The organism is Sphingomonas aracearum (assembly GCF_003345355.1).
Lineage (GTDB): Bacteria > Pseudomonadota > Alphaproteobacteria > Sphingomonadales > Sphingomonadaceae > Sphingomonas > Sphingomonas aracearum.
This window is the reverse complement of record NZ_QQNB01000002.1, coordinates 109194-219239: the sequence shown is the minus strand read 5'-3', so window position 1 is coordinate 219239 and position 110046 is coordinate 109194. Positions and strand designations below refer to the sequence as shown.

At 68.8% G+C, this 110046-nt stretch carries 112 protein-coding genes, 3 tRNA genes and 1 other RNA gene (2 of these 116 running past the window's edge); 62 read left to right on the top strand and 54 right to left on the bottom strand.

The annotated features are described in order from the left end of the window. From DVW87_RS08280 to DVW87_RS08255, 6 genes are all read left to right on the top strand, one after another. Positions 1–510, top strand: partial view of a ribonuclease R family protein gene (locus DVW87_RS08280; protein ID WP_114687333.1) — the final stretch only. Its footprint begins 1773 nt before the window's first position; only the last 510 of its 2283 coding nucleotides appear in the window; the start codon falls outside the window, past its left edge; its stop codon occupies positions 508–510. After that, positions 507–806 carry a hypothetical protein gene (locus DVW87_RS08275; protein WP_114687332.1) on the top strand — a complete coding sequence of 100 codons (300 nt, stop codon included), beginning with the start codon at positions 507–509 and terminating at the stop codon, positions 804–806. The genes DVW87_RS08280 and DVW87_RS08275 overlap by 4 nt, the downstream gene beginning before the upstream one ends. A 39-nt stretch (positions 807–845) precedes the next feature. After that, entirely contained in the window at positions 846–1160 is a 315-nt protein-coding gene (locus tag DVW87_RS08270) for a hypothetical protein (RefSeq protein WP_147276237.1), read from the top strand. After that, positions 1160–1720, top strand: a complete 561-nt coding sequence (locus DVW87_RS18065; protein ID WP_181814773.1) for a hypothetical protein — start codon at positions 1160–1162, stop codon at positions 1718–1720. The genes DVW87_RS08270 and DVW87_RS18065 overlap by 1 nt, the downstream gene beginning before the upstream one ends. Then, on the top strand, positions 1671–2432 hold the full coding sequence (locus DVW87_RS08260) for a serine hydrolase (protein WP_181814772.1): 762 nt from the start codon (positions 1671–1673) through the stop codon (positions 2430–2432). The genes DVW87_RS18065 and DVW87_RS08260 overlap by 50 nt, the downstream gene beginning before the upstream one ends. 77 nt (positions 2433–2509) lie before the next feature. Then, on the top strand, positions 2510–2773 hold the full coding sequence (locus tag DVW87_RS08255) for a hypothetical protein (RefSeq protein ID WP_147276235.1): 264 nt from the start codon (positions 2510–2512) through the stop codon (positions 2771–2773). A gap of 167 nt (positions 2774–2940) precedes the next feature. Here the strand turns inward: DVW87_RS08255 and DVW87_RS08250 are convergent, their stop codons facing one another. The 3 genes from DVW87_RS08250 to DVW87_RS08240 are packed head-to-tail and all read right to left on the bottom strand — an operon-like array spanning position 2941 to position 6175. Then, entirely contained in the window at positions 2941–4101 is a 1161-nt protein-coding gene (locus DVW87_RS08250) for a saccharopine dehydrogenase family protein (RefSeq protein ID WP_114687327.1), read from the bottom strand. Positions 4102–4150: 49 nt separating this feature from the next. Further along, positions 4151–5935, bottom strand: coding sequence for an ABC transporter transmembrane domain-containing protein (locus DVW87_RS08245; protein ID WP_114687326.1), 1785 nt, complete (start codon positions 5933–5935; stop codon positions 4151–4153). Between the two features lie 51 nt (positions 5936–5986). After that, positions 5987–6175, bottom strand: coding sequence for a hypothetical protein (locus DVW87_RS08240; protein ID WP_114687325.1), 189 nt, complete (start codon positions 6173–6175; stop codon positions 5987–5989). Positions 6176–6353: 178 nt separating this feature from the next. Here DVW87_RS08240 and DVW87_RS08235 point away from each other — a divergent pair, with 178 nt between their 5' ends. From DVW87_RS08235 to DVW87_RS08225, 3 genes are all read left to right on the top strand, one after another. Continuing rightward, positions 6354–6563, top strand: coding sequence for a hypothetical protein (locus tag DVW87_RS08235; protein ID WP_114687324.1), 210 nt, complete (start codon positions 6354–6356; stop codon positions 6561–6563). Between the two features lie 92 nt (positions 6564–6655). Beyond that, entirely contained in the window at positions 6656–8614 is a 1959-nt protein-coding gene (locus DVW87_RS08230) for an autotransporter assembly complex protein TamA (protein WP_114687323.1), read from the top strand. 53 nt (positions 8615–8667) lie between these two features. After that, positions 8668–12759, top strand: coding sequence for a translocation/assembly module TamB domain-containing protein (locus tag DVW87_RS08225; RefSeq protein WP_114687322.1), 4092 nt, complete (start codon positions 8668–8670; stop codon positions 12757–12759). A 42-nt stretch (positions 12760–12801) separates the two neighbouring features. Here the strand turns inward: DVW87_RS08225 and DVW87_RS08220 are convergent, their stop codons facing one another. The 5 genes from DVW87_RS08220 to DVW87_RS08200 all read right to left on the bottom strand — a co-directional run bounded on the left by DVW87_RS08220 (position 12802) and on the right by DVW87_RS08200 (position 17471). Continuing rightward, complete coding sequence (locus tag DVW87_RS08220) at positions 12802–14223, bottom strand: aldehyde dehydrogenase family protein (protein WP_114687321.1); 1422 nt, start codon at positions 14221–14223, stop codon at positions 12802–12804. A 169-nt stretch (positions 14224–14392) separates the two neighbouring features. Next, positions 14393–14809 carry a cupin domain-containing protein gene (locus DVW87_RS08215; RefSeq protein WP_114687320.1) on the bottom strand — a complete coding sequence of 139 codons (417 nt, stop codon included), beginning with the start codon at positions 14807–14809 and terminating at the stop codon, positions 14393–14395. A gap of 13 nt (positions 14810–14822) precedes the next feature. Continuing rightward, the gene (locus tag DVW87_RS08210) at positions 14823–15593 is read right to left on the bottom strand and encodes an SDR family NAD(P)-dependent oxidoreductase (RefSeq protein WP_114687319.1); all 771 of its coding nucleotides are present in this window, start codon (positions 15591–15593) and stop codon (positions 14823–14825) included. A 116-nt stretch (positions 15594–15709) separates the two neighbouring features. After that, the gene (locus tag DVW87_RS08205; protein ID WP_114687318.1) at positions 15710–16888 is read right to left on the bottom strand and encodes a zinc-dependent alcohol dehydrogenase; all 1179 of its coding nucleotides are present in this window, start codon (positions 16886–16888) and stop codon (positions 15710–15712) included. Position 16889: 1 nt separating this feature from the next. Next, positions 16890–17471 (bottom strand): SRPBCC family protein, encoded by a 582-nt coding sequence (locus DVW87_RS08200; RefSeq protein ID WP_114687317.1) that lies wholly within the window; start codon positions 17469–17471, stop codon positions 16890–16892. A 268-nt stretch (positions 17472–17739) separates the two neighbouring features. On the opposite strand from DVW87_RS08200, the gene DVW87_RS08195 reads away from it, so the two are divergent. The 8 genes from DVW87_RS08195 (at position 17740) to DVW87_RS08160 (ending at position 26890) form a co-directional block, all read left to right on the top strand. Then, complete coding sequence (locus DVW87_RS08195) at positions 17740–20019, top strand: TonB-dependent receptor (RefSeq protein WP_239017887.1); 2280 nt, start codon at positions 17740–17742, stop codon at positions 20017–20019. Between the two features lie 98 nt (positions 20020–20117). Next, positions 20118–21122, top strand: a complete 1005-nt coding sequence (cobS, locus tag DVW87_RS08190) for a cobaltochelatase subunit CobS (RefSeq protein WP_114687315.1) — start codon at positions 20118–20120, stop codon at positions 21120–21122. Between the two features lie 62 nt (positions 21123–21184). Next, positions 21185–21712 carry a hypothetical protein gene (locus DVW87_RS08185; RefSeq protein WP_114687314.1) on the top strand — a complete coding sequence of 176 codons (528 nt, stop codon included), beginning with the start codon at positions 21185–21187 and terminating at the stop codon, positions 21710–21712. After that, positions 21709–22548, top strand: coding sequence for a hypothetical protein (locus tag DVW87_RS08180; protein ID WP_114687313.1), 840 nt, complete (start codon positions 21709–21711; stop codon positions 22546–22548). The genes DVW87_RS08185 and DVW87_RS08180 overlap by 4 nt, the downstream gene beginning before the upstream one ends. A 38-nt stretch (positions 22549–22586) precedes the next feature. Continuing rightward, positions 22587–24416: a cobaltochelatase subunit CobT gene (gene cobT, locus DVW87_RS08175; protein ID WP_114687312.1), complete on the top strand. Its 1830-nt coding sequence runs from the start codon at positions 22587–22589 to the stop codon at positions 24414–24416. A 164-nt stretch (positions 24417–24580) separates the two neighbouring features. Then, entirely contained in the window at positions 24581–26248 is a 1668-nt protein-coding gene (locus DVW87_RS08170; protein ID WP_114687311.1) for a DNA polymerase III subunit gamma/tau, read from the top strand. Then, positions 26245–26568, top strand: a complete 324-nt coding sequence (locus DVW87_RS08165) for a YbaB/EbfC family nucleoid-associated protein (protein WP_114687310.1) — start codon at positions 26245–26247, stop codon at positions 26566–26568. The genes DVW87_RS08170 and DVW87_RS08165 overlap by 4 nt, the downstream gene beginning before the upstream one ends. A gap of 64 nt (positions 26569–26632) precedes the next feature. Next, a complete protein-coding gene (locus DVW87_RS08160; RefSeq protein WP_114687309.1) occupies positions 26633–26890 on the top strand; it encodes a hypothetical protein in 258 nt (85 codons plus the stop codon). A 91-nt stretch (positions 26891–26981) separates the two neighbouring features. On the opposite strand, the gene mtgA is transcribed toward DVW87_RS08160, so the two are convergent. Then, positions 26982–27662: a monofunctional biosynthetic peptidoglycan transglycosylase gene (gene mtgA / locus DVW87_RS08155; protein ID WP_114687308.1), complete on the bottom strand. Its 681-nt coding sequence runs from the start codon at positions 27660–27662 to the stop codon at positions 26982–26984. A 99-nt stretch (positions 27663–27761) separates the two neighbouring features. On the opposite strand from mtgA, the gene DVW87_RS08150 reads away from it, so the two are divergent. Beyond that, positions 27762–28151: a four-helix bundle copper-binding protein gene (locus tag DVW87_RS08150; protein WP_114687307.1), complete on the top strand. Its 390-nt coding sequence runs from the start codon at positions 27762–27764 to the stop codon at positions 28149–28151. A gap of 432 nt (positions 28152–28583) precedes the next feature. Here DVW87_RS08150 and DVW87_RS08145 read toward each other — a convergent pair whose 3' ends face one another. The 3 genes from DVW87_RS08145 to DVW87_RS08135 all read right to left on the bottom strand — a co-directional run bounded on the left by DVW87_RS08145 (position 28584) and on the right by DVW87_RS08135 (position 31720). Further along, entirely contained in the window at positions 28584–29804 is a 1221-nt protein-coding gene (locus DVW87_RS08145) for a flavin monoamine oxidase family protein (protein WP_114687306.1), read from the bottom strand. Position 29805: 1 nt separating this feature from the next. Then, positions 29806–30708 (bottom strand): RNA polymerase sigma factor RpoH, encoded by a 903-nt coding sequence (gene rpoH, locus DVW87_RS08140; RefSeq protein WP_181814771.1) that lies wholly within the window; start codon positions 30706–30708, stop codon positions 29806–29808. A gap of 61 nt (positions 30709–30769) precedes the next feature. Continuing rightward, positions 30770–31720 carry an RluA family pseudouridine synthase gene (locus DVW87_RS08135; RefSeq protein WP_114687304.1) on the bottom strand — a complete coding sequence of 317 codons (951 nt, stop codon included), beginning with the start codon at positions 31718–31720 and terminating at the stop codon, positions 30770–30772. Between the two features lie 18 nt (positions 31721–31738). Here DVW87_RS08135 and DVW87_RS08130 point away from each other — a divergent pair, with 18 nt between their 5' ends. The 13 genes from DVW87_RS08130 (at position 31739) to DVW87_RS08070 (ending at position 41372) form a co-directional block, all read left to right on the top strand. Beyond that, positions 31739–32131, top strand: a complete 393-nt coding sequence (locus tag DVW87_RS08130) for a M67 family metallopeptidase (protein ID WP_114687303.1) — start codon at positions 31739–31741, stop codon at positions 32129–32131. Positions 32132–32239: 108 nt separating this feature from the next. Beyond that, positions 32240–32686 (top strand): hypothetical protein, encoded by a 447-nt coding sequence (locus DVW87_RS08125; RefSeq protein WP_114687302.1) that lies wholly within the window; start codon positions 32240–32242, stop codon positions 32684–32686. Beyond that, on the top strand, positions 32683–33408 hold the full coding sequence (locus tag DVW87_RS08120) for a TorF family putative porin (protein ID WP_114687301.1): 726 nt from the start codon (positions 32683–32685) through the stop codon (positions 33406–33408). The genes DVW87_RS08125 and DVW87_RS08120 overlap by 4 nt, the downstream gene beginning before the upstream one ends. A gap of 75 nt (positions 33409–33483) precedes the next feature. After that, positions 33484–34125 carry a histidine phosphotransferase family protein gene (locus DVW87_RS08115; protein WP_114687300.1) on the top strand — a complete coding sequence of 214 codons (642 nt, stop codon included), beginning with the start codon at positions 33484–33486 and terminating at the stop codon, positions 34123–34125. A 56-nt stretch (positions 34126–34181) separates the two neighbouring features. Continuing rightward, positions 34182–36488, top strand: a complete 2307-nt coding sequence (locus DVW87_RS08110) for a chemotaxis protein CheA (RefSeq protein WP_114687299.1) — start codon at positions 34182–34184, stop codon at positions 36486–36488. After that, positions 36485–36913, top strand: a complete 429-nt coding sequence (locus DVW87_RS08105; RefSeq protein ID WP_114687298.1) for a chemotaxis protein CheW — start codon at positions 36485–36487, stop codon at positions 36911–36913. Before DVW87_RS08110 ends, DVW87_RS08105 begins: the two co-directional genes overlap by 4 nt. Positions 36914–36996: 83 nt before the next feature. Continuing rightward, the gene (locus DVW87_RS08100; RefSeq protein ID WP_114687297.1) at positions 36997–37362 is read left to right on the top strand and encodes a response regulator; all 366 of its coding nucleotides are present in this window, start codon (positions 36997–36999) and stop codon (positions 37360–37362) included. A 16-nt stretch (positions 37363–37378) separates the two neighbouring features. Next, the gene (locus DVW87_RS08095) at positions 37379–38449 is read left to right on the top strand and encodes a chemotaxis protein CheB (RefSeq protein ID WP_239017886.1); all 1071 of its coding nucleotides are present in this window, start codon (positions 37379–37381) and stop codon (positions 38447–38449) included. Further along, positions 38443–39288 (top strand): CheR family methyltransferase, encoded by an 846-nt coding sequence (locus DVW87_RS08090; RefSeq protein ID WP_114687296.1) that lies wholly within the window; start codon positions 38443–38445, stop codon positions 39286–39288. Before DVW87_RS08095 ends, DVW87_RS08090 begins: the two co-directional genes overlap by 7 nt. A 46-nt stretch (positions 39289–39334) precedes the next feature. Then, the gene (locus tag DVW87_RS08085) at positions 39335–40024 is read left to right on the top strand and encodes an N-acetylmuramoyl-L-alanine amidase (protein ID WP_114687295.1); all 690 of its coding nucleotides are present in this window, start codon (positions 39335–39337) and stop codon (positions 40022–40024) included. A gap of 11 nt (positions 40025–40035) precedes the next feature. Next, positions 40036–40403, top strand: an RNA gene (gene rnpB, locus DVW87_RS08080) — RNase P RNA component class A. A gap of 110 nt (positions 40404–40513) precedes the next feature. Beyond that, entirely contained in the window at positions 40514–41053 is a 540-nt protein-coding gene (locus tag DVW87_RS08075; RefSeq protein ID WP_114687294.1) for a J domain-containing protein, read from the top strand. A 13-nt stretch (positions 41054–41066) separates the two neighbouring features. Beyond that, a complete protein-coding gene (locus tag DVW87_RS08070; RefSeq protein ID WP_114687293.1) occupies positions 41067–41372 on the top strand; it encodes a (2Fe-2S) ferredoxin domain-containing protein in 306 nt (101 codons plus the stop codon). Here the strand turns inward: DVW87_RS08070 and DVW87_RS08065 are convergent. The 11 genes from DVW87_RS08065 to DVW87_RS18060 form a co-directional block, all read right to left on the bottom strand. Beyond that, positions 41336–41521, bottom strand: a complete 186-nt coding sequence (locus tag DVW87_RS08065) for a hypothetical protein (RefSeq protein WP_114687292.1) — start codon at positions 41519–41521, stop codon at positions 41336–41338. The genes DVW87_RS08070 and DVW87_RS08065 overlap by 37 nt on opposite strands. Before the next feature lie 88 nt (positions 41522–41609). After that, positions 41610–42017, bottom strand: coding sequence for a SufE family protein (locus DVW87_RS08060; protein ID WP_114687291.1), 408 nt, complete (start codon positions 42015–42017; stop codon positions 41610–41612). A gap of 24 nt (positions 42018–42041) precedes the next feature. Then, complete coding sequence (locus DVW87_RS08055; RefSeq protein ID WP_114687290.1) at positions 42042–42284, bottom strand: hypothetical protein; 243 nt, start codon at positions 42282–42284, stop codon at positions 42042–42044. Between the two features lie 13 nt (positions 42285–42297). Continuing rightward, entirely contained in the window at positions 42298–42555 is a 258-nt protein-coding gene (locus DVW87_RS08050) for a hypothetical protein (RefSeq protein WP_114687289.1), read from the bottom strand. A gap of 12 nt (positions 42556–42567) precedes the next feature. After that, positions 42568–42849, bottom strand: a complete 282-nt coding sequence (locus tag DVW87_RS08045; protein WP_114687288.1) for a hypothetical protein — start codon at positions 42847–42849, stop codon at positions 42568–42570. An 11-nt stretch (positions 42850–42860) separates the two neighbouring features. Continuing rightward, a complete protein-coding gene (locus DVW87_RS18485) occupies positions 42861–42983 on the bottom strand; it encodes a hypothetical protein (protein ID WP_275402078.1) in 123 nt (40 codons plus the stop codon). 52 nt (positions 42984–43035) lie between these two features. After that, a complete protein-coding gene (locus tag DVW87_RS08040; RefSeq protein WP_114687287.1) occupies positions 43036–43389 on the bottom strand; it encodes a hypothetical protein in 354 nt (117 codons plus the stop codon). 32 nt (positions 43390–43421) lie between these two features. Further along, entirely contained in the window at positions 43422–43799 is a 378-nt protein-coding gene (gene pspC, locus DVW87_RS08035) for an envelope stress response membrane protein PspC (RefSeq protein WP_114687286.1), read from the bottom strand. Position 43800: 1 nt separating this feature from the next. Next, entirely contained in the window at positions 43801–44085 is a 285-nt protein-coding gene (gene pspB / locus DVW87_RS08030; RefSeq protein WP_114687285.1) for an envelope stress response membrane protein PspB, read from the bottom strand. Position 44086: 1 nt separating this feature from the next. After that, positions 44087–44755 carry a phage shock protein PspA gene (pspA, locus tag DVW87_RS08025; protein WP_114687284.1) on the bottom strand — a complete coding sequence of 223 codons (669 nt, stop codon included), beginning with the start codon at positions 44753–44755 and terminating at the stop codon, positions 44087–44089. A gap of 77 nt (positions 44756–44832) precedes the next feature. Further along, positions 44833–44970: a hypothetical protein gene (locus tag DVW87_RS18060; protein ID WP_181814770.1), complete on the bottom strand. Its 138-nt coding sequence runs from the start codon at positions 44968–44970 to the stop codon at positions 44833–44835. Positions 44971–45141: 171 nt separating this feature from the next. Between DVW87_RS18060 and pspF the strand changes: the two genes are divergently transcribed. The 4 genes from pspF to DVW87_RS08005 all read left to right on the top strand — a co-directional run bounded on the left by pspF (position 45142) and on the right by DVW87_RS08005 (position 49964). Continuing rightward, positions 45142–46173, top strand: coding sequence for a phage shock protein operon transcriptional activator (gene pspF / locus DVW87_RS08020; protein ID WP_114687283.1), 1032 nt, complete (start codon positions 45142–45144; stop codon positions 46171–46173). A 102-nt stretch (positions 46174–46275) separates the two neighbouring features. Then, on the top strand, positions 46276–46887 hold the full coding sequence (locus tag DVW87_RS08015) for a superoxide dismutase (RefSeq protein ID WP_114687282.1): 612 nt from the start codon (positions 46276–46278) through the stop codon (positions 46885–46887). A gap of 171 nt (positions 46888–47058) precedes the next feature. After that, positions 47059–48486 carry an MATE family efflux transporter gene (locus DVW87_RS08010; RefSeq protein ID WP_114687281.1) on the top strand — a complete coding sequence of 476 codons (1428 nt, stop codon included), beginning with the start codon at positions 47059–47061 and terminating at the stop codon, positions 48484–48486. Between the two features lie 1163 nt (positions 48487–49649). Next, positions 49650–49964: a hypothetical protein gene (locus tag DVW87_RS08005; protein ID WP_147276233.1), complete on the top strand. Its 315-nt coding sequence runs from the start codon at positions 49650–49652 to the stop codon at positions 49962–49964. A gap of 32 nt (positions 49965–49996) precedes the next feature. Here DVW87_RS08005 and DVW87_RS08000 read toward each other — a convergent pair whose 3' ends face one another. After that, a complete protein-coding gene (locus tag DVW87_RS08000; RefSeq protein WP_239017822.1) occupies positions 49997–50884 on the bottom strand; it encodes a diacylglycerol/lipid kinase family protein in 888 nt (295 codons plus the stop codon). 73 nt (positions 50885–50957) lie between these two features. Between DVW87_RS08000 and hemB the strand changes: the two genes are divergently transcribed. From hemB to DVW87_RS07985, 3 genes are read left to right on the top strand one after another with little or no spacing between them, the layout of a single operon-like run. After that, positions 50958–51947, top strand: coding sequence for a porphobilinogen synthase (gene hemB, locus DVW87_RS07995; RefSeq protein ID WP_114687278.1), 990 nt, complete (start codon positions 50958–50960; stop codon positions 51945–51947). Next, complete coding sequence (locus DVW87_RS07990; RefSeq protein ID WP_114687277.1) at positions 51944–52495, top strand: GNAT family N-acetyltransferase; 552 nt, start codon at positions 51944–51946, stop codon at positions 52493–52495. The genes hemB and DVW87_RS07990 overlap by 4 nt, the downstream gene beginning before the upstream one ends. Then, positions 52492–54693: a fused MFS/spermidine synthase gene (locus tag DVW87_RS07985; RefSeq protein WP_114687276.1), complete on the top strand. Its 2202-nt coding sequence runs from the start codon at positions 52492–52494 to the stop codon at positions 54691–54693. Before DVW87_RS07990 ends, DVW87_RS07985 begins: the two co-directional genes overlap by 4 nt. Before the next feature lie 16 nt (positions 54694–54709). Here the strand turns inward: DVW87_RS07985 and DVW87_RS07980 are convergent, their stop codons facing one another. Beyond that, the gene (locus DVW87_RS07980; protein WP_114687275.1) at positions 54710–55231 is read right to left on the bottom strand and encodes a hypothetical protein; all 522 of its coding nucleotides are present in this window, start codon (positions 55229–55231) and stop codon (positions 54710–54712) included. Between the two features lie 85 nt (positions 55232–55316). Between DVW87_RS07980 and DVW87_RS07975 the strand changes: the two genes are divergently transcribed. Then, positions 55317–55393: transfer RNA gene (locus DVW87_RS07975), tRNA-Arg, on the top strand. A gap of 122 nt (positions 55394–55515) precedes the next feature. After that, on the top strand, positions 55516–56388 hold the full coding sequence (locus DVW87_RS07970; RefSeq protein WP_239017821.1) for a type 1 glutamine amidotransferase: 873 nt from the start codon (positions 55516–55518) through the stop codon (positions 56386–56388). Here the strand turns inward: DVW87_RS07970 and DVW87_RS07965 are convergent. From DVW87_RS07965 to DVW87_RS07915, 11 genes are all read right to left on the bottom strand, one after another. Further along, entirely contained in the window at positions 56385–57350 is a 966-nt protein-coding gene (locus DVW87_RS07965; protein ID WP_114687274.1) for a magnesium and cobalt transport protein CorA, read from the bottom strand. The genes DVW87_RS07970 and DVW87_RS07965 overlap by 4 nt on opposite strands. Before the next feature lie 27 nt (positions 57351–57377). After that, complete coding sequence (locus DVW87_RS07960; protein ID WP_114687273.1) at positions 57378–58139, bottom strand: 3'(2'),5'-bisphosphate nucleotidase CysQ; 762 nt, start codon at positions 58137–58139, stop codon at positions 57378–57380. Further along, a complete protein-coding gene (cysN, locus tag DVW87_RS07955; RefSeq protein WP_114687272.1) occupies positions 58136–60070 on the bottom strand; it encodes a sulfate adenylyltransferase subunit CysN in 1935 nt (644 codons plus the stop codon). Before cysN ends, DVW87_RS07960 begins: the two co-directional genes overlap by 4 nt. Further along, positions 60070–60966 carry a sulfate adenylyltransferase subunit CysD gene (gene cysD / locus DVW87_RS07950; RefSeq protein ID WP_114687271.1) on the bottom strand — a complete coding sequence of 299 codons (897 nt, stop codon included), beginning with the start codon at positions 60964–60966 and terminating at the stop codon, positions 60070–60072. Before cysD ends, cysN begins: the two co-directional genes overlap by 1 nt. Before the next feature lie 61 nt (positions 60967–61027). Beyond that, on the bottom strand, positions 61028–61246 hold the full coding sequence (locus DVW87_RS07945) for a hypothetical protein (protein WP_114687270.1): 219 nt from the start codon (positions 61244–61246) through the stop codon (positions 61028–61030). A gap of 66 nt (positions 61247–61312) precedes the next feature. Continuing rightward, positions 61313–62566 carry an N-succinylarginine dihydrolase gene (locus tag DVW87_RS07940; RefSeq protein ID WP_114687269.1) on the bottom strand — a complete coding sequence of 418 codons (1254 nt, stop codon included), beginning with the start codon at positions 62564–62566 and terminating at the stop codon, positions 61313–61315. Continuing rightward, positions 62566–63579, bottom strand: a complete 1014-nt coding sequence (locus DVW87_RS07935; protein WP_114687268.1) for an arginine N-succinyltransferase — start codon at positions 63577–63579, stop codon at positions 62566–62568. The genes DVW87_RS07940 and DVW87_RS07935 overlap by 1 nt, the downstream gene beginning before the upstream one ends. Further along, on the bottom strand, positions 63576–64781 hold the full coding sequence (locus DVW87_RS07930) for a hydrolase (protein WP_114687267.1): 1206 nt from the start codon (positions 64779–64781) through the stop codon (positions 63576–63578). The genes DVW87_RS07935 and DVW87_RS07930 overlap by 4 nt, the downstream gene beginning before the upstream one ends. Positions 64782–64843: 62 nt before the next feature. Then, positions 64844–65779 (bottom strand): DUF481 domain-containing protein, encoded by a 936-nt coding sequence (locus DVW87_RS07925; RefSeq protein WP_114688140.1) that lies wholly within the window; start codon positions 65777–65779, stop codon positions 64844–64846. 73 nt (positions 65780–65852) lie between these two features. Further along, positions 65853–66335 carry an RNA pyrophosphohydrolase gene (locus DVW87_RS07920; RefSeq protein WP_114687266.1) on the bottom strand — a complete coding sequence of 161 codons (483 nt, stop codon included), beginning with the start codon at positions 66333–66335 and terminating at the stop codon, positions 65853–65855. Further along, positions 66332–67303, bottom strand: coding sequence for an alpha/beta hydrolase (locus DVW87_RS07915; protein WP_114687265.1), 972 nt, complete (start codon positions 67301–67303; stop codon positions 66332–66334). The genes DVW87_RS07920 and DVW87_RS07915 overlap by 4 nt, the downstream gene beginning before the upstream one ends. Positions 67304–67351: 48 nt before the next feature. Here DVW87_RS07915 and DVW87_RS07910 point away from each other — a divergent pair, with 48 nt between their 5' ends. The 3 genes from DVW87_RS07910 to DVW87_RS07900 all read left to right on the top strand — a co-directional run bounded on the left by DVW87_RS07910 (position 67352) and on the right by DVW87_RS07900 (position 71018). Then, positions 67352–68284 carry a histone deacetylase family protein gene (locus DVW87_RS07910; RefSeq protein ID WP_114687264.1) on the top strand — a complete coding sequence of 311 codons (933 nt, stop codon included), beginning with the start codon at positions 67352–67354 and terminating at the stop codon, positions 68282–68284. A gap of 116 nt (positions 68285–68400) precedes the next feature. Further along, positions 68401–69759, top strand: coding sequence for a cryptochrome/photolyase family protein (locus tag DVW87_RS07905; protein WP_114687263.1), 1359 nt, complete (start codon positions 68401–68403; stop codon positions 69757–69759). Positions 69760–69791: 32 nt separating this feature from the next. Further along, a complete protein-coding gene (locus DVW87_RS07900; RefSeq protein ID WP_114687262.1) occupies positions 69792–71018 on the top strand; it encodes an SAM-dependent methyltransferase in 1227 nt (408 codons plus the stop codon). Between the two features lie 24 nt (positions 71019–71042). On the opposite strand, the gene DVW87_RS07895 is transcribed toward DVW87_RS07900, so the two are convergent. Both DVW87_RS07895 and purF read right to left on the bottom strand, forming a co-directional pair. After that, on the bottom strand, positions 71043–71753 hold the full coding sequence (locus DVW87_RS07895) for an SDR family NAD(P)-dependent oxidoreductase (protein ID WP_114687261.1): 711 nt from the start codon (positions 71751–71753) through the stop codon (positions 71043–71045). Between the two features lie 124 nt (positions 71754–71877). After that, entirely contained in the window at positions 71878–73338 is a 1461-nt protein-coding gene (gene purF / locus DVW87_RS07890; protein WP_114687260.1) for an amidophosphoribosyltransferase, read from the bottom strand. A gap of 125 nt (positions 73339–73463) precedes the next feature. Here purF and DVW87_RS07885 point away from each other — a divergent pair, with 125 nt between their 5' ends. The 5 genes from DVW87_RS07885 to DVW87_RS07865 are packed head-to-tail and all read left to right on the top strand — an operon-like array spanning position 73464 to position 76861. Next, the gene (locus DVW87_RS07885) at positions 73464–73715 is read left to right on the top strand and encodes a DUF7218 family protein (RefSeq protein WP_114687259.1); all 252 of its coding nucleotides are present in this window, start codon (positions 73464–73466) and stop codon (positions 73713–73715) included. 32 nt (positions 73716–73747) lie between these two features. Then, positions 73748–74110, top strand: coding sequence for a phosphoribosyl-AMP cyclohydrolase (gene hisI / locus DVW87_RS07880; protein ID WP_114687258.1), 363 nt, complete (start codon positions 73748–73750; stop codon positions 74108–74110). Continuing rightward, positions 74107–74592 (top strand): hypothetical protein, encoded by a 486-nt coding sequence (locus tag DVW87_RS07875; RefSeq protein ID WP_114687257.1) that lies wholly within the window; start codon positions 74107–74109, stop codon positions 74590–74592. The genes hisI and DVW87_RS07875 overlap by 4 nt, the downstream gene beginning before the upstream one ends. A gap of 32 nt (positions 74593–74624) precedes the next feature. Next, positions 74625–75050, top strand: a complete 426-nt coding sequence (locus tag DVW87_RS07870) for a MerR family transcriptional regulator (protein WP_114687256.1) — start codon at positions 74625–74627, stop codon at positions 75048–75050. An 8-nt stretch (positions 75051–75058) separates the two neighbouring features. After that, positions 75059–76861 (top strand): acyl-CoA dehydrogenase C-terminal domain-containing protein, encoded by a 1803-nt coding sequence (locus tag DVW87_RS07865; RefSeq protein ID WP_114687255.1) that lies wholly within the window; start codon positions 75059–75061, stop codon positions 76859–76861. A 135-nt stretch (positions 76862–76996) separates the two neighbouring features. Here DVW87_RS07865 and DVW87_RS07860 read toward each other — a convergent pair whose 3' ends face one another. The 3 genes from DVW87_RS07860 to DVW87_RS07850 all read right to left on the bottom strand — a co-directional run bounded on the left by DVW87_RS07860 (position 76997) and on the right by DVW87_RS07850 (position 80501). After that, positions 76997–78142, bottom strand: coding sequence for a cell wall hydrolase (locus DVW87_RS07860; RefSeq protein ID WP_239017820.1), 1146 nt, complete (start codon positions 78140–78142; stop codon positions 76997–76999). Positions 78143–78288: 146 nt separating this feature from the next. Further along, positions 78289–79209, bottom strand: a complete 921-nt coding sequence (gene cysK, locus DVW87_RS07855) for a cysteine synthase A (RefSeq protein WP_114687254.1) — start codon at positions 79207–79209, stop codon at positions 78289–78291. After that, a complete protein-coding gene (locus DVW87_RS07850) occupies positions 79206–80501 on the bottom strand; it encodes an MFS transporter (protein WP_114687253.1) in 1296 nt (431 codons plus the stop codon). Before DVW87_RS07850 ends, cysK begins: the two co-directional genes overlap by 4 nt. Before the next feature lie 144 nt (positions 80502–80645). Here DVW87_RS07850 and pdhA point away from each other — a divergent pair, with 144 nt between their 5' ends. Together pdhA and DVW87_RS07840 are read left to right on the top strand one after the other, a co-directional pair. Beyond that, positions 80646–81689 carry a pyruvate dehydrogenase (acetyl-transferring) E1 component subunit alpha gene (gene pdhA / locus DVW87_RS07845; RefSeq protein ID WP_114687252.1) on the top strand — a complete coding sequence of 348 codons (1044 nt, stop codon included), beginning with the start codon at positions 80646–80648 and terminating at the stop codon, positions 81687–81689. A gap of 1 nt (position 81690) precedes the next feature. Further along, the gene (locus DVW87_RS07840; RefSeq protein WP_114687251.1) at positions 81691–83109 is read left to right on the top strand and encodes a pyruvate dehydrogenase complex E1 component subunit beta; all 1419 of its coding nucleotides are present in this window, start codon (positions 81691–81693) and stop codon (positions 83107–83109) included. A 49-nt stretch (positions 83110–83158) separates the two neighbouring features. On the opposite strand, the gene DVW87_RS07835 is transcribed toward DVW87_RS07840, so the two are convergent. From DVW87_RS07835 to DVW87_RS07825, 3 genes are read right to left on the bottom strand one after another with little or no spacing between them, the layout of a single operon-like run. After that, the gene (locus tag DVW87_RS07835) at positions 83159–83836 is read right to left on the bottom strand and encodes a TadE/TadG family type IV pilus assembly protein (protein ID WP_239017819.1); all 678 of its coding nucleotides are present in this window, start codon (positions 83834–83836) and stop codon (positions 83159–83161) included. Further along, a complete protein-coding gene (locus tag DVW87_RS07830; protein ID WP_114687250.1) occupies positions 83821–84432 on the bottom strand; it encodes a TadE family protein in 612 nt (203 codons plus the stop codon). The genes DVW87_RS07835 and DVW87_RS07830 overlap by 16 nt, the downstream gene beginning before the upstream one ends. Further along, positions 84429–86411, bottom strand: a complete 1983-nt coding sequence (locus DVW87_RS07825; RefSeq protein WP_239017818.1) for a pilus assembly protein — start codon at positions 86409–86411, stop codon at positions 84429–84431. Before DVW87_RS07825 ends, DVW87_RS07830 begins: the two co-directional genes overlap by 4 nt. A gap of 138 nt (positions 86412–86549) precedes the next feature. Between DVW87_RS07825 and DVW87_RS07820 the strand changes: the two genes are divergently transcribed. Both DVW87_RS07820 and DVW87_RS07815 read left to right on the top strand, forming a co-directional pair. Beyond that, positions 86550–87206, top strand: coding sequence for a squalene/phytoene synthase family protein (locus tag DVW87_RS07820; RefSeq protein ID WP_114687249.1), 657 nt, complete (start codon positions 86550–86552; stop codon positions 87204–87206). Positions 87207–87265: 59 nt separating this feature from the next. Beyond that, a complete protein-coding gene (locus DVW87_RS07815; protein WP_114687248.1) occupies positions 87266–87742 on the top strand; it encodes an EF-hand domain-containing protein in 477 nt (158 codons plus the stop codon). A gap of 22 nt (positions 87743–87764) precedes the next feature. Here the strand turns inward: DVW87_RS07815 and trmFO are convergent, their stop codons facing one another. The 5 genes from trmFO to DVW87_RS07790 form a co-directional block, all read right to left on the bottom strand. Beyond that, positions 87765–89081, bottom strand: a complete 1317-nt coding sequence (gene trmFO, locus DVW87_RS07810; RefSeq protein ID WP_114687247.1) for a methylenetetrahydrofolate--tRNA-(uracil(54)-C(5))-methyltransferase (FADH(2)-oxidizing) TrmFO — start codon at positions 89079–89081, stop codon at positions 87765–87767. Positions 89082–89096: 15 nt separating this feature from the next. After that, complete coding sequence (locus DVW87_RS07805) at positions 89097–89684, bottom strand: hypothetical protein (protein WP_114687246.1); 588 nt, start codon at positions 89682–89684, stop codon at positions 89097–89099. Further along, on the bottom strand, positions 89681–90697 hold the full coding sequence (locus DVW87_RS07800) for an SRPBCC family protein (protein ID WP_114687245.1): 1017 nt from the start codon (positions 90695–90697) through the stop codon (positions 89681–89683). Before DVW87_RS07800 ends, DVW87_RS07805 begins: the two co-directional genes overlap by 4 nt. Before the next feature lie 54 nt (positions 90698–90751). Next, positions 90752–91291, bottom strand: a complete 540-nt coding sequence (locus tag DVW87_RS07795; protein WP_114687244.1) for a GbsR/MarR family transcriptional regulator — start codon at positions 91289–91291, stop codon at positions 90752–90754. Positions 91292–91375: 84 nt separating this feature from the next. Next, positions 91376–91882: a MarR family winged helix-turn-helix transcriptional regulator gene (locus tag DVW87_RS07790; protein WP_114687243.1), complete on the bottom strand. Its 507-nt coding sequence runs from the start codon at positions 91880–91882 to the stop codon at positions 91376–91378. A 62-nt stretch (positions 91883–91944) separates the two neighbouring features. Between DVW87_RS07790 and DVW87_RS07785 the strand changes: the two genes are divergently transcribed. Together DVW87_RS07785 and DVW87_RS07780 are read left to right on the top strand one after the other, a co-directional pair. Then, on the top strand, positions 91945–93039 hold the full coding sequence (locus tag DVW87_RS07785; protein WP_114687242.1) for a branched-chain amino acid aminotransferase: 1095 nt from the start codon (positions 91945–91947) through the stop codon (positions 93037–93039). Positions 93040–93086: 47 nt separating this feature from the next. After that, positions 93087–93161: transfer RNA gene (locus DVW87_RS07780), tRNA-Gln, on the top strand. A 10-nt stretch (positions 93162–93171) separates the two neighbouring features. Here the strand turns inward: DVW87_RS07780 and DVW87_RS07775 are convergent. Beyond that, the gene (locus DVW87_RS07775; protein WP_114687241.1) at positions 93172–94713 is read right to left on the bottom strand and encodes a cation:proton antiporter; all 1542 of its coding nucleotides are present in this window, start codon (positions 94711–94713) and stop codon (positions 93172–93174) included. Between the two features lie 64 nt (positions 94714–94777). On the opposite strand from DVW87_RS07775, the gene treF reads away from it, so the two are divergent. From treF to DVW87_RS07760, 3 genes are read left to right on the top strand one after another with little or no spacing between them, the layout of a single operon-like run. Continuing rightward, a complete protein-coding gene (gene treF, locus DVW87_RS07770) occupies positions 94778–96406 on the top strand; it encodes an alpha,alpha-trehalase TreF (RefSeq protein ID WP_114687240.1) in 1629 nt (542 codons plus the stop codon). A gap of 28 nt (positions 96407–96434) precedes the next feature. After that, positions 96435–97883: an amino acid permease gene (locus tag DVW87_RS07765; protein WP_181814842.1), complete on the top strand. Its 1449-nt coding sequence runs from the start codon at positions 96435–96437 to the stop codon at positions 97881–97883. A gap of 27 nt (positions 97884–97910) precedes the next feature. Continuing rightward, complete coding sequence (locus DVW87_RS07760; RefSeq protein ID WP_147276232.1) at positions 97911–98738, top strand: hypothetical protein; 828 nt, start codon at positions 97911–97913, stop codon at positions 98736–98738. A gap of 108 nt (positions 98739–98846) precedes the next feature. Here DVW87_RS07760 and acnA read toward each other — a convergent pair whose 3' ends face one another. Further along, the gene (gene acnA / locus DVW87_RS07755; protein WP_114687237.1) at positions 98847–101519 is read right to left on the bottom strand and encodes an aconitate hydratase AcnA; all 2673 of its coding nucleotides are present in this window, start codon (positions 101517–101519) and stop codon (positions 98847–98849) included. 307 nt (positions 101520–101826) lie between these two features. Between acnA and DVW87_RS07750 the strand changes: the two genes are divergently transcribed. After that, positions 101827–102495 carry a response regulator transcription factor gene (locus DVW87_RS07750; RefSeq protein WP_114687236.1) on the top strand — a complete coding sequence of 223 codons (669 nt, stop codon included), beginning with the start codon at positions 101827–101829 and terminating at the stop codon, positions 102493–102495. A gap of 15 nt (positions 102496–102510) precedes the next feature. Here the strand turns inward: DVW87_RS07750 and DVW87_RS07745 are convergent, their stop codons facing one another. From DVW87_RS07745 to DVW87_RS07735, 3 genes are read right to left on the bottom strand one after another with little or no spacing between them, the layout of a single operon-like run. Then, a complete protein-coding gene (locus tag DVW87_RS07745) occupies positions 102511–103107 on the bottom strand; it encodes a methyltransferase family protein (protein WP_181814769.1) in 597 nt (198 codons plus the stop codon). Between the two features lie 8 nt (positions 103108–103115). After that, positions 103116–104846 carry a M1 family metallopeptidase gene (locus DVW87_RS07740; protein ID WP_239017885.1) on the bottom strand — a complete coding sequence of 577 codons (1731 nt, stop codon included), beginning with the start codon at positions 104844–104846 and terminating at the stop codon, positions 103116–103118. Then, the gene (locus DVW87_RS07735) at positions 104846–106561 is read right to left on the bottom strand and encodes a M1 family metallopeptidase (protein WP_114687234.1); all 1716 of its coding nucleotides are present in this window, start codon (positions 106559–106561) and stop codon (positions 104846–104848) included. Before DVW87_RS07735 ends, DVW87_RS07740 begins: the two co-directional genes overlap by 1 nt. A gap of 167 nt (positions 106562–106728) precedes the next feature. Here DVW87_RS07735 and lon point away from each other — a divergent pair, with 167 nt between their 5' ends. From lon to DVW87_RS07715, 4 genes are all read left to right on the top strand, one after another. After that, complete coding sequence (lon, locus tag DVW87_RS07730) at positions 106729–109128, top strand: endopeptidase La (RefSeq protein WP_114687233.1); 2400 nt, start codon at positions 106729–106731, stop codon at positions 109126–109128. A gap of 158 nt (positions 109129–109286) precedes the next feature. Beyond that, positions 109287–109559, top strand: a complete 273-nt coding sequence (locus DVW87_RS07725) for an HU family DNA-binding protein (RefSeq protein ID WP_114687232.1) — start codon at positions 109287–109289, stop codon at positions 109557–109559. Between the two features lie 84 nt (positions 109560–109643). After that, positions 109644–109718 (top strand) — tRNA-Val (locus DVW87_RS07720). A gap of 109 nt (positions 109719–109827) precedes the next feature. Continuing rightward, on the top strand, positions 109828–110046 hold the start of the coding sequence (locus tag DVW87_RS07715; RefSeq protein ID WP_114687231.1) for an NADP-dependent oxidoreductase. Its footprint extends 768 nt past the window's final position; 219 of the gene's 987 nt are visible here — the first part of the coding sequence; it begins with the start codon at positions 109828–109830; its stop codon lies off the right edge, out of view.

The window sequence follows — 110046 nt, the reverse complement described above, 5'->3', positions numbered from 1 at the left end:
GTCGCCGCCTATCATCTCGGACCGGGCGGGCTGACCGAAGGCGAGGCGGAGGGAATGACCCGCATCGGCGAGTCCATCTCCATGCTGGAGCGCCGGGCGATGGAGGCCGAGCGCGACACGATCGACCGCTATGTCGCCGCCTACCTTTCCGAGAAGGTCGGCGAGATGGTGGAGGTGCGCATCACCGGCGTGCAGAATTTCGGCTTCTTCGCCACGGTGGAGGGGATCGGCGGCGATGGCCTGATGCCGGTGCGCGACATCGGGGGCGAATATTTCCGCTACGACGAGGCCGCGCAGAAGCTGGTCGGCGAGGACACCGGCGCCGAATACGCCTCGGGCCAGCGCCTGCAATTGCGGCTCGCCGAAGCCAACCCCGTTTCCGGCGCGCTGCGCTTCGAAATGCCGGAAGGGCGCAATGCGCCTCCCCCGCGCACGCACAAGGGAAAGCCGGTGCGCGTGCTCAAGCGCCGCGGCCGGCCCGGCAACATCCGGCATCAGGGGAGGAAGTGAACGCGCCGGTCAACCTGCTGCGCGTGCATGGCGCCACCCCCGCCTGGTTTGCCGAGCGCCATGCGCTGGCGCCCGGCGACGCGGTCGCGTTTTCGCCAGCTGGCGCGCTTGCCCGTCGCCGTTTCGAGCAGTTGCTGGGCGCGGGCGTCCTGCGGCCGGCGGGGGAAGGGCGCTACTGGATGGATCTGGCCGCCTGGCATCGCTGGTCGGAGCGACGGCGCCGGCTCCACGCCGCTGTCGCGGTGGCGATCTGCCTTGCCGCTGCGGCGGTGCTGATGCTCTTCTATCGCGGCTGAGGCCGTGGCATGCTTCGCCCCGCAACAGGAGGCGGAACCATGGGTGGAGCAGCAAACGCGGTGGCCATCGCGAAGGCGCGAGCGAGGCACAGGGTGATTGCGCACTTCGTCTCGGCCGAGGCGACCAGCCCGGCCAAGGCGGTGACGTTCGATCCGCAGCGCCGCTTCGAGCGCAAACTGGTGGACGAGTTCAAGGACAAGGGCATCCTGCGCCCGGCCAGCAACGGCGGCCATTACATCGTCCCCGACAAGCTGGAGGCATGGCAGCGGGAACGCCGCAAGCGGACGGGCCTGATCTTCGCCGGAGCCATGGCCATCGCCGCCGCAGCGATCGGGATCGCGGTGGCGAGCTGATGCGCGCGCTCCTCTGCCTCGTCGCCGCGACTGCCGGGGCGGCGCCCGCGCCCGCGCAACAGCAGGCCGCGGCTGCTGCCAGCCCCGCTGTGGCCCAGCGGATCGCAGGGTTGCTCGCGACCCTGCGAGGGGAGGGCGACTATGCCGCCTATTTCTCCGCCGCCTTTCGGCAGGCGGTGCCCCGGCCGCAGTTCGCGGCAGTGACGGCGCAATTGGGCGCGACACTCGGGCAGCCGCTGGCGATCGCATCGGTGCAGCCGGTCGGCGCGTGGTCGGCCACCGTGGTGGTGCGGTACGAGCGCGGCACCGCGACGATCGCGCTGACGGTGGATGCCGCGCCTCCGCATGTCGTCACCGGGCTGCGCATCACCGGCACGCAGCTCGCCGGCGACGATTGGCGGAAGCTCTCGGCGGATCTCGCCGCGCTGCCCGGCCGCACGGCGTTGGGCGTCTATCGGCTGGGCGACGGCGCCCCCAACGCCGGTCGCGGAGCTGCATGGCGGCCAAGCAATGCCGCTGGGCTCCGGCTTCAAGCTCTGGGTGCTTGGCGCGCTGGCTGAGCAGATCGCCGCCGGGCGGCACAAGTGGAGCGACGTGGTTCCGCTCGGCACCCCCTCGCTGCCGAGCGGCATGCTCCAGAACTGGCCGAAAGGCGCACCCGTCACCGTGCAGACGCTGGCGACGCTGATGATCTCGATCAGCGACAACACGGCGACCGACACGCTGATAGGCCTTGTCGGCCGCGACGCCATCGATGCCCATGCGCGCGCCGGCGGCCTTTCGGTGCCCGTGCTGACCACGCGGGAGGCGTTCGCGATCAAGGCCGAGGCCGGCCTGACCGCCGCATGGAAGGCCGCCGATCCGGCCCGGCGCACCACGTTGCTGCGCCGGAACGCCGCACGGTTTGCCGCCGCCACGCTGGATGTCGCCGCCATGACGGGCAGCCCGGTGGCGAATGGCGAGGTGGAATGGTTTGCCAGTCCTCAGGCGGTGGCGCGGCAGCTCGATCGGCTGCGGCGCCTGCCGGACCCGGTCGTGCTCCAGATCCTGTCGGTCAGCGCTGGCGCCGCGCCGGCGGTCGCCGTCCGCTTCGCCTATCTCGGCTACAAGGGGGGTTCGGAACCCGGCGTGATCGCGCTCAACTATCTGGCGCGGGACAGGAACGGTGGATGGTGGGTCATCTCCACCGCCTGGACCAGACCGGACGCGGCGATCGACGGGGCGGCATTCGCCGCGCTTGCCGGTCGCGCGCTGTTGCTGGTCCAGCCCTGAGCGCGCGAGAAAGGGCGGAGCCTTGCGGCCCCGCCCCGGGAAGGAAGCACTGGAAAGGGGATCAGCGCTTCTTCTTCTTGCCCGTATTCGCCGTCTGGTCGGTGGAGCTGTCGCCAGTCGTGGCAGTCGTGTCGCCCGACGTCGTGGCAGTCCCGGCCGTGGTGTCGGTCGGCGCGGTGCCAGTTGTCGTGGTGGTGGACGAGTCCACCGGCGGCGTGGTCGAAGTTGTCGGCGATGCCGTCGAAGTATCGGTCGGCGGCGTCGTCTGCGTCGGCGTGGTCTGCGCCAGTGCGGAAGTGCTGCCAATCAAGGCGATTGCTGCGATAGCACTTGCGGTGTGAACGATCTTCATCGGGAAGCTCTCCTTTGTCCCGGTGGCCGTGCACACCAATTGGGAAAGGAAGGTCGCCCCGTCATCCCCTTCTGCGATGGCATGAGCCTGAACGGGGACGGACAGAACGACAACGCAACGATCGAACACTTGGGCGTTCGATTGCTGCGCGTGACATCACCCGCAGCGGAAACTCAGCCCTGCCTGCCCCTCCAGACGTGTCCGCAGGGGCTTGGCCATCAGCGCGCCGGGCGTCCAGATGCCGCCCTTGCCCTCCGAGGGGACATCCTGCGCCAGACACAAGGCGGCCTGTGCGATCATCTTGCTGGTGGAGCCATAACCGGGATCGCGGTCCCCGGTGACGACGCATTCCACGCGCCCGCCATCGGGCATCAGGCCCAGGAACAGGATGTCGTAATGGCCGCTCTCGCGTTCCTCCCTCGTCGGGCCCTCGCCCGGCTTGGGGCCGCTGTCGCCCGAAAAGGGATTGAACTTGGCGAGCATCTCGGCCGCCGCCTTGCCCATGTCGCCCAGGCCGGTGACCTGCATCTCGTCATAGACGAAGTCCGGCCCGTAGGGCTGGCCGGCGAGGAAGTTGGTGCGGTGGACGTTCTTGGTGTTGATGGTCGCCATCACGAACGGCGCCACCCAGGCGCCGATGTCCGGATCATATTCCGGCACCATGCCCGTGGGCTGGTGCGGTCCGGCAAAGCCGGGCGTCAGGCCGAAGGGCGAGGCCAGCACCGGCACCAGCGCCGGCTGGCGCGCGGCCGCGGCCAGGGTTGCCTTGAGGCTGGCCGCGGTGCCCCCGGAGAAGGTGCCTTTCATCCGCCGCACGCGCCCCTTCACCCGCGGCGCCGGACGCCCGAACCTCGCACGCGCCGCCTCCTGCAACGTCCAGACGCCCAGATCGAACGGAATGGAGTCGAAGCCGCACGAGAAGACGATGCGCGCGCCGGTCTCCCTGGCGCGCGCCTCGTGCGCGTCGATCATCTGCCGCATCCAGCCCGGCTCGCCGCACAGGTCGACATAGCCGGTGCCCGTCTCGGCGCAGGCGGCGATCAGCTCGGTTCCATATAGCTGGTAGGGGCCAACCGTGCTCAGCACCACTTCGGTCCGCCCGCACAGGGTGCGCAGGTCGGACGGGCTTTGCGAGTCGGCAACGATCAACGGCGTGTCGGCCGGTGCGCCGATCTCCGCGCGGACCTGTTCCAGCTTGGCCGCGGAGCGCCCCGCCATGGCCCAGCGCGGCGCGCCGATCTGCGCCAGATATTCCGCCACCAGGCGCCCGGTATAGCCGGTCGCGCCGAACACGATCACGTCGAACTCGCGCCCCATGTCTCTCTCCCTCGTTTCGCCCCGGATGTGTGCCGGGGCGCGGGGAGGGTCAAGCCATCTCGCTGAACTGCAGGCTGGCGAGCCGCGCGTAGAGGCCGTTCTGCGCGATCAGGTCGGCATGGCTGCCGGTTTCGACGATGCGCCCCTCGCGCATGACCACGATCCGCCTGGCCGCGCGCACCGTTGCCAGCCGGTGCGCGATCACCAGGGTGGTGCGATCAGCCATCAGCCGTTCCAGCGCATCCTGCACCAGCCGCTCGCTTTCGGCGTCGAGTGCGCTGGTCGCCTCGTCCAGCAGCAGCACGGGCGCATCGCGCAGCAGGGCGCGGGCAATGGCGATCCGCTGGCGCTGCCCGCCCGACAGCCGCGCGCCGCCTTCGCCCAGGTGCGTGTCGAGGCCCTCGGGCAGGCGGCGGAGGAACTCGGCGGCATTGGCCGCCTCCGCCGCGGCCCACAGCTCGTCGTCGCCGGCCTCCCAGCGGCCATAGCGCAGATTGTCCCGTGCCGACGCGCCGAAGATCACCGTTTCCTGCGGCACCATCGCCACGCGCGCGCGGATGGCGGCCGGATCGGCGTCGCGCAGGTCCACGCCGTCCAGCAGCACGCGCCCGGCCACCGGGTCGTAGAAGCGCTGGAGGAGCTGGAACAAGGTGGTCTTGCCCGCTCCGGACGGCCCCACCACCGCCACCGTCTCGCCCGGGGCGATTTCCAGCGAGAAATCGTGCAGCGCCGGCATGTCCTGCCGCGTGGGATAGCGGAACTCGACCCGGTCGAACGCGATCCTGCCCTGCGCCGGCTCGGGAAGAGCCACGGGCTGTGCCGGCGCGCGGATCTCCGGTTCCTGCGCCAGCAGTTCGGACAGTCGCCCGGCCGCCCCCGCCCCCCGGAGCAGGTCGCCGTAAACTTCGGTCAGCGCGCCGAACGCGCCCGCGACGATGCCGCCGGTCAGCACGAAGGCGGCGATGGCGCCGCCGCTGATCCGCCCTGCCGCGACATCCTCCGCGCCCTCCCACAGCACCAGGGTAATCGAGCCGAACACCAGGAAGATGACGATCGCCGTCATCACCGCGCGCAGGGCGATGCGCCGGCGCGCCGCGGCGAAGGTCGCGTCCACCGCGCCGCGGAAACGGCTCGCCTCGCGCGCTTCCTGCCCGAACGCCTGCACGATCTTCATCGCGCCCAGCGTCTCCGTGGCAAGCGAGCCCACATCCGCCACCCGGTCCTGAGAGGCGCGGGAATAGCTGCGCACCCGCCGGCCCAGCAGCACCATGGGCAGGATGATCGCCGGGATGCCCAGCAGCAGCATGCCCGCCAGCTTTGGCGAGATGGCGAACAGGTAGACGAGCCCGCCCACGCCGGTGAAGGCGTTGCGCAGGGCAATGGAGACGGTGTTGCCGACCACCTGCTCGATCAGCGCGGTGTCCGATGTCAGCCGTGAGGCGATCTCGGACGGCCGGTTCTCCTCGAAGAAGCGCGGGCTGAGCCGGAGCAGGTGCGTGTGCACGCGCGTGCGGATATCCGCCACCACCCGCTCGCCCAGCCACGACACGTAGAAGAACCGCACCGCGGTCGCCAGCGCGAGCACGGCGACGATCATCAGCAGATAGTGGAAGCTGGACGCGACCGACCCGCTCGCACCGGGGCCGAAGCCGCGGTCGATCACCCGCTTGAAGCCGTAGGGAATGGCGATGGTCGCCGCCGAGGTGACCACCAGGGCAAAGCCGGCAAAGGCGATCTGCCGGGGATAGTGCGCCGCCGTGGACCAGACCATGCCGAGGCTGTCGAGCTTGCGGGGGCGCGGTGCGCGCGGAGGGGAAGGGGCGGGGTCGGCCATGGTGCGGCGCGTTAGCACCGCGGCGGCGTTTTTCGCAAACGCCGCCCGGCGTCAGCCGCGGGAGCGATCGCCCTTGCTGCCCTGCCACCAGATGGCGATCGCGGCCGCCGTTCCGATGCTCAGGCCGGCGAGGAAGCCGATCGTCGGCTGGCCCAGGAACAGGCCCACCACCGGGCCGACCAGCGCGCCGACCGCGATCAGGAAGCCGCCGGCGGCGGGGGAGCGGGAAGGAGGTTGCATGGCGATGCCCTGCCACGTCCCGTGCCGGGACGCCAGTGTCCCGCCGCGACACGGCCGGCACAGCGCGCGGGCGAGCGCGGGGAGGCGGTTAACCAGTAAAAACGGCCGTTGCCGAGAAAACTTTAGAGCTGGCACGTGGCTTGAACCCTGCGGCGCGAACAAGATCGGAAAAAACGCCATGTCGCAGCTTTTCGTCGCCAGCCGTGCCGCGCTGGACGATGCCTCCACCCTTATCGCGCAGTTCGGGGAGGATGCCGGGTTCGAGGCGGCGGCGCGCGCGGATCGCAGCCGCGATCTCGGCAACGCCATCCGCTTTTGCCACTGGCGGCAGATCGAGCGGCTGATCGTGCTGCTCGAAACCGATGCAGCGGTGGGCACGGTCCACTGAGGGCCAGGCGGAGCGCCGCAAGCGCCGAAATCGGCTGAAAATCGCGCGCGCCGGCCTGTTCGTTCGCGGAACGGTCGGCTACAGCCTTGGCCATGTCGGTTCCGGTCGGGCGGCGTGGTGCAATGGTGGGCGCCGCCGCGGGTCTCTTCTTTGCGGCCGGTGCCGCCCAGGCGCAGGTGGCCGTGCCTGCGTCGTCGCCGGCGCAGGATGCCGCGCTCGATCCGAACTCCCCGCTTGCGCCGCTGCCCGATCTCGGCGTGGACTGGCCCGATCTCGACAAGGCGCCCGCCGAGCCGGCGCCTGCGGCAACGGCCGAGCTGGTCGGGGAGGCGCGCTACGGCTGGGCGCTGGAGGGCATGGACGGGGTCGGCTCGGCCCTGCTGCGTCAACGCTTCGCGCAATTGTCCTCGCTCGATACCCATGATGGCCAGCCCTCCAACGCCGCGCAGCTCGACCGCCGCGCGCGGGAGGATGCCGAGCTGCTCACCGGCCTGTTGCGGGCGGAGGGGTATTACGACGCGCGGGTCGGCTCGCGCGTGGAACTGCGCGGCGGCCGGCCGTTCGTCACCCTGACGGCAGAGGCGGGGCAGCTCTACCGCTTCGGCGCCGTGACGGTGAACGGCCTTGCCGCCGCCGGGGACAAGGCGGAGACGCTCGCCCGCGCGTTCGGCGTGAAAGCGAACGATCCCGTCAACTCCGATGCGGTGGCCGCGGGCGAGGCGAACCTCGACACCGCGATCGGTCGCGAAGGCTTTCCCTTTGCCCGGGTGGGCAACCCCGAGATCGTGGTCGATCGCGCCGCGCGCACCGCGACGCTCGCGCTCAACGTGCAGCCGAACGGCGCGCGGCGGTTCGGCCGGATCGTCACCGCGCCCGGCAACCGGGTGTTCGATGCCGATCACGTCCAGGATATCGCCCGCTTCCGCCCCGGTCAGTCGTTCGACGAGGCGGGCCTGGTCGATCTGCGCCGCACGCTGATCCAGACGGGTCTCGTCTCCACCGCGGACGTGAAGCCGGTGGAGGGCTCCGCGCCCGGCACGGTGGACATCGCCGTGGCGCTCACGCCCGCGCCCCCGCGCACGGTTGCCGGCGAACTCGGCTACGGCACGGGCGAGGGCGCGCGCGCGGAACTCAGCTGGACGCACCGCAACCTGTTCCCACCCGAAGGCGCGTTCACCGTGCGCACCGTTGTGGGCACGCGCGAGCAGCTCGGCGCGCTGACGCTCCGTCGCAACAATTTCCACGCCCGGGACCGGGTGCTGACCGTGCAGGCCTCGGCGGCGCATACCGACCGCGACGCCTATGACGCGCGCACGCTGTCGCTGTCCGGGACGCTTGAGCGGCAGACGAACATCTTCTTCCAGAAAACCTGGACCTGGTCCGTCGGCGCGGAGCTTGCCGCTTCCGACGAGCAGGACGTGATCGTCGCGACCGGCGAGCCGCGCCGGCGCACCTATTTCATCGCCGCCGCGCCGACGAGCCTCGCCTATGACGGTTCCGACGACCTGCTCAATCCGTCGACGGGCTTTCGCCTGTCGGGGCGGCTTTCGCCCGAACTGTCGCTGGTGGGCCGGGCGTTCGGCTATACCCGCACGCAGATCGACGGATCGGCCTATCATCAGGTGCGCGACGGCGTGGTGCTGGCCGGGCGGCTCAGGCTCGGCACGATCTTCGGCGCACCGCGCGACGCGGTGGCCCCGTCGCGGCGCTTCTATGCCGGGGGCGGCGCCTCGGTTCGCGGCTATGGCTATCAGGATATCGGTCCGCGCGATCCCAACAACGATCCGATCGGCGGCCGATCGCTGACCGAGTTCAGCCTGGAAGCCCGTGTGCATGCGTTCGGCAATTTCGGCGTGGTGCCGTTCTTCGACGGCGGCAACATCTACACATCGCCGCTGCCCAGGTTCAGCGGCTTCCGGTACGGCGCCGGGCTTGGCGTGCGATATTATTCGAACTTCGGGCCGATCCGCATTGATGTCGGCACGCCGCTGAACGCGCAACCCGGCGACCCGCCGGTCGCCGTCTATGTCTCGCTGGGGCAGGCGTTTTGACGGAGGAAGCCATCGTTGCGCCTGCGCCACGGCGCTGGCCGCGTCGGCTGGCAATGGCGCTTCTCGCGCTCCTGCTCGCGCTGGGAGGGGCCGCCTGGCTGCTCGACACCGGGATCGGCCACCGCTTTCTCGCGAACCGGATCGCCGGACTGCGACCCGCCAACGGCCTGCGCTACTCCGTCGCGCGGATCGATGGCTCGATCTACTCGGACGCGACGCTGGTCGGCGTGCGGATCGCCGATCCGGCGGGCGCGTTCTTCGCCGCGCCGCGCGCCCATCTCGTCTGGTCGCCGCTGCGCTGGTTCCACCATCGGCTGGACATCACCGAGCTGACGATCCCGCGCGCCACCCTTGCCCGCCTGCCGCGTACGCGACCGACCGGCCGGCATGGCCCCATCCTGCCGGGCTTCGACATCCGCATCGGTCGCCTCGCGGCGGACCGCCTGACGCTCGGCCCGGCGCTTGCCGGAACGACGCGGGTCGCCCGGTTGCTGGGTCGCGCCGATGTTCGCTCCGGCCGCGCGCTGGTCGACCTCGCGGCGGAGGTCGCCGGTACCGACACCGTGCGGGTGAAGCTGGACGCCGAACCCGATCGCAACCGCTTCGATCTCGCCGCCCATGTGCGCGGTGGCCCGTCCGGGGTGCTGGCGCATCTCGCCGGCATCGCCCGGCCGCTCGCGGTGGACGTGGACGGCCGCGGCAGCTGGCGCGCCTGGTCCGGCACGGCGGTGGCCAGTGCCGGAAACCTGCGGATCGCCGATCTCCGTCTCGGCAATCGGGCCGGCGCGTACACGCTGAACGGAACCCTCGCGCCGTCGAGCCTGCTGCGCGGCAAGCTCCAGCGGCTCACGGCGGGGCGCATCCTCGTCAATGGCGGCGCGACGCTGGCCGACCGGCAGCTGGCCGGCACGCTGTCGCTGCGCGCGCCGGCGCTGGCCGTGGAGGGGACCGGCGCGCTCGATCTCGCCGCCAGCGCCTATCGCCGCCTGCGCGTGTCCGCGCGCCTGCTGCGCCCCTCCGCGCTGTTCCCCAACATGAGCGGCAATGCGATCGGGCTGCGCCTGATCCTCGACGGCGCCTTTTCCACCGCCCGGTTCGACTATCGCCTGACCGCCGACCGCTTCGCCTTCGATCGCACCGGTTTCGAGCAGGCCCGCGCGGCAGGGTCGGGCCGGCTCGGGCGCGCGCCGGTGGCCGTGCCCGTGCGCTTCACCGCGGCGCGGGTGACCGGGGTGGGCGACGTGGCGGGCGGCATCCTGCGCAACCTTTCCGTCGCCGGCACGCTGGACGTCACGGCGCGCGAGATTGCGGCCACGAACCTCCTGCTGCGCTCCGACAAGCTTTCCGGCCGGATCAACCTGCTGCTCGACCTGCGCACCGGACGCTACGAGGTCGGTCTGAACGGCGCGCTGGGGCGGTACCTGATCCCGGGGCTTGGCGTGGTGGACGTCACGTCCCGCCTGCGCGTGGTGCCGGGGGCGAACGGCCATGGCACGCGGATCGTCGGCACCGGCGAGGCGCGCGTCCTGCGCCTCGACAATGCGTTCTTCCGATCGCTGGCCGGCGGCCTGCCGCGCATCGTCACCGCGCTGGAACGGACACCGGATGGCGTGCTGCATTTCAGCAACCTGCGGCTTTCCGCGCCCAGCCTCGCGCTTGCCGGCAACGGCTTCCGCCGGCGGGACGGTTCCTTTCATTTCGAGGGCGCCGGCCGGCAGGCGAACTATGGTCCGCTGACGCTCAAGCTGGACGGCCGGATCGAGCGGCCGACGCTCGATCTCGTCTTTGCGCGACCGAATGCCGCGCTGGGGCTGCGCAACGTGGTGGCGCACCTCGATCCCAGCGCCTCGGGCTTCACCTTCGCGGCGCGCGGGGACTCGCGTTTGGGGCCGTTCGCCGGCGAGGGGGCGATCCTGCTGCCCAAGGGAGGCACCGCCCGGATCCAGGTGGCCCGGCTCGACGTCACCGGCACGCGGGCAGCGGGTGCGCTGGACATCGTTCCCGGCGGCTTTCAGGGCCGTCTGGCGGTTGCCGGCGGCGGCATCTCGGGCGAACTGCTGCTGCGCCCCGCCGATGCCGTCCAGCGGATCGAGGCGCATCTCGATCTCGCCGGCGCCCGGCTCGCCGATCTCGGCACGCTGCGTCGCGGGCGCATCGATCTCGTGAGCCTGCTCGATCCGTCGGGCACGTCGGTGGAGGCCACCTTGCGCGGTGCGGGGCTGCGTCGCGGCGCGCTTGCCATCGGACGCTTTGCCGCGAACGTTTCGCTGCGCGGCGGGACCGGCACCGTGCGCGCCTCCATTGCCGGCACCCGCGGCCGCGCTTTGGACATCCAGACCGTGACGGAGGTCACGCCCGATCGCTTTTCCATGCTCGCGCAGGGCACGCTGGACCGGCGGCCGTTGCGTTTCCTGTCGCCCGCCGTGCTCAGCCGCGAAGGCGACGGCTGGCGGCTCGCGGCCACCCGGCTGAGCTTCGCCGGCGGCGAGGCGACAGTGTCGGGGCATCTGTCGGAGGCCGGCATCGCCGTGGACGCGAGCCTGGCGCGCATGCCGCTTTCCATCCTCGACATCGGCTATCCCGGTCTCGGCTTGGGCGGCAACGCGTCGGGCACCATCGCGTTCGCCAATGCGGGGGGCGCGCCGACCGGCCGCATCGACATGACCGTGCGCGGCCTCACGCGCTCCGGTCTGGTCCTTTCCTCGCGGCCGATCGACCTGGGCGTTTCTGCCACGCTGCAACCGGGCAAGGTCGCCGCGCGCGCGGTCGTGGCGACGGGCGGCCAGACGGTGGGACGCGCGCAGATGCTGCTGTCGCCGCTGCCCGGCGGCGATCTTGCCGCGGCCATCGCGCAGGCGCCGCTGTTCGCGCAGCTGCGCTACAGCGGGCCGGCCGACACGCTGTGGCGACTGACCGGCATCGAGCTGTTCGACCTGTCCGGCCCCGTGGCGATCGGCGCGGACGTGCGCGGCCGGCTGGCGCGACCGGAAATCCGCGGCGTGGTGCAGGCGCGCGGCGCCACCATCGAAAGCGCGACCACCGGCACCGTCCTCACCAACATCCAGGCGAACGGCCGCTTCAACGGCTCGCGCCTCGTTCTCGACCGTTTCGACGCCGCTGCGGGCAAGGGAGGCAGGGTGACCGGCACCGGCGCCTTCGATCTTGCCGCCGCAAACGGGTTCGGCATCGACGTGAACGTGCAGGCGAACGATGCGCTGCTCATCAACCGCGACGACATCGCCGCCGCCGTCACCGGCCCGCTGTCCTTCAAGTCCGACGGCTCGGGCGGCCTCATCTCGGGCGACGTGCGGCTGGTGCGCAGCCGCTACCGCCTCGGCCAGGCGACCGCTGCCGGCGCCGTGCCGCAGCTCAACATCCGCGAGATCAACGTGCCCGGCGGCGACGATGACGACGAGCCGGCGGTGCGCCGCCCGTGGAAGCTGGACGTCCGCGCCCGCGCTCCCGGCGCTCTCTCCGTCTCCGGTCTGGGCCTGACCAGCGAATGGTCGGCGGACCTGAAGATCGGCGGAGTGCCCTCCAACCCGGCGATCACCGGCCGTGCCGACCTGATCCGCGGTGATTATGAGTTCGCCGGCCGCGAGTTCGAGATCGATCGCGGGCTGATCCGCTTCGGCGGCGAGGTGCCGGCCAATCCGTCGCTCGACATCACCGCCAACGCGGACTCCACCGGCCTCAACGCCACGATCCGCGTGACCGGCCAGGCGCAGAGGCCGGAAATCGCCTTCACCAGCGTGCCCGCGCTGCCCCAGGACGAGCTGCTCTCCCGGCTGCTGTTCGGCACCTCCATCACCAACCTGTCCGCGCCGGAGGCCTTGCAGCTGGCGGCGGCTGTCGCCGCGCTCCAGGATGGCGGCAACGGGATCAACCCGATCAACGCGGTGCGCCGCGCCGCCGGGCTCGACCGGCTGCGCATCCTGCCCGCCGATCCGCAGACCGGGCAGCAGACCTCGGTGGCGGCCGGCAAGTATATCACGCGCCGGCTGTTCGCCGAGATCATCACCGACGGGCAGGGCTATTCGGCGACCCAGCTCGAGTTCCAGGTGACGCGCTGGCTGTCGGTCCTGTCCAGCATTTCCACGCTGGGCCGGCAGAGCGCCAACGTGCGCGTGTCCAAGGATTATTGATCGGGCGAGCGGGCGAAGCGCCGCGCCCGGCCCAGGAGCGGCTCAGGCGGGACCGCCGATGATCGCCTTCACTTCCATGAAGTCGGCAAGGCCGTATTTGCCGCCTTCGCGCCCGTTGCCGGACTGCTTGTAGCCGCCGAACGGGGTGCCGTTCCCGCCGGACCAGCCGTTGATCGTGACCATGCCTGCGCGCAGTTCCGGCGCGATCTCGGCGGCGGCGGCCGGATCGCCGGAGACGGTGGCGGACAGACCGTACTCGGTGTCGTTGGCCAGCTCGATCGCGTGGTCGCGGTCGCGATAGGTGGTCACCGTCGCCACCGGACCGAACGTCTCCTCTCGCCAGATGCGCATGTCCGGCGTCACGTCCGCGAACAGCGTCGGCTTCACGTAGAAGCCGGCATTGCGCCCGTCCGGACGGCCGACGCCGCCGGTGACCAGGGTCGCGCCCTCGTCGATCGCCGACTGGATCAGCCCCTGGATCTTGTCGAACTGCGCCTTGTTGACGACCGGGCCGATATGCGCGCCCTGTTCGGCCGGATCGCCGACCCGGGTCGCCTCCATGATCCCCCGCGCCGCTGCGACAGCCTCTGCGATCTGTCCTTCGTGCACGAGCAGGCGCGTGGGCGCGATGCAGCTCTGCCCCGAATTGGCGAGCACGCCGTGCAGCGTCGGCGGCAGCACCGCCGCGAGGTCCGCGCCCTCCAGCACCAGGTTCGGCGCCTTGCCGCCGAGTTCCTGGTGCACGCGCTTCACCGTCGCCGCCGCGGCCTGCGCCACGGCCACGCCGGCGCGGGTCGATCCGGTGAAGCTCACCATGTCCACGTCCGGGTGCGAGGCGAGGGCGGCGCCCACCGTTGGCCCGTCGCCGTTGACGAGGTTGAACACGCCGGCCGGCACGCCCGCATCGTGGAGGATCTCCGCCAGGATCATCGCGCAGCTCGGCGCTTCCTCGCTCGGCTTCAGCACCATGGTGTCGCCGGCGGCCAGGGCGGGGGCGACTTTTGCGCAGATCTGGTTGAGCGGCCAGTTCCACGGCGTGATCATCGCCACCACGCCGATCGGCTCGTGCACCACGCGCGCCTTGCCGACCCGCTCCTCGAACGCGAACTCGCCCAGCGCCTTCAGCGTGCCCAGGAAATAGCCCAGCCCCGCCGGCGCCTGCGCGGCGTTGGCGAAGCCGATCGGCGCGCCCATTTCGCGGCTGGTCGCGGCGGCGAGATCGGGCATGCGCGCCTTGTAGCCCTCGATCACCCGGCCGAGCAGCGCGGCACGCTCCTCCACGCTGGTCCTGCCAAAGGTACGGAACGCGCGACGCGCCGCCGCGACCGCCTTGTCCACGTCCGCACGGGTGCCCAGCGTGATCGTGGTCACCGGCTGTTCCGTGGAAGGATCGATCACCTGATAGGGTGTGCCGCCCTCGCTGTCGCACCACGCGCCGTCGATGAAGAACTGCCGGCTGTCCATGCCTCGCCTCGCTTTTCGTGTTTCCGGTATGCCGGGCGGAGTCATGCGCGAGGTGCGCCCGCGTTGCAAGCAGCGCCGCCGCGCGGGCGCGTCCTGGACAAGGGAGAGGCCCGGCCGCTGATGGCGACCGGGCCTCCCGAAAGTCCCGCAATGGCTCGCCGCGGGCGCGTCAGTGCGCGACCGCGCCCTTCACCTTTTCGGCCACCTTCTCGAGCAGGCCCTTCTCGGCCTCCTCCGCTTCCGCCTTCGTCTTGAACGCGGCGCCTTCCGGCTCGGCCGGGGGGGCGTAGACGGAAAACAGCTTCAGCTCGCCCGAGCCCTTGTTGGTGATATTGTGCTGCGCGCCCTTGGGCACCACGATCATGTGGTTCGCCCCCGCCCTGGTGTTCTCGCCGTCGATCACCACCTGCGCCTCACCCGAGACGATAAAGGTCGTCTGGTCGGCCGGGTGCGTTTCCATGCCGATCTCTTCGCCGGCAGGAATGCTCATCAGCACGATCTGCACCTTGTTGTCGCGATACACCTCCTTCTGCCAGAAGGTGTTCTTGGTCGCGAGATCGACCATGTCCTTGTTGAAGATCGCCATGTTCGGTCGCTCCTTACTTGTTCTTCTCGGCCGTGCCCGGCTCGGCCATGCCGCGATGCATTTCGGCCAGCGCCGCTTCCGGCGTGACATTGGCGATGGTGCCCTGCAGCTTCGTCTTCCAGCCGGAAAAAATCGAGCTCTTGCCGCTCATCACCGCGTCCCAGCCGTCCTTGGCCACATCCTTCGGATCGCTCTTGTTCGGATCGGTGCCGACCTGCGTGTCCATCATGTCGCCGCGCTCGAAGAACTCGGTATCCACCGGCCCCGGCATCAGTGTGGTGACGGTGACGTTCGTGTCCTTCAGCTCGTTGCGCAGCGCCGCGGTGAAATTGTCCACAAAGGCCTTGGTGGCATTGTACACGGCTTGGAACGAGCCGGGCATGTACCCCGCGACCGAGCCCGTCACCAGCACGCGCCCTTCGTTGCGCGCCACCATCTTCGCCAGCACCTGCTGGAGGAGGTAGGTGGTGCCCACCACGTTGGTGTCGATCACGTGGCGCCATTCCTTCGGGTCCTGGTCGAGAAAGGCGCGGCCAAGGCCGTGGCCGGCATTCGCGCAGAGCAGGTCCACCTGCCGGCCGCCGGCCGCCGCCATCAGCTTGTCCACGCCCTCGAAGGTCGACAGATCGATCTCCAGCGTCTGGGCGTTCGGGAAATTGGCTGCCTCGCCCGTGAACGGGGTGTCGGCGGCGAGGAGCAGTTCATAGCCGTCCGCTGCGGCCAGCTTCGCCAGCTCCAGGCCAATGCCGGCGGAGGCGCCGGTGATGATCGCAAACTTCGCCATTGTGTCTCTCCTTATCCATGGAACGCCGCGGCGAAGCCGCGTCGTCGATCCTCCGGCGTTGCCGAGGTCGGCCGGCATTCGCGGTCTCGGCGGCAGCTACGCTGTCGCCGTGCCGCTCATGCCATGCCCGGCTTCAGCACAATCTTGGTGGTCTCGTTCTGCTGGTCGTGGAACATCTTGTAGCCCTTGGCCGCGTCCTCCAGCGGCATGCGGTGCGAGATGAGGAACTCGGTGTCGATCTTGTCCTCGAGGATCGCGTTGAGCAGCCCGGGCAGGTAATGCTGGACATGGGTCTGGCCGGTCTTGAGCGTCAGGCCCTTTTCCATGAACGCGCCCAGCGGGAACTTGTCCACGAACCCGCCATAGACCGCCGGCATGGAGACGCGGCCGCCCTTGCGGCAGGCGATGATCGCCTGGCGGATCGAGTGCGGACGATCGGTGCCGAGGAAGGTGGACGCCTTGATCTGGTCGATCACGTTGTCGACGAACAGGCCGTGCGCTTCCAGGCCGACCGCGTCGATCACCGCATCCGGGCCGATCCCGCCGGTCATCTCCATCAGCGCCTCGTAGGTCGCCGATTCCTCGAAGTTGATCGTCTCCGCGCCGAACCGCTTGGCGAGCTCCAGCCGGTGCGGGAAGTGATCGATCGCGATCACGCGCTCGGCACCCATCAGGAACGCCGACTGCACGGCGAACAGGCCGACCGGGCCACAGCCCCAGACCGCCACCGTGTCGCCCGGCTCGATCTGCGCGTATTCCGCCGCCTGCCAGCCGGTGGGCAGGATGTCCGACAGGAACAGGACCTTGTCGTCCGGCACGCCGTCCGGGATCACGATGGGGCCGACATCGCTGAACGGCACGCGAACATATTCCGCCTGGCCGCCGGCATAGCCGCCGGTCATGTGGGAATAGCCGAACAGCCCCGACATCTCGGTGCCGTACAGCTCCATGGCAATGTCCTGGTTGTCCGCCGGCAGGCCGTTCGGACAGGCCGAATATTGGTGCTTGCCGCAATGGTAGCAGCTGCCGCACGAGATGGTGAACGGCACCACCACGCGCTGGCCCTTCTTCAGCGTGGAGTTCGCGCCGACCTCCACCACTTCGCCCATGAACTCGTGGCCCAGGATGTCCCCCGCCTTCAGCGTCGGGATATACGCGTCGTACAGGTGAAGGTCGGAGCCGCAGATCGCGGTGGACGTGATCTTGATGATCGCGTCGCGGGAGTTGATGATCTCCGGATCGTCCACCGTTTCCACGCGGACGTCGTGCTTGCCGTGCCAGGTGAGTGCGCGCATCTCATTCGCCCTTTCGGTATTCGAGGTCGGCCTGCGTCCGCGCGCCGGTGGCGATCTCGCCGGTTTCCATCAGTTGCTTGAACCGGCGCAGGTCGCGGCGCGCCTGCACCTTGGGCTCGCGCTGGAACATTTTGGCGACCACCTTGCCGATCGCGCCGCCGGGCGGATCGTACAGGATATGCGCCGTCACCACCGTGCCGCGGGCGCCGGCATCGCGGAATTCGATCTTGCCGGAGTTCGGCACGTCGGCGCCTTCCTCGGAGGTCCAGGCGATCATCTCGCCTTCGCGCTCTTCCGTGACGCGCGCGTCCCATTCCACCGTGCGCCCGCCCGGCGCCTTGACCACCCAATGCGAGCGGGTCGCGTCGCTGGGCGTGATGCTCACCACATTGTCCAGCACCTGCGGGAGGTTGGAGAAGTCCCGCCAGAAGGCGTAGAGCTCGGCGGCGGGGCGGTTGATCGTCACGGCATTGCCGATCAGCGACGAGCCCTGCGCCTCGGGAATGGCGCTCGTGGCTTCCTCCGCCGCGTCGCTCCTTTTGGAAGCGGTCAGCGGCGCATCGTCGCGCGTCGTGTCTGTCATGCTGGTGGCTCCGTGGCTTCTCGGAATGCCCACAAACCGCATGGTGAACACGAAAGTTCCGGCCCGTTCCGGGGCCTGACATCGATCAAGGCGGCTTTGCGGCAGGCGGAGCCGCGCTCGTCACAGAGCGGTCACGATCCGGCGGTAGCGGCGCTCGCGGGGGGCGGCAGCGGCCAGCATAGGCGCGCCGCCGGTCGGAGTATTTGGGGGAATATCGTTGACGACGAAGATGCTGAAGCGCGCCCTGCTGGGCGGCGTTGTTATCGCCATGGGCTGGTCCGTGAGCGCCGCTGCACAGGAAGTGTCGCCGGCCGCCGCGACCGCGCAGGACGAGGTTTCCGGCGTCGGTGACATCACCGTCACCGCCGAACGCCGCGAGGAGAACCTGCAGCGCGTGCCGGTCTCCGTTGGCGTGCTCGCCGGCGAGGACCTGCGCACCATCACCGCCGGCGGCGACGACACCTTGCTGTCGCTGGCCGGGCGCGTGCCGAGCCTCTATGTCGAGACGACCACCGGCCGCATCTTTCCGCGCTTCTACATCCGCGGCCTCGGCAACATCGATTTCTACCTCGGGGCGTCGCAGCCCGTGTCGATCATCCAGGACGACGTGGTGCTCGAGCATGTCGTGCTGAAGTCCAACCCGGTGTACGACGTGCGCCAGGTGGAGGTGCTGCGCGGGCCGCAGGGCTCGCTGTTTGGCCGCAACACGACCGCCGGCATCATCAAGTTCGACAGCATCGCGCCTTCCGAAACGTGGCAGGGCCGCGCCGACACCAATTATGGCGAGTATAACAGCGTGTCGGTGGATGCCGGCATCGGCGGCCCGATCGCCAACGGCCTGTCCTTCCGCGCCTCCGCGCTCGTCCAGCACCGCGACGACTGGGTCGACAACACCTTCGCCGGCGCCACTCCGGACGGCACGCGCACCCCGCGCAAGGACGCGATGGGCGGCTTTGACGATCGCAACGTCCGCCTGCAGCTGCGCGTCGCGCCGGAAGGCAATTTCTCCATGGATTTCCTGGCGCATGCCCGCTGGTACGAGGGCACGTCCACGCTGTTCCATCGCGGCGCGCTGAAGCGCGGCTCGCGCGACGTCAGCGCCGAACCGCGCAACCGCGTCGCCTATGACGAGGCGCAGGACAACCCGCAGAAATACGACACCTATGGCGGCTCGGTCCGCTCGGCGCTGGACCTCGGCGGCGTGACGCTGTCGGCGATCACCGGCTACGAGACCACCGCAGGCTTCAGCCGCGGTGACACCGACGGCGGCGCGGGCGCGCTCTACCCGTTCAACGGGGTGGCCAACGGCTTCGGCCAGTCGCAGGGCAATATCCGCGACCTCGACCAGATCTCGCAGGAGCTGCGTCTGGCCAGCAACGGCGAACGCCGCTTCAGCTGGCAGCTCGGCGCCTATTATTTCGACAGCCGCGACATCACCGAATTCTACCAGCGCGGCTTCTTCCTGAACCCGGGTGTCGCGGGCGCCAACCCGAACAACTATGTCCGCCTGCGTGACGTGAACACCTCCTGGGCGTTCTTCGGCCAGGCCAGTTTCAAGATCACGCCGGAGCTGACGCTCACCGCCGGCGGTCGCGAAACCAACGACACCAAGAAGACGACGCTGCTCCAGGCCTCGCGCACCGCGGCCGGCGCTGATCAGTTCCCCGCCACCGCCGCACGCCGCATCCGCCTGTCGGACACGACGCCGAGCTGGGACGTGAGCCTGGGCTATCAGGCGAACCGTGACGTGTACCTGTACGCCCGCGCCGCCCGCGGCTTCCGCGGCCCGACCATCCAGGGCCGCTCGGCGGTGTTCAACTCGGCCTTCACCACCGCGGACTCGGAAACGATCACCTCGGGCGAGGTCGGCTTCAAGAGCCAGCTGTTCAACGACACGCTGCGCTTCAACGCCACCGCCTTTGCCTATCGGGTGAAGGACATCCAGCTGAACGGCAACGACGCCAACGGCAACGGCGTGCTTTTCAACGCCGACAAGGCGGATGCCTATGGCGCCGAGTTCGAGGCGGAGCTGCGCCCGGTGCGCAACTTCACGCTGTCGGCCGGCGTGTCGCTGCTCCATTCGGAGATCAAGGACGACCGCGTCTACGCTCAGGTCTGTGCGCTCAACGGCCAGGTGGTCTGCACGGTCGAGAACCCGACGATCACTCGCCCGCTGTTCGGCGCGCCCACGGTGTTCGCACAGATCGACGGCGAACCGCTGCCGAACGCGCCGGAATATAACGTCAACCTCGCCGCCCGGTACGACCTGCCGCTCGGCAATGGCGGGAAGGCGTTCCTCTCCACCGACTGGACGCTGCAGGGCTACACCCAGTTCACACTCTACCGCGCCAAGGAGTTCGCCGCGAACGGCAATTTCGAGGGCGGCCTGCGCGTCGGCTATGCCTCGCCGGATGGCTGGGAGATCGCCGCCTTTGCCCGCAACATCACCAACGAGAAGAACCTGAAGGGCGTGATCGAGAACTACATGGCGGCGGTGTTCAACGAGCCGCGGATCATCGGCATCTCGCTTTCCGGTCGCTTCAACTGATCGGGGCAGGGCAGGGGCGCTTTCCGCTCCTGCCCGCCCCACAAACCACGGCGAAACCGTCTCGACTTCCCGGCGGCCGCGGCGCTAGGGAAGTCGGCATGACCGACATTCCGAACATCCAGCCCGACAGCCGCGAGACCACCCTGCTGGAATCGCCCGACAAGATGGTCGACGTGCGGCAGATGTTCGGCATCGACATCGATTGGCAAGTGCCCGCCTTCTCCCAGGCGGACGAGCGTGTGCCCGACCTCGATCCGGCCTATGTGTTCGATCCCGACACCACGCTGGCGATCCTGGCCGGCTTTGCGCACAACCGCCGCGTGATGGTGCAAGGCTATCACGGCACCGGCAAGTCCAGCCATATCGAACAGGTCGCCGCGCGCCTCAACTGGCCGTGCATCCGCATCAACCTGGACGCGCATATCAGCCGCATCGACCTGATCGGCCGCGACGCCATCGTGCTGCGCGACGGCCAGCAGGTCACCGAATTCCGCGAAGGCCTGCTGCCCTGGGCGCTCCAGACGCCCACCGCGCTCGTCTTCGACGAATATGACGCGGGCCGTCCGGACGTGATGTTCGTGATCCAGCGCGTGCTGGAAACGGAGGGCAAGCTCACCCTGCTCGACCAGAACCGCGTGATCCGCCCCAGCCCGTGGTTCCGCCTGTTCGCCACCGCCAACACGGTGGGCCTGGGCGACACGTCCGGGCTCTACCATGGCACGCAGCAGATCAACCAGGGCCAGATGGACCGCTGGAACATCGTGGTCACGCTGAACTACCTGCCCGCCGCTACCGAGGCGAACATCGTGCTCGCCAAGTCCGGCGAATATGACAAGCCCGAGGGCAAGCAGCTGGTCGAGAACATGGTCCGCGTGGCGGACATGACCCGCCGCGGCTTCATCAACGGCGACATCTCCACCGTGATGAGCCCGCGCACCGTCATCACCTGGGCGCAGAACACGCTGATCTTCAACGACGTGGGCTTTGCCTTCCGCTTGTCGTTCCTCAACAAGTGCGACGAGGCGGAACGCGCGCTGGTGGCCGAATATTACCAGCGCGTGTTCGGCAAGGACCTGCCGGAGAGCGTCGCCGCCAAGGCGTGACGCCGCGCCTGTCAACCCGGCCTTAACCGCGGGCCGGGCACGCCTCCGTGCAAGGGGGCCGAATGCAGCTGATTCGCGGATGCCTGATGATGCTTGGGCTGGTGGCGCTGCTGTTCGTCACCTCCTGCGTGGTCGGCGTGTCCGGCTGCAACCGGATGGTGAACCCGCGCGAATTCGGACAGACCGTTCGGGAAGACCCGGACAAGACCCGGCGCATGGTCAGCGACTTCCTCGAATCCGCCACGTATGAGGACACCGACGTGGCCGGGCGCACGCTCGCCGCCAAGGTCCAGGACTATACGGACGGCTCCGTCCACCTGACCGGCGATGCAAACGGCGAGCGCCTGATCGAGATCACCGTCACCTTCCAGCCGGCAAGGGACGGCAAGGCAACGCGGGTCGACGTGGTCAGCGACGCCGGGCCGCTCGCCGCGGCCCTCGATGATGGCAGCACCGCGCCGGAGCTGCACCGCGCCATCCGTTACCAGCTCGACGGCGCGCTTGCCGCGATCGACGAGCATCGCGTGCTGCCGCGTGGCATGACGATCCGCCGGCTGATCGCCGAGGCGAAGGGGAGCAAGCGCCGGTGAAGCGGGCGGAGCTGAAGAACGCGGCCACGATCCGCAGCTATCTCGACCAGTTCGAGCGCCGCTTCGTCCAGACCGACGAGGGCGTGGTCTATCTGCCCGGCGAGACCGGCCATGGCGTGCGCCTGCCCTCGGGCGAGGCCGCCGCGATCATCGCCGGCATGCGCGCCACCATGGCCGAGGCCGATGCGCGCCAGCTGCTCTGGGGGCAGGACGCCTTCTTCGCCGCCGGCTTCGCGCTGTGCGTCACGATCATGCTGGGCGCGGTGACGGGCTATCAGCGGATCGCCACCGCTGCGCTGATGCCGATCGGGCTGGGCATCATCGTGCTGGGTCCGCTGCTGGGATCGCTGCGCGTCAATCTCGCCTGGCGTCGCGCCCTGAAGGAAACCGCGCGCCGGATGGAGCGGTTCGAACGGCTCGACCTGTCCGCCACCCGCAGGATGGTCCGCCCGAATGCCGTCAAACCCGTCTTTGTGGTCGCCGCCACCCTTGCCGTGGCGGTGATCGCCGGGCTGATGTTCGCCGCGGCCACCGCGCCCAGCTACGGCGCGGCCGCGATTGACCGCTTTGCCGCCGGCATCGTCTGGCCCGCCGCCATGGTGCTGATCGTGCTCGCCTTCGTCTACAAGGCGGTGGACGCCCATGTCCGCCCGCGCGTGTCCGAGGCGGAGGTGCGCATCGCCGCGCGCCGGCAAGAGCATCGCCCGCTTTCTCCCACCGACGCGGCCTGGCACGAGGCGGCGCTCGCCGACAGCCGCGCGCCCGAACCGGAACCCGCCCGCACCGGCTTCGGCCGCCGCACGCCGTCGCCCTACGGCCGCCGAACGCCCCGCTAGCGCTTGCGCACCGGCGCCCCTCCGGTTCATGGAAGGGCATGGCACAGGAAACTCCCCTCGATCAGTTCAAGGCCGTGCTGGGCGGCACCGCACGCGCGCTGGCCAACGAGCCGGAGATCGAGCTGGCCTATACCGCGGACGCACCGGCGCAGTCCGGCAAGCACCTCAAGGTGCCGATGCCGGCGCGCACCCTGCCACCCGAGCAGGTCGCCGAGGCGCGCGGTTTCGCCGACAGCTTCGCCCTGCGCCTGCGCCTGCACGACGCCAGGCTCCACCTGAAGGGCGCTCCTGCCGAGGCGGTGGCGCGTTCCGTCTTCGATGCCGCCGAAACCGCGCGGGTGGAGGCGCTGGGCGGGCGCGGCTATGCCGGCATCACCGCCAATCTCGGCCAGGCGCTGGAAATGCGCCTGCGCAGCGACCCGATCACCCGCGCGCGCTCCCGCGACGAGGTGCCGCTCTCCACTGCCGTGTCGTTGCTCGTCCGGGAGCGGCTGACCGGGCAGGGAGCGCCTGCGGTGGCGCAGCCCGGCCTCGCGCTTGTCCGCGAGTGGATCGAGGACAAGGCCGGCGCGGAACTCGATGGCCTGGCGCTGGCGATCGACGACCAGCGCGCCTTCGCCAGTCTCGCCACCCGCCTGCTCGAAGACCTCGAGCTCATCGAGGGCGAGCAGGTGCCCGAGGAAAGCGACGAAGGCGGCTCCGACGACGAGGGCGAGGACCAGCAGCAGGGCGACGAGCCGGACGAAGGCGACGCGGAGGGCGATCAGGACCAGGGCGAGACCGAAGCCCGCGGCGAGGATCGCCAGAGCGAGGGCGAGCAGGGCGACGAAACCGAACAGGGGGACGATCCCGCCGAGGATGCCGAGGGCGAGCCCGGCGACGAGGGGGAGGACGGCATGCTGCCGGTGCGGCCCAATCGCCCGTTCTCCGACATGCCGCCGCAGTTCGAGTACAAGGCCTGGACCCAGCGGTTCGACGAGGTGGTCGCCGCCACCGAGCTGTGCGACACGGACGAGCTCGCCCGGCTCCGCGCCTATCTCGACCAGCAGCTCGTCCATCTGCAGGGCGCGGTGACGAAGCTGGCCAATCGCCTGCAGCGCCGGCTGATGGCGCAGCAGAACCGCTCCTGGGATTTCGACCAGGAGGAAGGCTTGCTCGACGCCGCCCGCCTCGCTCGCGTGGTCGTCTCTCCCGGGCAGTCGCTCAGCTACAAGGTGGAGCGCGAAACCGACTTCCGCGACACGGTGGTCACGCTCCTGATCGACAATTCCGGCTCGATGCGCGGAAGGCCGATCTCGATCGCCGCGATCAGCGCGGATATCCTGGCGCGCACGCTGGAGCGGTGCGGCGTGAAGACGGAGATCCTGGGCTTCACCACCCGCGCCTGGAAGGGCGGGCAGAGCCGCGAGTCTTGGCTCGCCGCCGGCCGCCCGCCGCATCCCGGACGGCTCAACGACGTGCGCCACATCGTCTACAAGCAGGCCGACGAGCCCTGGCGCCGGGCAAAGTCGTCGCTGGGCCTGATGATGCGCGAAGGCCTGCTGAAGGAGAATATCGACGGCGAGGCGCTGCTCTGGGCGCACAGCCGGCTGATCGCGCGGCACGAGGAGCGCAAGATCCTGATGGTGATTTCCGACGGCGCGCCGGTGGACGATTCCACCCTGTCGGTGAACTCGGGCTCCTATCTGGAGCGTCACCTGCGCCAGGTGATCGGCTGGATCGAGGCGCGCTCCCCGGTGCAGCTCGTCGCCATCGGCATCGGGCATGACGTCACCCGCTATTACAGCCGCGCCGTCACGATCATGGATGCGGAGCAGCTCGGCGGCACGATCATCGAGCAGCTGGCCGCGCTCTTCGATACGGAATGAGGGCAAGGCGAGCGCTTATTTTCCGTCACCCCGGCCTTGTGCCGGGGTTCCCGTGCCGCGCCGCCTGCACTCCGTGTCTGCGGCATCGTGGATGCCGGAACAAGTCCGCCACGAAGGTTGCGAGACCTTCGACAATTGCCCCTCCCGGCTCTAGAGAGTCCGCGATGTCCGAATCCGATCCTGCCTTCGATCTCGGCGAGCCCCCGCAGCCGGCCGCGGCAGACCCGTATCGCGTGCTCGCGCGCAAATACCGGCCGCAGACGTTCAAGGAACTGGTCGGCCAGGACGCGATGGTCACCACGCTGGAAAACGCGATCAAGCGCGGGCGCCTCGCGCATGCCTTCCTCCTCACCGGCATCCGCGGCACCGGCAAGACCTCCACCGCGCGGCTGATCGCCAAGGCGCTCAACTGCGTGGGCCCGGACGGGCAGGGCGGGCCGACGATCGATCCGTGCGGCGTGTGCGAGCCGTGCCGCTCGATCGCCGAAGGCCGCAACATCGACGTGATCGAGATGGACGCGGCCTCCCATACCGGGGTGGACGACATGCGCGCGGTGATCGATGCCGCGCGCCTCGCCGCGTTCGGCGCGCGGTTCAAGATCTACATCATCGACGAGGTCCACATGCTGTCGCGGAACGCGTTCAACGCGCTCCTGAAGACGCTGGAGGAGCCGCCCGCCCATGTGAAGTTCCTGCTGGCCACCACCGAGGTCAACAAGGTGCCGGTGACGGTGCTGTCGCGCTGCCAGCGGTTCGACCTGCGCCGCATCCCGGCGGAAAAGCTCGCGGCGCATTTCACCCATGTCCTGTCGCTGGAGGGAGTGGAGGCGGAGCCCGAGGCACTGGCCCTGATCGCCCGCGCGGCGGAAGGCTCCGCGCGCGACGGCCTGTCGATCCTCGACCAGGCGATCGCCCATGCCTCGCTGGACGGCGGCGGGGTGCGCGCCGATGCCGTGCGCGAGATGCTGGGCCTGTCCGACCGCGGTGCCGTCCGGACGGTGCTCGGCCAGGTGCTGGCGGCCGATGCCGCGGCGGCGCTGGCCAGCCTGCGCGCGCAGTACAGCCTGGGCGTCGATCCGCAGGCGGTGTTCCGCGGGCTCCTGGAAACGGTGCACGGCATCACGCTTGCCAAGGTCGGCACGCCGCCCGACGCGGCGCAGCCGCTGGAGGAGCAGGCGGCGGTTGCCGACTGGGCCGGCCGGCTCAGCTTCGCCGTGCTGCACCGCTTGTGGCAGCTCCTGCTGAAGGGCCATGACGAGATCGCCCGCGCCGCCCTGCCGATCGAGGCGGCGGAAATGGCGCTGCTGCGGGTGATCCACGCCTCCACGCTGCCCGATCCCGCGGATCTGGCGCGCCAGCTTGCGTCCGGTGTCGCGCCGTCCCCGACCGCGTCGGCGCCCGCTCCCGCTCCCGCACCCGCGCCGGCACCCGCCCCGGCCGAGGCGGCGCTGCCGGGGACGATCGAGGCGATCGTCGACCTTCTCGCCAACAGCCGCGAACAGGCGCTCGCCTCGCGCCTCGAATATCACGCCTCGGTGGTGCGGCTGGACGGTAGCGAGCTGGTGTTGAGCGCGGCGCGCCCGCTGCCGGCCGATCTGGTCGGCGAGACGGCTGCCACGCTGAAGCGGGTCACGGGTCGGCCCTGGAAGGTCACCACCGATCCCGCTCCCGGCGAGCCGACGATCCGCGACCAGGCGGCGGCGCACCTCGCGCGCACCGAAGCGCAGCTGCGCGCGGCGCCTGCGGTGGCCGCCGCGTTCGACGCCTTTCCCGATGCCCAGTTCGCCGAGGGCGAGGTGGAACGCATCGCTCACCAACGGAGAGAAGCATGAAGACACTCGAAGAAATGATGGCCATGGCGCAGAACGTGCAGGCCGAGCTGCTGAAGGCGCAGGATGGCCTCGACAAGCTCGAGGTGGAGGGCGTCTCCGGCGGCGGGCTCGTCAAGGTCAAGGCCAGCGCCAAGGGCCGCATCATCAGCCTGGCGATCGACGACACCCTGATGGTGCCGTCCGAAAAGCAGATGCTCGAGGATCTGATCGTCGCCGCCTTCAACGACGCACGGATGAAGGCCGATGCGGTTTCCACTGACGAGATGGCCAGGATGACCGAGGGCTTCCCGCTCCCGCCGGGTTTTAAGCTTCCGTTCTGATCCCGGAACGGACCCAAGGGATGGGCGTTCGTCTCCCCAGCGTAACAACAATGGGAGACGGACCATGGCTGAAGAACGGGTTGTCCACGAACATGTCGTCAGCGACGCGCCGCACACCACGGTGATCGAGCGTCGCGGCGGCGGCGGAGGCACGGCGTTGCTCGCCGTTATTTTGCTGATCGCGGTGGTGATCGGCGGCTATTTCCTGCTCAATTCCAGCCGCAACGACGATGCCCGCACCAGCGCGGTGACCAGCGCCGCCAAGAGCGTCGGCTCCGCCGCCGACAAGGCCGGCACCGCGGTGGAAAAGGCGGCCGACTGACGCCGCGACTGCCCGTGCAAGCGATGCCGGTGGGGCAAGCCGCGCAGTGACGCGCGGCCGCCCGCCGGCATCACTGCCCGGTCGTCCGACCTCACTTCTTCAGGCAGGCGTCCAGTCCGGCCCGGCGCACCACGCCGACATAGCGCGCCAGCGCATTGCCGTGCCGCCGTACGAACCCGCGCGGGTCCACCGCTTCCCGCTTCTTCGGCAGGGGCAGCACCGCCGCGATCCGCGCCGCCTCCTTCGGCGTGAGGCTTGAGGCATCGTGGTTGAAGTAGCGGATCGCCCCGGCATTCGCGCCATAGGTGCCGATCCCCGTCTCGGCGAGGTTAAGGTACACCTCCATGATCCGGCGCTTGCCCCAGATCGCCTCGATCAGCATGGTGAACCAGGCCTCGCCCGCCTTGCGCACATAGCCGCCGCCCTGCCACAGAAAGGCGTTCTTCGCGGTCTGCTGGCTGATGGTGGAGCCGCCGCGGATGCGTCCGCCCTGCGCATTGTGATAGGCGGCGCTGGCGATCCCCTTCCAGTCGAAACCGTGGTGCGAGCAGAACCGCGCATCCTCGCCGGCGATGGCGGCGCGCGCCATGTCCGGGTCCATGCCGTCCAGCGACATCCAGCCGTTGGTGATGCGGTGCCCGCTCATTGAATCCGCCAGCATCGTGAACGTGAAGGGCGGGTTCACGAAGCGATACGCCGCCACCCACAGCAGCGAGCCGGCGACGAACGCCAGCACCAGAACGACCAGCCAGCGGAGAAGGCGAAAGACCATGGCGGCTGCTTATTATCGCCTTGCAGGGGCGGCAAGGCGGGGCGTTGCGGAACGCGGGCGCGCAGGGCAGGTTACCTTCAAACAGAAGGAGAGAATGGCATGTCGATCCGCAAGATGATGGCGCTGCACCCCAAGGCAGAAGGGCATACCAACGAGCCGATGGCGGTGGCCGCCAAGCACGCCATGTATTGCGCGCTGTTCTGCACCTCCTGCGCCGATGCCTGTTCCGCCGAACCGATGGACATGGCGCAGTGCATCCGCACCTGCATGGACTGCGCCGACGTCTGCACCGCCACAGCCAAGATCGCCGCGCGCCAGACGGCGGAGGACAATGCGCTGGTCCGCGCCATGCTCACCGCCTGCATCGACGCATGCCACATCTGCGCGACGGAATGCGACCGGCACGACCACGAACATTGCCGCCTGTGCGCCACCATGTGCCGCGAATGCGCGGACGATTGCCGCGAGGCGCTGGCGACGCTGCACTGAGCGAGGCGCGGGCGGTTTCGGCTCGCGCAAGCGTGCCGAAGACTCGCCACGACGGGCAGCGGGCCGGCGTAGCCGGTCCCGTCTGACGGCGTGGCGGCTCCGGCCGGGAGCGTCGCCGAGGGAGTGCAATGAAGGAACGGCCGATCTGGGACGCCTGACTGGGCGCACGCCTGGATGAGCGCTGATCCTCGTGCATTGACCTGAAGCAAGTGCACGGGACGGTGATCGCGAGACCAGAGCCGCGGCATCACCTTGCGGCTGGAGGGCAGGCGGGCAGGCGAGACATACCACCTTCCGCCCGATCTGCGGGCGTTCGATCCCGCACCGCCCGGTCACCATCGGTTGCGAGAGAGTGGAGAGACGGTGATCGATCCGGATTTCACCGCTACCCGGGGCATCCTGTCTCCGAACAGCTGATCGGCCACCCGGCGGTCAGATGGCGCTCAGCACCGCCTCGGCCGCCGTCACGCCCGTCTCAAACGCGCCGTGGGCCGTCGAGAAGTCGCTCTCGTGGCAGGCCTCGCCCGCGAAGAACAGCCGGCCATCCACCGCCTCCGCCAGCACCCGGCGCTGTCCATGCGCGCCGATGCGGGCATGGCTGTAGCTGCCGTGGATGTACGCCTCGTGCCGCCAGCGTGTCGCGCGGATCGGCCGGAGGCGCGCCCGCCAGTCGCTGCCGAGCAAGGCCACCAGTTCGTCGATCGCCAGCGCGGCCGCCGCCTCGCCGCTCTGCGCCTCCTCCGCGCCGGTGCCGCCGATGAAGCTTTCGATCACCGGCCAGCCGAACGGCGACAGCCGATGGCTGAAGGTAACGGCGGAGTGCGGATTGCCGGCCAGGTGGCTGTGCGCGGGCCAGGGCAGGGGGCCGTCCACCGCCAGGAACACCTTATCGGCCAGCCCAAGCGGAAGGTCGGCCGCCGCGGCGTGCTTGTCGGGCAGCGCAGGGTGAAAGGCGAGCCGCGCATAGGCAGGCGTCGGCAGCGCGCAGATCACCGCGCGCGTCTCCAGCGGGCCGGCGGAGGTTTCCACCCGCACCAGCCGCCTCGAATGGTCGATCCGCTCGGCCACGCAGCCGAGGCGCACCGCCAGCCCCTCCGCATGGCGGGCGACCAACGTGCCATAACCCTCGCGCAAGGCCCAATTGTCCTCGGTGGAGGCATCCTCATAGGCAAGCCAGTCCACCGCCGACACGGCATCGAGCGGCGCGCCGTTGGCATAGCCGGAGATCGCGTCGAGATAGGGGTACCAGCGGTCCTCGCGCGGCAGAAAGGCGGAGAGCGGCTGGTCGCCCGCGGCCACGCCTGCCCGGACCCGCCGCTCCCAGCTTTCCCATGCCTTCCCGAACGCCTCCTGCTCCCCGGGAGGAAAGCCGAGGTGCTGCCACTGAACGCCCCAGTTCGGCGACGAGCGATCGACGGTGAACCCGTAGCGCTCCGCCAATCCCGCCCAGGGATTGCGCCGCGCCGAATGCAGCCAGCCACATCCCAGATCGAGCGTCATGCCCGCTCCCGCGGCAAAGGAAAGCGCGCGACCACCCAGATGGTCGCGCGCCTCGATCAGCAGGACGTCGCGTCCCGCATCCTGCAATGTCCTTGCCGCCGCGATCCCCGCCGCGCCGCCGCCGATGACGACGGCGTCCGCCCCCGCCGTCACATCAGACGGCCGCGAGCAGCCGCTTCTCGCCGGCCAGGCGCATCATCGCCTTTTGCAGCTTCTCGAACGCCCGCACCTCGATCTGGCGCACGCGCTCGCGGCTGACGCCATAGACCTGGCTGAGCTCCTCCAGCGTCTTGGGGTCGTCGGTCAGCCGGCGCTCGGTCAGAATGTGCTTCTCGCGATCGTTGAGATCCTCCATCGCGTCCACCAGCATGGTGTGGCGCACGTCGGCCTCCTGCGCTTCGGCAACCACCTGGTCCTGGAGCGGGCCGGTGTCCTGCAGCCAGTCCTGCCACTGGCCTTCGCCATCCTCGCGCATGGAAACGTTGAGCGAGGTGTCGCCGCCCATCGCCATGCGGCGATTCATGCTCGTCACCTCATCCTCGGTGACGCCAAGATCGGTGGCGATCTTGGTCAGGTGCTCCGGCGACAGGTCGCCGTCCTCGAACGCGTCGAGCTTGGACTTCATCCGGCGCAGGTTGAAGAACAGCTTCTTCTGCGCCGCGGTGGTGCCCATCTTCACTAGGCTCCACGAACGCAGGATATATTCCTGAATGGAGGCACGGATCCACCACATGGCATAGGTCGCCAGGCGGAAGCCGCGATCCGCCTCGAACTTCTTCACGCCCTGCATCAGGCCGATATTGCCCTCGGAGATCAGCTCGGACGTGGGCAGGCCATAGCCGCGATAACCCATCGCGATCTTGGCGACGAGGCGCAGGTGCGACGTGACGAGCTGCGCCGCCGCATCGGTGTCGCCATGTTCCTCGAAGCGCTTGGCGAGCATGTATTCCTGCTCGGGGCTGAGGATCGGAAACTTCTTGATCTCGGCAAGGTAGCGGTTGAGGCCTGCCTCGCCGCCCAGTGCGGGGATCGTCGCGGGGACGTTGCCGCTGGCCATGATCGTTCTCCCTTCAAAGTGGCGCGACCGTCCCTACCGGAGGCGACGTGCGCACGTGAACCTATACGTAGAGTCTACTGAACAGTTCCTGCATGTCCGCAGGCATCGGGCTTTCGAACGACAAAGCGTTGCTTGTGATCGGGTGGATGAACCCCAGCACCGCGGCGTGCAACGCCTGCCGCCGAAAACCGAGCAATTCCAGAAGCGCCTTGTGGCTGTTCCTCGTGCGCCCATACACCGGATCGCCGACCAGCGGATGGCCGAGGCTCGCCATGTGAACGCGCACCTGGTGCGTCCGCCCCGTCTCCAGCCGGCATTCCACCAGCGCCGCATCGCGCAGCCGCTCCAGCGTGCGGTAATGCGTCACCGCGCGCTTGCCGCCGGCCACGATCGCCACCTTCTTGCGGTTGGTCGGCGAGCGCGCGAGCGGCGCGTCGACCTGTCCGGCCGGCGGGGTCGGCTGGCCCGACGTGATCGCCTTGTAGCGGCGGTCGATCGAATGCGCGGCGAACTGCTTCGCCAGGCCTTCATGCGCGCGGTCGGTCTTGGCCGCCACCATCAGGCCGGACGTGTCCTTGTCGATGCGGTGGACGATGCCCGGCCGCGCCACCCCGCCGATGCCCGACAGCGAGCCCTGGCAATGGTGCAGCAGCGCGTTCACCAGCGTGCCGTCGAGATTGCCCGCCGCCGGATGCACCACCAGCCCCGCCGGCTTGTCGAGCACGATCAAATGTTCGTCCTCGAACACGATGTGCAGCGGAATGTCCTGCGCCTCGTTGTGCGCCGGCGCCGGTTCGGGCACCGCCACGCGGAACTCGGCACCCGCTTCCGCCTTGCGCGCAGGGTCGCGGGCAAGCGCGCCCACCGCATCGCTCACCGCACCGGCGGCGATCAGCACCTTCAGCCGTTCGCGCGACAGGGTCGGCACCGCGTCGGCCAGCGCACGGTCCAGACGCCACCCGCCGGCAGCCTCCGAAATCGTCGCGGTGATGATGGAAACCCCCCGGTCCATTGCGTAACGAAGATGGGGATGAAGACGGAAATTTCAAGGTACGCTGCCGAAACGATCCTGCGCGAAGCGGCGGCTTCACCCCTGGCCGAAGTCTGCGGACTGCTGCTCGGGCAGGGCGGCAGGATCGCCGAGGCACGCCCCTGCCGCAACATCGCCGACGATCCTGCCCGCCGCTTCGAGATCGATCCCGCCGCGCTCCTTGCCGCGCACCGCGCCGCCAGAGGCAGCGGCCCGGCGCTGCTCGGTCACTACCATTCGCATCCCTCCGGCAAGCCCGAGCCGTCCGCCTGCGACGCCGCCCACGCGCTGGACGTGGGCGCCTTGTGGATTATCACCGACGGTTGCCGGCTTTGCGGGTGGCGGGTGGTCGCGCCGGGCCGGTTCGACCCGGAGGAACTGGTCGTCGCCTGAGCAACGCTTTGTTTCAGTGCGGCAGCGGAACGCAGCGCCCGTTCTCCTAGATGCACAGGGTCGATCCCGCCCGCCAAGAGCCGGGGCGCTTCGCACAGGAGACCATGGATGTTGACCCTTGCCCTGCTCACGCTCGCGAGCCTCGCTTCCGATCCCGCCGCAACGCCGTTGGAACACAGCAGCCGGGCGGATCACCCGTCCGGCGTCGCGCACGCGCGGTATCGCGGCGACCTTGCCATCGAGCATCGTCAGGTCGGCAGCGCGGCGCCCGGCGGGCGCATGTCCACCCTGTCGTGCAGGTGGAGCGCGCGCCTCACCGTGCGGCGGGAGGCACGCCACGCGACCGGCGCGGCGCTTCACCGCAGTTTCGAGCGGGCCGAGGTGCTCGAAGGCCGCCGTCCGGGCTGGTGCGATACCCAGCGCGCGGCTATCCGCCAGGAGGTTGCGCAGCGATCCGGCGAGCTGCGCGGCCATCTCGTCAGCCTCGCCGCGGAGGACAGCGCCGTGCTGCACGCCGAACTCGACCGCCTGCACGAGGCGAGCCGCACCGGATGAGCGTTCCCCGTCCGGCCACGCTGGCCCTGATCCTCGGCCTGCTCCCCGTCGCTGCCCACGCCCAGGTCAGCGCGGGGGTGGAGGCAACCACCGACGAGCGGCGCCGCGGCTTGAGCTGGAGCGACGGCGACCCCTCCGTCTCCGCCGACGTGCAGGCGGATGTCTGGAGCCTTCAGGCCAGCGCCCGCGCCGTGGCGTTGCGCGGGTCGCCGCGCCACCGGGGCGCGGAGGCGGTGGCGGACCTCACGCTGGCGAAAAGCATCGACCTGTCGGCCTTCCGCCTGCGTGCCTCCGCAACCGGCCACTTCTTCGTCGATGCCGCCGATCGCATGGATTACTGGGAGGCCGGCGCCGACGCCAGCTACTCGCTCGGGCCGTTGCAGGTGGAAGCGGGCGCCAGCATCGCCCCGGCGCAGCGCGCGATCGGCGGGTCCAACCTCTACGTCTATGCCGGTGCGAGCGCAGGCATCCCCGCCACGCCGGTCACGCTCAGCGCCGCGGTCGGCCACACCAGCGGCAGCGAAGACAGGCTCTATTCCGACCGTCTGCGCCCCGGCGGCGACTATACCGATTGGCGCGTCGGCATCGAGCGCACGATCTTTCCGCTGACGCTGGGGCTGGATTATGTCGGCACCGATCGATCGGAACGCCGGCCCGCCCCGATCGGAGACCCGCGCAACAGCGGCGACCGCGTGCTCGCCCGGGCACGCCTCTCCTTCTGACCGCCGCCGATCCCGCGCGGACGGGTTGCGCGCAGGGGTCCGCATCGCCACAACAGCGGCAACCCAAGGGAGAGTATGTTGCCCACCAGCGCCGTCGACTTCGCCAGCCTGCTCTGCTCGCGCCTGTGCCACGATCTGCTGTCGCCCGTCGGCGCGCTGAACAACGGGCTGGAACTGCTGGCGGACGAACAGGATGCGGACATGCGCGCGCGCTGCATGGCGCTGCTGGCGGACAGTGCGCGGGCGTCGGCCAACAAGCTGAAGTTCTTCCGCCTCGCCTTCGGGGCGGCCGGCGGCTTCGGCGAGGTGATCGACACGCGCGAGGCGCAGGGCGCGCTGGAGGGCCTGTTCACCGACAACAAGCGGCTGGCCGTGAACTGGCTGGTCGAAAACCCCACCTTGCCCAAGGCGGCGATCAAGGTGCTGCTCAACCTCGCGCTGATCGCCGGTGACGCGCTGGTGCGCGGGGGGCAGCTCGATATCGGGGCGGAGGACAACGGCACGCAGGTGGAGATCGTGATCCGCGCCGAAGGCCCGCGCATCGTGCTGGACGACGAGCTGCGCCATGCCCTCACCGGCGTCAGCCGGGATGCGATCACCCCGCGCGCGGCCGCCGCGCACCTGGTGGACCTGCTGCTCCAGGAAGGTGGCGGCGAATTGCAGGTGTCCCCGCCGGATTCGCCCGTGCTGCTCTTCGGCGCCACCTTCGCCGGGTAAACCCGCTTTTAACCGATCTCGTCCAAGGCTCCCGGGTGGAAGAGCCAAGGGGTCCCATGGACGATCTGCTGCAGGAGTTCATCGCCGAGACGCGCGAAACGCTGGAGGCGCTTTCCGGCGAGATCGTCGCGTGGGAGGCCGCGCCCGGCGACCGGCAGCGGCTGGATGCGATCTTTCGCTTCGTGCACACGGTGAAGGGAAGCTGCGGCTTTCTCGACCTGCCGCGCCTGTCGCGCCTGTCGCATGCCGCCGAAGACGTGCTCGCCGCCGTCCGCTCGGGGGAGCGGGCGCCGGACACGAGCCTGGTCAACGCCGTGCTCGCCATTGTTGATCGCATCGGCGAGCTGGTGGAGGCGATCGATGCCGGCGCCTCGCTCGATGATTCCGGCGAGGACCTGCTGATCGCCGCGCTGGACGAGGGCTCCGCAGCCACCGTCCACGCCAACGCACCCGTTGTTCAGCGCGCACCCACCCGCTCCGTGCGGCTCAGCGTCGACCTGCTCGATCGCATGATGAGCGGCATGTCGGACATGGTGCTCGCCCGCAACGAGCTCGCCCGCCGCCTGCGCGACGACGGCGCCGATCCGGTGGTGGAGGCCGCGCTGGAACGCCTGTCGCTCACCGTCGCCGAAATGCGCGACACGGTGACGCGCACGCGCATGCAGAAGATCGAGGCACTGTTCTCCGCCCTGCCGCGCATGGTGCGCGACACCGCGGCCGAACTGGGCAAGTCGGTGACGCTCGCCATCGAAGGCGCGGACGTGGAGCTCGATCGCGAGATGATCGAGATGATGCGCGATCCGCTCGTGCACATCGTCCGCAACGCGATCGACCACGGCATCGAGGCGCCGGCCGAACGCCGCCGCGCCGGCAAGCGCGAGAACGGCCGGTTGACGGTCAGCGCGCGCCAGTCGGGCAACCAGATCATCGTCGAGATTTCCGACGACGGCCGCGGCATCGACGTGGACCGGGTCATCGCCAAGCTCGCCCGCACCGGCCGCGCCGAACACGAACTGCGCGCGCTCAGCGACAAGGCCAGGCTGAACCTGGTGTTCGAGCCCGGCCTCACCACCAAGGACGACGTTTCCGCCATTTCCGGCCGCGGCGTGGGCATGGACGTGGTGCGCGCCAACATCGAGCAGATCGGCGGCCGCATCGAGCTGCTGAACACCCCGGGGGGCGGCCTTTGCCTCGCCATCCACGTCCCGCTCACGCTGTCGATCATCTCCACCATCGGCGTCGGGGTCGCCGGGCAGCGCTTCGCCATCCCGCGGCAGGGGATCGAGGAGATCGTGTCGGCCCATGCCGAGGCGATCCGGGTGGACATGATCGGCGACACGCCGGCGGCCACCGTGCGCGAGCGTCGCATGCCGCTGGTCGATCTCGGCCGCCTGCTCGGACTGAACGCTGGGGACGAGGAGCGCCATCCGGACATGCTCGCGATCGTCGGCGTGGCGGGGGGCAGCTATGCGCTGGCGGTGGATGCCGTGCTCGACAGCGAGGAACTGGTCATCAAGCCGGCGGCGCCGGCGGTGATGGCGGTGGGCACCTATGCCGGCCAGACACTGCCCGACAGCGGCCTGCCGATGCTGCTCCTCGACTGCGCCGGCATCGCCGCGAAGGCCGGGCTCCGCTTCGACCGCGCGGCGGCGGAGGAGGAGGAAGTTCACGGCGGCGTCTCTGAGGGCGTCCAGGCACTGCTGTTCCACGATCTGGACGGTGCCCGGCGTCTGGCCCCCTTGGCCGCGATCGACCGCATCGAGCCGATTGCGGCCGAAGCGATCCGCTTCTCCGCCGGCCGCCTGCGCCTGTCGATCGACGGACGCATCGTGCCGCTGGCGGCGCAGGGCCGCTGGGAGGAACGCGCGCACCTCTCCGTGCTCCGTCTCCATGACGGCGCGCAGGAAGTCGGTTATCTCATCGCCGAGGCGCTCGACATCGTGCACCTGCCCGAGGAGCTCGTGCCCGCCGCGGAGGAAGGCCCCGTTGCCGGCGTGGTCGCGGTCGAGGGCGAGCAGATCGAGGTGCTCGATCTCCACTGGCTCTTCGCCAACCATGCGGAGGATGCCACGCCGGCTGCGGCCCCGGTCTGCCTGCTGGAAGGCGAGGGGAGCGACTGGATGCGCACCTTCCTGAAACCCGCGATCGAGGCGGCGGGCTACCGCGCCGTCACCCGCCTCGCCGCCGGGGAGAAGGCGGCGGTGGTGCTCGCCATGGAGGAAACCGTCATGGCCGCACCAACCAGCGTACCCGTCGTGCGCCTGCGCACCCAACGCGAGGGGGCAAGCGCCGACTCGATCTACCGCTATGATCGCGCCGCGTTGCTCGGCGCACTGGCAGGCGCCGCGGGGAGGCGGGCATGAACGCACTTTTCCTGATCGCCCGGCTGGGCGGCCGCAACGTTGCGATCGAATCGGCGCAGGTCGAATCGGTGGTGGACATCGGCGCGGTGGTGCCCGTTCCCGGGGCGCAGGCCGAAGTGCGCGGGCTCGCCGCGCTGCGCAGCCGCGTGGTCACCGTGATCGACGCGCGGGTCGCGCTCGGGCTGCCGCCGCTTGCCGATGCCGGCGGGCGCGCGGTCATCACCGCGGTGGACGGACATCATTATGCGGTGCTGGTCGATGCGCTGGACGACGTTGCCCCCTTCACCCTGGAGCCGCTGTCGCCGGGCATCGCGCTGGACCATGGCTGGCGGCTGGCGGGCTGCGGCATCGTGGAGCGGGAAGGCGAGCCGATCCTGGCGATCGAATTGCGTTCGCTGATCCCGCAAACAGCCGTGGCGGCCTGATTTCCGGTTCGAGATTAACGAGCCGCTTACGCCTTTTGGTGCAAGCCATGCGAAACAAGGTCGCAAAACAACGGATGGTATCGATGAAAACGTGCCTGGTGGTCGATGACTCGAAGGTGATTCGCAAGGTCGCCCGCCATATCCTGGAGACGCTCAACTTCTCCGTGTCGGAGGCCGGCGACGGCCGCGAGGCGCTGGACAGCTGCATGGCCTCCGCTCCCGATGTCATCCTGCTCGACTGGAACATGCCGGTGATGAGCGGCATGGATTTCCTGCGTGCGCTGCGCGACAGCAACGTGGCCAGCCGGCCCAAGGTGGTGTTCTGCACCACGGAGAACGGCATGGGCCATATCCGCGCCGCCATCGAGGCGGGGGCCGACGAATATGTGATGAAGCCGTTCGACCGCGAGACGCTGGAAAGCAAGCTCCAGATCGTCGGCCTGGCCTGATCCCCTGCCCGTGCCGCTGAAGCCAGCCCCGGCGCCGCGGTCCGAACCGACGGCGGCGGCGGACCTGCCGCGCATCCTCATCGTCGACGATTCGGTGGTCGCCCGCACGATCATCGCGCGCCTGATCGACGGCACCGGCCGCTACCTCGTCGCCGCCGCCGTCTCGGGCGCCGGTGCTGCGCTCGCGTTCCTGCGCACCGCGCGGGTGGACGCCGTGCTGCTCGACATCGAGATGCCGGGCATGGACGGGCTCACCGCCTTGCCCGATCTCATCGCGCATGGCCGCGGCGCGCGCTTCCTTGTCGTGTCCTCCTCGGTGGACGAGGGCGCGGCGGCAACCGTCCAGGCGCTGGCGCTGGGCGCGGCCGACACGCTGGTGAAGCCGGGTACCGGCGCGCTCGCCGGCCGCTTCTCCGAGGCGCTGTGCGACAAGCTCGACCGCCTCCTCGGCAGCGACGACCTGCCCGCGCTGCCGGTCCGCGCGCCGGTGGCGACCACGGGGACCGGGTTCGACATCGTCGCGATCGGCGCGTCCACCGGAGGCATCCATGCGCTTGGCCAGGTGCTGCGCCAGCTGCCGGCGGAATGCACCGTGCCCATCCTGGTAACGCAGCATCTGCCGGCCTCCTTCACGCCCTATTTCGCCGCGCAGGTGGCGGTGCTCGCGGGGCGGCCGTGCGATGTTGCCACCGATCACCTGCGCATCCGCCCGGGCCGGGTGATCGTCGCGCCGGGGGATGCGCATGTCCGGGTGGTGTCGCTTGGCGACGGCAGCGCCTCCGTCCGCCTGCTGCGCGGCGCGGTTCGCAGCGGCTGTACGCCCTCGGTCGACCCGATGTTCGCCAGCATCGCCGAAGTGTTCGGCCCGCGTGCGCTGGCGGTGGTGCTCAGCGGCATGGGGCGCGACGGCAGCGAGGGCGCAGGGCTGGTCGCGCGTGCCGGCGGCTGCGTGGTGGTGCAGGATCGCCAGAGCTCGGTCGTCTGGGGCATGCCCGGCACGGTGGCGACCAACGGCCACGCCGCCGCGGTGCTGCCGCCCGACCGCATCGGCGCGCTGATCGCGTCGGGACGGCGGCCGGCATGTTGACGCCCACGGCGCCACGGCGCGGCGCGATCAACGTCTTCGCCGCGCTGCTCGAACAGCGCACCGGGCAACAGATCGCCGCCAACCGCGAGTGGCTGGTGGAAACCGCGCTCAAGCCGCTGATGCGCGCGCGGGGGCTGGCGTCGCTCGACGCGCTGGTCGCGGCGCTGGTGGGCGGCGCTGAGCCGGCGCTGGCGGAGCAGGTGGTGGATGCCCTCCTGAACCAGGAAACCTCGTTCTTCCGCGATGCGGGCGTGCTCGACATGGTCGCGGACGCCGTGAAGTCGATCAGCGACGAAAGCGCGATCTCCCGCCGCCCGCGCATCTGGTCGGCCGCCTGCTCGACCGGGCAGGAACCGCTGTCGCTCGCCATGGCGCTGGACGAGCGGCAGGTGCGCGCGGAGATCATCGCCACCGACGTGTCCGAAGCCGCGCTCGTCCGCGCGCGCGCCGGCCGCTTCTCGCAGTTCGAGATCCAGCGCGGCCTGCCGGTCCGCCGCATGGTATCCTGGTTCGAGAGCGACGGCGGTGACTGGGTCGCCAGTCCCGATCTGGTCCGCCGCATCCAGTTCCGCCGGCTCAACCTGGTCGGCGATCCGCTGCCCTTCGGCCGCTTCGACGTGATCCTCTGTCGCAACGTGCTGCTTTATCTCAGCCCGTCGCTGCGGCGCACGGTGCTCGATCGCCTGGCGCTCAGCCTGCGTCCCGGCGGACTGCTGGTGCTGGGCGCGGGCGAAACGGTGATCGGCCAGACCGAGGCCTTCCGTCCCTCGGCGCGCTGGCGCGGGCTCTACGAGCCGAGCCTTGCACACCCTATTCCGCTCGGGCGCTTGGCACGGTAGAGCGGGGGAGAGGGCCGGCGCGGTGGCGCTGGCGGGGGGACCTCCTGTGTTGATTATCGAAACGCCGTCACCGAACCACGACAATCGCACGCTGGGCGTGTCCATGCTGGTGCTGCACTATACCGGCATGACCAGCCCGGAAGCCGCGCTGGAGCGTCTCTGCGACCCCGAAGCCAAGGTGTCCGCGCACTATTTCGTCCACCAGGACGGCCGGGTGCACCGCCTGGTCGCCGAGCCGCACCGCGCCTGGCATGCGGGCAAGTCGCACTGGCGCGGCATTGCCGACGTGAACTCCGCCTCGATCGGCATCGAGCTGTGCAATCCGGGCCACGAACACGGCTACCGCGCCTTTCCCGATGCGCAGATCGACGCGCTGATCCCGCTGGTCGCCGAGATCAAGGAGCGCCACGGCATCACCCGCGGCAACGTGGTCGGCCATTCGGACATCGCGCCCACCCGCAAGCAGGATCCGGGCGAGCTGTTCCCCTGGCACCGGCTTGCCCGCGTGCGCCTCGCCTTGCCGCGGCCGACCCGGAACCTGATGGACCCGAACTGGACCGACGCGGGCTTCCTGCTGGCGCTCGAACGGTTCGGCTACGAGGTTTCCGACAAGCTCGCCGCCGTGGTCGCTTTCCAGCGCCGCTTCCGCCCCGAGCTGATCGACGGCGTGATCGACATGGAATGCCGCTGCCTGCTGCTCGCGCTGCTGTTGCCAAAGCCGCAAGGGGACGAGTAAGGCCGGTTTCGCCAGAGGGCCGGGCGGCCGCGTCATGTGTCGAACATGCCGAGGAAAGTCCGGGCTCCACGGAACAACGGTGCCGGGTAACGCCCGGCGGGGGCAACCCCAGGGAAAGTGCCACAGAGAGAAGACGGCGACCGTTTCGACGACGCCACGGTGAAAGGGTGCGGCAAGAGCGCACCGCGCCTCCGGCAACGGCAGGCGGCATGGTAAACCCCACCGGGAGCAAAACCGAATAGGGGCGGCACAGGGGCGTGTTCCCGCCCGTCGCCCGGGTTGGTTGCTGGAGCCGGCGAGCAATCGTCGGCCAAGAGGAATGGTCGCCTATCCCCGTTCGCGGGGTGGACAGAACCCGGCTTACAGGCCCTCTGGCGTTTCAGTTTCGCGGACGTCCGCCGATATGGGCGGGCGGTGGGGGCGACCGGACCCCGCGGTAAACACCGCAACCGCGTTGCGACCTCCCGCCGGTCCGCCTACATTGGGCGGATGGCGCGTTCCTCCCGATCGGTCGACTGGGGCTTTCCCCGCTGGCGCAGCTACGGCGCCGAGCGGGAGGCCGTGACCGTGCGCCTGTGCGACCGCGAAGGCTGCGACCAGCCCGGCGACCGCCCCGCGCCCAAATCCCCCAACAGCCCGGAACGCTGGTATTTCTGCCAGGAGCATGCCGGCGAGTACAATCGCAACTGGAACTATTTCGAGGGCCTGTCCGCCGAGGAAGCGGCACAGCGCGAGGCCAACGAGCGGCGTGACGCCTCCGGCTTCTCGCAAAGCAAGCACAACGCCTGGGCCGGTCCCGGCGACGGCACCCGCTCGCGCGACGAGATGCGCGCGCTGGAGGTGCTCGGGCTGGAAGCGGATGCCGAGTTCGAGGAAGTGCGCACCGCCTGGCGCCGCCTCGCCAAGAGCAACCACCCGGACGTGAAGCCCGGCGACGCCGATGCCGCCCAGCGCTTTCAGGCGATCCAGGCCGCCTATGACGTGCTGCGCACGGCCGAGGAACGCCGGCAATGGCGCCCCCCTGCATGAAGCAGCGCCCTGCATGAAGGAAACCGTGCGCGCCGACTGGGACCGGGTGGTCCTGGTCTGCGGCAAATGTTCCAAGAAGATGGACGGCGGCTTCGGTGAGAAAGGCCGCCGATCGCTGGCCAAGGCACTGCGCGCGCATCTCGGCCTCAAGAAGGGGCGCAAGGGGCGGGCCGGCGTGGTGGAGGTGAAATGCCTCGGCATCTGCCCGCGCGACGCCGTCACCGTGGTGAATGGCGCGCGGCCCGGCGAATGGTCGCTGGTGCGCTGCGGCGCCGACCTCGATCAGGTCGCCTCGTCGCTCGGGCTCGGCGAGCGCTGATCCTCGCCGATGGCGGCGATCGCCTGTTCCAGCCGCATGCCGACCAGCGACAATCCCAGCGTATCCGCCGCGTCCAGCGCGGCGTGCAGGTCGCTCAGCAACTGCAACTCGTCCAGCGTGGTGCTCGTGGCGGAGTGGAAGCGGGACATGGCGCCAGGGTAGCGCACCGGATGTTGCGCGCCGCTGAAGCCCCCGCCGCGCCCGGACCCGCCAATTACATAGCGGTCCGTGGGAGGATCAGCCGGCCAGCCGCCCGGCCGTTTCGCGGATCAGCGCGATCATGTTCGGGACACCCTGCGTGCGGTTGGAACTCAGCTGGTTGCGCAGGTCGAACGGCGCCAGCGCCCCCTCGATATCCGCCGTGGCGATCTCGGCCGCCGGCCGGTCCTGCACGGTCAGCAGCACCAGGGCGATGATCCCCTTCGTGATGGCGGCGTTGGAATCCGCCAGGAAGTGCAGGGTGCCGTCCCCCCGCGCGGTGGGATAGACCCAGACGGAGGCGGAGCAGCCGCGCACCAGCGTCGTCTCGGTCTTCAGCGGCTCGGGCATCGGCTCCAGCGCGCGGCCCAGATCGATCAACAGGCGGTAACGGTCATCGGCGTCGAGGAATTCGTATTCGTCGCGGATGTCAGCAAGTTCGGCCATGGCCCGCCGCTACCCGCGGGCGCGTCACAGGTCCACCCCGGCGGCGATCGCCTCCAGCTTGCGGATGCGTTCCTTCAGGTCGGCGATCTCGATCCGGGCCGACGCGGTCGGCACGCCGGGGCCCTGCGCGTGAACGAAGTGATGCTGCAGTTCCTGCTGCTTCAGCGACAGCCAGCCGCGCCATCCGGCAAGCGCCGCCACCGTGACGATCGCCAGGCCCAGCAAGCCGCTCGCCGCGGCGGTGAGGTACAGGTTCGGGTCGGACATGGGAAATGCCTCCTCAATGCTTGTCGCGCAGCCGCTCGATCTCGCGGTCGAGACGGGCGCTGCTGTCGTTGTTGTCGGTGGCGAGCCGTTCCAGCACGGCCAGGCGCTCCTGCATGGCGCGCAGTTCGCGGCGCAGCTCGCGGTTCTCCTGTTCCACGTCGGTCGGCTCGATTGCCGCCTCGCGGTGGCGGGCGGCGTTCGCCCGCGTTTTCAGCACCGCGCCCACGGTGACGATCAGCACGATCAGGACCACCATCTCGAACGGGTTCATGCCTCTCTCTCCTCAGTTCAGCGGGGCGGGGCGATCGTCGCGCAGCCGCTCGATCTCGTCGGCTAGGTCGATCCCCTTGTCCGTCACGATCCGTTCCAGTACGCGCACCCGCTGCTCCAGCCGCTCGGTATGGGCGGCATATTGCGCGGCCTTTTCGGCGGTTTGCGCGTTCAACGCCGCCGCCATCTTCTCCTTGTGCTTCAGCCAGTCGGAAAAGATGCTGCTGCCGATGCCCAGGATCACGGGGAGGCCGATCACCACGAACACCAGCATGAAGACGGTGAATCCGTTCATCGCTCTTGCTCCTATTCGGCGGGCTGGGCCTGGGCGCGCGCCTCGCGGCGGCGGACCCGGTCGACCCGTTCGATGAAGTAGACGGCAGCCGCCGTCGGCACGGCCAGCACGGCCGCGAAAATCACAAGTGCCATCGCTGTGTGTCCTTGGTTCTGGGGCCGGGCGATTGCCGCCCGGCCGGTCCGCTCAGTGCGTGTCGCGCAGCGCCTCGATCTCGCGCGCGGTGCGCTCGGCGGGATCGGTGGCGATCCGCTCCAGCACCCGCAGCCGCTCCTCCAGCCGGCCGATCTGGCCGGTCAGCCGCTCGTTCTCGCTCGACAGCAGTTCGATCTTGCGCTGCGATTGCAGCTCGTCCTCGCCGTCATCGTAGCGGGCGGCCATGCCCCGGCCGATCGGTCCGAAGGGGCGGCGCATCGCCCGGCGTGCGCGGCGCCCTTCCTCGATCGGATAGCCGTGACGCGCCTTGATCGCGGTACGGACGATGCCGGCGAACATGGTCATCGCGATGATCAGCAGAACAAAGACCTGACCCGGTTCCATTTTCCCGTTTTCCCCTGTTGAAGCCCTGGCGACTAGCGCAGGCTCTCGATTTCGTCCGCCAGGCGCGTGTTGCGGCTGGTGTAAAAGGTCTCGATGTCCGCCAGCCGGCGATCGATGTCGCGGAACTTGGAGCGGACCTCGGCGGTGGAGCGCTTCGGATTGGAGCGCACGCCCTGCCAGAACTTCTGGTCCTCGGCGCCTTCGTAGAGGCCGTAGGGCTTCTTCTCGGCGACCCAGGCGACGATCATGTAGGCGACCACGATCCACCATTGCTGGGCGATCACGGTGAGCCCGGCGACCCCCAGGCGGACCCAGAGCGCATCCACCCCGGTATAATCGGCGATCCCGGCGCAGACGCCCTTCCACTTCCCATCCTGCGGATCGAGGTAGAATTTGGTGCGGCTCGACATCTCAGTTCCTCCGGCTGATTTCATAGTTGGACTGGGGCAGCGAGCCCTGCTGCGATTGCGTGATGCTCGGCTTCCAGTCGGGATTGTCGGCGGCGACGATCCGCTCGACGGTGTTCATGCGATCCTCCAGCCGGCGGGCGAGATTGAACATCTCGTCCAGCAGGTTCTCGTCCTCGGCGGTGATCTTCGGCGTGCCCTTCCACTTCGTCACATAGTGGAGGATCATCCACGGCAGGCCCAGGAACAGGATGCCGCAGACGAAGATCGGAACGATGACCTCGTCCATCTCAGCCCTCCTTGTTCAGGCGCGCCTTCAGGGCGGCGAGTTCGGCGTCCACCTTGTCGCTCGACTGGAGCTCGGCGATCTCCTCCTCCAGCGTCTTGGCCGGTGCCCCCAGGCCCAGCGCGTCGGCGCGGCCTTCGGCCATGTCGGCGCGGCGCTCCATCACGTCGAAGCGGCTGAACGCTTCCTGCACCTTCGATCCGGCATAGGCCTCGCGCAGCTTGAAGCGGTTCTGCGCACTTTCGAGGCGCGTCTGGATCACGTTCTGCCGGGCACGGGCGTCGCGCAGCTTGTTCTGCAGCTTGGCGATATCCTCTTCCGAGGCGCGCAGCGCGTCGTCCAGCACGGACACCTCGATGCCCAGCTGCTCGGCCATGTCGAACGCCTTCTGCCGCTCGACAAGCGCCGCCTTGGCCAGGTCCTCGCGGTCCTTGGAGAGCGCCAGCTCGGCCTTCTCCGTCCAGCTTTCCTGCAGCTTTTCCAGCTTGGCGATGTGCCGGCGCATTTCCTTCTGGTCGGCGATGGTGCGGGCGGCGGAGGCGCGGACCTCCACCAGCGTTTCCTCCATCTCCAGGATGATCATGCGGATCATCTTGGACGGGTCCTCCGCCTTGTCGAGCAGGTCGGTGAAGTTGGCGGCGATGATGTCTCGGGTGCGGGAGAAAATGCCCATCGGGTGCTCCTTGGATACTTGAACGGAAGGATGAACCGGGGCGGGCGAGGGGTATAAGGCCCGCCCCGGCCATGCCGTCACGCGACCTGGGTGACGGCAACCCCGGCGGCGTTCATCGCGGGCGCCACGGCGCCGCCGACGAACATGCCACCCACCAGCAGGGCGGCGATCGCGGTCAGAACCGTCTGGCCGATGCTGGTTTTCATGTTGGTCATGGTGTCTTCCTTCCTGAACCTTTGTGCGCCGTGTTCGGCGGATGCACCAAGCTTTGCACGGCGCGTGCCAAGTCGCGAGAGGCGCGGAAATCCGCCATTTCCTTGCTGCTGGAGGAACATCCTCCATCTTTGCGCTTGCCACGGATTGGGAAATTGCACCAAGCTTTGGCCATGGTCGAGCGAACAACACAGGTGATCGGGCAATCGGGCGCCTTTCTGGACGCGCTGGAGCGTGCCAGCCGCGCCGCCACGCTGGATCGCCCCGTGCTGGTGATCGGCGAACGCGGCACCGGCAAGGAACTGGTCGCCGAGCGCCTGCATCGCCTGTCCGGCCGCTGGGACCAGCCGCTCGTCACGCTGAACTGCGCCGCGCTGCCCGAAACGCTGATCGAGGCGGAGCTGTTCGGGCACGAGGCGGGCGCGTTCACCGGCGCCACCAAGGCGCGCGCCGGCCGCTTCGAGGAGGCGGACGGCGGCACCCTGTTTCTCGACGAGCTCGGCACGCTCAGCATGGGCGCGCAGGAACGCCTGCTCCGCGCGGTCGAATATGGCGAGGTGACGCGGATCGGCTCGTCGCGGCCGATGCGCGTGGACGTGCGCATCGTCGCGGCAACCAACGAACACCTGCCCGATCGCGCCGCCGCCGGCACTTTCCGCGCCGACCTGCTCGACCGGCTGTCCTTCGAGGTGGTCACCCTGCCGCCGCTGCGCGCGCGCGCCGGCGACATCCCGGTGCTCGCAGAATTCTTCGGCCGCCGCATGTCGGCGGAGCTTGGCCGCGACCGCTGGCCGGGCTTCGGACCTGCCGCGCTGGACATCCTGTGCGAATATGGCTGGCCCGGCAACGTGCGCGAGCTGCGCAACACGGTGGAGCGCGCGGTGTACCGCTGGGAGCGGGAAGGGCCGATCGACGCGATCCAGCTCGACCCCTTCGCCTCGCCCTATCGCCCGGGCGGCGGCGCGGTGCCGACCCTCGTCGCCGAGCCGGTCGGCGCACCCGCGCTCGCCGAGGCGCCGCTGATCGCCGAGCCGCAACCCACCGACTACAAGGGCCGCATCGCCCGCTTCGAGCGCGAGCTGCTCGCCAAGGCGCTGGCCGAGCATCGCTTCAACCAGCGCGCCGCCGCCAAGGGGCTGGGCCTCACCTACGACCAGCTCCGCCACGCGCTGAAGCGCCACAACCTCATCGCCGCGGGCAGCTGACTTTTCATCGGCAGCCATGAATCGGTTGCGTAACGATCGCGCCGGACCCAAATCGCTTCCGTGGGCGTTCCGCCCCTATCCCGTTTCCAAGGAGGATGACTCATGGCTTTCGAACTCCCCCCGCTGCCGTACGACTATGACGCGCTGGAGCCGGTCATTTCCAAGGAAACCATGACCTTCCATCACGACAAGCACCATGCGGCCTATACCGCCAAGCTGAACGAAGGCGTCGCCGCCGATCCCTCGCTGGAGGGGCAGAGCATCGAGCAGATCCTCGGGCGTATCTCCTCGCTCCCGCCGCTCGTGCGCAACAATGGCGGCGGCTATTGGAACCACGATTTCTTCTGGAAGATCATGGGCCCGAAAGGCTCCACCCAGCCGTCCGGCAAGCTGGCCGAGGCAATCGAGACCTATGGCGGGCTCGACAAGCTGAAGGAGGATTTCAACACCAAGGGCGCCGGCCAGTTCGGTTCCGGCTGGGCCTGGGTGATCGTGGACGACAGTGGCGCGCTGAAGGTCACCTCCACGCCGAATCAGGACAACCCGCTGATGGACGACGCCAAGGACAAGGGCACGCCCATCCTCGGCAACGACGTGTGGGAGCATGCCTACTACCTCACCTACAAGAACGACCGCCCCGGCTATCTCAAGGCCTGGTGGGACGTGGTGAACTGGGACGAGGTCGGCCGCCGCTTCGACGCCGCCGCGCGCTGATCGACGGCCGGGGAGGAGCGCGACAAGTTCGGCTCCTCCCCTTGACCGTTCTTCCTGAGTAGAGACTGAGCGCTGGCGAAGGCTCGTATCGAAGGACTGTCTCGCGAGCAGTGCTTCGGTGCAGCGCCTGGCCGCTACTCAGCACGGCGATCATCGGGAGAGGGAGCCGGAATGCCCCGCACGCGCGATCTCACGACCGGGCCCATCGCCCGCACGCTGATCGTCTTCGCGCTGCCCACGCTCGCCTCCAACGTCCTTCAGTCGCTCAACGGCTCGGTCAATTCGATCTGGGTCGGCAAGTTCATCGGCGAGGGCGCGCTGGCCGCCACGTCCAACGCCAACATCGTCATGTTCCTGATGTTCGGCCTCGTCTTCGGCTTCGGCATGGCCGCGACCATCCTCGTCGGGCAGAGCTTCGGGCGGCATGACCTCGATGGCGCCCGGCGCGCCTTCGGCTCGGCTGTCGGCCTCGTCCTGCTCGGCGCCTGCATCATCGGCTTTGTCGGCTGGGCGACCTCCGGTGCGATCCTGCGCCTGCTCGATACGCCGGGCGAGGCGCAGGGGCTGGCGGAGGAGTATCTGCGCGTTACCTTTCTCGGCATGCCTCCCTCCATGCTGCTGGTCCTGCTGATGATGGGCCTGCGGGGCTCGGGCGACAGCCTGACGCCGCTGTGGTTCATGGGGCTCAGCGTGCTGCTGGACGGCGCGCTCAACCCCGTTTTGATCGCCGGGCTCGGCCCCGCGCCACGGCTCGGCATCGCCGGCTCGGCCACCGCGACGCTGATCGTCAACACGCTCTCCTGTGCCGCGCTCCTTGCCTATATCTATGCCCGCGACCTGCCGATCCGGCTGCGCGGGGCGGAATGGCGCTACCTGCTGCCGGAGCCCGCGCTGATGCGCGTGGTGCTCGCCAAGGGGCTGCCGATGGGCGCGCAGATGCTGGTCATGTCCACCGCCGGCCTGTCGATGATCGGCCTCGTCAACAAGCTCGGCGTGGATACCGCCGCAGCCTATGGCGTATCGCAGAACCTGTGGACCTACCTCCAGATGCCCGCGCTCGCCATCGGTGCGGCGGTCAGCGCGATGGCGGCGCAGAATATCGGCGCCGGCCGGTGGGAGCGGGTAGGGCGGATCACCCGCTCGGGCGTGCTCCTCAACCTGCTGCTCACCGGCGTGATGATCGCCGCGATGCTCGCCTTCGATCGCCCGGTCATGCGCCTGTTCAACCTCGGCGCGGAGGCGCTGCTGATCGCCCGCCATATCCAGCTCGTCGCCAGCTGGACCTTTATCCTATTCGGCGTCACCATCGTGATCTTCTCCACGGTGCGCGCGAACGGCGCGACGATCCCGCCGCTCCTCATCCTGATCGTGTCGCTCTACCCCGTGCGGCTGGGCTTCGCGACCCTGCTCCGCCCGGCGCTCGGGCCGGACGCGATCTGGCTCAGCTTCCCGATCGGCTCGCTCGTGTCCATGGCGCTGGCGCTGGCCTATTACCGCCTCGGCCGCTGGCGCACGGAAATGCTCGTCGTCCCCGAGGAAGCCCGCGAACAGACCCACGCGCAAAGCGAACCCGTCGGCCGCGCGCACCCGACCGGCTAGGCATGGCCGGTGCTTCGCCGGCGTCGGAAGCAGGAGCGGGATCTCGCGAAGGTGCGCAGCAGGTTCGTTCGCGCGAAGACGCGAAGACGCGAAGAAGAAGGTTGGTTCGCGCAGAGGCGCGAAGGCGCGGAGAGAGAGGATCGACGCGCAAAGCGCGTCAGGAATCCCGTCAGACGGCCACCGCCCTCCTCAAGCCTGCCCTCCTCCGCGCCTCCGCGCCTCCGCGTGAACCCTCTTCTTCTGCCCTTCTCTTCGCGTCTTCGCGCCTTCGCGTGAACCCAACCCTTCTCCCTGTTCCCCGGCGAAGGCCGGGGCCCAGCTGGGAAGGCCCAGGTTGCAGCACGGCGACCCCCAACCCCCCGCCCCCACCTGGACCCCGGCCTCCGCCGGGGAACAAGAGGCTTGACAACGCGAACCCATATGGCTATAAGCCGCAGCAGTTCAGAACCGCGGTAAGGGCCTGCGGCGGGTTTGAACGAAAGCAGCCGGTGGTGGTGCCGTCACAAGCACCATGCCCGGCGATCGACCGGCGCGGAGCCATCCGGGACTAAAGTCGGATGTCCGTTCATCAGGGTCGGGGAAGGTTTGAAGACGTCCGGAGGGCGAGAGGAACCGGTGACAGCGGTTCAACTCAATCTCCATGCCAGAGCCGGTGCGGCAGAGTACCGGGGGCGTCGCCGATACCCGGCAGACACAAGAAGTCTCGACGCTTCGTAGTGTAGCGAGTGTCTCAAAAGTCGTCGAGCCCCGGGTGCAAAACCGTGGCTAGGACGCGCCGGTCGATCCCTTTCCCTCGTGTTCACGGGCCGCGTACGCGCGCGCCCGCTTTCCGTCGTTCCGATCCTCCCCGCTCCGCGGGGAGGGGGACCAGCCGCAAGGCTGGTGGAGGGGCGTCCCCGCAAGCGACCCCGCTCAAGGTTTTCGACGGCATCGTCCGCTACCGCCCGATTGCGATCCCCCGGCGGTATGATAGTCTGCCGCCCTGCCGTTCGGAACGCCTCGCCCCTGGCGGGCCCCGAAGGACGCTGCTGGTTGCAGCCAACAGGGAGAGGGAAACGATGCGCCTCCGCGCAGCCGCGGCGATTGTCGTTCTGACAGGGGCGACCCCGCTGGCGGCACAGACCGGACCGGTCGCCGTGGCAGAGGCCTTTCTGAAGGCCGTGATGGCCGGCGATGTGGTGGCGACCCGCCGTCTGCGCACCGGCGATGCCGCGATCGCCGCCGGCGATGTGGCCGGTCCGATAGCCGAAGCGGAAGAAGTCCTCGTCCGGTTCTCGCAGATGAAATGCTCGGTTGGAGCGCTCGCGCTTTCCCCTGAGCCCGTTGCCGCGAACCTGCTGGGTCTCTCTTCGGTGAAGTCGGGCGGCGGCAGGTGGGTGGAAGGAACCATGTCCTGTCCGATGGCCACCGGCGACACCAAGAAGACACCGGTCAGGATCGCGGTCGTTGCCGGAAAGGTCGCGCTGTTCGGCTTCTGACTGCGGCAAGAGCGCCCAGGAAGGCTGCCCCCTCACGGCACCACCACCTCGATCACCCCCGCCGCGATGCTGGCGGTCACCGGCGTTTTCGCCAGCACTTCGCCGTCGATCGAGATCGGCAGCCGCGGCTCGGTGTCGATGCGCAGGGACTTGCCCTGGAACGTCCGGGTGTCCTCGTGCCGCGCCTCCAGCCGCAGGATGCTCGCCGCCCAGTTCTTGATCAGCCGCCGCTTCACATGCCCGCACACCGCCTGCACCACGATCTCGCCCGACGCCACGTCCGCCTCCTGCACCAGCTCGGTGCCGCCATGGTACGGCCCGTTGGAGATGCGCACTTCCACCACCCGCAGCCGCTCGGCCGCCGCGCCTTCGCCGACGATCAGCGTGAACGGGCGGAACTTGGAGAATTGCCACGCCGCCCAGCTGAGATAGCCGAGCTTGCCCAGCACCTTCTTCAGGCCATGCGGCACCGTTTCCGCGATCTTGGGCGAAATCCCCATTGCCGCGCAATTGGCGAAATAGTCGTCGTCGATCCTGCCCAGGTCGATCCGCTTCGTCCGCCCGCCCGCGATCGCCGCCACCGCGCCGGCCACGTCCAGCGGCAGCCCCAGCGAGCGCGCGAAGCTGTTCGCCGTGCCCAGCGGCAGCACGGCCAGCGTCACGCCGCGCCCGACCAGCAGGTCCACGAGCCCGCTTATGGTGCCGTCGCCGCCGCCCAGGATGACGAGGTCCGGCTGCTTCGCCAGCGCAGCCTTCACCGTCGCCTCCAGCTCGTCCGGATCGTCCACCGCATGCGCGTCGACCGGAAAGGGCAGCCCCGCCATCGCCGCGCAGGCCTCGCGGAACATGCGCTGTCCTTTCCGCGACTTGGCGTTGACGATCATCGCGGCGGATCGAAACGCGGGTCGAGACTGGGCCATGCGCTTTCCCGGGGCTAAAGGAACGGGGGCGTAACGCTTGGCAATCGCTTCCCGATCCCGCAGAGAGGCGCGCATGTCCGCCCGTTATCCGCAGCTCCGTCTTCGTCGCACCCGCGCCACGCCGTGGAGCCGGCGGCTCCATGCCGAAACATTGCTCACGCCCGCCGATCTCATCTGGCCGCTGTTCGTGGTGGAAGGGAAGGGCGTGGAGCAGCCGATCGCCAGCCTGCCCGGCGTTTCGCGCTGGTCGGTGGACCGCATCGTCGAGCGCGCCCGCGAGGCACGGGACGCCGGCATCGCCTGCCTTGCGCTGTTCCCCTACACCCAGCCGGAGCGCCGCACCGCGGACGGCCGCGAGGCGCTCAACCCCGACAACCTGATGTGCCGCGCCACCCGCGCGCTGAAGGAGGCGGTGCCCGAGATCGGCGTGCTGACCGACGTGGCGCTCGATCCCTATACCAGCCACGGCCATGACGGCCTGCTGGACGAGGCCGGCTACGTGCTCAACGACGCCACCGCCGACATGCTGGTCGGCCAGGCGCTCAACCAGGCCGCGGCCGGCGCCGACATCATCGCGCCGTCGGACATGATGGACGGCCGGGTCGGCCTGATCCGCGACGCGCTGGAGGGCGACGGCCGCCACAACGTCCAGATCATGTCCTATGCCGCCAAATATGCCAGCGGCTTCTACGGCCCGTTCCGCGACGCGGTCGGCTCGGGCGGGCTGCTCAAGGGCGACAAGAAGACCTACCAGATGGACCATGCCAATGCCGAGGAGGCGCTGCGCGAGGTCGCGCTGGACCTTGCGGAGGGCGCGGACAGCGTGATGGTCAAGCCGGGCCTGCCCTATCTCGACATCATCCACCGGGTGAAGCAGCGCTTCGAGGTGCCGGTGTTCGCCTATCAGGTGTCCGGCGAGTACGCGATGCTGGAGGCCGCGGTCGCCGCCGGCGTTGCCGATCGCGACGCGGTGGTGCTGGAAACGCTCACCGCCTTCAAGCGCGCCGGCTGCTCGGGCGTGCTGACCTATCACGCGCTCCACGCCGCCCGCCTGCTCGGGTGATCGAAACCGCCCGCCTCCTGCTCCGGCCGTGGCGCGCGGAGGACAAGCCCGCCTTTGCCGCCTTGGTGAACACGCCGGCGATGACCGCGCATCTCGGCGGGGTGCAGCCGGAAGCGGACCTGCACCGGCTGATCGACGACCAGATCGCCGGCCAGGCGGCGCAGGGCCATTCGATGTGGGCGGTGGAGCTGAAGTCGGAGGGCGTGCTCGCCGGCATCTGCGGCCTGCGCATCGGCGGCCATCCCGGAACGCCGGTGCCGCGCGTGCTGGAGATCGGCTGGCGCATCGGCGAGGCCTGGTGGGGGCAGGGCATCGCGCGGGAGGCCGCGGAGGCGAGCCTCGCCTTCGCCTGGGCCAACACCGACGAGCCGCTCGTCGCCGCCTGGACGGCCGCCGCCAACACGCGCAGCCGGGGGCTCATGGAGCGGCTGGGCATGCGCCGCCGCGCCGATCTCGATTTCCGCCACCCGCGCTTCGCCGCCGGTGATCCGGTCGGCGCGATGATCGTCTACACGATCGACCGCCCGGCACCTCGCGCCGCCGGATGACCGAGCCCGATCAGACGGCGCCGCGCGGCCTGCCCACGCGCCTCCTGTTCGTGGTGGCGATCCTCACCGGATCGTTCCTCCTGTTCCTGGTCCAGCCGATGGTCGCGCGCATGGCCCTGCCGCGACTGGGCGGCGCGCCTGCCGTGTGGAACTCGGCCATGGTGCTCTACCAGGCGCTGCTGCTCGGCGGTTACGCCTATGCGCACGGGCTGGGGCGACTCGCCCCGCGGCGGCAGGCGCTGGCGCATCTCGGCGTGCTGCTGGCCGCGGCTTTGTGGCTGCCGATCGGTATCGGCGCGCTGGTGCCGCCGCCCGGCGCCGAGCCGGCGCTGTGGGTGCCCTGGCTGCTCGGCCTGGGCATCGGCCCGCTGTTCTTCGCCGTTTCCGCGCAGGCGCCGCTGCTCCAGCGCTGGTTCTCGATCTCCTGCCCCCAGGTCGATCCTTATGCCCTGTATGCGGCCTCCAACCTCGGCAGCTTTGCCGGGCTCGTCGCCTATCCGCTGCTGGTGGAGCCCGGCCTCGCGCTGCGCGGCCAGAGCGTGCTGTGGAGCATCGGCTATGCGCTCCTCGTGCTGCTTGTCGCCGCCTGCGCCCTGACCCTGCCGCGCCGGGCGGCGGTGCCGGCGGAGCCCGTGCTCGACTTCCACGGCGCGCCGACGCGGCGGCGCATCGCCTTCTGGCTGCTGGTGTCGTTCGTCACCTCCGGGCTGATGCTGGCGACCTCCACCTTCCTCACCACCGATCTCGTCGCCATGCCGCTCCTGTGGGTGCTGCCGCTCGGCCTGTATCTGCTCAGCTTCACCGTCGCCTTTGCCGCGCGCCGGGGTGTCGCCGATTTCGTCACCCGCTTCGCCCCGATCACCCTGGTGCTGTTCGGGGGAGGGCTGGTGAGCGGCGCCGGAGACGCCTCCTGGCTCAACGCGGCGGTCGCCCTGCTGCTGCTGACGGTGGCGTGCATCGCGCTCCACACCGCCCTGTTCCGCGCGCGACCGGGGGCGGAGCGGCTCACCGGCTTCTACCTCGTCATCGCGATCGGCGGGGCGCTGGGCGGCGTGTTCGCGGGCATCGCCGCGCCCCTGCTGTTCGACGGCACCTACGAGTTCCCGCTGCTGATCCTCGCTGCCGGCGCGCTGGTGCCGCAGCACTTTCTCCTCCACGCTTTCCGCGGCCTCTGGCGCCGCCGCGCCGCGGTGCCCGCGCTGGCGGTGTTGCTCGGCCTCCTGCTGCTGCTGGTTATTCGCTTTCCGGCCGCCGACCGGCCGGGTCCGGTCCAGGGGCTCGCCTTTGTCGGCGTGGTCCTGCTCGGCCTTCTCGCCATCGGCAGCCGCCGCGCCTATGTGCCGGTGCTGGCCGCCTCGCTCCTGATCTTCGGCGGCTGGCGCTCGCTGGAGATGACGATGGCGGGCGGCGCGCGGATGCGCAGCTATTTCGGCGTCTACACCATCCGCCAGGGCCCGCGCGAGCGCCAGCTGAACCACGGCACCACCGTGCACGGCGCGCAGCTCCTCGGCAGCCCCGCGCGCGAGCGCACGCCCACCACCTATTACGTGCCGGATTCGGGCATCGGCCGGGCGCTGCGGCTGGCGCCTGCTCTCTTTGGCCCGTCCGCGCGCATCGGCATCGTCGGCCTCGGCACCGGCACGCTCGCCTGCTATGCCCGGCCGGGGCAGGACTGGCGCTTTTTCGAGATCGACCCGCTGATGGAGCGGATCGCGCGGAGCCGCTTCACCTTCCTCTCCGACTGCGCTCCGCGGGCCAGCGTCGCGATCGGCGACGCGCGCCTCAGCCTTGCCGCCGAGCCGCGCGAGCGCTTCGACCTGCTGGCCCTCGACGCCTTCTCGTCGGACGCGGTGCCGATGCACCTGATGACGCGGGAAGCCTTTGCCACCTATGCGCGCGTGCTGCAGCCGCGCGGGCTGCTGCTCGTCCATGTGTCAAACCGCTTTCTGGACCTCGCGCCGGTGGTCGCCGCCGCCGCGCGGGACGGCGGCTGGCAGGTGGCGATGCTCACCTATCGCCCGCCCGCGCCGCGCACGTCCTGGCAGGCTGCGTCCGACTGGATCGCGCTCAGCCGTGACCCCGCGACCCTCGCCCGGCTCCGCGCCGGCGGCGGTCGGTGGGTGAGCTTGCACCCGCGCGCCGGCCTTGCCGCCTGGACAGACGATTATGCGACCATCCTGCCGCTGCTGAAATTCTAGACGCCCGGATCAAGCCTCAGGCGCGCGGCACCGTCGCCTCCAGCCGCTCGATACGCTGCGTCTGGGCGGCGAGTTCCGCCGCCGCCGCCTGTCGCGCCTGCTCCAGCGCGGGATAGTCGGGCAGCCCCTGCGCCGCGCGCGCGATCGCCAGCTGCTCCAGGTCCGTCACCGCTGCCGAGGCGGACGCGCGCAGATCGTCCAGCTCCGCCAGCGCGCTCTGCGCGGCGATCCACCGTTCGCTGCCCACCGCCGCACCGCGCGCCGCCGCGGCCGCCGCCTGCGCGCGCTGCGCGATCGGCTCCAGCCGCCGCGCCGCGGCAGCGCGCGCATCGGCATTGCGGGCGATGGCGGCGTCCAGTTCCGGGTCGGCGACCAGCGGCGGCGGCGTATAGGCCGGCAGCGCGTCGCCCCGGCTCTCGATCGCCCGCGGCAGCAGCGACGGCGCATCGCCGCCCCCCGCACCGGCGGCGCATCCGCCCAGCAACAGGCCAAGGGCGCCCAGCAGGGCAGGGCTCGCGGAAAGAAGGCGGGTGCTCATCGCGCATCGATGTGGCATGTGAAATTTTCCTGCGCAACGGGGTTGCCAGCTTCGGAAACCCCTTCTATCAGCGCCCCTCCACTGCGCGCCCGTAGCTCAGCTGGATAGAGCATCAGACTACGAATCTGAGGGTCGGACGTTCGAATCGTTCCGGGCGCGCCAACAAAAGCCTCACTGAGCCACGTGCTTAGTGAGGCTTTTCTGTTTCCGATGGTTGCGCCCGCTTCGGCAGGGACCGGAACCGCACCCCGCTCGTTCTTCGCGCTCCCTCGAAAGAACAGCTCGTGCCCTCCACACCCCTCGAAATCCTCATCGCCGAGAGCGAACCGGCCGACGCGCGGAACAAGCGCCGCGACAGTGTCGGGCGCAGCTCCGGCGAAACCTTCGACGCGCTGCTGGCCAAGGTCGCGCCCGGCGCGCGGACGACCCGGATCAAGCCGGTCGACACCGCCAGCGAGCTGCCGCCGCGCCAGGAGCTGGCCGGCTATGATGCGGTGTTCCTGACGGGCTCGCCGCTGCACCTCTACAAGGAGGCGCCCGAGACGCGCCGCGTAGTCGAGTTCATGTGCGCCGTGTTCGCCGCCGGAACGCCCGCCTTCGGCTCCTGCGCGGGGCTGCAGGTGGCCGCGGTCGCCGCGGGCGGTTCGGTGCGGCCGATGGGCGAGCGGCGCGAGGCGGGTTTTGCGCGCCGCCTCCATCCCGTGGGGCCGGGAAGCGGGCACCCGCTTCTCGCCGGCCGCCCGCCGGTCTTCGATGCGCCCGCCATCCATACCGATGAGGTCGCCGAGCTGCCGGACGGCGCCACCTTGCTCGCCTCCAATGCCGTCACCCGCATCCAGGCGGCGGAGATACGCTGCGGCGACGGCGTGTTCTGGGGCGTGCAATATCATCCGGAGATCAGCCTGTTCGAAGTCGCTGCTGCGCTGCGTCGCCAGTCCGACGACCTGATCGAACACGAACTGGCGCGCGACGGCGACGCCGTGGAGAAGCATGCGGCCATGGTCGAGGCGCTGCACAATGCGCCGGATCGCCGCGACCTTGCCTGGCAGCTCGGCCTCGACGAACAGGTCACGGTACCGGAGCGCCGCTCGATCGAGATCCGCAACTTCGTGGACCGGCTCGTCCTGCCGACCCGCTCGCGCCGGGGTCGGGGCTAAAGCCAGCGCATCTGCCGGAAGCGGGCATACAGGCCGACGCACATGACCACGATGACCGCGAGCACCGCCGGATAGCCGTAGCGCCAGTGCAGTTCGGGCATGTGCTCGAAATTCATGCCGTAGATGCCGGCGATCGCGGTGGGGACGGCAAGGATCGCCGCCCAGGCGGCCAGCTGCCGCGTGATCTCGCTCTGGCGCTGTTGCTCCAGCAGGTTGGACATCTCGAACACGCCGGTCAGCGCCTCCCGCACGCCGTTGGCCATCGCTTCCACGCGGCGATGATGGTCGTGCACGTCCTTGAAATAGGGCCGGGTGTCCACGTCGATGCAGGGCATGTCGAGATTGACCAGCTTGTTCGCGACCTCGCCCATCGGCCCCACCTTGCGCACAAAGGTCGCCACGCCGCGGCGCAGGCGGAAGATGCGCCGGGTTTCCTCCGGGCCGAGCGGCTCGCTCATCGCGTGGCCCTCCATCTCCGCGACCGCCTCCTCGATCCCGTCGATGATCGGCTGGTAGCCGTCGACGATGAAGTCGAGAATGCCGTGCAGGACATAATCGACGCCGTGCTTCAGCAGCTCGGGCGCGGCCTCCAGCTGCTTGCGCAGCTCGTGGTGGCTGCGCGCCGATCCGTGGCGCACGGTGATGATCGCGTTGGGCCCGACGAACACCGCCGTCTCGCCATAGTCGATATGGTCGTCCACCATCGCCGCGGTGCGCGCGACGACGAACAGCTGGTTGCCATAGATGTCCACCTTGGGCAGCTGGTGCGCTTTCAGCGCATCCTCGATCGCCAGCGGGTGCAGGTCGTAGCGTTCCTCCAGGATGCGCAGTTCGGCCTCGTCCGGCTCGAACAGGCCGATCCAGACGAAGTCGTCGCGATCCCCGGTGGGCCGGGGCTCGTGGATGTCCACTTCGCGGACGCGGCGGCCTTCATGGTAGAGGAATGCGGAAACAACGGTCATGGCTCCGTCCGAATAGCCGCCGCCCGGTTATTGTTCCACCTGCGACACGGCCGCCAGCACCGCCGCGGCATATTCCTGGCGGCAGATCAGCAGGTCCGGCAGCAGCGGGTCCGCACGGTTGTAGACCAGCGACGCGCCGTCGATGCGCGAGCAATGCAGCCCGGCAGCGCGGGCGACGGCGACGGGCGCGCAATTGTCCCATTCGTACTGCCCGCCGGCGTGCAGGTAGATTTCCGCCTGGCCATCCACCACCGCCATCGCCTTGGCCCCTGCGGAGCCCATCGGCACCAGCTCCCCGCCGAGCGCCTCCGCCACCGCGAGCGCCAGCGGCGGGGTGCGCGAGCGGCTGACCACGATGCGCGGCCGCTCGGGCAGGGGCGGCGGGGGCACCGCGGCATCGTCGCTGGCGAACACCTGGCCGCTCGCCGGCAATGCCACCGCGCCCGTCTCCGCCGTGCCGTCGATCGCCAGGCCGATATGCACCGCCCAGTCCTCGCGCCGGTCACAGAACTCGCGCGTGCCGTCCAGCGGATCGACGATCCACACCCGCCGCGCGCCGCAACGCGCCGGATCGTCCGCGGCCTCCTCCGACAGCACGAAATCGTCGGGTCGCGCTTCGTGCAGCAGGGCGAGGATCAGCGCATTGGCCTCGCTGTCGCCGCGGTCGCCCAGCTCCTTGCCGTCGCAGGTTCCGCCGGCGCACAGGTCGCGGAGCAACCGCGCCGCCTGGATCGCCACTTCGCGGGCAAGCTCGGCATCGCTGAGCGCGGGATTGGCGAGCGGCGTCACAGGTCCGGGCTCCACACGCCCAGGATATGCTCGGCGATCCGCTCGGCCGCCTGCTCGGGCGTTTCGCGCGTGGTGTCGATGCGGATGTCGGGTCGTTCGGGCGCCTCATACGGGCTGGAGATGCCGGTGAAGTTGGCGATCTCGCCCCGTCGTGCCTTGGCGTAGAGCCCCTTCACGTCGCGCCGCTCCGCCACCTCCAGCGGCGTGTCGATGAAGATCTCCACGAACTCGCCTTCCGGCAGCATCGCGCGCACCATCTCCCGCTCGGCGTGGAAGGGCGAGATAAAGGCAGTGAGCACGATCAGCCCCGCATCCGTCATCAGCCGGGCGACTTCGCCCACCCGGCGGATATTCTCGATCCGGTCGGCATCGGTAAAGCCCAGATCCTTGTTGAGGCCATGGCGCACGTTATCGCCGTCCAGCAGGAAGGTATGCCGCCCCATGGCATGCAGCTTCTGCTCCACGAGATTGGCGACCGTCGACTTGCCCGATCCGGAAAGCCCGGTGAACCACAGCAGCTTCGGTTTCTGCCCCTTCTGCGCGGCATGCGCCTCGCGCGTGATGTCCACCGCCTGCCAGTGCACGTTCTGCGCCCGCCGCAGCGCGCCCTTCAGCATGCCCGCCGCGACGGTGGCGTTGGTCACCTTGTCGATCAGGATGAACCCGCCGAGGTCGGCCGAGATAGCATAGGGTTCGAACACCAGCGGCCGGTCGGTGAACAGCTGTGCCACGCCGATGTCGTTCAGCCCCAGCGTCTTCACCGACAGCTCGGCCAGCGTGTTCACGTCGATCGCATATTCCGGCGGCTGCACGGTGGCGCTCACCGTCTGGGTGCCGAGCTTCAGCCAATAGGCGCGGCCCGGCAGCATCTCGGCCTCGCCCATCCAGACGAGCGTCGCCTCGAACTGTTCGGCGGCCTGCGGCGGCGCGGCGGCGGCGGCGATCACGTCCCCGCGCGAGCAATCCACCTCGTCGGCCAGGGTCAGCGTCACCGACTGGCCCGCGCCCGCCCGCGGCAGGTCGCCATCGAACGTCACGATCCGCGACACGGTGGTGGTGCGGCCCGATGGCAGGATGCGCACCGCGTCCCCCGGCCTCACCGTGCCGCGCGCGATCAGCCCGGCAAAGCCGCGGAAGTTCAGGTCCGGGCGGTTCACCCATTGCACCGGCATGCGCAACGGCTCCGCGGCCGGCCCGTCCTGTGCCAGATCGATCTGCTCCAGATGCTCCAGCAGGGCAGCGCCGGCATACCAGTCCATCGCCGCGGAACGGCCCGCGATATTGTCGCCGGCGAGTCCGGACAGCGGAATGGCCTGGAAGCGCTCGATCCCGATCGAGTCCGCAAACGCCCGGTACTCGTCGACGATCGCGTCGAAGGTGCCTTCGCCATAGCCGACCAGGTCCATCTTGTTCACCGCCAGCACGATGTGCCGGATGCCGAGCAGGTGGACGAGGAACGAATGCCGCCGCGTCTGGGTCAGCACGCCCTTGCGCGCATCGATCAGGATCACCGCCGCATCCGCCGTGGACGCGCCGGTCACCATGTTGCGGGTATATTGTTCGTGGCCGGGCGTGTCGGCGACGATGAACTTGCGCTTCTCCGTCGCGAAGAAGCGATACGCGACGTCGATGGTGATGCCCTGCTCGCGCTCGGCGGCAAGCCCGTCCACCAGCAGGGCGAAGTCGAGGGCGCCGCCCTGCGTGCCCACGCGCCGGCTGTCCGCCTCCAGCGCGGAAAGCTGATCCTCGAAGATCATCTTGGTGTCGTACAGCAGCCGCCCGATCAGCGTGGACTTGCCGTCGTCCACCGATCCGCAGGTCAGGAAGCGCAGCATGGTCTTGCGCTGATGCAGGTCGAGATAGGTCTCGATATCCTCGGCGATCAGCGCGTCGGGCGTGTAGGCGGGGGCGGCAGAAAGCTCGGGTGCCATCAGAAATATCCCTCCGCCTTCTTCTTCTCCATGCTGGCCGACTGGTCATGGTCGATCGCGCGGCCCTGTCGCTCGCTGGTGGTGGTCAGCAGCATCTCCTGGATCACCTGCGGCAGCGTGGTCGCCTCGCTCTCCACCGCGCCGGTCAGCGGGTAGCAGCCGAGCGTGCGGAAGCGGATCGAGCGTTCCACCGGCTTCTCCCCGGGCTCCAGCCGGAAGCGGTCGTCGTCCACCATCAGCAGCATGCCGTCGCGCTCCACGGTGGGGCGCGGCGCGGCGAGATAGAGCGGCACGATCTCGATCCCCTCGGCCAAAATATATTGCCAGATGTCGAGTTCGGTCCAGTTCGACAGGGGGAACACGCGCATGCTCTCGCCCTTGGCCTTGCGCGCATTGTAGAGCCGCCACAGCTCCGGCCGCTGGTTCTTCGGGTCCCAGCGTTGCGCGGCGGTGCGGAAGGAGAAGATCCGCTCCTTCGCCCGGCTCTTCTCCTCGTCGCGCCGGGCGCCGCCGAACGCGGCATCGAAGCCGTGCAGCGCCAGCGCCTGTTTCAGCCCCTCGGTCTTCCACATGTCCGTATGCAGCGAGCCATGGTCGAACGGGTTGATCCCCTGCGCTTCCGCTTCCGGATTGCGGTGCACGATCAGTTCCATGCCGGCCTGCCGCGCCGCCCGCTCGCGAAGGGCGTACATGTCCCGGAACTTCCATGTCGTGTCGACATGCAGGAGCGGGAAGGGCGGCGGGGCCGGGAAGAAGGCCTTGCGGGCAAGATGCAGCATCACCGCCGAATCCTTGCCAATCGAATAGAGCATCACCGGCCGCTCCGCCTCGGCGACGACCTCGCGCAGGATGTGAATGCTCTCCGCCTCGAGCCGCTGGAGATGAGAAAGGTTCATGCTGCCCAGATAGGCATGCCGCGGCGGCGCGCGACGAACTTATCCTGTTGCCCGCAAAAGCTCACTCCTCCCGCGCGCGCTCCAGCGAATCGAGAATGCGCGCGCCGGCCATGAACACGGCGACCGGCGTGACCGCGAACAGCATCTTGCCGCCCCAGCCCGGATATTGGTGGAGGTAATGAATGCCTCGCTCCACGGCGCCGGTGCCCAGGCCATAGATGACGAGGAAAGCCTCGAACTTGGTCTTGATGACGAACAGGCGGGCGAAACGGGTCCACATGCCCGTGTCCGACGCAAGAGCCGGGCCATCGGCGGATTTCCGCCACTCATCACCCGGCTCCCGTGGTTAACTGTCAATTAACTCGACAGTGCCGATCGTCTCCAGCAGGGCCGCTCGTGCCCGTTCGGCGCGCGCGATCAGCTGCGGGTCGGAGAGATCCGCCGGTGCGATGCTTTCCGGCCATTCGGCGGCAATCACCGCGGCGATCCCGTCGAGCTTGTCCTCGTCCACGAGGAAGCGCGGGTCCACCGTCGCCGGATCGCACACCACCCGCAGCCGCAGACAGGCCGGGCCGCCGCCATTGGCCATGGACTGGCGCACGTCGACCACCTCCAGCCGCCGGATCGGGCCGTTGCCCGCCACCAGTTCCTCCAGCCAGCTCCATACCGCCGGATTGTCCTTCGCCTCGCCGGGCAGAACCAGCGCCATGCCGCCGCCCGGCAGCGAGACGAGTTGCGCGTTGAAGAGGTAGGAGGCGATCGCGTCGGCCAGGCTCACCCGGGCGGCCGGCACTTCGATGATCTCCACCTCGGGCAGCAGGCGGCGCAGTGCCGCATGGAGGTCCTCGCGGTCGGCAAAGGCCTGTTCGTGGGCAAACAGCACCCGCTCGTTCGCCACCGCCACCACGTCATTGTGGAACGCCCCCGCCGCGATCGCCGCTGCGGATTGCTCGGCGAAAAGGGTGCGCGCAGGGTCGAGCCCGTGCCGCCGCGCGACCGCCGCGCTCGCCTCGCGATGCTGGCGCACCGGGTAAGGCCCGCCGGCCGTGCCGTAGACGAAGACCTCGACGCCAGGCTCCTCATGCCCGGCGCAAAGCCGCATGTGGTTGGCGGCACCTTCATCGCCGAACGGGGCCGGCACGGGCGCGTGCACCGCGAAGCCGGGATCGGCGAAGGCGAGGCGCAGTTGCGCCAGAGTGGCCGGCCATTCGTGGCTGCGATGGGGAAGCGTGACGAGGTTGGCAACGGACAGGTGGCAACGCCCATCGGCCGTGTCGGGCGCCGGCGACACGGTCGCCGCATTCGCCGCCCACATGGCGGACGCGGACATTGCCTGTGCCCGCAGATGGGACGGAGCAGTGTCGTGCGCCGTGCCGAGCGCCGCCAGCCAGCGATGGTCCGGCCGCGGATGGGGCAGCAGGATCCCCTGCCGCAGGCCGAGCGCGAGGTTGGCGCGCATCTTGGCAATCCCCTCCAGCGCCGCGGCTCGGGGAAAGGCGATGCGCCCGGCATTGCTGGTGGCGGCGAGATTGCCCGGGCTCAGCCCGGCGAAATTGTGCGTCGGGCCGACAATGCCGTCGAAGTTGATCTCCTCCTGCATCAGACGCGCGCCACATGCGTGACGGTTGCGCCGGTCTGGACCTGCAGCGCCGCGGCGGAGGCGGCATCGATCGTCACCCCCTCGGCGGAGGGGCGCGCCCGACCGAGGCAGCAGCGGAAGCCGGCCAGCTCGCCGGTGGCAATCAGCGCTTCCTCGCCTTCTTCGTGGAGTTGCAGCAGCGGGCCGGTCTGCGCCTCGCGGATCGTCCGCACGCTGCTGGTGCGTGCCGTCATGGTCGGCCCGCCGTCGAAGATGTCGACATAGGAATCGTGGGCAAAACCCTCGTTTTCCAGCATTCGCATCGCCGCCCGCCCGCTGGGATGAGGCATGCCGATCACCGCGCGGGCGCTTTCGGTCAGCATTGCGGTATAGATCGGGTGCTTGGGGAAGAGGTCGGCGATGAACTGGTGGCCGTTGATCGCGTTGAACTCGTCGGCTTCCTGGAAATTCATCGCGAAGAACCGCCCCGCCAGGCCGTCCCAGAACGGCGAGCCGCCGCTTTCGTCGATCACCCCGCGCAACTCGGCCAGGATGCGATCGGCAAAGCGCGCCCGGTGCTGGCGGATGAAGAGGTAGCGGCTGCGCGCCAGCAGCAGCCCGAGGCCGCCCGCGCGCTCGCCCGGATGGAGGAAAAGCCCGCCCACCTCGCTGCATCCCTCCAGGTCGGTGCACAGGGACAGCATCTCGGCGCGAAACGTGCGGCTGAGCGCGGCGGAATGCTGGGTCAGCGTGCCCAGCCGATAGCTGTAGAAGGGATGGCGCTGCCCGACCTGGGTGAACAGCTGGCAGGTGCCGCGCACCTCGCCGGTGGCGGTGTTCTCCAGCACCAGCACGAATGCCTCGTCGGTGATCGGCCCGTCGGTCCGCGCGAAGGCCTCATGGCTGCGGTCAAGCTTTGCCCGCAAGGCCTTGCGGTCGGGCGGAAGATTGGTGAACCCGCCGCCGGTGAGCTTGGCCATCTCGTAGAGGAACGGCAGGTCGGCATCGGTTGCGGCGCGGATGCAGAAGGTCACAGCGCCGCTCCCGCTGCCAGGCGCAGCAACGTGACGGCGGAGAGCGCCGCGCGCTCGGGCAGGCTTTCCACGATCAGGAACTCGTCAACCGAATGGATCGCCCCGCCGCGCGCGCCCATCGTATCGACCACGGGCACGCCGCAGGCAGCGATGTTGTTGCCGTCACACACGCCGCCCGTATCCTTCCAGGCGATGGGGATGCCGAGGTCGGCGCCGGCGGCACGCACGGTCTCGAACAACCGGCCCGCGCCCGGGTCGATCGGCTTGGGCGGTCGATTGAAGCTGCCGTGTCGTTCCACCTTCACCTCGTAAGTGCTTGCAACGTCGTTGAGGAGAGCATCGATCAGTGCGTCCGCCCGCGCGATGGCGGCGGCGCTTCGCGGGCGGAAGTTGACCCGCAGCACGGCCAGGTCAGGAACCACATTGTTCGGACCGCCGCCCTCGATGCGGGCGGGATTGACCGACAGGTCCGGCCCGCCTGCCTCGGCGAGCCGTACCGCGAGCGCGGCGGCCGCGACGATCGCGTTGCGCCCGTCTTCCGGATTGCGGCCGGCATGGGCGCTGCGCCCGCGCACCACCAGCGAGAAGTTGCCGGTGCCGCCGCGCGCCCCTGCCAGGGTGCCGTCCGCCAGCGCGGGCTCATAGGTGAGCGCCGCCGCCTTGCCGCGCGCAGCCTCCGCCAGCAGCGCGGCGGAGGAGAAGGAGCCGGTCTCCTCGTCCGAGTTGAGGACCACCTCATACCCGATCCGCGTCGCCAAAGGGCTCGCTTCCACCGCGCCCAGCGCCGCGCGCATCAACGCAAGGCCGCCCTTCATGTCGGCCGCTCCCGGCGCGTTCAGCGCGCCATCGGAGCGCCACCGGGCGGCCTGAAAGAAATGGTCCGCCGGGTACACGGTATCCATGTGCCCGGTCAGCAGCACCTGCACCGGCGCTTCCGGCCGCACCTTCAGGTGGAGATGCCGCCCGTGCGTCACCTCCGCAAGCCCGCCATCGGCGCGGACCTGCGATGCCGGGGCGGGGTCGCGCAGGTGGAGGTCGCCGGGCAGGGGAGAAAAGCTGTCCGCCAGCAGTTCGGCCATCGCCGCCAATCCCGCGAGATTGCCGGTGCCGGAGTTCACGGCGACCCACTCCTGCACCTGGGCGAGCATCGGGGCGGCGGAGGCGTGCTCGGCGGCGGCGGCTTCGGTCGAGGTCAGGGCCATGCCGCGACCCTAGCGGGCCGGACGGGAAGGGTGAACCCCGTCCTTCCCCGCGGGATCGGCCGCTAGAAGCTGTAGACGAGCGAGGCGCGCCCGGTCGTGTCGGTGGTGCGGCGCCCTTCCGGCGGCTCGCTTTCATATTGCACGGCGTAGGAAATCCGGGCGGCGAGCGGACCGAAGAGCTTGGCGCTGAGCGAACTGGTGCTGCTCACCGTCGAATTGAACTGCTGCACATAGGCAGAGGCGTTCTGCGCGAAGGAGACGGAGGGCGTCAGCTTCCAGTTCATGTTCACCGATCCGCGCCCGGCGATGCTGCTTTCGCTGGTTTCGTCGGTGAACTCGGTGGAACGGAACGCCGGCCCAAGCTCCACGTCCAGCGTCAGGTTCGGCTGCTTGATCGCGCTGTATCCGGCGCCGAGCGACGCCGAATAACGGTTGTAATAGCCCAGGAACTTGTCGCTCTCATATTGCGCCGCGCCATAGACGTAGCCCAGCCGCGAGAACTTGAAGTTCGGCTCGTAGGCAGCGAGGTAATGTTCGCGGTTGGTGACACCCAGGCTTTCCTGATAGTCCGCCTGGGCGGTGATCTTGTGGCGCCAGCGCACCGACTCCCGCGTCAGGGCGAGCACACCCGTCAGGCCCTTGTTCTCCGTGTTGCCGGTCGTAATGTAGCCGCCAAGCTCCACCTTGCCGGTCCACAGGTCGAAGAAGCCGGCCTCGCGGATGGTGAAATCGTGGCGGGTCTGGCGTTCCTTGCGCCATGCATCGGCCAGCTTGGCGACTTCGTCCGCGCTGCCCGGATCGACGACCCGCGCATATTTGACGATGGTGCTGACCTCGCCGTCATTGCCGGCGGCGATCGCGGCGTCGAGCATGGCGCGGATCGTGGTCGGGATCTCGGGCGCATCCTGCGCCGCGGCCGGTGCGGGCGCCGGGGTCACGGGATCGGCATTGGCGAGCAGCGCCGGCACCGCCAGCGCGAGGATCAGAAGCTTGCCCATGCCGCCGACATATCGCAGCCGCACCGCTTTTTGAACCCGTCCCGCCGCGCCGCACCATCGCTTCGCCGCTGGCTCACCCCGGCAGATGCGCGGCAAAGGCGGCCAGCACATCCTGGTAGAGCTTGCGCTTGAACGGCACGATCACGTCCGGCAGCGCCGAAGGCTCCAGCCAGCGCCAGGCGCGGAACTCCGGATGCGGCGTGTCGATGCGCACGTCGCCGTCCGCGCCGTGAAAGCGGAACAGGAACCAGCGCTGCCGCTGGCCACGCCACTTGCCCTTCCACACCTTGCCGACGAGTTCGTCGGGCAGGTCGTAGAACAGCTCGTCCGGCGCCTCGGCGATCAGCTCCACCAGATCGGGAGCGATGCCCGTCTCCTCGCCCAGCTCGCGAAGGGCGGCGGTTCGTGCGTCCTCGCCGGGATCGATGCCACCTTGCGGCATCTGCCAGGCCTCCAGCGTGGAATCGAGCCGCTGTCCCACGAAGACCTGTCCCTCGCGGTTCAGCAGCATGACGCCGGCGCAGGGGCGATAGGGGAGATCGGCCGGGTTCGTCATGCTGCCTGCTCCATCACGCGCTGCCCCTCGGCCTCGACGATCATGTCCTTCAGCGCGGCGAGTGCCACCGACACATCGGCCGCGGCCGACGGGATCGCCCGGCGCAGCGTGATGAAGCCATGAATGTTGCCCAGCGCCTCTCGGTAGACGGTTGCGACGCCGGCCCGGATCAGCCCGGCGGCATAGGCCCGGCCCTGGTCGCGTATCGGGTCGAGGCTGGCGGTGACGACCACCGCGGGCGGCAGTCCGGCGAGATCGGCGACGAGCGGCGAGGTGCGCGGGTGCTGCGGATCGGAGGCATAGGAGGTGCTGAACCACTGCATGGAATCGTGGGTCAGGAGGAAGCCGTCGCGGAACAGGTCGTAGCTGGGATAGTCGCGCGTCCAGTCGGTCGCCGGGTAGAGCGGCATCTGCGCCACGATCGGCACCGCGGCGGGCGCGTCGCGCAAGGCGAGAGCGGTGACGATCGCGAGATTGCCGCCCGCACTGTCCCCCATGACCACAAGCGAGGTGACCGCACGGCCGAGCTCCGCCGGACTGCCGGCCAGCCAGCGCGCGGCCGCTTCCGCATCGTCGGGTGCCGCGGGCCAGGGATGCTCGGGCGCGAGGCGGTACTCCACCGAGACGACCGGCAGGTCGAGCTGCCGGCTCACCTCCGCGCAGAAGCTGGCATGCGTCTCGACATTGCCGATCACGAAGCCGCCGCCATGATAGAACACGACCAGCGGCCCCGGCTGGCGGTGCGGGCGCACGTCGAACAGTTTTGCCGGGATGGTGCCCGCGGGGCCGGGGACGGCAAGGTCCTGCACGGTCGCCAGCGTGCCCATCGGCAGGTCCACCAGGTCCTTGGTGGCCGCATAGAGCTGCCGTGCCGCCGGCGCGCCGATCTCGTGCATCTTCGGCCCCTGCAAGGCCGCCATGTTGGCAAGCAGCGCTGCCACGTCGGGGCGGACATAAGGCTCGGTCATCGGCGGGTCTCCTGGCAGGTCGGCTTGGCCGCGCCTAGATAGGCGGCGATGCCGCGTCTCGTCCATCATCCCGATTACGTCACCGATGTTGCCAGCGCCACCGCGCAGCTCAAGAGCAAGAACGGCTGGATCCGCGACCTCCTGCGCGAGGCGCTGCCCGAGGCACGCTGGATCGTGCCGGAGCCGATGCCGGTCCGCTGGCTGGAGGCGGTGCACGATCCCGATTACGTCGCCGAAGTGCTGGAGGCACGGGTGCCCCGCGCCAAGGAGCGGCGCATCGGCTTTCCGGTGACGCCCGCGGTCGCGCGACGCGCCCAGGCGGTGCCGGGCGGCACCTGGCGCGCGGCGGTCGAGGCGCTGGAACATGGCTATGCGGCCAACACGGCGGGCGGCAGCCATCATGCGCTGGCCGAGACCGGGGCGGGCTTTTGCGTGTTCAACGACCTTGCCGCCGCGGCCGTGCGGCTGGTGGAGGAGGGCTCGGCACGGCGCGTGCTGATCGTCGATTGCGACGTGCACCAGGGCGACGGAACCGCCGCGCTGACCGCGGGGCGACCGGAGATCGCGACCTATTCGATCCATGCCGAGAAGAACTTCCCCGCCCGCAAAGCGCGCTCCACGCTGGACGTGCCGCTGGCGGACGGAGTGGGGGATGATGGCTATTGCGCGATCCTGGGCGAGACGCTGGAGCCTTTGTTGGGTCGGTTCGCGCCCGATCTCATCCTCTACCAGGCCGGGGTCGATCCGTTTGCCGGCGACAGGTTGGGCCGCCTTGCGCTGAGCGAAGCGGGGCTGGCGCGGCGCGACATGCTGGTTGCCGATCTGGCGCTTGCGCGCGGCGTGCCGCTGGCGAGCACGGTGGGCGGCGGGTACGGCGCCGACATGGAGCCGGTGGCGCGGCGGCACGTCGCCACGATCGTCACGCTCGCGCGGCGCTTTGCCGGCGCAACATCGTCGCAACCGCTTGGGACAAACGTGTGATTTCCTATGGTTAGCCGCGCCTCCTGAGAGAAGGATGGAGCCGCCCACTTGCCGATGGTTGCGGCGCAAGCGAGCGGAGGGAGGAACCGGCGCGCGGTTGGCGAGTAGTCGGCGCGATGACCTCGCTTCTGTGGCTTCGCCAGGACCTTCGCCTGTCCGACCATCCGGCCTTGCTGGCTGCCGTGGAGGAAGGGGCGGTGATCCCCGTTTATGTTCTGGACGACGAGACGCCGGGCGAGTGGCGGATCGGCGGGGCGCAACGCTGGTGGCTGCATGGCAGCCTTGCCGCGCTGGACGAGCGGCTGCGCGAGCGCGGGTCCCGCCTGATCCTGCGGCGTGGTGCCTGCGCGCAGGTCCTGCGCGACCTGGCGGCGGAGACCGGCGCTACGGTTATCCATGCCCTGCGCCATTACGAGCCCTGGTGGCGCGATGCCGAGCGTGCGCTGGGCGACCGGCTGTGCCTGCACGACGGCAACCATCTCGCGCCGCCCGAGCGGGTGACAACGGCGGCCGGCGCGCCGTTCCGCATCTATGGCAGCTTCTGGAAGGCGCTGGCCGCCCATCTGCCGCCCGAAGCGCCGCACGCCGCCCCGGAGCATGTCCCCGCGCCTGAGACATGGCCGGCAAGCGACACGCTGGAGGAATGGAGGCTGCTGCCCACCCGGCCGAACTGGGCCGCGGCGTTCGGGGAGGATTGGACGCCCGGCGAGGAAGAGGCGCTGCGCAAGGCCGAGTCGTTCGCGCTTCAGGTGGATGTCTATGAAAAGGAGCGCAACCTGCCGGCCCGGCAAGGCACCTCCCGCCTCTCGCCGCACCTCCATTTCGGCGAGATCTCCCCGCGCCGGATCTGGGCCGCGGTGGAGGGGCGGGCGGATGCCGACAAGTTCCGCAAGGAGCTGGCCTGGCGCGACTTCACGCAGGGGCTGGTGCTCGCGCTGCCGGATTATGGCACCAGGCCCGGCCGCGCCCGGTTCGAGCACTTCCCGTTTCGGACAGGTCGGGCGGCGGAGGCGGACCTTGCCGCGTGGAAGCAGGGTCGGACCGGCTACCCGATCGTCGACGCCGGCATGCGCCAGCTATGGGTCAGCGGCTGGATGCACAACCGCGTGCGGATGATCGCCGCCTCGTTCCTGGTGAAGCACCTGCTGATCGAGTGGCGCGAGGGCGAGCGCTGGTTCTGGGACACGTTGATCGATGCCGATTACGGCAACAACGCGGTCAACTGGCAATGGATCGCCGGCAGCGGGGTGGATGCGAACATGTGGGGACGGATCATGGCCCCGCTGGCCCAGTCGGAGAAGTTCGGCGCCGGCGACTATATCCGCCGCTGGGTTCCCGAACTGGCGAACGTGCCAGACCCGGCGATCCACGATCCGGACGAGGCCGGCTGCCGCCCTGCCGACTACCCGCCCAAGATCATCGGCCACCGCGAGGCTCGTGCCCGCGCCTTGGAGGCAGGGCGCAAAGCCCGGTAGACTTGACGGACGCCCGCGGTAAACGGGCGTGGATGAACGAAGCCGCGCCCGTCCGGTCCTCCTCGCCGCGCGGCGCCGATCCGCTGCGTGCGCTGGCGCCGCTGTTCCACCGCATGCTCGACCGCATCGACCGCGGGCTGGAAGCCGGTGAGCTGGAGGCGATCCTGCCCGATGGCCGCCGCCGGATGCTGGGCGGCCGCGGCGAAGGGCCGCTTGTGGTGGTGGAAGTGGTCCGCTGGCGCGCCCTGGTACGGCTGGCGCGGAGCGGCTCGGTCGGCTGGTACGAGGGCTGGGCGGCGGGGGACTGGACCAGCCCCGATCCGGTGCCTTTGTTCGACCTGTTCATGCGCAACGGCGTCAGCCTGGGGGAGGTCGCCCGCGCCAAGGGGCTGGCGCGCGGCGTGCAGCGCCTGCTCCACTGGAGCCACCGCAACAACCGGGCCGGCGCACGGGACAACATCCACGCGCATTACGATCTCGGCAATGCGTTCTACGAGCTCTGGCTCGACGCGGGCATGACCTATTCCAGCGCGATCTTCGCGTCGGCCGACGAACCGCTGGAAGCGGCGCAGGGCCGCAAGCTGCAGGCCATCCTGGACCGCACCGGCGCAAAGCCCGGCGAGCGGATCCTGGAGATCGGTTGCGGCTGGGGATCGTTCGCGGAAGCCGCCGTGCGCTCCGGGGTGGCGGTGCATGGCATCACCTTGTCCACGGAGCAGAAGGCCTATGCGGAAGCGCGGCTGGCCGATGCGCAGAACGCCAGTTTCGGCCTCACCGACTATCGCGACGTCGATGGCCAATATGATGCGGTGGCCAGTATCGAGATGGTGGAGGCGGTGGGGCAGGCCTATTGGCCCGATTACCTGTCCACGATCGCGCGCGTGCTGAAGCCGGGCGGCCGCGCGGCGATCCAGCTGATCTCGATCCGCGAGGAACTGTTCCCCGCCTATGCGCAGGGGGTGGACTTCATCCAGCGCTACGTCTTCCCCGGCGGCATGCTGCTGTCGGAGGCGCGTTTCCAGGCGATGGCGGCGGAGCATGGCCTGCGCTGGCAGGACCGCGAAGGCTTCGGCCTGCATTATGCCGAGACCCTACGACGCTGGCGCGTCTCGTTCGACCGGGCGGTGGAGGTCGGCGCGCTGCCCGCGGGCTTCGACGCGCGCTTCGTGGCGCTCTGGCGCTATTACCTGATGTATTGCGAGGGCGGTTTTCGCGGCGGGGGGATCGACGTGGCGCAGGTGACGTTGGTCAAGGACTGACGCCGCGCCAAACCGGCCCGTTCGTCAGTCCACCCGCTCGAAATGGCCGGTTTCGAAGCCTTCGCCGACCAGCGCGGCGATGCGATCGCCGACGATTTCCGGCGCCTTCACGTCGGCGGGATTCTCACCTGGAAAAGCGCGCTCGCGCATCCTGGTGCGCGTGGCGCCGGGATCGACGATCGCGGTGCGAACCTTGCTGATGCTCGCCATCTCGTCGCCATAAGCGCCGACCAGCGTCTCGAACGCGGCCTTGGATGCGCCGTACAGGCCCCAAAAGGCACGCGGCGTGCGACCGACGCTGGAGGTGATGCCGATCAACCGGGCGTTCGCGGACTGGCGCAGCATCGGATCGAACGCGGCGATCAGCGCCGCCTGTGCGCTGACGTTGAGGGTCAGCACCGAGGCGAGTTCCTTTGCGTCGATCGCCGGGACGGCCGAAAGCGAGCCCAGCGTGGCCGCGTTCAACACCAGCACGTCGAGTGCCTGCCAGCGGCCGGAGATCGCCGCGGCAAGGCGGGCGATCGAGTCGGTTTCCGTGAGGTCCAGCGGCGCGATGGTGGCGCTGCCGCCCGCCGAGAAGATCGCGTCCTCGGTCGCCTCCAGCGCCTTGGCGTCGCGCGCGGTGAGGACCACGTGCGCGCCTTGCGCCGCCAGCGCGCGGGCGGTCGCCGCGCCGATCCCGCGCGATGCGCCGGTGACGAGCGCGAGCTGGTTCGAAAGGGGAAGATCGGTCATTGTCACGTCCACTTGTCGTCACCCCGGCCTTGTGCCGTGGTCCACCTGGCCGCGAAGGCCGGCGTCGCGGCGCTTGCCGCACGGTGGATGCCGGAACAAGTCCGGCATGGCGGAAAAAGAAGCCTCAGCCGACCCGTTCGGCCAGCATAGCGAACTGGTCGATCGAGACCGCCTCGTCCTGGTCGGTCAGCGTGGTCGGGTAATCGCCGGTGAAGCAGGCGTCGCAATGGCTCGGCCGGATGTCCGCACGGCGCGGCTCGCCCAGCGCCTTGTACAGCCCGTCGATCGACACGAAGGCCAGGCTGTCGGCATGGATGAACTCGCTCATCCCCGGCACGTCCAGCTTCGCGGCGAGCAGCTTGGCGCGCTCCGGCGTGTCGACGCCGTAGAAGCAGGAATGGCGGGTGGGGGGCGAGGCGATGCGCATGTGCACCTCGGCCGCGCCCGCTTCGCGCATCATCTGCACGATCTTCAGCGAGGTGGTGCCGCGCACGATCGAATCGTCGATCAGCACGACCCGCTTGCCCTTGATGAGCGCGCGGTTGGCATTGTGCTTCAGCTTGACGCCAAGATGGCGCACCTTGTCGCCCGGCTGGATGAAGGTGCGGCCGACATAATGCGAGCGGATGATGCCGAGCTCGAACGGAATGCCCGATTGCTGAGCATAGCCGATTGCCGCCGGCACGCCCGAATCGGGCACGGGGATGACGAGGTCCGCGTCCACCGGCGCCTCGATCGCCAGCTGCGCGCCGATCTCCTTGCGTACCGAATAGACGCTGCGCTCCTCCGAGATGGAGTCCGGCCGCGAGAAATAGACATATTCGAAGATGCAGGGCCGCGGCGCGACAGGCGCAAAGGGGCGGTGCGAGGTGATGTCCTCCAGGCCCTTCACGATCACCAGCTCGCCCGGCTCCACCGAGCGGATGAACTCTGCGCCGACCACGTCCAGCGCCACCGTCTCCGACGCGAAGATGATCGACTCGCCCAGCTTGCCCATCACCAGCGGCCGGATGCCCAGCGGATCGCGGCAGGCGATCATGCCTTCCGGCGTCATCACGATCAGCGAATAGGCGCCCTCGACCTGCTTCAGCGCATCGATGAACTTGTCCACGAAGGTGCGGTAGCTGCTGGTCGCGACGAGATGGATGATCGTCTCGGTGTCGCTGGTCGACTGGAAGATTGAGCCGCGCCGCACGAGGTCACGCCGCAGGCGCATCGCGTTCGACAGGTTGCCGTTGTGCGCGATGGCGAACCCGCCCGAGGCAAGCTCCGCATAGAGCGGCTGAACGTTGCGCAGCGCGGTGTCGCCGGTGGTGGCATAGCGGACGTGCCCGCAGGCGATCTGGCCGCGCAGCGACCCGATCACGTCGTCGCGGTCGAAATTGCCCGCGACATGGCCGGTCGCACGATGCGTGTGGAAATCATGCCCGTCATAGCTGGTGATCCCCGCGGCTTCCTGGCCGCGGTGCTGCAGCGCGTGCAGCCCCAGCGCCACGAGCGCGGCGGCGCCATCGGAGCCATATACTCCGAAAATGCCGCATTCCTCGTGCAGCTTGTCGTCGTCCAGCGGGTTCGTGGTCAGCATGGCGCCCTCGGTTCGCGTTGCTGGCGGGCATATAGGGAGGCGATGTCCGTTTGTCGCCTGTTTGTAACGCAATCGGGATCGATTGACCGCATCGGTGCGTTCGGCGCCTCCAACAGGAGGCGAGAATGGCGAGGGATCACGGGTCGCAGATCAAGGACGAGAAGCTCTACGAGGACCTGCGCAAGCAGGGTAATTCGAAGGAGAAGGCCGCCCGCATCGCCAATGCCAGGGCGAACGGCTCGTTGCAGCACCGATCCACCCATCTGGAGGATCGCAGCCGGCAGGACCTGTACGAGGAAGCCAGGAAGATCGGCATCGAGGGCCGCTCCAGGATGAACAAGGCGCAGCTCGAACACGCCATCCGCGACCACAAGTAGCGCGGGCGTCCACCCGGCGCTAAACGGCACGGGTGACCGATGCACGCGACCAGGGCCTGACCCTCAATCCCCGATACGACGCCAATGGCCTCGTCACCGCCGTGGCGACGGATCGCGGCACCGGCGAGGTGCTGATGGTGGCGCACATGAACGCCGAGGCGCTTGCCGCGACGCTGGCGAGCGGGGAGGCGACCTTCTGGTCGCGCAGCCGCGGCCGGTTGTGGAAGAAGGGCGAGACGTCCGGCAACGTGCTGCGCGTGGCGGAGGCGCGTATAGATTGCGATCAGGATGCGGTGTGGCTGCTGGTCGATCCGGTCGGCCCCGCCTGCCATACCGGCGCGCGATCGTGCTTTTTCCGCCGCATCGACGGCGACCGTCTCGCGCCTGCCGAATGAGAGGGGCGGCTGCCGCCTTGCTGCTGCTGGCCGCCTGTTCGCGCGAAGCGACGCCGCAGGCGACGCCGGCGACGCCGGGACTGGAAGAGGCGGCGGTTGCGGCCGGCATCGTCGCCGATCCCCGGAAAGCGTCGTTGACCGGCCTCTATGCCCGCGACACCGACCGGCTGTGTGTGGTTCCGCAAGGCGACAAGTGGCGGGTCGGCGTTTCCGTCGACTTCGATGAGCGGCAGGGTTGTTCGGCGGCCGGCACCGGCACCCGCTCGGGCGAGCGGCTGACGATCGTTTTCCCGAACTGCACGGTGGAGGCCGAGTTCGACGGCGAGCGGCTGTTCTTTCCGGCCACGCTGCCGGCCGGCTGCGCGCGGCTCTGCACGGACCGCGCGACGCTGACCGCGCTGGAGGTGGAGCAGCTCAGCGCCTCTGCTTCGGAAGCCGCGACGTTGCGCAGCCGCGACGGACGGCTGCTCTGCGCGTCTTGACGCTCCCGTAAACGTCAACTACCTCCAGCGGCATGTCGACTGCCGGTGCCCCTGGTGCTGCCTATGCCGCGATCGAACCGCGGCCCGACCGGGAATGGTTCTCGATCTCGGACCTGTCGTCCGAGTTCGATGTCACCGCCCGGGCGCTGCGCTTCTACGAGGACGAGGGGCTGATCGCCCCCGAACGGCGCGGAACGCAGCGCATCTACTCGCATCGGGACCGTGCCCGCCTGGCGTGGATCCTGCGGGGCAAGCGGGTGGGTTTCTCGCTCAGCGAGATCCGCGAGATGATCGACCTATACGACGTCGGCGACGGCCGTTCGACCCAGCGCGCGGTCACCATCGAACGCTGTCGCGCGCGTGTGGATCTCCTCGAACGGCAGAAGCACGACATCGACGCCGCAATCCAGGAACTCAACGAATTCATCGGGCTCGTTCAGGGCTCTCAGGACAAATAGGAAGAACGATGCCCCAATATACGCCGCCGGTGCGCGACACCCGCTTCATTCTCGAGAACGTCCTCAACCTTCAGGGCTACAGCAACCTGCCCGGCTTCGCCAATGCGACGCCGGACGTGGTGGACGCGGTGCTGGAAGAAGGCGGCCGCTTCGTCGCCGAGGTGCTGTTCCCGCTCAACCTTTCGGGCGATCAGGAGGGCTGCACCCGGCACGAGGACGGCAGCGTCACCACGCCGGAAGGCTTCAAGGAGGCTTACCGCCAGTTCGTGGAAGGCGGCTGGGGCACGCTGTCGGCCCCTGAGGCGTTCGGCGGGCAGGCCATGCCGCACGTCGTCTCGACGGCGTTCCAGGAATACATGATCTCCGCCAACATGGCGTTCGCCATGTATCCCGGCCTGACGCATGGCGCGATCGCCGCGCTGATCGCCAAGGGCTCGCCGGAGCAGCAGCAGAAGTACCTGCCCAAGATGATCTCGGGCGAATGGGGCGGCACCATGAACCTGACGGAGCCGCAGTGCGGCACCGACCTGGGCCTGATCCGCACCCGCGCCGAGCCGCAGCCGGATGGCTCCTATGCGATCACCGGCACCAAGATCTTCATCTCGGCCGGCGAGCATGACCTGACCGACAACATCATCCACCTCGTCCTCGCCAAGACGCCGGGCGCGCCGGACTCGTCCAAGGGCATTTCGCTGTTCGTGGTGCCGAAGTTCCTGGTCAATGACGACGGCTCGCTGGGCGAGCGCAACGGCGTGGTCTGCGGCTCGATCGAGCACAAGATGGGCATTCACGGTAACTCGACGTGCCTGCTCAACTATGACGGGGCCAAGGGCTGGCTCGTCGGCGAGGAGATGAAGGGGCTCGCGGCCATGTTCATCATGATGAACGCCGCGCGGCTCGGCGTCGGCCTCCAGGGTCTCGGCGTGGCCGTTACCGCCTACCAGAACGCCGTCCAGTACGCGCAGGACCGCCGCCAGGGCCGCGCGCTGACCGGCCCGGCCGAGCCCGCGGAAAAGGCCGACACGCTGTTCGTCCACCCGGACGTGCGCCGCATGCTGATGGAGGGCAAGGCGCTCACCGAAGGTCTGCGCGCACTGTGCCTGTGGGGGGCGCTGCAGGTCGATCTGGAGCATCATGCCGCGACGGAGGAGGAGCGTCAGGCGGCGGCCGATCTCGTCGGGCTGCTCACCCCCGTCATCAAGGGCTATGGCACCGACAAGGGCTATGACGTCGCGACCAACGCGCAGCAGGTCTATGGCGGCCACGGCTACATCGCTGAATGGGGCATGGAGCAGTATGTCCGCGATGCCCGCATCGCGATGATCTACGAGGGCACCAACGGCGTGCAGGCAATGGACCTGGTCGGCCGCAAGCTGCCGGCCAATGGCGGCCGTGCGGTGCAGCTCCTCTTCAAAGTCGTCGGCGAGGAGATCGCCGCCGCCAAGCAGGACGAGGCGCTGGCAGACTTCGCGACCCGTCTGGAGCGGGCCAATGGCGAGCTGCAGGCGGCCACTATGTGGTTCCTGCAGAACGGCATGAAGAACCCGAACCATGTCGGTGCGGGTGCGCACAGCTACATGACGCTGATGGGCGTGGTCGCCACCGGCCTGATGTGGCTGCGCATGGCAACCGCCGCGCAGAAGATGAAGGCGGCGGGCGAGGGCGATCAGGCGTTCCTCGACGCCAAGCTCGTCACCGCGCGCTATTTCGCCGAGCGTATCCTGCCCGAGGCCGGCGCGCTGCGTCGCAAGATCGAGGGCGGTGCGGACGCGCTGATGGCGCTGGAGCCGGAAGCGTTCCTGGCGGCATAAACCGTTCCTACCCTCCCCGCCGCGCGGGGAGGGGGACCATGCGCAGCATGGTGGAGGGGCGTTTCCGCAGGGACCGTCCAGTGGAAGCGTCCCTTCCCGTTTCCGACGGCCGCGCCAGCGACGCCGGAGGGGGCGTCAAGGCGTCGCGCTGGGTGCCGGGACGGGCGTCGGCTCGCCCCGCCGACGCACGCCGGACAGCGTCGGCGGCTCGGGCGCTGCGGCCGGCGCCGGCTTCAGCGGCTCCCCTTCGCTTGCCGGCACGAACACCTGCTGCTTCATGCACTCCGGCGGATTGCTGCGCGGGAACTGGCGGCAGTTCCAGAGGCTTTTCTCCAGCTGCCGTTCACGATCGCGCAGGAAGCTGAAGCCCATGGACGCGATCTGGTCCGGCTTGAGCGGCAGGAAATGCGGCGTCTTCGCCTTGTCCGTCCAGCCGAGCACCTTGCAGTAACTCCGCGCCCCGCACAGCCGCTGCGCCAGGGCGGCGAAGCTGTCGGGGCCTGCCTTGGCGTTCAGCGTCACCACGAAGCTGTTCTCGTCGTCGGGCTGCGGCCTGGGCGTGTCCGTGCCGAGAACGGCTGCGGCTGCCAGCGCGCCTTCCGCTTCGTCCAGCGCCGCGCCGGTGCGGTGCGCATCGGAATAGGGCGCCAGCGCGGCGATCACCGGCTCGCTGGTGGAGACGGTGCGCCGGAACGCCGGCGGCGTGCCCCACCAGCCGGTCCAGCGGAAGAACAGGTGGCTGCCGACCGCGGCAACCTTGTCGAGGCTCGACTGCCAGTACGGCACCACCCAATCGGTATGGTAGTGCGTCGCATAGCCGACCTGCTTGTAGACCTGTCCGCCCAGCATCAGCTCCGCCACCTGCCGCGCGCGCTTCCACGCGGCGTCCGCCCAGCCATGCGCGGCCAGCGCACCGTCGCAGGTGAAGGTGAACTGGCAGCCGGTGCTCCGTTCCGATCCCTGGAACACCACGCCGCATACCGTCTTCGGAAAGGCAGGATGGCGCAGCCGGTTGAGCACCACCTGCGCCACCGCGCGCTCGCCGGTCGTGTCGTCGCCCGCCTCGTAGAGCTGCGCGGCGGCGAGGCAGTCGATCGCCCGCGCGCGATCCTCGCCGGTCGCGGCCAGCCGGAACGGACGCGCGGGCGGGTTCGGGCCGGTGACGAACGGCACACTTTCGTTGAACGCGCGCGCCTCCGCGGGATCGAGCGCCACGAAGTCGACCGGCTCCACCGCCGGAACTTCGGCCGGCGGCACGACGCGCGGGCGCGGCAGCCTCACCTTGGCGCGAGGCCTGACGGGGATCGGCGGCGCATGCGTCACCAGCCAGGAGGGCAGCGCGACGGCGCCGAGCGCGATTGCACCCAGCGCCGCGGCTACTCCCGGCGTCAGGCCCGTGCGGGCGGGAGCGACGGTCGTCAGAACCGTCAGCCTTCCGGCAGGAAGTCCGGCACCGACAGGTAGCGCTCGCCGGTATCGTAGTTGAAGCCGAGCACGCGAACGTCGTCCGGCAGGTCCGGCAGCTTCTGGAGAATGGCCGCCAGCGTTGCGCCCGAGGAGATGCCCACGAGGATGCCTTCCTCCCGGGCCGAGCGGCGCGCCATGTCCTTGGCGACGTTGGCGTCCACCTCGATCACGCCATCCAGCGCCTGGGTGTGGAGATTGGCGGGGACGAAGCCGGCGCCGATGCCCTGGATCGGGTGCGGACCCGGCTGGCCGCCGGCGATGACCGGCGAGGCGGCGGGCTCCACCGCGAACACCTTCAGGTTCGGCCATTCCTTTTTCAGCGTCTCCGCCACGCCGGTGATGTGCCCGCCGGTGCCGACGCCGGTGATGATGACGTCGATCGGCTGGTCGCGGAAGTCGTTCAGGATCTCCTGCGCCGTGGTGCGCACGTGCACGTCGATATTGGCGGGGTTCTCGAACTGCTGCGCGAGCCAGGCGCCGGGGGTCTGCTCCACCAGTTCCATCGCGCGCTCGATCGCGCCCTTCATGCCCTTTTCACGCGGGGTGAGGTCGAAGGAGGCGCCGTAAGCCAGCATCAGCCGCCGCCGCTCGAGCGACATCGACTCGGGCATGACGAGGATGAGCTTGTAGCCCTTCACCGCCGCCACCATGGCAAGGCCGATGCCGGTATTGCCGCTGGTCGGCTCGACGATGGTGCCGCCGGGCTTCAGCTCGCCCGATGCTTCCGCCGCCTCGACCATGGCGAGCGCGATGCGGTCCTTGATCGAGCCGCCGGGATTGGACCGTTCGGACTTGATCCACACCTCCGCGCCGGGAAACAGCCGCTGCAGGCGGATGTGCGGCGTGTTGCCGATCGTCTCCAGGATGGTGTTGGCCTTCATAGCTTGGGCTCTCCGTGCTGGGGCTGTGTTTGCAGCATGTCGGGCGGATCAAAGGTTCGCGCAAGCTTCAGTTCCGGGAACAGGCGCGCCCAGACGAGAGTGATGGCGATCGCGCCCACCCCGCCGAACACCACCGCGCCGACGGGGCCGAGGAAGGAAGCCATGACGCCGCTCTCGAACTCGCCCAGTTCGTTGGAGGCCGAGATCGTCAGCTGCGACACGGCGCTCACCCGCCCGCGCATGGCATCGGGCGTATGGAGCTGGATCAGCGATTGCCGGACATAGACCGACACCATGTCCGCACCCCCCGCCACGATGAGCGCGGCCAGGCTGAGCGGGAACCAGGTCGACACGCCGAAGGTGAGGATCGCCACACCGAAGATAACGACCGAGATCAGCATCTTCACGCCCACGTTGGACTTCATCGGCCGCACCGAGAAGAACACCGCCGTCACCGCCGAGCCGATGCCCATGCCGGCCGCCAGCAGCCCGAGCCCCTGCGAGCCGACATGCAGGATGTCGCGCGCGTAGATCGGCAGCAGCGAGGTCGCGCCGGCCAGCAGCACCGCGAACAGGTCCAGCGTGATCGCCGCCAGTACCAGCCGGTTGTTGCGCACGTAGCGGAAGCCCTCGGCAATGCGCGCCAGCGGGCGATGGTCGGTCTGCGCCGGCGGCTGCGGCACCGGTCCGATCAGGAACATGAAAGCGAGCGCCACGGCGAACAGCGCGGTGGAGGTGGCATAGGCCACGTCCGGATGGATCGCGTAGAGCAATCCGCCCACGCTCGGCCCCGCGATCGTCCCCACCTGCCAGGCGATCGAGCTTACCGCGATCGCGGTGGGCAGGCTTTCGCGCGGCACCAGATTGGGCGCGAGCGCCGAATAAGCCGGCCCGGCAAAGGCGCGCGCCACGCCGAAGCTCACCGCCGCCCCGAACAGGGCCGGCAGCGTCAGCCGGTCCACCCAGGTGAGATAGCCGAGCGTGCCCGCCGTCACCAGCAGCAGCGCCGTGGTCGCGCGCACGATCCAGCGCCGGTCATAGGTATCCGCCGCCAGCCCGGTCAGCGGGGTGAGCAGGAACAGCGGCACGAACTGCGCGAAACCGATCATGCCCAGCAGGAACGCCGCTTCCCGCACGTCCATCGTCTGGCGCGCCAGATTGTAGACCTGCCAGCCGATCACGATGGACATGGCCGAGGTGGCGATGGTGCCGGTGAAGCGCGACAGCCAGTAGGCGCGGAAATTGGCGATGCGAAAAGGATGGGGGCGAAGGGGGTGGAGAGCGTCGGCCATCAGGCCCTTGCTTTGGGGCCAAGCTGCCGCAACGGCAACCGTGCTTGTCCCTCATCGCGACAAAGCTTTGCTCGGGGCGTTGCCGAACCCGCCGCTTGGCGCTTATAGGCGGCGTTCCTTCCCCAGGAACAAGGGTTCACGTCCGTGGCAAAAGCCCCCGCGCGTCCAAGCGCACCTCCCGTCCCGAACCGCGAGCGGCCGAACGAACCGGCGCCGTTTCAGGCGACAAAGGAGGAGCTGCTCGACTTCTACCAGCACATGCTGCTGATCCGCCGCTTCGAGGAAAAGGCCGGCCAGCTCTATGGCCTCGGCTTTATCGGCGGCTTCTGCCACCTGTATATCGGCCAGGAAGCCGTGGCGGTGGGCCTCCAGTCCGCGCTGGATGGCGAAAAGGACTCGGTGATCACCGGCTACCGCGACCATGGCCACATGCTGGCTTATGGCATCGATCCCAAGGTCATCATGGCCGAGCTCACGGGGCGTGCCGCCGGCATCTCCAAGGGCAAGGGCGGGTCGATGCACATGTTCTCGACCGAGCATAAGTTCTACGGCGGGCACGGCATCGTCGGTGCGCAGGTGTCGCTGGGCACCGGGCTTGCCTTCAAGCACAAATACTCGAACGACGGCGGCGTGTGCCTCGCTTATTTCGGCGACGGCGCGGCCAACCAGGGCCAGGTGTACGAGAGCTTCAACATGGCGGAGCTCTGGAAGCTTCCGATCATCTACGTGATCGAGAACAACCAATATGCCATGGGCACCAGCGTGAACCGCGCGTCGGCCGAAGACCAGCTCTACCGCCGCGGCGAGAGCTTCCGCATTCCCGGCATCCAGGTGGACGGCATGGACGTGCTGGCCTGTCGCGGTGCCGCCGAGGAGGCGCTCGCCTGGGTGCGCGCGGGCAAGGGTCCGATCATCCTCGAGATGAAGACCTATCGCTATCGCGGCCACTCCATGTCGGACCCGGCCAAGTACCGCAGCCGCGACGAAGTGCAGGCGGTGCGCGACAAGTCCGACCCCATCGAACATGTGAAGCGCCTGCTGGAAGAGCAGGGCGTCAAGGAAGACGAGCTGAAGAGCGTGGAACAGGCCATCCGCAAGCAGGTGAACGAGGCGGCGGACTTCGCCGAGCAGACGCCGGAGCCCGAGGCGGGCGAATTGTACACGGACATTCTGGTGGAGAGCTACTGAGATGGCGATCCAGATCAAGATGCCCGCCCTTTCCCCCACGATGGAGGAGGGCACGCTCGCCAAGTGGCTCGTGAAGGAAGGCGACCAGGTCAAGTCCGGCGACATCATGGCCGAGATCGAAACCGACAAGGCGACCATGGAGTTCGAGGCCGTCGATGAAGGCACCGTCTCCCGGATCGTCGTCGCCGAGGGCACCGACAACGTGAAGGTCGGCACCGTCATCCTCGAGCTGACCGGCGAGGGCGAAGAACCCGTCGCGACCGGTGAGGGCAAGTCCGAGATGGAAGCGCCGCGCATCGAGCAGGGCGAAGCGGCCGACCAGAAGACCGAAGCGACGCCCGAGCCCAAGCAGGCCGAGACCGGCGCGCGCCAGATGTTCGAGGCGGCGAAGAACGACGCGACGGTCGCTGACCCGGAAGTGCCGGAGGGCACCGAGATGGTGCGCGTCACCGTCCGCGAGGCATTGCGCGACGCGATGGCCGAGGAAATGCGCGCCGACGACCGCATCTTCGTGATGGGCGAGGAAGTTGCGCAATATCAGGGTGCCTACAAGGTGACCCAGGGGCTGCTGGACGAGTTCGGCGACCGCCGCGTGATCGACACGCCGATCACCGAATACGGCTTTGCCGGCGTCGGCACCGGGGCGGCGATGGGCGGCCTGAAGCCGATCGTCGAGTTCATGACGTTCAACTTCGCCATGCAGGCGATCGACCACATCATCAACTCGGCGGCCAAGACGAACTACATGTCCGGCGGCCAGATGCGCTGCCCGATCGTGTTCCGCGGCCCCAACGGCGCGGCGAGCCGCGTTGGCGCGCAGCATTCGCAGAACTACGGTCCGTGGTACGCGAGCGTTCCCGGCCTGATTGTCATCGCTCCGTACGACGCGCAGGATGCCAAGGGCCTGCTCAAGGCCGCGATCCGTTCGGAAGACCCGGTCGTGTTCCTGGAGAACGAGCTGCTCTACGGCCGCACGTTCGAGATCCCCAAGCTGGATGACTGGGTGTTGCCGATCGGCAAGGCCCGCATCATGAAGCCGGGCAAGGACGTGACGGTCGTGTCCTATTCGATTGGCGTCGGCCTGGCGCTTGAGGCCGCCGAGACGCTGGCGGGCGAGGGCATCGACGCGGAAGTGATCGACCTGCGCACGCTGCGCCCGCTCGATCGCAAGACGGTGCTCGAAAGCCTCAAGAAGACCAACCGCATGGTGGTGGTAGAGGAAGGCTGGCCGACCTGCTCGATCGCGTCGGAAATCGCCGCTTTCGTAATGGAGGAAGGCTTCGACGATCTCGATGCGCCCGTGCTCCGCGTCACCGACGAGGACACGCCGCTGCCGTATGCCGCCAACCTCGAGAAGCTCGCGCTCATCAGCGCGGACAAGATCGTGGCGGCGGTGAAGAAGGTGACGTACAAGGCCTGAGGCGCTTCTCGCCCGGGCCGTGTGCCCGGGCGAGAACTCGCCGGCGCGCTCAGCAGGTCTTGGGCGTGACGCCGGCGACCGGATAGATGCCGCTGTTCGCCCCGCCGGTGTCGCGCCGGTCGCGGACCATCATCGACGCGATCTCCGTGATATTCTGGTCGGCGAGCAGCAGGCGCGTGGCACTGATCAGCGGCTTGTACTCGTAATACACCTCGACGAACATCGTGACGCCGTCCTGCGGCGCCACGGCCTGACGGCCGGAGGGGCCCATGCCATCGAGATTGGTGGCCCCGGCCACGCCCCATGCGGAGGCATGCGACGTCTTGGAGCCGGCGCATCGCTGCCACCGGATACGCGACTTGTTCGCGGTATTCGGGGCCGGCATGGATTCAAGGCTGGACACGATGATCCGGCCATTGCGCAGGAGATCGAGCTTGCCCGACTGCAATTGCGCGCCGTCCACCAGATCGTAGATGTCGGATTCGTAGATCTTCTTCGCCTCGCGCCGGGTGCCGGCGCCGATGCGCGCCGCATTGTCCGCCAGGTGCAGCGCAAGCTGGCTGATCCGCATGCGGATGGTGATGTAGTTGGTCAACTCCGCCCCCGTCAGGCTGAGCGTCAACAAGATAGGCAATACGAGGGCGAATTCGATCAGCGCCACGCCGCGGCGCGCGCGATACAGCCGGGAGAGAAGAGCCCTGCCGCGGCGCATCAGCAATTCCTCCATACCGTCGCGCCGTAGCTGTCCTGGTCGTTATAGGGCTGGTTGCGCAGGATGGTGGTGGCGGACACCGAGTTCTTCCAGCCGACCCGCTTCAGCATCTTCCACAGCGGAAAGAAGGGCGTGAACGTCAGCGAGACGGTGTAGAGCGTGGCATCTTTGGCGCCGCCCTGTCCGGCATTGCCGCCGTCCGCGTCCCAGACCATGTTGCCGTTGGCGTCGCCGTAGCGCTCGCCCGCGTCGCACGTGCCGTTGCCGTTGGTGTCGTCCCAATCCTCCGGCGTTGCGGCCGCCGCTTCCGAGAAGGTGCGATAGAAGCGCCGCTTGAACTGCGGCGTGACGTTGCTCGCCAGCTCCCGGACCTGCCGCGTGACCGTGGCATCGATCACGTTCTGCTGCGTGACGGTGTTGCCGGACTCCAGCGTGGCATCGCGCGCCGCCTTCTGGACGACGCCTTCCAGCGCCGTTTGGAGATACAGGGTATGGGCGATGTCGAAGGCGCCGACGAGAAACAGGCACAGGACCGGCGCGACGATGGCGAATTCCACCACCGTCACGCCGCGCCGATCGCGGCGGAGCCGCCGGGGGAGGCCGTTCCTCACTTCGTCAACCGCAGCTGGCTGATGTCGTCGGCGATCTTGCGGAACGCCGCCTCGAGTTCATCCGAGTCACTCGCATCGAAGAAGTAGTCGGGCGAGGTGGCGCAGTTCTGAAGCCGGGTCTTGGTGGCCGATCCCGTGCCGTTGCCGAAGTTGATGACCCACAGGGTGATACCCTTGGGGTTGTTCTTGATCGCCGTGCACAGCGCCGCGAAACGCCGGTTCACCTGATCGTTCAGGGTCGTCTGGTTGGGCGCCGAGTTGGTGCTCGTCTGCCGCCGGTCGAACCAGGGGAGACCGTAAGCGGTATAGTCGTAAGCCTGGGTTTCCGTCTCGCCATCGGTCATGAAGATGATGTGCCGGTCGATCTCGCCGCCGCGATCGGTATACTCGTTTTCCGAGCGGAACAGGCCGGTCGGCCACATCAGACGAGCGCCCCACAACAAGCCGATATCGTGATAGGTGTTGCCGGTCGCGCGAAGGCTGTCGACATAATTGTCGAAGTCGGTTGCGCTGTCATAGCTCTGCAGCTTGCGCGCCGCCGTCGGGCAGAAATAATTCGGGCCGTTGGCGATGCCGTTGTCGTTCGTCTGCAGCGGCGTGAGGCTCCAGTTGTTCGTGTTGGTGATGGCGGGGCTGGTGCTCCTGGACGAGCGCTGGAAGATCGCATAGCGCAGCACCGGACCCCATTGTGTGGACACGTCCGCGCTGGACGGCGTCAACTCGAGGTCCAGGTCCTTGGCGTCGGTTGGGATCGGGGTGTAGCTGGTCGTGCGCACCGTCTGGCGTTCCTCGACGCAGCCGTCCCAGGTGAGGAAGCGGTCGGCGCCGTCATTGCCGATCGGCAGGACGAGGCCCGACGCCCAAGTGCCGTCCGAGTTCTTGAGGCCGGGCACGCGGGTGCCGTCCAGCCGCGTCCAGCCGTTCAGCGGCAGCCGGTTGGCATTCTGGTGGTCTGGCGCCTGTGGATCCATGGCGCTCGTCGCGCCATAGTTCCAGGTCGAGAACGTCTGGCCTGTTGGCCGCCTCTCGAAGGTAGTGGTTGTCGTGACGATGACGCCCGAACAGGTGCCGCCATTCGTGTTCGTCCAGGTGACGTTGGTGACTTCCGTTTGCGTTCCTGTCTTGGTGTTGCCGCTCTCGGTTTCGCGATAGGGCTGTCCGTAAAGCGCCTGCGCGTTTGCCTTCGTGCAATAGTTCTCCGGTACGTTGGTTCGGCTGGCGCTCTGGTTGTCGGGCTTCTGCCCGGTCTGCACCCAGCCGTAGCTGGTGGTGTAGCTCGGCCAGCGCGACTGATAGTACCAGTTGTCCGCCATCCATTCCGGTTTCAGCAGCCGGCCGACGTTCACGTTGGTGGAATAGGGCACGAAGCCGAAGCGGATCTGCACCTGGTCGCCCGTGCCGCCGCTCGGCGCGCCGCCCGAGCACTCCGCATCGGTGTCGAGCCGGGCGACGATCTCGAAGAAGCATTTCACCGATTTCTTGAGCGCATCGATCTTGATGTCGCTGTCCCCGGGGATCGGGCGGGCCATCGAGCCGGTGGTATCGAGCACGAACATGATGTCGGTATTGGGCAGCCGCATCTCGGCGTCGCAGGCGACGCTGACCGTCTCCTGCGTCCGCCCCAGCACCCGCATCAGCGTCATCGGCACGACGGCAGAGGCCGTGCCGGAAACCTTGCCGGCCGTCTCTGAATAGGCCTTGATGATCGAATTCGAGCCATAGGCGTTGGGCGCGATGTTGGCGTTGAAGAAGCGTTCCGCCTGTAAACGCGGGGCGTAGTTGCTCTGCGCCCAGGTGCCGCCGCCCATCGCCTTGCGCCCGGCCAGCGCGCCCGCGTCGCAGGCATGCTGGAGGCGCGTCTTGACGATGTACATGCGGCTGAGATCGATGCCCCCGCCGACCATGCCGATCAGCGGGATCATGGCGGCGGCGCCGATCGCCAGCGTGTTGCCGCGCACATCGCGGGCAAGCCGCGCCATGAAGGAGCGGTCCTCCCCAGCCATATCGTGCCGCGTTTCGTCCATTCCCTTGCCCCACCGGTCTTCAAGCTGCCGCGTGCACCCACGGCCCCTAAGCCTCCTTGACAGTCCGAGGTTAACAAGGCGCATACCCCGGCGATGACGGTTGATCCCCGGTCCGCCTTGCCGCTCGCATATTCGCCCGCCGCCGCGCGCGCCGGCCTCTCGGCGCTGCTGGACCTTGACGCGCGACTGGGCGCGATCCTGCGCGCCACCGGCGAGCCGCTGGTGGGGCAGATGCGGCTTACCTGGTGGCACGATGCGCTGGCCCGGCTGGACACCGCGCCGCCGCCGGCCGAGCCGGTGCTGCAGGCGCTGGCCGCCCATGTCGTGCCGGAGGGCGTGACCGGACGGGAACTCGCGCAACTGGTCGAGGGGTGGGAAGCGCTGCTGGAGGACGACCTCGACGAGGCTGCCTTGAACACGCATGCGAGCAGGCGCGGCGCTTGCCTGTTTGGGTTGATGGCCCGGCTGGCGGGGGCGGCCGGGAGCGATCCGGTGGCGCCGGCAGGGCGGGGCTGGGCACTCGCCGACCTTGCCACGCACATCACCGATCTCGACGTCGCCGCCCGGGCGCGGGCGATGGCCGTCCCCGCATTGGACGCTGCCCGCACCCATCGCTGGAGCCGGGCGGGCAGGGGGCTGGGCGCGATGGCGCGGATCGCTGCGCACGACCTCGAACATCAAGGCGAAGGCGGCTGGCAGGGAATGCGCCACGTCGCGCAGCTCGTCTGGCATCGATTGACGGGACGCTGACCCTCGGCTTTGTTCAGCGGAAGAGCGTCTCGGACGCGACAGGGGTGGGGAGAACGAGGATGTGGCGCTATCTGGTGGGCGCGGTAGCGGCGCTGCTGCTGGCGGGGGCGGGCGTGATCCTGTTCAACTCGCGCGCGCGGCCGCCATCGCCCCTGCCGGCCGCCGCGCCGCCCAAGGCCACTACCGACGAGGCGCAGGAGACCGCCCTGCCTGATACGCTGCCGGAGGCGACCGCCAAGACGCGCGAGGAGAAGCGCTTCGGCCGCTATGACAAGAACAAGGACGGCAGCATCACGCGGGAAGAATATCTGGCCTCGCGCCACAAGGCCTATGCGCGGCTCGATACCAACCGCGACGGCGTGCTGTCGTTCGAGGAATGGTCCGCCAAGACGATCGCCAAGTTCGCGACCGCGGACGGCGATCGTTCGGGGGCGATGAACCCGGCCGAATTCGCGACAACCGCGGCGAAGCGAAAGGCAAGGCCCAAATGCGTCTGCGCGCCGGCGCCCAGGGAGAAGGACGAGGCGGAGGACTGACCCTCGCCCCGTACCGATTCGCCTACGCCGCCTGCCACCCGGCAAAGGCGGCGCGGGCACGGTCGGTGTACATCTTCTTGCGGTCGGCCTTCTTGGTGCGCCCGGGAATGGGGGGCATCAGGCCGAAATTGATGTTCATCGGCTGATAGGTGTCCGCCTCCGCCCCGCCGGTGATGTGGCTGAGCAGGGCGCCCAGCGCCGTCTCTACCGGCGGCGGCGTCATCTCGCGCCCGGCCAGCTCGGCGGCGGCGAAGCGGCCCGCGAGCAGGCCGATCGCGGCGCTTTCTACATAGCCCTCGCAGCCGGTGATCTGCCCCGCGAAGCGGATGTTCGGGCGGAACTTCAGCCGCAATGTCGCATCCAGCAGCTCGGGCGAGCGGAGAAACGTGTTGCGGTGCAGCCCGCCCAGCCGCGCGAACTCGGCGTTTTCCAGGCCCGGAATGGTGCGGAACAGGCGCACCTGCTCGGCATGTTTCAGCTTGGTCTGGAAGCCCACCATGTTCCACAGCGTGCCCGTGGCATTGTCCTGCCGCAGCTGCACCACGGCATAGGGCCAGCGGCCGGTGCGCGGATCGTCCAGCCCGACGCCCTTCATCGGCCCGAACCGCAGGGTTTCCGGCCCGCGCTCCGCCATCACCTCGATCGGCATGCAGCCCTCAAAATAGGGCGTGTTCTTCTCCCACTCGCGAAATTCGGTCTTCTCGCCATCCACCAGCGCCTGGACGAAGGCGTGGTATCGATCGCGGTCCATCGCGCAGTTGATGTAGTCGGAGCCTTCCCCCTTGTTCCAGCGCGACTGGAACCAGGCCTCGTCCATGTCGATGCTGTCGCGATAGACGATGGGCGCAATGGCGTCGAAAAAGGCGAGGGCGTCGCTTCCGGTGGACGAGGCGATGCTCGCCGCCAGCCCCGGGGCGGTCAGCGGGCCGGTCGCGACGATCGCCGGCCCTTCGGCCGGCAGGGCATCCACCCGCTCGCGAACGACCGTGATGTTGGGGTGCGCCGCCAGTGCCGCGCTTACCGCGGCGGAAAAGCCGTCACGGTCCACCGCCAATGCCGATCCGGCGGGCACGCGGTGCGCGTCCCCCTCGCGCAGGATGAGCGAGCCCAGCGCACGCATTTCCTGGTGGAGAAGGCCAACCGCGTTGCTTTCCGCGTCGTCCGAGCGGAAGCTGTTGGAGCAGACGAGCTCGGCCAGGCCGTCCGTCTGGTGGGCGGGGGTCATGTCGCCGCTCCCGCGCATTTCGGAAAGCTTTACCTTGTGCCCGGCCTCGGCGAGCTGCCAGGCGGCCTCGGACCCGGCCAGCCCGCCGCCGATGATGTGAATGTCGTGCGTCATCGGTGCGCCTTGCCGTCATTCGGCCGGAACGGCAACGATCTCCTCGAACCAGACGCCCGAGCGGACCACGGCGGCGCAGGCCAGGCCCGTGATCAGCAGCGCGATGGTCGGCGAGGCGCCGGCATCGAACAGGCCGGCAATGGCAACGCCCATGGCCCCGCCCGTGACTGACCAGGCAAGCGGGTGGCGCGCCCTCTCCCAGCGTTCGCTGGCGAAACCCATCACCACCGTGCCGAGCAGCACCGGCAGCAACGCCAGCACCGCGCCGAACGGCACGACGATGGCCGACAGGAGGACGGCGCCGGCCAGGCCCGCTACTGCGGAGCCCGTGGTTCCGTGCGCCGCCAGCCCCTCGCACGCCATCGCCGCAGCAAAAAAGATCGGCCCCGCCGCCGTCAAGGCCAGCAGCATGTGCCGGAATGCATGGACGACGATCTTCGGGGCGGGCGCGTTGTCGATGTCCGGCACGGCCGGCAGCATCGGGCCGTCGCTGTCCGGCAACCAGTCCGCTTCCGGCGCGAGCCAGAACGCGCTCGGGCATTGCCGGTAGAGATCGGCACGCTGGCGCTCGGCCAGGCTCGGCATCTGGGCGTCGATGGTCATGCTGCGTCTCCCACGTGCGTGCCGGCAGGCCGCTCGGCACGGGCCTTGATAATCGCCAGCAGGTTGTTCTCGAGATCGCCGAGAAACAGCTCACCCCACAGCGTCGCATAGAGGTTGACGGGCGTGGTGATGCGATACCGGGTATGCAGAAGAACGCGGGTGCGATTGGGCCCGAGCGGCTCCAGGCGGTAGCCGCCGGTGGTCACCCGGAAGTATGGGCTGTCCGGCATCAGATGGCGGTCGGTATAGCCCCAGCCGGCCATGTCATCGAACACGAAGCGCCAGCCGATCTCCCGGCCGGGTACCCAGGCCGTGATCTGCTCGCGAAAGCGGATGTGCTCGCCCCAGTCGGCGAAGCGGGTCGCCCCGATCCCCCGACCGACCAGCCGCGCGGCGACCGGACGGGGAACGCCGATTACGTTTTGGGTGAGGTTCCAGCGTCCCTCGCCCGGCCGCACATCGGGGATGCCGCGCAGCATCGGCCAGAGTGCCGCCGGCGGCGCGTTCACCACGATCGACCGGGCCACGACCGGCTCCGCCACGGGCAGGGGAACGCCCGGCTCGACCTGCATCGCAACGAGCGGAACGGCGATCAGCGCCACGCAATAGGTGCGGCCCTCGCCGGTCCGTCGGCGCAAGCGCCAGGTGAGTTCGGTGCCGATCAGCCCGCTCGCCAGCCACAAGGGCGCGAGCAGCACGACGCAGATCACGCCTTCGTGCAGCAGGAACACGGAAGCGACCACGACTGCGCCGAGCAGCCACAGCGGCACAGCCAGATAGAAGCGGTGGCTGCGCTCCTTCCAGGGGTCCGCGACATAGGCGATAAAGGCGCACAACGCGGCGGGCAGGGCGAGCAGGAAGGAAAAGCTCACCAGCCCGTCGTTCGGACGCGCCGCCTCCATCAGCATGTAGAAGCCCAGCGCGAACATCAGCGCCGCGCCGATCGCCGCACCGATCCGGGTGAGGGCGGGACGGATCGGATGACGTGGAGACTCATCGTTCACTGCTGTCATTCCTTTCCGGAAAGAGCGAAATCGCCGCGCGTGCGTCGAGGGCCGGGCTGATCGTCAATCCTTGCGGGTAGGCAGAAAGCGGGCGACCCTGCCGCCGAGCTTCATCAAGGCGACAAGCGTGGGCCTGGGCAGCACGCGCACCTGATCGTACCAGTCGCCGAGCGTGCCCAGGAACTCATGCATCCGCGAAACGCGCTCGCGCAGGTGCGCCGGTGCGCTGCTGTCACCGCGCAGCCGTTCGGCAAGGTCGCCGAGCATGGCAATGGTGGGATCGATCTCGCGCTTCTTCCGCTCCGCCGCGATACGCATCAGCATCTCCCACAGGTCCGTTTCGGCGACGAAATGGTCGCGGCGATCGCCTTCCACATGCACGCGGCGGACGATGGCATAGCCCTGCAACTCGCGCAGGGCGGTGGACACGTTGGACCGGGCGAGCCCGAGCGCCTCGACGATCTCGTCCGCCGTCAGGGGGTGGTCGGAAAGGTAGAGCAGCGCATGGATCTGCGCGACGGACCGGTTCACGCCCCAGTGCGTGCCCATCTCGCCCCAGTGCAGGATGAAAGCCTTGGCGTCCGGGTGATCGGCTGTGCGCATCTGCCGTCCTTTCTGTCAAAACAGAAATAACGGAAGGCGAGTGACGGAGTCAAGCCGTTTGCGGCACCGCCCGCGTTTCGGGATTCAGTCGCGCAGTTGCTCGATGCGGGGGCGCTCGCCCTCGGGGATAAGGCCCTCCAGCACGGCCCAGAACCCGCTCACCGCCTGCTGGCCCGCACTGGCATAAGCGGCGGAGAGCCGTTCGCGCAGGGCATCGAACAGGTTGTTCTCCAGATCCCGGCCCACATCCGTGAGGCGCAGCAGCCGCTGGCGCCGGTCGCGCTCGCCCTGGCGCACTTCCACCAGGCCGCGGTCCACGAGTTCGGTCAGCACCCGTCCCAGCGACTGCTTGGTGATCGACAGATGGCCGAGCAACTGGCTCACCGTCAGGTCGGGCTGGCGCGAGATGAAGTAGAGCGCACGGTGATGCGCCCGGCCCATGCCCTGCGCGGCGAGACCCTGATCGATGCTTCGCGTCAGGTGGGAATTGCCGAAGTACAGCAGTTCCAGTCCGCGTCGAAGTTCGGACTCGCGAAGGAAGAGCGGGGAGGCGGGCGTTCCGGTGGCGGCCATGTTGACCGCCTCTGCCATCGGGCTTAGGCGGCTGCAACCCACCAGACGGCTTCCACGTCCGTCTTCCCACGAGAGAAACGATGAACGCCGATCCGCAGCTCTTCGCGCTTGAGCCGACCGCCACGCCTTTGCCCGCCAGCGAGCGGCAGGCCCGGCTCGTGGATCCGGGTTTTGGCCGGGTGTTCACCGATCACATGGCGGTGGCGCGCTGGAGCGACGAGCGCGGGTGGCACGATGCCAGGATCACTGCGCGCACGACGCTGACGGTGGATCCGGCCTCGTCGGTGCTGCACTATGCGCAGGAGATCTTCGAAGGCCTGAAGGCGTATCGTCAGCCGGATGGCAGTGCCGCGCTGTTCCGCGCGGAGCAGAACGCGCGCCGCTTCAACCGTTCGGCGCAGCGGCTCGCGATGCCCGAGCTGCCGGAGGAGTTGTTCGTCGAATCCTGCCGCGCGCTGGTTCGCGCCGATCGCGACTGGATCCCGGAAAGCGAAGGCGGCGCGCTTTATCTACGCCCGTTCATGTTCGCGAGCGAGGTGTTCCTGGGGGTGAAGCCGTCCAGCGAGTATCTATACATGGTCATCGCCTCGTCCGTTGGCAATTACTTCAAGGGCGGCGCGCCGGCAGTGTCGCTGTGGGTGAGCCAGGAATATACGCGCGCGGCGCCGGGCGGCACCGGCGCGGCCAAATGCGGCGGCAACTATGCGGCGAGCCTGCTCGCCCAGTCCGAGGCGATCCGCCACGGCTGCGACCAGGTGGTGTTCCTGGATGCGGTGGAGCGTCGCTGGATCGAGGAACTGGGCGGCATGAACGTCTTCTTCGTGTTCGCGGACGGCTCGGTGTCGACCCCGCCGACGAGCGGCACGATCCTGGCCGGCATCACCCGCGACTCGATCCTCCGGCTGCTGCGCGACGAGGGCGTTGCCGTGCGCGAGGAGCCCTATGCCTTCGACCAGTGGCGCGACGATGCGCAAAGCGGGCGCCTTGCCGAGAGCTTTGCCTGCGGCACTGCTGCCGTCGTGACGCCGATCGGCACCGTCAACAGCCCGGAAGGCAGCTTCACCATCGGTTCCGGTGGTGCGGGGCCGCTGACCGGCCGCATCAAGCAGCGGTTGACCGACATCCAGTTCGGCCGCGCGCCCGATCCGCACGGCTGGCGCCAGCCACTGGACTGAGCGGGCTTTTCTTTCGCGCGCGGCGGCGATAGAGCCGCGCGTTCTGCTGGGGCGTCGCCAAGTGGTAAGGCAGCGGCTTTTGGTGCCGCCATTCGCAGGTTCGAATCCTGCCGCCCCAGCCAGTCTCGACCGTCAGTTCTCCTCGATGCGGCGGTCCTGCGCGTCCATCAGCGACAGTTCGCGCCAGTCGAGTTCCTCCTGCAACTGCTCGTACGTGTCCTCGCCGATCGCGTGGCGATGGCGCAGCTCCTCCAGCTGGCGCCGTTGCGCGCGAACGGCATCGCGGCCGAGCGCGCGAAAGCGTTGCCGGGCTTCGCGATCCTCCTGCCTGTCGAGCGCCGCTCCCTCGGCGGCATAGAAGCGGCGCAGCGTTTCCGCCTGCTCGCCCTGCGCGGGCTGCAATGCGGATCGCGCGGCGGCGACGAGCGCATGGCGCGCTTCGCCCATTTCACGATCGCGGTCCTCGGCCTGGTCCAGCCGGAGCCAGCGGATCAGCGGCGCAAGGGTGATCCCTTGCAGGACCAGGGTGGCCAGAACGACGGCAAAGGCGGTGAGCACGATCAGGTCGCGCTGGGGGAAGTCCTGCGGCAAGGCAAACGCGGTGGCCACCGTCACCAGCCCGCGCATGCCGCTCCAGCCGACAAGGAAACCCTGCGCGAGGGAAGAGGGCTCGTAGTCGCCGCGCAGGACGGCGAAGCGGGCGGACAGGCGATTATAGGCCATCACCCAGGCAAGCCGCACGACGATCACGGTCGGGACGATCATGGCCGCGAAGCTCGCCGCGTTCCACAGGCGTGAGGGCGGCATGGCAAAGACGATGACCTTCGCCTGCAAACCCATCAGCAGGAAGGCGAGCACGTTGAGGAGGAACACCACCGTTTCCCAGACCGCATAGGAATGCACGCGGTCGCGCGGGTTCGCTTGCTCCGGCTGTCGCCAGGCGATCGCCATCCCGAACGCCACCACGCAGAGCACCCCGGAGAGGTGAAGGCGCTCGGCAAGGATCCAGACCCAGAAGGTATTGACGAACTGAAGGAGGTTGCCGCCCAGAGTTCCGGCAACATAGCGGCTGAGCGGGCGGTAGATCAGCGCAAGGCCGAGCCCGAGCAGAATGCCGCCCGGCGCCGCCAGCCCGAGTTCCAGCGCGATCCTGCCGTCGATCGTGCCATGGCCCTGCACCTCCACGGCGGCCGTGAACAGCAGCAGCGCCATGGCATCGTTCATCAGGCTTTCGCCCTTCAGCACCGCGGTGGTTCGGTGCGGCAGGGAGAGGTTGGCGATCACCGCCGTCGCGGCTGCCGCATCGGGCGGGGCGACCACTGCGCCCAGGGCGAGGGCTGCGGCAAAGGGTAGCCCGGCGACGGCCCAGCCGAGCACAGCCACGCAGCCCGCCGTCAAGGCGGTCGCGAGCACCGCGAGCGCGAACAACGGCCGCCACAGGTGCGCCACGGCGCTGGCGGGGAAATCGAAGGCGGCGTCCAGCAGGATGGGCGCGATGAACAGCGCCAGCGCGGTCTGCGGATCGATGGCAATGGTCGGTACGCCCGGCACCAGCGCCACGGCGACGCCGGCCGCCGCAAGCATCGCCGGATAGGGCAGCGACAGCCGGCGCGAAACCTGAAGCAGCACAATGGCCACCAGCAGCAGCGCGAGAAGGGTTTCGAAGAAACTCACCCGCGGCACCTTAGGAGAGGCCGGCGCGTTCCCCAAGAGGATGCGGGCCAGAGGAGAATGGCGGATGTGGCGATGGACGGCGGCGGTGGCATGGCCGGGCCTGCTTGCGGCCGATCTGCCGCCCCGGGAGCTGCCCCCTTCCGAGCGCTTCCCCGGCCTGTTCGCCGCCGTGCAGGAGCGCGCGCTGTTTCCCGATTCGAAGACCTTTGCCGATGCGGTGCCGCGGGGGCCGGCGGCAAGGATCCTTGCCGAGTGGCGCGGGCGTAGCTGGTCCGATCAAGGCCTGCGCGCCTTCGTGCTGGCGAACTTCGACGTGCCGCAATCCGTGTCCGCCCCGCCTCCGGAACTTCGTCGCCTGCCTCTACCACAACATATCGCCGCCTTGTGGCCGCAGCTGACGCGCCGGGTGACGGAGGTGCCGGACGGCGGCACGGCCCTGCCGCTCCCGAAGCCGTTCGTCGTTCCGGGCGGGCGATTCCGGGAGCTCTATTACTGGGACAGCTACTTCACCATGCTCGGCCTCAGGCGCGACGGCCGGCAGGACATGGTGGAGGCGATGATCGACGACTTCGCCAGCCTGATTGATCGCTATGGCCGCATCCCGAACGGCACGCGCAGCTATTATCTCAGTCGCTCGCAACCACCCGTCTTCTACCTGATGGTGCAGCTTTCGTCCGATCGCACGGCCCTGAAGCGGCGCAATGACGGGTTGCGTGCGGAACATCGGTTCTGGATGGCGGGCGAGGCCGGGATGCCGGTGGGCGGTGCGAGCCGGCGGGTCGTGCGCCTGCCTGACGGCGCGGTGCTGAACCGCTATTGGGACGATCGGCCGGCGCCGCGCGACGAGAGCTGGCGGGAGGATGTCGCGCTCGCTCGCGCCACCCCGCAGCGCGCGGCACCGGAGTTGTGGCGCGACCTGCGCGCGGCGGCGGAAAGCGGCTGGGATTTCTCCTCGCGGTGGCTGGGAGACGGGCGCACGCTCGGCACGATCCGCACGACCCGTTTTCTGCCGGTGGACCTCAACAGCCTGATGTTCGGGATGGAGCAGGCGATCGCCGCCAATTGCCGGACGTTGGCGGACGATCCGTGCGTGCGCGAGTTCCGGGCGCGGGCTGCCGCCCGGCAACGCGCCATCGGGCGCTACCTGTGGAGTCCTGCCGGCTTCTACGCGGACTATGACATCGACGCCCGGCAACCTTCGGCGGCGCGGACCGCCGCCATGGCCTTTCCGCTGTTCGTGGGCGCAGCGGACCCGGCGCGGGCAAAGGCCACGGCCGCCGCCATGAAGCCGCTGATCGGGACGGGCGGGCTTGCGACAACGATGGAGCGGACCGGGCAGCAATGGGATGCCCCGAACGGCTGGGCGCCGTTGCAGTGGGTGGCGGTGGAGGGGCTCGGCCGCTACCGGATGGCCAAACCCGCAGCGCGGATCGCCACGGCATGGCTGTCCACCGTCTCGCGCGAATATTGCGCAAGCGGGCGCTTGCTGGAGAAATATGACGTGGTCGAACGCCGCGCGGGCGGCGGTGGCGAATATGCCACGCAGGACGGGTTCGGCTGGACCAATGGCGTGGCGAGAAGCTTCATGGATCGCTGGCCCGGTGCGGTGCAGCGCTGCGCCGCCCCCGACCGGACCGCCCTGGTTTCCAGCCGACGCGGCGCGCCCTTCCCAACGGGGCGTCCCTTCCGGTAGGAACGTGCCCGCACAAGGGAGGGCACGCGTGAACAAGGGATTGCTGAGGCGCAAGACGATCGAGGCGCAGCCGGCGGGCCAACAACTGGCGCGCACTCTCGGCTGGCCGCATCTCGTCGCCCTGGGCGTGGGCGCGATCGTCGGCACCGGCATCCTCACCCTGATCGGCGTCGGCGCGGATCGTGCCGGGCCCGCGGTGCTGCTGAGCTTCGTGGTGGCCGGCGCGATCTGCGTCTGCGCCGCGCTCTGCTATGCCGAGATGGCGACCAGCATTCCGGCCTCGGGCAGCGCCTATACCTATAGCTACGCCGTGCTGGGCGAAGTGATCGCCTGGGTCGTGGGCTGGTCGCTGATCCTCGAATATTCGCTGGTGGTGGCCACCGTGGCCGTCGGCTGGTCCGGCTATGCCACCGGCTTCCTGAAAGGCATGGGCATCGTCCTTCCCGATGCGCTGACCCATGGGCCGGTGCTCGCCGGGCGCGCGTGCACCGGGGCGGTGCGCGAGGCCGCGTTCGGGATCAACCTGCCGGCGGTGTTCATCATCGCGGTGGTGGCCGGGCTGCTGTCCCTGGGCACGCGGGAAAGCGCGCGTATCAACTCGGCGCTGGTGGTGCTGAAGATCGTGACTTTGGTGCTGTTCGTCGCGGTGGCGCTGCCGCATTTCGACGCCGCCAACCTCCACCCGTTCGCGCCGTTCGGCTATGGCAGCGGCAACCTGCATTGCGATCCGAACTCGGGCGCGGTGGTGAAGAGCGGGGTGATGGCCGCGGCGGCGATCATCTTCTTCGCCTTCTATGGCTTTGACGCGATCTCGACGGCGGCCGAAGAAGTGAAGCGGCCGGAGCGCGACCTTGCGATCGGCATCGTCGGGTCGATGGTGGCATGCACGGTGATCTACATGGTGGTGGCCGCCGCGGCGATCGGCGCCCTGCATTTCAGCCGCTTTTCCAACAGCACCGAGCCGCTGGCCCTGATCCTGCGCGAGATCGGGCAAGGAAGTGTGGCGACGATCGTCGCCGCTGCCGCCGCAATCGCGCTGCCGACGGTGATCCTGGGCTTCCTGTACGGCCAGAGCCGCATCTTCCTGGTCATGGCGCGCGACGGCTTCCTGCCGCCGGCGCTGACGCGGCTGTCGAAGCGGGGAACGCCCGCGCGGATCACCGCGGTGACGGCGGTGCTCGTCTCCGTCCTGGCCGCGGTCACGCCGCTGGACGTCATCGCCAGCCTGGCCAATGCCGGCACGCTGTGCGCGTTCGTGGCGGTGGCGGCCTGTGTCCTGGTGTCGCGTCGGCGCGAGCCCGGGGCGCACCGGCCGTTCCGCACGCCGCTTGCCTGGCTGGTGGCGCCGCTTGCCATCGTCGGCTGCCTGTACCTCTTCACGAGCCTGCAGGCGGTGACCCAGATCGCCTTCTTCGCGTGGAATGCGATCGGACTGGCGGTGTACTTCCTCTACGCCCGCGGCCGGGCACGGGTCTGAGCGCCGCCGACCGGAAGAGGGACCGGCATGCGTCTGGCGGCCTGCGCGGCATCGATGCTCGTCGGTATGTCGGTCGCGGCGGCCGCTCTGGCACCTGCGCAGGAGACGGCCGCCCCGGCCGAGGATGTCGTGGTCATCGGCAGGCAGTTGCGGACGGTGAAGATCACCTTCTACGCTCAGGGATCGCACCTGCGCCGTTGTGATGTGACCGCATCGAGCGGGGTGCCGCTGGTGGATCGCACCATGTGTGCACTGGTGCGCTCCTGCCTCGCCGCCGGCGAGACCGGCCGCGAGCGCGCGATGCGCTGCGTGAACAACCGGATCGCTACGCTGGAAAGCGGAGAAGGTGCCGACCCGGAAAGCTTGTTCGACGTTCCCGAACCCCCTGCGGCTCCGGGCGGCGCTCGTGCCGCGGTGGAGGCGGAGAAGGACGACGTGGTGGTCACCGCGCGCAGAAGCGTATTGCGTGCCGGATTGTGGTCTTTCACGGAGATCAGCTGGGGGCAAGGCTATGGCCAGAAGCCGGCCGGCCCCTACGGCCAGAAGTGGAAGCGGTGCATCCCGCCAAACCAAAGCGATGCAGGCTTCTCCCGCGCGCTGGAGCCCCAGCGGGCGTTCGGCGCGAACGTTCTGCTGCCCAAGGAATGCAACTGGCAGGTGAAGGCCGGAAACGGCCAGGTGAGCGGCCGGCAACGCTGCGGGTGGGGTGACGGGTATCGCACCGGCGAATTGCAGGGCAGCTATACCAGGGACCGCCTGGAGGTGAGCAAGCAGCGGCATTGGCGCGATCTCGGCAGTGCCAGGCGGGGCGACGCCACCTATGAGATCGCCGCAATCCGTGAAGGCGATTGCTGAACACGGCACTTCGGCTGCCCGGTGGCTACCTACCGGCGTCCAGACAAAAACAAGGCCGGCCCCGCTTGTTAGCGGAGCCGGCCTGTCTGTCAGCAACGATGCCGGAGCTTACGCGGCAAGCTTGCGCAGCACGTACTGCAGGATGCCGCCGTTCAGGAAATATTCCAGCTCGTTGACGGTATCGATCCGGCAACGGGTCTTGAACGTCTCGCTGGAGCCATCGGCGCGGGTGAGCTTCACTTCCACTTCCTGGCGCGGGCGCAGGCCGGCCACATTGGTGATGGTGAAGGTCTCCGAACCGTCCAGGCCCAGCGTCTGGCGGGTCACGCCGTCGGCGAACTGGAGCGGCAGCACGCCCATGCCGACGAGGTTGGAGCGGTGGATGCGCTCGAAGCTCTCGGTGATGACAGCGCGCACGCCGAGCAGGTTGGTGCCCTTCGCCGCCCAGTCGCGCGAGGAACCGGTGCCGTATTCCTTGCCGGCGACCACGACCAGCGGCGTGCCCTCGGCCTTGTAGGCCATGGCAGCGTCGTAGATCGGCATGATCTCGCCATTGTACTTCGACATGCCGCCTTCGACGCCCGGCACCATCTCGTTCTTGATGCGGATGTTGGCGAAGGTGCCGCGCATCATCACTTCATGGTTGCCGCGGCGCGCGCCGTAGCTGTTGAAGTCGGCCCGGCTGACCTGATGCTCCTGCAGATACTTGCCGGCCGGGCTGTCCGCCTTGATCGAGCCCGCCGGGCTGATGTGGTCGGTGGTGATCGAGTCGCCCAGGATCGCTAGCGGGCGGGCATCGATGATGTCCGTCACCGGGTTCGGCGTCATGGTCATGCCCTCGAAATAGGGCGGGTTGGCGACATAGGTGGAGCCGGCGCGCCAGGTGTAGGTATCCGAGCCCGCGACGTCGATCGCCGACCACTTCTCGTCACCGGCATAGACGTTGCCGTAGCGCGAGCGGAACATGTCGTCGTCGATGTTGGCGGCCATGAGGTCCGCGACCTCCTGGTTGGTCGGCCAGATGTCGCGCAGGAACACGTCCTGGCCGTCAGAACCGGTGCCGATCGGCGTCTCGACCATGTCGGTGGTGACGGTGCCCTTCAGAGCATAGGCCACCACCAGCGGCGGCGAGGCGAGGAAGTTCGCGCGCACGTCCGGCGAGACGCGGCCCTCGAAGTTGCGGTTGCCCGACAGGACCGAGGCGGCGACGATGTCGTTGGCGTTGATCGCCTCCGAGATCGGCGCGGCGAGCGGCCCGGAATTGCCGATGCAGGTGGTGCAGCCATAGCCGACGAGGTTGAAGCCGATGGCATCGAGATCCTCGGTGAGGCCGGCCTTGTTGAGATAATCGGTGACGACCTGCGAACCGGGAGCCAGCGAGGTCTTCACCCACGGCTTGGGCGACAGGCCCCGCTCACGCGCCTTGCGGGCGACGAGGCCGGCGGCGACGAGCACGGAGGGGTTGGAGGTGTTGGTGCAGGAGGTGATCGCCGCGATCACCACGTCACCGTCGCCGATGTCATGGTCGCGGCCGGCAACGGCGGCGCGCTCGGCGCCTTCCTTCTGGTAGATCTTGGTGAGGTCGCCGTTGAACACCTCGTCCACCTTGGTGAGCGAGACCTTGTCCTGCGGCCGCTTCGGGCCGGCGAGCGACGGCACCACCGTCGACATGTCGAGTTCCAGCGTGTCGGTGAACACGGGATCGACCGCGTCCTCCTCGCGCCAGAAGCCGTTGGCCTTGGCATACGCCTCGACCAGCGCGATGTCCTCGTCAGGACGCGCGGTGAGACGGAGATATTCCATCGTCTTGTCGTCGATCGGGAAGAAGCCGCAGGTGGCGCCATATTCCGGCGCCATGTTGGCGATGGTCGCACGGTCGGCGAGCGTCATGGAGGACAGGCCGGGGCCGTAGAACTCCACGAAACGGCCGACCACGCCCTTGGCGCGCAGCATCTGCGTGACGGTGAGCACCAGATCGGTGGCGGTGATGCCCTCCTTGAGCGCGCCCGTCAGCTTGAAGCCGACGACCTCGGGGATGAGCATCGACACCGGCTGGCCGAGCATCGCGGCCTCCGCCTCGATGCCGCCCACGCCCCAGCCGAGCACGCCCATGCCGTTGACCATGGTGGTGTGGCTGTCCGTGCCGACCAGCGTGTCCGGATAGGCGATCGCCCTGCCGTCAGGACCTTCCGACGACCACACGCCGCGGCCGATATATTCCAGGTTCACCTGGTGGCAGATGCCGGTGCCCGGCGGCACGACCTTGAAGTTGTCGAGCGCCTTGCTGCCCCATTTCAGGAACTCGTAGCGCTCCGAATTGCGCTGATATTCCAGGTCCACATTGTCCTGGAACGCCTTGGGCGTGCCGAACTCGTCCACCATCACCGAGTGATCGATGACGAGGTGCACGGGGACGAGCGGGTTGATCTTGGCCGCATCGCCGCCGAGCTTGGTGATGGCGTCGCGCATCGCGGCGAGATCCACCACGCAGGGCACGCCGGTGAAATCCTGCATCAGCACGCGCGCCGGGCGATACTGGATCTCGCGATCCGAGCGACGCTCCTGCTGCCAGTCGACGATCGCCTGGATGTCGTCGGCGGTGACGGTGACGCCGTCCTCGAAACGCAGCATGTTCTCCAGCAGCACGCGCATGGAAAAGGGCAGCCGCGAGATGTCGCCATACTTTTCCGCCGCCTTGGCGAGCGAGAAATAGTCGAACGACTTGCCGCCCGCGGTAAGCGTCGCGCGCGCGTTCAAGGTGTCCTGTCCGATGGCGGTCATATCTGTCCTTCCCTGGGAGGCCCGAGAAGCGCCGTCGCGGGGAGGCGGCGGAAAGCCGCGCGGGAAGACGCCTGGCGGACCCCCGACGTTGCGAAAATACGAGAGTCGAGGGGGCCTGTAGCAAGGGGTTGGCGGTGGGGGAAGGGCTGGCGCGGGCAAGTGGATGAAGAGACACGTTTTGCTGCGCGCTGCCCGCTGCGGCGAACGTGGCGGGGCTTGCCAAGCCTGGCGCGATCGCCAAAGCGCTCCCGGCCGCCAGCGGCGGGGCGGTGGCTCGGGGCAGGGCGGAGGCGAAAAGGAAGGCTTGATGGCGCGGGTGCTGATCGTCGATGACGAACCCTCGATCCGGCGACTGCTTCGCCAGACGCTGGAACGCGCCCGATACGAGGTGATCGAGGCGGGCGACGCGCGGCAGGCGCTGGCGGCGATGGAACAGGACCGGCCCGATGCGGTGCTCCTCGACCTGGGGCTGCCCGGACGCGATGGCCTGGAACTGGTGCCCGTGATTGCGCGCAAGCCGGCGGTCGCCCTGTTGATCGTTTCGGCCCGGGACCGCACGGACGACAAGGTGGCGGCGCTGGACCTGGGGGCCGACGATTATGTAACCAAGCCGTTCGACAGCGAGGAGTTGCTTGCCCGGCTGCGCGTGGCATTGCGCCGCCGCGACGGCAGCACGGCAACGATCGTGCAGTCCGGCGGGGTCGCGATCGACCTGACCACCCATGCCGTCCGCCGCGATGGCGAGGACGTGCACCTCACGCGCAAGGAATACGAGGTGCTGGCCCTGCTGGCGGAACATGCCGGCCGCGTCGTCACGCACCGGCACATCCTGCAACGGGTTTGGGGCGGACACGACCCGCGCATCGAATATCTGCGGATCGTCGTCCGCAACCTGCGCCAGAAGCTGGAGTCGCCCGGCGCGATCGGCAGCCTGATCGGCAACGAGCAGGGGATCGGCTACCGCCTGCGGGTCTGAGCCACGCCCCGCTGCTCAGAACCAGCCGGGAACGAAGCGCTTCACCCTGCCGGCATAGAGATCGTAGGCGCCGCCGAATTGCGCTCGCAGCAGCCGTTCCTCGTGCCGCACCCGCAGGAGCGTGCCGATGCAATAAAGCGGCACGCCGATGGCCAGCGCGCGCTCATGCCCATAGGCAAGGGCGAAAGCCGGGAGCAGCAGAAACAACGCGACGTAGATCGGGTGGCGGACATGGGCGAAGGGACCGCACTGGACCAACTGGTGGTCGGTGCGGGTCCGCGCCACGATGCTCCAGTTCCGTCCCATGGCGCGAGAGGCGGCATGGAAAAGACCCGTCGCGCCCAGCATCAGCAGCAGAACCGTCCCCGCCCGAAGCAGGGAAGGCCCGGACAGCGGGTCCAGCCCCACCCGGACGGGGCCGATCGCGACCGTGCCGATTGCCATCGCCTGCAGCGCGATCCCCGCCCACGAGCGATTGCTCCGGCGTGCCTCCATGGCCGTCGGGCCGCCAAGGGCGCGCCGGCGGGCCGCGAACAGCGCGAGCAGGAAGAGGAAAAAGCCGAGCGCCAGGGCCGCAAGCCCGGGCAGGCCGACGGGCGCCGGGCGGAACACCCGCGCGCCTATTGCCGCCCTGCGGTCCGGCGGGCCATCTGCTCGGCGCGCCACTGCTGCGACGCCTCGTTCGCCAGCGAACGCTTCAGGATCTTGCCGGCTGGATCAAGGAGCACGTGCGCCCCCGGCGCCACGGCCAGGCTGTCCTTGCCGCCGGTCATCGCCAGCGTCGTGACCTTGCCGTCCACCGACACCTCCACGGGCATGGGGAACGGCAGGTTGGCGGGCGTCTTCCACGCCAGCGACAGCGTGCCGCCGCTACGCGTCTGCGTGAGTTCCGGCAACGCCGCCTGGCGGAGGTACACGTCGAAGAACCAGCGATAGTCGCGCCCGGTCACCTGCCGCACGAAGCCTTCATATTCCGCGGTGGAGCCGAAACGCGGCGCGAAGTTGCCCGGCTTGGGATCGGCACGGCCGTAAACGGCCAGCCGGGTGATATCGAGGAAGGCCTGATCGCCGACAAGGTTGCGGAAGGTGTGCATCACCCACGATCCCTTGTTGTAGATGTCCTGCCCCGGTCCGCCGAGTTCGAGCTCGTAGACCTCTTCCTCGGTGCGTACCTTGCCGGAGACGATCGGCTGCTTGTTCATGATGGCCTCGCGCTGGCTGGCCATCATCGCGTCATAGCGCATGGTGCCTTCGCGCCAAAGGCCGTAGAACGGCTGCATGTACTGGCCATAGCCTTCGTGCAGCCAGTAATCGTCCCAGTTGGCGGCGGTGAGCTGGTTGCCGAAATATTCGTGGCTGAATTCGTGCTGAAACAGCCAGTCGAAGCCTTCCGGCGCCTTGGCATATTCGTTGCCGTAGGCGTTGATCGTCTGGTGCTCCATGCCCTTGTGCGGGGTTTCCACCACGCCGAGCTTCTCGTCGCCAAAGGGATAGGGGCCGATCTGGGTTTCGAAGAAGTCGAGCGTCGGCGCGAACTCCGCGAACAGGGCCTCCGCCTTCTCCTTTTCGCCCGGCAGATACCAGTAGAACATCGGGATCGTGTTGCCGAAGCGGCTCTTGTACGTCCCGCTGATCTCTTCATACGGGCCGACGTTCAGCGCGATGCCGTAGGTGTTGGGCTGGCGGATCGACCAGTTCCAGGTGGTGCGCCCGTCCGGAAGCGTATCGACGCCCAGCAGCTTGCCGTTGGAGGGCGCCTTCAGCCCCTTGGGCACGGTGATGTGCAGGGTCACGCGGCCGGGCTCCCCGGTCGGGAAATCGAGGCAGGGCCAGAACAGGTCGCAGCCATAGCCCTCGGCCGTGGTGGCGAACCAGGTGCGGCCGTCCGGCGTCTTGGACCAGACCATTCCGTCGTCCCAGGGCGCGCGCACCGCGACATGCGGCTGCCCGCCATAGGTGATGGTGGCGATGACCTTCTGCCCGGCCGCGACCGGCCGCGGCAGGTCGACCGTGAGCTGACCGTCCGGATCGCGAAAGGCGGTGCGGGGCAGGGGCTTGCCGTCGATCGCCACGGCGGACGGGGCGATATTCTTGTCGAGGTCGATCACCAGCCGCGTGAGCCGCGCCTTTGCAGTGAAGGCGAGCGTGGCGATGCCGTTCAGCACCTGCCGCTCGGGCAGCACCTCGAACTTCAGGTCGGCGCTGTCGAATTGCAGCTTCGCCTGATCAGGGTTGATGGGCCCGCCCGAGCGCTGGGTCTGCTTGCTGATCGCCGGCTCGCCCTTTTTCGGCAGGGTCTGCGCAGTGGCCGACGCCGCAAGCGCCGCGGTGGCGAGAAGCGCGGCGCGGATCACTTGGCCGCTCCCATCTGCGATGCACGCCATGCCTGGAACGCATCGACCTGATCGGACTGGCGCAGGATCTTCATGCTGGGATCGAGCACCACATGCGCGGTTGGCGCCACGGCCAGCGTGTCCTTGCCCCCGGTCATCGCCAAGGTGGTCACCTTCCCGTCGACGGAGACCTCCACCGGCATGGGGAAGGGCTTGTTCCTGGGCGTCTTCCACTGCAGCGTCAGCGTGCCGCCGGTGCGGGTCTGGACGAGTTGCGGCAGCGCCGCCTCGTAGAGGTAGACGTCGAAGAACCACTGATAGTTGCGGCCCGTCACCTGGTTCACATAGGCGATGTATTCGGGCGTGGTGCGATAGATCGGCTGAAAATTGCCCGGCTTCGGATCGTCGCGGCCATAGATGGCGAGGCGCAACGACTTGAAGAACGCCTCGTCGCCGATCAGCCCGCGCAGGGTGTGGAGTGTCCACGAACCCTTCTGGTAGATGTCGCCGCCGCGGCCGCCCTTGTCATTGTAGACGTCCTCGGCCGATTGCGGCTTGCCCATCACGATCGGCGTCTCGTTGCGGATGCCCGGACGTCCCGCCAGCATCATCGAGATGTAGCGTGCGTCACCTTCGCGCCACTGGCCGTAGAGCGGCTGCATGTAGCTGCCGGGGCCCTCGTGCAGCCAGAAATCGTCCCAATTGCTGGCGGTCAGCTGGTTGCCGAAAAACTCGTGCGCGAATTCATGCTGGAACAGGTCGTCAAAGCCGTTCGGCGTCTTGGCGTAATTGTTGCCGTACGCATTGATCGTCATGTGCTCCATGCCCTTGTGCGGCGTTTCCACCACACCGAGCTTCTGGTCGCCGAAGGGATAGGGGCCGATCATGGATTCGAAGAAGTCGAGCGTCGGCGCGAACTCGGCGAACAGCCCTTCCGCCTGCGCCTTCTCGCCAGGCAGATACCAATAGTACATCGGGATCGAGTTGCCGAAGCGGCTCTTGTAGGTGCCGCTGATCTCCTCGTACGGGCCGACGTTCAGCGCCACGCCGTAGAGCGTCGGGTGCTTGACCCGCCAGTTCCAGGTGGTGCGCCCGTCCGCCAGCGTCGTCGTGCCCTGGAGCACGCCGTTGGAGATGCCCTTCACGCCCTTGGGCACGGTCAGGTGGATGTCGAGCTGCTGCGGCTCGTAGGTGGGATAGTCGATGCACGGCCAGAACAGGTCGCAGCCTTCCATCTGCACGGCTGTCGCGACCCAGGGCTGGCCGTCCTTGGTCTGGCTCCAGACAAAGCCGCCATCCCAGGGCGCACGCACCGCGACGTGCGGGGTGCCGCCATAGGTGATGGTGGCCGCCACCTTCTGGCCGGTGCCAACCGTGCGCGGCAGGGCGATGCTGGCGCGGCCCTCCGGGTTCGACCAGGCGGAACGAGGCAGGGGCTTGCCGTCGATGGACACCGCCGAGATCGGCAGGTTGCGATCGAGGTCGATCACCAGCCGCTTGACCGGAGCGAGCGCGGTGAAGTTCAGCACCGCCTTGCCCGCGATCGACTGCGTCGCCGGCAGCACCTCGATCGACAGATCACCGGTGTCGAAGCGGACCTTCTTCTGGTCCGGGTCGAGGGGGCCGCCCGAGCTGGTCGTCTGCGGGGTAAGTGGGGGCATGCCCTTTTCGGGCGGTGCGGCAGCGGTCAGCGCGACGAGGCTCGCGGCGGCGAGCAGCAGGCGATTGATCATGGTCCCCCTTCTTGTTTCTGACCCGGTGTTTGGTCGCACTAGGACATCAATCGCCGCGGCTGCGCAAGAGCGGGAAGGGGGCAAAAGGTTGCGTCCGATTGATGGATCGTCCACCCTCCCCATATAGGGTGCGACAGGCGCCTGTGTTTGGCGCCACCGGAGTAAGCATGAACCAGACCTACCCTGTGCTGCCGCTGCGCGACATCGTCGTCTTCCCGCACATGATCGTGCCGCTGTTCGTCGGACGGGACAAGTCCGTGTCCGCGCTGGAAGCGGCGATGAACGCCGACAAGGAGATCTTCCTCGTCGCGCAGCTCGATCCGGCCGAGGACGATCCTGCCCGCGACGACCTGTACGAGATCGGCGTCACCGCCACCGTTCTCCAGCTGCTGAAGCTGCCGGACGGTACCGTGCGCGTGCTGGTCGAGGGCAAGCAGCGCGCCACGCTGGAGAAGCTGGAAGCGGCGGATGGCCACCTGGTCGCCGAGGTCTCGCGCGTGGACGAGGCCGATCCGGTCGGCTCCAACGAGCTGTCGGCGCTGATGCGCTCGGTCGTCGACCAGTTCGAGAACTATGCCAAGCTCAACCGCAAGCTGCCGGCCGAAACCGCCGTGCAGCTCGGCGAGATCGAGGAAGCCTCGCGGCTTGCCGATGCGATCGCGGCCAACCTGTCGATCAAGGTGTCCGACAAGCAGACGTTGCTGGTCGAGCAGGACGCCGCCAAGCGGCTGGAGATGGTGTTCGCCTTCATGGAGGGCGAGCTCGGGGTTCTGCAGGTCGAGAAGAAGATCAAGAGCCGCGTGAAGCGTCAGATGGAAAAGACGCAGCGCGAATATTACCTCAACGAGCAGCTGAAGGCGATCCAGCGCGAGCTGGGCAACAGCGACGACGAAGGCGACGGCGACGAGATCGCCGAGCTGACGCAGAAGATCGCCACGCTCAAGCTTTCCAAGGAAGCGCGCACCAAGGCGACTGCGGAGCTGAAAAAGCTGAAGACCATGGCGCCGATGAGCGCCGAGGCAACGGTGGTGCGCAACTATCTGGACGTGCTGCTGGGCCTGCCCTGGGGCAAGAAAAGCAAGATCAAGCGCGATCTGGTCGCCGCCGAGACGATCCTCAACGAGGATCATTATGCGCTGGACAAGGTGAAGGACCGCATCGTCGAGTACCTCGCGGTGCAGGCGCGCACCAACAAGCTGAAGGGGCCGATCCTGTGCCTCGTCGGCCCGCCCGGCGTGGGCAAGACGTCGCTGGGCAAGTCGATCGCTAAGGCGACCGGCCGCGAGTTTATCCGACAGTCCCTCGGCGGCGTGCGCGACGAAGCCGAGATCCGCGGGCATCGGCGCACCTATATCGGCTCGCTGCCGGGCAAGGTGGTGACGAACCTCAAAAAGGCGGGCGCCAGCAATCCGCTGTTCCTGCTCGACGAGATCGACAAGCTCGGCCAGGACTTCCGCGGCGACCCCGCCTCGGCGCTGCTCGAGGTGCTGGATCCGGAGCAGAACGCCAAGTTCAACGACCATTACCTCGAGATCGACATCGATCTGTCGGACGTGATGTTCGTGTGCACGGCCAACTCGCTGAACCTGCCGCAGCCGCTGCTCGACCGCATGGAGATCATTCGGCTTGAGGGGTATACCGAGGACGAGAAGGTCGAGATCGCCGAGCGGCATCTGATCGCCAAGCAGATCGACGCGCACGGCCTGAAGGCGGGCGAGTTCACGCTCACCACAGAAGGTCTGCGTGCGTTGGTGCAGGGCTATACCCGCGAGGCCGGCGTGCGCACGCTGGAGCGCGAGATCGCCAAGCTCGCCCGCAAGGCGCTGCGCCAGATTCTCGAAGGCAAGGTGCAGAGCGTGACGATCACGCCCGACAACCTTGCCGAGTTCGCCGGCGTGAAGAAGTTCCGGCATGGCCTGTCCGAGGAGGAGGACCAGATCGGCGCCGTTACCGGCCTCGCCTGGACCGAAGTCGGCGGCGAGTTGCTGACCATCGAGTCGGTCACCGTGCCCGGCAAGGGCGCGGCGAAGGTGACGGGCAAGCTGGGCGACGTGATGAAGGAATCGATCGAGACCGCCTTCAGCTTCATCAAGGCGCGCTCGCCCAGCTATGGCATCAAGCCGAGCATCTTCCAGCGCAAGGACGTGCACATCCACCTGCCCGAAGGCGCGACGCCCAAGGACGGGCCGTCCGCGGGCATCGGCATGGTCACCTCGATCGTCTCGACGCTCACCGGCGTGCCGGTGCGCAAGGACGTGGCGATGACCGGCGAAGTGACGCTGCGCGGCCGGGTGCTGCCGATCGGCGGCCTCAAGGAGAAGCTGCTGGCGGCGCTGCGCGGCGGCATCACCACCGTGCTGATCCCGCAGGAGAACGAGAAGGATCTGGCGGAAATTCCCGCCAACATCGTTCAGGGTCTCAAGATCGTGCCCGTGACGCATGTCGACGAGGTGCTGCGCCTGGCGCTTGCAGGGCCGCTCACGCCGATCGACTGGACGGAAGCGGACGAACTGGCGGCCACGCCGCCGGCCGGCGTGGCGGCGATCGGCGGCGAACTGCACCACTGATAACCTTTGGCGCGCAGGGCCTTAACCCAGATTGAGGCAGAGGCGGCGGGGCTGTCGGGCAATTAGCTTTTGACAGCCCTTCCGCCGCGCGCCTTTACTGACCGTCCGGCCATGGGCCGTCAGCGATTCGTATTGTACCAGAACGGGGGTTTTCCGGCATGAACAAGCAGGAGCTGATCGGCGCTGTCGCCGATACGGCAGGCATCGCCAAGGGTGACGCCGTGAAGGCCGTGGAGGCCGTGTTCGACACCATTTCCGCCGCCCTGAAGAAGGGGGACGAGGTTCGTCTCGTTGGCTTCGGCACCTTCACCGTTTCCAAGCGCAAGGCGTCCACCGGCCGCAACCCGCGCACCGGGGAGCCGATGACCATCAAGGCGTCGAGCCAGCCGAAGTTCAAGGCGGGCAAGGGACTGAAGGACTCGGTCAATTAATTGCAACCTTGGGCTGGACAGGCGGCGAACCGCCGCCTAAAGGCCCGCTTCCGGTTTCGCCCCGCACCATCGGCGCAGGGCATCGGGCGCGTAGCTCAGCGGTAGAGCACACCCTTCACACGGGTGGGGTCACAGGTTCAATCCCTGTCGCGCCCACCATGGATCGGCCCGCCAGGCGTCATGCCTCGGCGGGCTTTTTCCTGTCCTGCGCGCGCGGGATCGCTCCGGCAGCCCGGTCGTTCTCGCCGCAACGACAGGAGTGAACGCCATGACCGATCCGGACACCCTTCCCATCACCGAAGGCGAGCGACCCGAGCGTGACGCCGCGCGCACGATCTGGCTGGAACGGTTCGGCGACCTCGACGTGCTGCACTTGCAGGATCGTCCTGTGCCTCAGCCCGTCGACGACGAGGTGCTCGTCCGGGTGCGTGCCGCCAGCATCAATCCGGTCGACTGGAAGATCGCGGCGGGACAATATCCACCCAAG

Excerpts from the sequence above, each read along its gene's own strand:
- DVW87_RS08115 (WP_114687300.1), top strand. The coding sequence starts at position 33,484 with ATGTTGCCCACCAGCGCCGTCGACTTCGCCAGCCTGCTCTGCTCGCGC.
- DVW87_RS07945 (WP_114687270.1), bottom strand. The coding sequence starts at position 61,246 with ATGTGGACCCGTTTCGCCCGCCTGTTCGTCATCAAGACCAAGTTCGAG.
- DVW87_RS07725 (WP_114687232.1), top strand. The coding sequence starts at position 109,287 with ATGAACAAGCAGGAGCTGATCGGCGCTGTCGCCGATACGGCAGGCATC.
- cysK (WP_114687254.1), bottom strand. The coding sequence starts at position 79,209 with ATGAAGGCCAACACCATCCTGGAGACGATCGGCAACACGCCGCACATC.
- DVW87_RS07800 (WP_114687245.1), bottom strand. The coding sequence starts at position 90,697 with ATGACAGCAGTGAACGATGAGTCTCCACGTCATCCGATCCGTCCCGCC.
- DVW87_RS08225 (WP_114687322.1), top strand. The coding sequence starts at position 8,668 with ATGGCGCTTCTCGCGCTCCTGCTCGCGCTGGGAGGGGCCGCCTGGCTG.
- DVW87_RS08185 (WP_114687314.1), top strand. The coding sequence starts at position 21,185 with ATGCAGCTGATTCGCGGATGCCTGATGATGCTTGGGCTGGTGGCGCTG.
- DVW87_RS07790 (WP_114687243.1), bottom strand. The coding sequence starts at position 91,882 with ATGGCAGAGGCGGTCAACATGGCCGCCACCGGAACGCCCGCCTCCCCG.
- DVW87_RS08215 (WP_114687320.1), bottom strand. The coding sequence starts at position 14,809 with ATGGCGATCTTCAACAAGGACATGGTCGATCTCGCGACCAAGAACACC.
- DVW87_RS08170 (WP_114687311.1), top strand. The coding sequence starts at position 24,581 with ATGTCCGAATCCGATCCTGCCTTCGATCTCGGCGAGCCCCCGCAGCCG.
- DVW87_RS07805 (WP_114687246.1), bottom strand. The coding sequence starts at position 89,684 with ATGACCATCGACGCCCAGATGCCGAGCCTGGCCGAGCGCCAGCGTGCC.
- DVW87_RS07895 (WP_114687261.1), bottom strand. The coding sequence starts at position 71,753 with ATGACCGATCTTCCCCTTTCGAACCAGCTCGCGCTCGTCACCGGCGCA.
- DVW87_RS08210 (WP_114687319.1), bottom strand. The coding sequence starts at position 15,593 with ATGGCGAAGTTTGCGATCATCACCGGCGCCTCCGCCGGCATTGGCCTG.
- DVW87_RS08105 (WP_114687298.1), top strand. The coding sequence starts at position 36,485 with ATGAACGCACTTTTCCTGATCGCCCGGCTGGGCGGCCGCAACGTTGCG.
- DVW87_RS07885 (WP_114687259.1), top strand. The coding sequence starts at position 73,464 with ATGGCGAGGGATCACGGGTCGCAGATCAAGGACGAGAAGCTCTACGAG.
- DVW87_RS08130 (WP_114687303.1), top strand. The coding sequence starts at position 31,739 with ATGAAGACGGAAATTTCAAGGTACGCTGCCGAAACGATCCTGCGCGAA.
- DVW87_RS08165 (WP_114687310.1), top strand. The coding sequence starts at position 26,245 with ATGAAGACACTCGAAGAAATGATGGCCATGGCGCAGAACGTGCAGGCC.
- DVW87_RS08090 (WP_114687296.1), top strand. The coding sequence starts at position 38,443 with ATGTTGACGCCCACGGCGCCACGGCGCGGCGCGATCAACGTCTTCGCC.
- pspA (WP_114687284.1), bottom strand. The coding sequence starts at position 44,755 with ATGGGCATTTTCTCCCGCACCCGAGACATCATCGCCGCCAACTTCACC.
- pspC (WP_114687286.1), bottom strand. The coding sequence starts at position 43,799 with ATGTCGAGCCGCACCAAATTCTACCTCGATCCGCAGGATGGGAAGTGG.
- DVW87_RS18060 (WP_181814770.1), bottom strand. The coding sequence starts at position 44,970 with ATGACCAACATGAAAACCAGCATCGGCCAGACGGTTCTGACCGCGATC.
- DVW87_RS07910 (WP_114687264.1), top strand. The coding sequence starts at position 67,352 with ATGCCGCGTCTCGTCCATCATCCCGATTACGTCACCGATGTTGCCAGC.
- DVW87_RS07920 (WP_114687266.1), bottom strand. The coding sequence starts at position 66,335 with ATGACGAACCCGGCCGATCTCCCCTATCGCCCCTGCGCCGGCGTCATG.
- cysD (WP_114687271.1), bottom strand. The coding sequence starts at position 60,966 with ATGAACCTTTCTCATCTCCAGCGGCTCGAGGCGGAGAGCATTCACATC.
- DVW87_RS07915 (WP_114687265.1), bottom strand. The coding sequence starts at position 67,303 with ATGACCGAGCCTTATGTCCGCCCCGACGTGGCAGCGCTGCTTGCCAAC.
- DVW87_RS08250 (WP_114687327.1), bottom strand. The coding sequence starts at position 4,101 with ATGGGGCGCGAGTTCGACGTGATCGTGTTCGGCGCGACCGGCTATACC.
- DVW87_RS18485 (WP_275402078.1), bottom strand. The coding sequence starts at position 42,983 with ATGGCACTTGTGATTTTCGCGGCCGTGCTGGCCGTGCCGACGGCGGCT.
- DVW87_RS08205 (WP_114687318.1), bottom strand. The coding sequence starts at position 16,888 with ATGCGCGCACTCACCTGGCACGGCAAGCACGACGTCCGCGTGGAAACG.
- DVW87_RS07900 (WP_114687262.1), top strand. The coding sequence starts at position 69,792 with ATGAACGAAGCCGCGCCCGTCCGGTCCTCCTCGCCGCGCGGCGCCGAT.
- DVW87_RS08060 (WP_114687291.1), bottom strand. The coding sequence starts at position 42,017 with ATGGCCGAACTTGCTGACATCCGCGACGAATACGAATTCCTCGACGCC.
- DVW87_RS07865 (WP_114687255.1), top strand. The coding sequence starts at position 75,059 with ATGCCCCAATATACGCCGCCGGTGCGCGACACCCGCTTCATTCTCGAG.
- treF (WP_114687240.1), top strand. The coding sequence starts at position 94,778 with ATGTGGCGATGGACGGCGGCGGTGGCATGGCCGGGCCTGCTTGCGGCC.
- DVW87_RS08240 (WP_114687325.1), bottom strand. The coding sequence starts at position 6,175 with ATGCAACCTCCTTCCCGCTCCCCCGCCGCCGGCGGCTTCCTGATCGCG.
- acnA (WP_114687237.1), bottom strand. The coding sequence starts at position 101,519 with ATGACCGCCATCGGACAGGACACCTTGAACGCGCGCGCGACGCTTACC.
- DVW87_RS08260 (WP_181814772.1), top strand. The coding sequence starts at position 1,671 with ATGCCGCTGGGCTCCGGCTTCAAGCTCTGGGTGCTTGGCGCGCTGGCT.
- DVW87_RS07965 (WP_114687274.1), bottom strand. The coding sequence starts at position 57,350 with ATGACCGTTGTTTCCGCATTCCTCTACCATGAAGGCCGCCGCGTCCGC.
- DVW87_RS08230 (WP_114687323.1), top strand. The coding sequence starts at position 6,656 with ATGTCGGTTCCGGTCGGGCGGCGTGGTGCAATGGTGGGCGCCGCCGCG.
- DVW87_RS08235 (WP_114687324.1), top strand. The coding sequence starts at position 6,354 with ATGTCGCAGCTTTTCGTCGCCAGCCGTGCCGCGCTGGACGATGCCTCC.
- purF (WP_114687260.1), bottom strand. The coding sequence starts at position 73,338 with ATGCTGACCACGAACCCGCTGGACGACGACAAGCTGCACGAGGAATGC.
- DVW87_RS08150 (WP_114687307.1), top strand. The coding sequence starts at position 27,762 with ATGTCGATCCGCAAGATGATGGCGCTGCACCCCAAGGCAGAAGGGCAT.
- DVW87_RS07940 (WP_114687269.1), bottom strand. The coding sequence starts at position 62,566 with ATGCAGGAGGAGATCAACTTCGACGGCATTGTCGGCCCGACGCACAAT.
- DVW87_RS07750 (WP_114687236.1), top strand. The coding sequence starts at position 101,827 with ATGGCGCGGGTGCTGATCGTCGATGACGAACCCTCGATCCGGCGACTG.
- DVW87_RS07825 (WP_239017818.1), bottom strand. The coding sequence starts at position 86,411 with ATGGCGCGGCTTGCCCGCGATGTGCGCGGCAACACGCTGGCGATCGGC.
- DVW87_RS07980 (WP_114687275.1), bottom strand. The coding sequence starts at position 55,231 with ATGAGCACCCGCCTTCTTTCCGCGAGCCCTGCCCTGCTGGGCGCCCTT.
- DVW87_RS07760 (WP_147276232.1), top strand. The coding sequence starts at position 97,911 with ATGCGTCTGGCGGCCTGCGCGGCATCGATGCTCGTCGGTATGTCGGTC.
- DVW87_RS18065 (WP_181814773.1), top strand. The coding sequence starts at position 1,160 with ATGCGCGCGCTCCTCTGCCTCGTCGCCGCGACTGCCGGGGCGGCGCCC.
- DVW87_RS07850 (WP_114687253.1), bottom strand. The coding sequence starts at position 80,501 with ATGGCCGACGCTCTCCACCCCCTTCGCCCCCATCCTTTTCGCATCGCC.
- trmFO (WP_114687247.1), bottom strand. The coding sequence starts at position 89,081 with ATGACGCACGACATTCACATCATCGGCGGCGGGCTGGCCGGGTCCGAG.
- cobT (WP_114687312.1), top strand. The coding sequence starts at position 22,587 with ATGGCACAGGAAACTCCCCTCGATCAGTTCAAGGCCGTGCTGGGCGGC.
- DVW87_RS08005 (WP_147276233.1), top strand. The coding sequence starts at position 49,650 with ATGGCCGGCGATGTGGTGGCGACCCGCCGTCTGCGCACCGGCGATGCC.
- DVW87_RS08010 (WP_114687281.1), top strand. The coding sequence starts at position 47,059 with ATGCCCCGCACGCGCGATCTCACGACCGGGCCCATCGCCCGCACGCTG.
- DVW87_RS08045 (WP_114687288.1), bottom strand. The coding sequence starts at position 42,849 with ATGAACGGATTCACCGTCTTCATGCTGGTGTTCGTGGTGATCGGCCTC.
- cysN (WP_114687272.1), bottom strand. The coding sequence starts at position 60,070 with ATGGCACCCGAGCTTTCTGCCGCCCCCGCCTACACGCCCGACGCGCTG.
- DVW87_RS07735 (WP_114687234.1), bottom strand. The coding sequence starts at position 106,561 with ATGATCAATCGCCTGCTGCTCGCCGCCGCGAGCCTCGTCGCGCTGACC.
- DVW87_RS08220 (WP_114687321.1), bottom strand. The coding sequence starts at position 14,223 with ATGGACAGCCGGCAGTTCTTCATCGACGGCGCGTGGTGCGACAGCGAG.
- DVW87_RS07875 (WP_114687257.1), top strand. The coding sequence starts at position 74,107 with ATGAGAGGGGCGGCTGCCGCCTTGCTGCTGCTGGCCGCCTGTTCGCGC.
- DVW87_RS08195 (WP_239017887.1), top strand. The coding sequence starts at position 17,740 with ATGGGCTGGTCCGTGAGCGCCGCTGCACAGGAAGTGTCGCCGGCCGCC.
- pspF (WP_114687283.1), top strand. The coding sequence starts at position 45,142 with ATGGTCGAGCGAACAACACAGGTGATCGGGCAATCGGGCGCCTTTCTG.
- rpoH (WP_181814771.1), bottom strand. The coding sequence starts at position 30,708 with ATGGCCAGCGGCAACGTCCCCGCGACGATCCCCGCACTGGGCGGCGAG.
- DVW87_RS07905 (WP_114687263.1), top strand. The coding sequence starts at position 68,401 with ATGACCTCGCTTCTGTGGCTTCGCCAGGACCTTCGCCTGTCCGACCAT.
- DVW87_RS07930 (WP_114687267.1), bottom strand. The coding sequence starts at position 64,781 with ATGGCCCTGACCTCGACCGAAGCCGCCGCCGCCGAGCACGCCTCCGCC.
- DVW87_RS07870 (WP_114687256.1), top strand. The coding sequence starts at position 74,625 with ATGTCGACTGCCGGTGCCCCTGGTGCTGCCTATGCCGCGATCGAACCG.
- DVW87_RS07820 (WP_114687249.1), top strand. The coding sequence starts at position 86,550 with ATGACGGTTGATCCCCGGTCCGCCTTGCCGCTCGCATATTCGCCCGCC.
- DVW87_RS08050 (WP_114687289.1), bottom strand. The coding sequence starts at position 42,555 with ATGAACCCGTTCGAGATGGTGGTCCTGATCGTGCTGATCGTCACCGTG.
- DVW87_RS07835 (WP_239017819.1), bottom strand. The coding sequence starts at position 83,836 with ATGGAGGAATTGCTGATGCGCCGCGGCAGGGCTCTTCTCTCCCGGCTG.
- DVW87_RS08000 (WP_239017822.1), bottom strand. The coding sequence starts at position 50,884 with ATGGCCCAGTCTCGACCCGCGTTTCGATCCGCCGCGATGATCGTCAAC.
- DVW87_RS08135 (WP_114687304.1), bottom strand. The coding sequence starts at position 31,720 with ATGGACCGGGGGGTTTCCATCATCACCGCGACGATTTCGGAGGCTGCC.
- DVW87_RS08070 (WP_114687293.1), top strand. The coding sequence starts at position 41,067 with ATGAAGGAAACCGTGCGCGCCGACTGGGACCGGGTGGTCCTGGTCTGC.
- DVW87_RS07795 (WP_114687244.1), bottom strand. The coding sequence starts at position 91,291 with ATGCGCACAGCCGATCACCCGGACGCCAAGGCTTTCATCCTGCACTGG.
- DVW87_RS08160 (WP_114687309.1), top strand. The coding sequence starts at position 26,633 with ATGGCTGAAGAACGGGTTGTCCACGAACATGTCGTCAGCGACGCGCCG.
- DVW87_RS08120 (WP_114687301.1), top strand. The coding sequence starts at position 32,683 with ATGAGCGTTCCCCGTCCGGCCACGCTGGCCCTGATCCTCGGCCTGCTC.
- lon (WP_114687233.1), top strand. The coding sequence starts at position 106,729 with ATGAACCAGACCTACCCTGTGCTGCCGCTGCGCGACATCGTCGTCTTC.
- pspB (WP_114687285.1), bottom strand. The coding sequence starts at position 44,085 with ATGGACGAGGTCATCGTTCCGATCTTCGTCTGCGGCATCCTGTTCCTG.
- DVW87_RS08100 (WP_114687297.1), top strand. The coding sequence starts at position 36,997 with ATGAAAACGTGCCTGGTGGTCGATGACTCGAAGGTGATTCGCAAGGTC.
- cobS (WP_114687315.1), top strand. The coding sequence starts at position 20,118 with ATGACCGACATTCCGAACATCCAGCCCGACAGCCGCGAGACCACCCTG.
- DVW87_RS08040 (WP_114687287.1), bottom strand. The coding sequence starts at position 43,389 with ATGGAACCGGGTCAGGTCTTTGTTCTGCTGATCATCGCGATGACCATG.
- DVW87_RS08245 (WP_114687326.1), bottom strand. The coding sequence starts at position 5,935 with ATGGCCGACCCCGCCCCTTCCCCTCCGCGCGCACCGCGCCCCCGCAAG.
- DVW87_RS08015 (WP_114687282.1), top strand. The coding sequence starts at position 46,276 with ATGGCTTTCGAACTCCCCCCGCTGCCGTACGACTATGACGCGCTGGAG.
- mtgA (WP_114687308.1), bottom strand. The coding sequence starts at position 27,662 with ATGGTCTTTCGCCTTCTCCGCTGGCTGGTCGTTCTGGTGCTGGCGTTC.
- DVW87_RS08125 (WP_114687302.1), top strand. The coding sequence starts at position 32,240 with ATGTTGACCCTTGCCCTGCTCACGCTCGCGAGCCTCGCTTCCGATCCC.
- DVW87_RS07925 (WP_114688140.1), bottom strand. The coding sequence starts at position 65,779 with ATGGGCAAGCTTCTGATCCTCGCGCTGGCGGTGCCGGCGCTGCTCGCC.
- DVW87_RS08270 (WP_147276237.1), top strand. The coding sequence starts at position 846 with ATGGGTGGAGCAGCAAACGCGGTGGCCATCGCGAAGGCGCGAGCGAGG.
- DVW87_RS07985 (WP_114687276.1), top strand. The coding sequence starts at position 52,492 with ATGACCGAGCCCGATCAGACGGCGCCGCGCGGCCTGCCCACGCGCCTC.
- hemB (WP_114687278.1), top strand. The coding sequence starts at position 50,958 with ATGTCCGCCCGTTATCCGCAGCTCCGTCTTCGTCGCACCCGCGCCACG.
- DVW87_RS08065 (WP_114687292.1), bottom strand. The coding sequence starts at position 41,521 with ATGTCCCGCTTCCACTCCGCCACGAGCACCACGCTGGACGAGTTGCAG.
- DVW87_RS07815 (WP_114687248.1), top strand. The coding sequence starts at position 87,266 with ATGTGGCGCTATCTGGTGGGCGCGGTAGCGGCGCTGCTGCTGGCGGGG.
- DVW87_RS08055 (WP_114687290.1), bottom strand. The coding sequence starts at position 42,284 with ATGTCCGACCCGAACCTGTACCTCACCGCCGCGGCGAGCGGCTTGCTG.
- DVW87_RS08110 (WP_114687299.1), top strand. The coding sequence starts at position 34,182 with ATGGACGATCTGCTGCAGGAGTTCATCGCCGAGACGCGCGAAACGCTG.
- DVW87_RS07840 (WP_114687251.1), top strand. The coding sequence starts at position 81,691 with ATGGCGATCCAGATCAAGATGCCCGCCCTTTCCCCCACGATGGAGGAG.
- DVW87_RS07785 (WP_114687242.1), top strand. The coding sequence starts at position 91,945 with ATGAACGCCGATCCGCAGCTCTTCGCGCTTGAGCCGACCGCCACGCCT.
- DVW87_RS08200 (WP_114687317.1), bottom strand. The coding sequence starts at position 17,471 with ATGACAGACACGACGCGCGACGATGCGCCGCTGACCGCTTCCAAAAGG.
- DVW87_RS08075 (WP_114687294.1), top strand. The coding sequence starts at position 40,514 with ATGGCGCGTTCCTCCCGATCGGTCGACTGGGGCTTTCCCCGCTGGCGC.